Source organism: Klebsiella sp. TF21-TM, from assembly GCF_019753495.1.
GTDB lineage: Bacteria > Pseudomonadota > Gammaproteobacteria > Enterobacterales > Enterobacteriaceae > Klebsiella > Klebsiella quasipneumoniae.
The window spans coordinates 1-104,957 of sequence record NZ_JAIJYL010000017.1 but is presented as its reverse complement, the minus strand read 5'-3'; the positions used below and the strand labels follow the sequence as shown (position 1 = coordinate 104,957).

105 protein-coding genes and 1 pseudogene are annotated in these 104,957 nt (G+C 57.8%); 28 read left to right on the top strand and 78 right to left on the bottom strand.

What is annotated here, in order from left to right; all coding sequences use genetic code 11:
• A partial coding sequence (locus K5R89_RS17135; RefSeq protein WP_260630710.1) for an MT-A70 family methyltransferase occupies positions 1 to 270 on the top strand: 270 nt, incomplete at its 5' end.
• Positions 267 to 458: a hypothetical protein gene (locus K5R89_RS17130; protein ID WP_186987377.1), complete on the top strand. Its 192-nt coding sequence runs from the start codon at positions 267 to 269 to the stop codon at positions 456 to 458. The genes K5R89_RS17135 and K5R89_RS17130, both read left to right, overlap by 4 nt.
• Positions 459 to 474: 16 nt before the next feature.
• Here K5R89_RS17130 and K5R89_RS17125 read toward each other — a convergent pair whose 3' ends face one another.
• The 3 genes from K5R89_RS17125 to guaB form a co-directional block, all read right to left on the bottom strand.
• Positions 475 to 1,725: a tyrosine-type recombinase/integrase gene (locus tag K5R89_RS17125; protein ID WP_110225474.1), complete on the bottom strand. Its 1,251-nt coding sequence runs from the start codon at positions 1,723 to 1,725 to the stop codon at positions 475 to 477.
• Positions 1,726 to 1,916: 191 nt separating this feature from the next.
• On the bottom strand, positions 1,917 to 3,494 hold the full coding sequence (gene guaA / locus K5R89_RS17120) for a glutamine-hydrolyzing GMP synthase (protein WP_008803811.1): 1,578 nt from the start codon (positions 3,492 to 3,494) through the stop codon (positions 1,917 to 1,919).
• 67 nt (positions 3,495 to 3,561) lie between these two features.
• Positions 3,562 to 5,028 (bottom strand): IMP dehydrogenase, encoded by a 1,467-nt coding sequence (guaB, locus tag K5R89_RS17115; RefSeq protein WP_004151980.1) that lies wholly within the window; start codon positions 5,026 to 5,028, stop codon positions 3,562 to 3,564.
• A gap of 158 nt (positions 5,029 to 5,186) precedes the next feature.
• Here guaB and xseA point away from each other — a divergent pair, with 158 nt between their 5' ends.
• Positions 5,187 to 6,578 carry an exodeoxyribonuclease VII large subunit gene (xseA, locus tag K5R89_RS17110; protein WP_023290630.1) on the top strand — a complete coding sequence of 464 codons (1,392 nt, stop codon included), beginning with the start codon at positions 5,187 to 5,189 and terminating at the stop codon, positions 6,576 to 6,578.
• On the opposite strand, the gene K5R89_RS17105 is transcribed toward xseA, so the two are convergent.
• Both K5R89_RS17105 and K5R89_RS17100 read right to left on the bottom strand, forming a co-directional pair.
• Entirely contained in the window at positions 6,562 to 6,780 is a 219-nt protein-coding gene (locus K5R89_RS17105) for a zinc ribbon domain-containing protein (protein ID WP_004201901.1), read from the bottom strand. The two genes, xseA and K5R89_RS17105, sit on opposite strands and share 17 nt — an antisense overlap.
• A gap of 49 nt (positions 6,781 to 6,829) precedes the next feature.
• Positions 6,830 to 7,909: a Gfo/Idh/MocA family oxidoreductase gene (locus K5R89_RS17100; protein ID WP_217259482.1), complete on the bottom strand. Its 1,080-nt coding sequence runs from the start codon at positions 7,907 to 7,909 to the stop codon at positions 6,830 to 6,832.
• A gap of 333 nt (positions 7,910 to 8,242) precedes the next feature.
• Between K5R89_RS17100 and K5R89_RS17095 the strand changes: the two genes are divergently transcribed.
• Positions 8,243 to 8,602: a hypothetical protein gene (locus K5R89_RS17095; protein WP_040216554.1), complete on the top strand. Its 360-nt coding sequence runs from the start codon at positions 8,243 to 8,245 to the stop codon at positions 8,600 to 8,602.
• On the opposite strand, the gene K5R89_RS17090 is transcribed toward K5R89_RS17095, so the two are convergent.
• The 34 genes and pseudogenes from K5R89_RS17090 to K5R89_RS16935 all read right to left on the bottom strand — a co-directional run bounded on the left by K5R89_RS17090 (position 8,595) and on the right by K5R89_RS16935 (position 42,548).
• The gene (locus K5R89_RS17090; protein ID WP_004202366.1) at positions 8,595 to 9,137 is read right to left on the bottom strand and encodes a plasmid pRiA4b ORF-3 family protein; all 543 of its coding nucleotides are present in this window, start codon (positions 9,135 to 9,137) and stop codon (positions 8,595 to 8,597) included. The genes K5R89_RS17095 and K5R89_RS17090 overlap by 8 nt on opposite strands.
• Positions 9,138 to 10,155: 1,018 nt before the next feature.
• Positions 10,156 to 10,527: a hypothetical protein gene (locus tag K5R89_RS17085; protein ID WP_032422618.1), complete on the bottom strand. Its 372-nt coding sequence runs from the start codon at positions 10,525 to 10,527 to the stop codon at positions 10,156 to 10,158.
• A gap of 152 nt (positions 10,528 to 10,679) precedes the next feature.
• Positions 10,680 to 10,877, bottom strand: a complete 198-nt coding sequence (locus K5R89_RS27795; RefSeq protein WP_302053619.1) for an HGGxSTG domain-containing protein — start codon at positions 10,875 to 10,877, stop codon at positions 10,680 to 10,682.
• Positions 10,878 to 11,129: 252 nt separating this feature from the next.
• Positions 11,130 to 14,120 (bottom strand): phage tail tape measure protein, encoded by a 2,991-nt coding sequence (locus tag K5R89_RS17080; protein ID WP_217259483.1) that lies wholly within the window; start codon positions 14,118 to 14,120, stop codon positions 11,130 to 11,132.
• A 7-nt stretch (positions 14,121 to 14,127) separates the two neighbouring features.
• Positions 14,128 to 14,454, bottom strand: a complete 327-nt coding sequence (locus tag K5R89_RS17075; RefSeq protein ID WP_163585320.1) for a hypothetical protein — start codon at positions 14,452 to 14,454, stop codon at positions 14,128 to 14,130.
• The gene (locus K5R89_RS17070) at positions 14,454 to 14,624 is read right to left on the bottom strand and encodes a hypothetical protein (protein WP_032752614.1); all 171 of its coding nucleotides are present in this window, start codon (positions 14,622 to 14,624) and stop codon (positions 14,454 to 14,456) included. The genes K5R89_RS17075 and K5R89_RS17070 overlap by 1 nt, the downstream gene beginning before the upstream one ends.
• A 173-nt stretch (positions 14,625 to 14,797) precedes the next feature.
• On the bottom strand, positions 14,798 to 15,172 hold the full coding sequence (locus K5R89_RS17065) for a hypothetical protein (RefSeq protein WP_211776719.1): 375 nt from the start codon (positions 15,170 to 15,172) through the stop codon (positions 14,798 to 14,800).
• A 98-nt stretch (positions 15,173 to 15,270) separates the two neighbouring features.
• Positions 15,271 to 15,546 (bottom strand): PerC family transcriptional regulator, encoded by a 276-nt coding sequence (locus K5R89_RS17060; protein ID WP_211776720.1) that lies wholly within the window; start codon positions 15,544 to 15,546, stop codon positions 15,271 to 15,273.
• Between the two features lie 13 nt (positions 15,547 to 15,559).
• Positions 15,560 to 16,006, bottom strand: a complete 447-nt coding sequence (locus K5R89_RS17055; protein ID WP_136460749.1) for a single-stranded DNA-binding protein — start codon at positions 16,004 to 16,006, stop codon at positions 15,560 to 15,562.
• Complete coding sequence (locus K5R89_RS17050) at positions 16,003 to 16,383, bottom strand: hypothetical protein (RefSeq protein WP_223175069.1); 381 nt, start codon at positions 16,381 to 16,383, stop codon at positions 16,003 to 16,005. The genes K5R89_RS17055 and K5R89_RS17050 overlap by 4 nt, the downstream gene beginning before the upstream one ends.
• 325 nt (positions 16,384 to 16,708) lie before the next feature.
• Positions 16,709 to 19,138: a primase-helicase zinc-binding domain-containing protein gene (locus tag K5R89_RS17045; RefSeq protein ID WP_217259484.1), complete on the bottom strand. Its 2,430-nt coding sequence runs from the start codon at positions 19,136 to 19,138 to the stop codon at positions 16,709 to 16,711.
• A gap of 14 nt (positions 19,139 to 19,152) precedes the next feature.
• Entirely contained in the window at positions 19,153 to 19,779 is a 627-nt protein-coding gene (locus tag K5R89_RS17040) for a hypothetical protein (protein WP_217259485.1), read from the bottom strand.
• Complete coding sequence (locus K5R89_RS17035) at positions 19,776 to 19,988, bottom strand: hypothetical protein (protein ID WP_004866294.1); 213 nt, start codon at positions 19,986 to 19,988, stop codon at positions 19,776 to 19,778. Before K5R89_RS17035 ends, K5R89_RS17040 begins: the two co-directional genes overlap by 4 nt.
• Positions 19,985 to 20,245, bottom strand: a complete 261-nt coding sequence (locus tag K5R89_RS17030; RefSeq protein ID WP_004866297.1) for a hypothetical protein — start codon at positions 20,243 to 20,245, stop codon at positions 19,985 to 19,987. The genes K5R89_RS17035 and K5R89_RS17030 overlap by 4 nt, the downstream gene beginning before the upstream one ends.
• A complete protein-coding gene (locus tag K5R89_RS17025; RefSeq protein WP_217259486.1) occupies positions 20,242 to 20,505 on the bottom strand; it encodes a nicotinic acetylcholine receptor subunit beta in 264 nt (87 codons plus the stop codon). Before K5R89_RS17025 ends, K5R89_RS17030 begins: the two co-directional genes overlap by 4 nt.
• Positions 20,502 to 20,819, bottom strand: coding sequence for a hypothetical protein (locus K5R89_RS17020; RefSeq protein WP_004177032.1), 318 nt, complete (start codon positions 20,817 to 20,819; stop codon positions 20,502 to 20,504). Before K5R89_RS17020 ends, K5R89_RS17025 begins: the two co-directional genes overlap by 4 nt.
• Before the next feature lie 168 nt (positions 20,820 to 20,987).
• Complete coding sequence (locus K5R89_RS27480) at positions 20,988 to 21,116, bottom strand: host cell division inhibitor Icd-like protein (protein WP_231537632.1); 129 nt, start codon at positions 21,114 to 21,116, stop codon at positions 20,988 to 20,990.
• A gap of 92 nt (positions 21,117 to 21,208) precedes the next feature.
• A pseudogene (locus K5R89_RS27475) lies at positions 21,209 to 21,733 on the bottom strand (ash family protein); the annotation flags it as partial.
• Positions 21,734 to 21,774: 41 nt separating this feature from the next.
• On the bottom strand, positions 21,775 to 21,954 hold the full coding sequence (locus K5R89_RS17010; RefSeq protein ID WP_048280610.1) for a DUF4222 domain-containing protein: 180 nt from the start codon (positions 21,952 to 21,954) through the stop codon (positions 21,775 to 21,777).
• Positions 21,947 to 22,756, bottom strand: coding sequence for an antA/AntB antirepressor family protein (locus K5R89_RS17005; RefSeq protein ID WP_217259487.1), 810 nt, complete (start codon positions 22,754 to 22,756; stop codon positions 21,947 to 21,949). The genes K5R89_RS17010 and K5R89_RS17005 overlap by 8 nt, the downstream gene beginning before the upstream one ends.
• A 13-nt stretch (positions 22,757 to 22,769) precedes the next feature.
• Positions 22,770 to 23,204, bottom strand: coding sequence for a hypothetical protein (locus tag K5R89_RS17000; protein WP_004866312.1), 435 nt, complete (start codon positions 23,202 to 23,204; stop codon positions 22,770 to 22,772).
• A complete protein-coding gene (locus tag K5R89_RS16995) occupies positions 23,204 to 23,422 on the bottom strand; it encodes an AlpA family transcriptional regulator (RefSeq protein ID WP_004866314.1) in 219 nt (72 codons plus the stop codon). Before K5R89_RS16995 ends, K5R89_RS17000 begins: the two co-directional genes overlap by 1 nt.
• Before the next feature lie 126 nt (positions 23,423 to 23,548).
• Positions 23,549 to 24,502, bottom strand: coding sequence for a hypothetical protein (locus K5R89_RS16990; protein WP_004866318.1), 954 nt, complete (start codon positions 24,500 to 24,502; stop codon positions 23,549 to 23,551).
• A gap of 7 nt (positions 24,503 to 24,509) precedes the next feature.
• A complete protein-coding gene (locus tag K5R89_RS16985) occupies positions 24,510 to 25,778 on the bottom strand; it encodes a site-specific integrase (protein ID WP_029602776.1) in 1,269 nt (422 codons plus the stop codon).
• 227 nt (positions 25,779 to 26,005) lie between these two features.
• Positions 26,006 to 27,484, bottom strand: coding sequence for a ribosome biogenesis GTPase Der (gene der / locus K5R89_RS16980; RefSeq protein ID WP_004144309.1), 1,479 nt, complete (start codon positions 27,482 to 27,484; stop codon positions 26,006 to 26,008).
• Positions 27,485 to 27,597: 113 nt separating this feature from the next.
• Positions 27,598 to 28,776: an outer membrane protein assembly factor BamB gene (gene bamB / locus K5R89_RS16975; protein WP_023290632.1), complete on the bottom strand. Its 1,179-nt coding sequence runs from the start codon at positions 28,774 to 28,776 to the stop codon at positions 27,598 to 27,600.
• Positions 28,777 to 28,786: 10 nt separating this feature from the next.
• Positions 28,787 to 29,407, bottom strand: a complete 621-nt coding sequence (locus K5R89_RS16970; RefSeq protein ID WP_023290633.1) for a YfgM family protein — start codon at positions 29,405 to 29,407, stop codon at positions 28,787 to 28,789.
• A 34-nt stretch (positions 29,408 to 29,441) separates the two neighbouring features.
• Complete coding sequence (gene hisS, locus K5R89_RS16965) at positions 29,442 to 30,716, bottom strand: histidine--tRNA ligase (protein ID WP_023290634.1); 1,275 nt, start codon at positions 30,714 to 30,716, stop codon at positions 29,442 to 29,444.
• Positions 30,717 to 30,807: 91 nt separating this feature from the next.
• Positions 30,808 to 31,929, bottom strand: coding sequence for a flavodoxin-dependent (E)-4-hydroxy-3-methylbut-2-enyl-diphosphate synthase (gene ispG, locus K5R89_RS16960; RefSeq protein ID WP_004201890.1), 1,122 nt, complete (start codon positions 31,927 to 31,929; stop codon positions 30,808 to 30,810).
• Positions 31,930 to 31,955: 26 nt separating this feature from the next.
• Positions 31,956 to 32,948 carry a cytoskeleton protein RodZ gene (rodZ, locus tag K5R89_RS16955; protein WP_023290635.1) on the bottom strand — a complete coding sequence of 331 codons (993 nt, stop codon included), beginning with the start codon at positions 32,946 to 32,948 and terminating at the stop codon, positions 31,956 to 31,958.
• A 276-nt stretch (positions 32,949 to 33,224) separates the two neighbouring features.
• Complete coding sequence (locus tag K5R89_RS16950) at positions 33,225 to 34,391, bottom strand: bifunctional tRNA (adenosine(37)-C2)-methyltransferase TrmG/ribosomal RNA large subunit methyltransferase RlmN (protein WP_002913894.1); 1,167 nt, start codon at positions 34,389 to 34,391, stop codon at positions 33,225 to 33,227.
• Positions 34,392 to 34,681: 290 nt separating this feature from the next.
• Entirely contained in the window at positions 34,682 to 35,113 is a 432-nt protein-coding gene (ndk, locus tag K5R89_RS16945; protein ID WP_004144312.1) for a nucleoside-diphosphate kinase, read from the bottom strand.
• A 160-nt stretch (positions 35,114 to 35,273) separates the two neighbouring features.
• Positions 35,274 to 37,598 (bottom strand): peptidoglycan glycosyltransferase PbpC, encoded by a 2,325-nt coding sequence (gene pbpC, locus K5R89_RS16940; RefSeq protein WP_132135575.1) that lies wholly within the window; start codon positions 37,596 to 37,598, stop codon positions 35,274 to 35,276.
• The gene (locus K5R89_RS16935) at positions 37,599 to 42,548 is read right to left on the bottom strand and encodes an alpha-2-macroglobulin (RefSeq protein ID WP_217259488.1); all 4,950 of its coding nucleotides are present in this window, start codon (positions 42,546 to 42,548) and stop codon (positions 37,599 to 37,601) included. It abuts the gene before it with no gap.
• Between the two features lie 206 nt (positions 42,549 to 42,754).
• Between K5R89_RS16935 and sseA the strand changes: the two genes are divergently transcribed.
• From sseA to K5R89_RS16920, 3 genes are all read left to right on the top strand, one after another.
• Complete coding sequence (gene sseA, locus K5R89_RS16930; protein ID WP_023290638.1) at positions 42,755 to 43,612, top strand: 3-mercaptopyruvate sulfurtransferase; 858 nt, start codon at positions 42,755 to 42,757, stop codon at positions 43,610 to 43,612.
• Between the two features lie 164 nt (positions 43,613 to 43,776).
• Positions 43,777 to 44,427: a DUF5066 family protein gene (locus K5R89_RS16925; protein ID WP_023290639.1), complete on the top strand. Its 651-nt coding sequence runs from the start codon at positions 43,777 to 43,779 to the stop codon at positions 44,425 to 44,427.
• 101 nt (positions 44,428 to 44,528) lie between these two features.
• Positions 44,529 to 45,371, top strand: coding sequence for a hypothetical protein (locus K5R89_RS16920; protein WP_060590168.1), 843 nt, complete (start codon positions 44,529 to 44,531; stop codon positions 45,369 to 45,371).
• Between the two features lie 66 nt (positions 45,372 to 45,437).
• Here the strand turns inward: K5R89_RS16920 and sseB are convergent, their stop codons facing one another.
• From sseB to trmJ, 11 genes are all read right to left on the bottom strand, one after another.
• Positions 45,438 to 46,214 (bottom strand): enhanced serine sensitivity protein SseB, encoded by a 777-nt coding sequence (gene sseB, locus K5R89_RS16915; RefSeq protein WP_060590170.1) that lies wholly within the window; start codon positions 46,212 to 46,214, stop codon positions 45,438 to 45,440.
• A gap of 96 nt (positions 46,215 to 46,310) precedes the next feature.
• Positions 46,311 to 47,597, bottom strand: a complete 1,287-nt coding sequence (gene pepB, locus K5R89_RS16910) for an aminopeptidase PepB (RefSeq protein WP_060590172.1) — start codon at positions 47,595 to 47,597, stop codon at positions 46,311 to 46,313.
• Positions 47,598 to 47,704: 107 nt separating this feature from the next.
• A complete protein-coding gene (gene iscX, locus K5R89_RS16905; protein ID WP_002913954.1) occupies positions 47,705 to 47,905 on the bottom strand; it encodes a Fe-S cluster assembly protein IscX in 201 nt (66 codons plus the stop codon).
• Position 47,906: 1 nt separating this feature from the next.
• Positions 47,907 to 48,242, bottom strand: a complete 336-nt coding sequence (fdx, locus tag K5R89_RS16900; RefSeq protein ID WP_004201872.1) for an ISC system 2Fe-2S type ferredoxin — start codon at positions 48,240 to 48,242, stop codon at positions 47,907 to 47,909.
• 1 nt (position 48,243) lies between these two features.
• Positions 48,244 to 50,094, bottom strand: a complete 1,851-nt coding sequence (gene hscA, locus K5R89_RS16895; RefSeq protein WP_023290643.1) for a Fe-S protein assembly chaperone HscA — start codon at positions 50,092 to 50,094, stop codon at positions 48,244 to 48,246.
• Between the two features lie 15 nt (positions 50,095 to 50,109).
• Positions 50,110 to 50,625: a co-chaperone HscB gene (hscB, locus tag K5R89_RS16890; protein WP_023290644.1), complete on the bottom strand. Its 516-nt coding sequence runs from the start codon at positions 50,623 to 50,625 to the stop codon at positions 50,110 to 50,112.
• Between the two features lie 74 nt (positions 50,626 to 50,699).
• Positions 50,700 to 51,023 carry an iron-sulfur cluster assembly protein IscA gene (gene iscA, locus K5R89_RS16885; RefSeq protein WP_002913979.1) on the bottom strand — a complete coding sequence of 108 codons (324 nt, stop codon included), beginning with the start codon at positions 51,021 to 51,023 and terminating at the stop codon, positions 50,700 to 50,702.
• 17 nt (positions 51,024 to 51,040) lie between these two features.
• A complete protein-coding gene (gene iscU, locus K5R89_RS16880) occupies positions 51,041 to 51,427 on the bottom strand; it encodes a Fe-S cluster assembly scaffold IscU (protein WP_002913991.1) in 387 nt (128 codons plus the stop codon).
• Positions 51,428 to 51,453: 26 nt separating this feature from the next.
• Positions 51,454 to 52,668 carry a cysteine desulfurase gene (iscS, locus tag K5R89_RS16875; protein ID WP_017900428.1) on the bottom strand — a complete coding sequence of 405 codons (1,215 nt, stop codon included), beginning with the start codon at positions 52,666 to 52,668 and terminating at the stop codon, positions 51,454 to 51,456.
• A gap of 178 nt (positions 52,669 to 52,846) precedes the next feature.
• Positions 52,847 to 53,338: a Fe-S cluster assembly transcriptional regulator IscR gene (iscR, locus tag K5R89_RS16870; RefSeq protein ID WP_002913993.1), complete on the bottom strand. Its 492-nt coding sequence runs from the start codon at positions 53,336 to 53,338 to the stop codon at positions 52,847 to 52,849.
• Between the two features lie 256 nt (positions 53,339 to 53,594).
• The gene (gene trmJ / locus K5R89_RS16865) at positions 53,595 to 54,329 is read right to left on the bottom strand and encodes a tRNA (cytosine(32)/uridine(32)-2'-O)-methyltransferase TrmJ (protein WP_023290645.1); all 735 of its coding nucleotides are present in this window, start codon (positions 54,327 to 54,329) and stop codon (positions 53,595 to 53,597) included.
• A 120-nt stretch (positions 54,330 to 54,449) separates the two neighbouring features.
• On the opposite strand from trmJ, the gene suhB reads away from it, so the two are divergent.
• Positions 54,450 to 55,253: an inositol-1-monophosphatase gene (gene suhB / locus K5R89_RS16860; RefSeq protein WP_002913995.1), complete on the top strand. Its 804-nt coding sequence runs from the start codon at positions 54,450 to 54,452 to the stop codon at positions 55,251 to 55,253.
• A gap of 47 nt (positions 55,254 to 55,300) precedes the next feature.
• Here suhB and K5R89_RS16855 read toward each other — a convergent pair whose 3' ends face one another.
• Together K5R89_RS16855 and K5R89_RS16850 are read right to left on the bottom strand one after the other, a co-directional pair.
• Entirely contained in the window at positions 55,301 to 56,281 is a 981-nt protein-coding gene (locus K5R89_RS16855; RefSeq protein ID WP_023290646.1) for a nickel/cobalt transporter, read from the bottom strand.
• Positions 56,272 to 56,910: a DUF1007 family protein gene (locus K5R89_RS16850; protein ID WP_086075127.1), complete on the bottom strand. Its 639-nt coding sequence runs from the start codon at positions 56,908 to 56,910 to the stop codon at positions 56,272 to 56,274. The genes K5R89_RS16855 and K5R89_RS16850 overlap by 10 nt, the downstream gene beginning before the upstream one ends.
• Positions 56,911 to 57,034: 124 nt before the next feature.
• Between K5R89_RS16850 and csiE the strand changes: the two genes are divergently transcribed.
• The gene (gene csiE, locus K5R89_RS16845; RefSeq protein ID WP_023290648.1) at positions 57,035 to 58,312 is read left to right on the top strand and encodes a stationary phase inducible protein CsiE; all 1,278 of its coding nucleotides are present in this window, start codon (positions 57,035 to 57,037) and stop codon (positions 58,310 to 58,312) included.
• Here csiE and K5R89_RS16840 read toward each other — a convergent pair.
• Both K5R89_RS16840 and hcaR read right to left on the bottom strand, forming a co-directional pair.
• The gene (locus K5R89_RS16840; protein WP_048336304.1) at positions 58,309 to 59,445 is read right to left on the bottom strand and encodes a 3-phenylpropionate MFS transporter; all 1,137 of its coding nucleotides are present in this window, start codon (positions 59,443 to 59,445) and stop codon (positions 58,309 to 58,311) included. The two genes, csiE and K5R89_RS16840, sit on opposite strands and share 4 nt — an antisense overlap.
• A gap of 321 nt (positions 59,446 to 59,766) precedes the next feature.
• The gene (hcaR, locus tag K5R89_RS16835; RefSeq protein ID WP_044524353.1) at positions 59,767 to 60,651 is read right to left on the bottom strand and encodes a DNA-binding transcriptional regulator HcaR; all 885 of its coding nucleotides are present in this window, start codon (positions 60,649 to 60,651) and stop codon (positions 59,767 to 59,769) included.
• Positions 60,652 to 60,786: 135 nt separating this feature from the next.
• On the opposite strand from hcaR, the gene hcaE reads away from it, so the two are divergent.
• The 6 genes from hcaE to K5R89_RS16805 all read left to right on the top strand — a co-directional run bounded on the left by hcaE (position 60,787) and on the right by K5R89_RS16805 (position 65,528).
• Complete coding sequence (gene hcaE / locus K5R89_RS16830) at positions 60,787 to 62,148, top strand: 3-phenylpropionate/cinnamic acid dioxygenase subunit alpha (protein ID WP_044524354.1); 1,362 nt, start codon at positions 60,787 to 60,789, stop codon at positions 62,146 to 62,148.
• The gene (gene hcaF / locus K5R89_RS16825) at positions 62,145 to 62,663 is read left to right on the top strand and encodes a 3-phenylpropionate/cinnamic acid dioxygenase subunit beta (RefSeq protein WP_048336306.1); all 519 of its coding nucleotides are present in this window, start codon (positions 62,145 to 62,147) and stop codon (positions 62,661 to 62,663) included. The genes hcaE and hcaF overlap by 4 nt, the downstream gene beginning before the upstream one ends.
• Positions 62,663 to 62,980 carry a 3-phenylpropionate/cinnamic acid dioxygenase ferredoxin subunit gene (gene hcaC / locus K5R89_RS16820; RefSeq protein ID WP_044524356.1) on the top strand — a complete coding sequence of 106 codons (318 nt, stop codon included), beginning with the start codon at positions 62,663 to 62,665 and terminating at the stop codon, positions 62,978 to 62,980. The genes hcaF and hcaC overlap by 1 nt, the downstream gene beginning before the upstream one ends.
• On the top strand, positions 62,980 to 63,792 hold the full coding sequence (gene hcaB, locus K5R89_RS16815; RefSeq protein WP_087824331.1) for a 3-phenylpropionate-dihydrodiol/cinnamic acid-dihydrodiol dehydrogenase: 813 nt from the start codon (positions 62,980 to 62,982) through the stop codon (positions 63,790 to 63,792). Before hcaC ends, hcaB begins: the two co-directional genes overlap by 1 nt.
• Before the next feature lie 9 nt (positions 63,793 to 63,801).
• Positions 63,802 to 65,004 carry a phenylpropionate dioxygenase ferredoxin reductase subunit gene (gene hcaD, locus K5R89_RS16810; protein WP_050533267.1) on the top strand — a complete coding sequence of 401 codons (1,203 nt, stop codon included), beginning with the start codon at positions 63,802 to 63,804 and terminating at the stop codon, positions 65,002 to 65,004.
• Between the two features lie 101 nt (positions 65,005 to 65,105).
• Positions 65,106 to 65,528, top strand: a complete 423-nt coding sequence (locus K5R89_RS16805) for a DoxX family protein (RefSeq protein WP_023290656.1) — start codon at positions 65,106 to 65,108, stop codon at positions 65,526 to 65,528.
• 55 nt (positions 65,529 to 65,583) lie between these two features.
• Here the strand turns inward: K5R89_RS16805 and glyA are convergent, their stop codons facing one another.
• Positions 65,584 to 66,837, bottom strand: a complete 1,254-nt coding sequence (gene glyA / locus K5R89_RS16800; RefSeq protein WP_002914027.1) for a serine hydroxymethyltransferase — start codon at positions 66,835 to 66,837, stop codon at positions 65,584 to 65,586.
• Positions 66,838 to 67,162: 325 nt separating this feature from the next.
• Here glyA and hmpA point away from each other — a divergent pair, with 325 nt between their 5' ends.
• Positions 67,163 to 68,353, top strand: a complete 1,191-nt coding sequence (gene hmpA / locus K5R89_RS16795) for an NO-inducible flavohemoprotein (RefSeq protein ID WP_048298024.1) — start codon at positions 67,163 to 67,165, stop codon at positions 68,351 to 68,353.
• Positions 68,354 to 68,427: 74 nt separating this feature from the next.
• On the opposite strand, the gene glnB is transcribed toward hmpA, so the two are convergent.
• The 5 genes from glnB to purL all read right to left on the bottom strand — a co-directional run bounded on the left by glnB (position 68,428) and on the right by purL (position 76,773).
• Positions 68,428 to 68,766, bottom strand: coding sequence for a nitrogen regulatory protein P-II (glnB, locus tag K5R89_RS16790; RefSeq protein ID WP_002914032.1), 339 nt, complete (start codon positions 68,764 to 68,766; stop codon positions 68,428 to 68,430).
• A 65-nt stretch (positions 68,767 to 68,831) separates the two neighbouring features.
• The gene (gene glrR / locus K5R89_RS16785) at positions 68,832 to 70,169 is read right to left on the bottom strand and encodes a two-component system response regulator GlrR (protein WP_050533268.1); all 1,338 of its coding nucleotides are present in this window, start codon (positions 70,167 to 70,169) and stop codon (positions 68,832 to 68,834) included.
• Positions 70,156 to 70,842: a two-component system QseEF-associated lipoprotein QseG gene (qseG, locus tag K5R89_RS16780; protein ID WP_049013880.1), complete on the bottom strand. Its 687-nt coding sequence runs from the start codon at positions 70,840 to 70,842 to the stop codon at positions 70,156 to 70,158. Before qseG ends, glrR begins: the two co-directional genes overlap by 14 nt.
• Before the next feature lie 29 nt (positions 70,843 to 70,871).
• Positions 70,872 to 72,293 carry a HAMP domain-containing sensor histidine kinase gene (locus K5R89_RS16775; RefSeq protein ID WP_072420910.1) on the bottom strand — a complete coding sequence of 474 codons (1,422 nt, stop codon included), beginning with the start codon at positions 72,291 to 72,293 and terminating at the stop codon, positions 70,872 to 70,874.
• A gap of 592 nt (positions 72,294 to 72,885) precedes the next feature.
• The gene (purL, locus tag K5R89_RS16770; protein WP_064157320.1) at positions 72,886 to 76,773 is read right to left on the bottom strand and encodes a phosphoribosylformylglycinamidine synthase; all 3,888 of its coding nucleotides are present in this window, start codon (positions 76,771 to 76,773) and stop codon (positions 72,886 to 72,888) included.
• A 175-nt stretch (positions 76,774 to 76,948) separates the two neighbouring features.
• On the opposite strand from purL, the gene mltF reads away from it, so the two are divergent.
• Complete coding sequence (gene mltF, locus K5R89_RS16765; protein WP_032453733.1) at positions 76,949 to 78,565, top strand: membrane-bound lytic murein transglycosylase MltF; 1,617 nt, start codon at positions 76,949 to 76,951, stop codon at positions 78,563 to 78,565.
• Here mltF and tadA read toward each other — a convergent pair.
• Positions 78,562 to 79,071 (bottom strand): tRNA adenosine(34) deaminase TadA, encoded by a 510-nt coding sequence (gene tadA / locus K5R89_RS16760; protein WP_023290663.1) that lies wholly within the window; start codon positions 79,069 to 79,071, stop codon positions 78,562 to 78,564. The genes mltF and tadA overlap by 4 nt on opposite strands.
• A gap of 62 nt (positions 79,072 to 79,133) precedes the next feature.
• Entirely contained in the window at positions 79,134 to 79,769 is a 636-nt protein-coding gene (yfhb, locus tag K5R89_RS16755) for a phosphatidylglycerophosphatase C (protein WP_017900418.1), read from the bottom strand.
• A gap of 211 nt (positions 79,770 to 79,980) precedes the next feature.
• Here yfhb and K5R89_RS16750 point away from each other — a divergent pair, with 211 nt between their 5' ends.
• Together K5R89_RS16750 and K5R89_RS16745 are read left to right on the top strand one after the other, a co-directional pair.
• The gene (locus K5R89_RS16750; protein ID WP_023290664.1) at positions 79,981 to 80,829 is read left to right on the top strand and encodes a MurR/RpiR family transcriptional regulator; all 849 of its coding nucleotides are present in this window, start codon (positions 79,981 to 79,983) and stop codon (positions 80,827 to 80,829) included.
• Positions 80,830 to 80,885: 56 nt separating this feature from the next.
• Positions 80,886 to 81,146, top strand: coding sequence for a YfhL family 4Fe-4S dicluster ferredoxin (locus K5R89_RS16745; RefSeq protein ID WP_023290665.1), 261 nt, complete (start codon positions 80,886 to 80,888; stop codon positions 81,144 to 81,146).
• Positions 81,147 to 81,158: 12 nt separating this feature from the next.
• Here the strand turns inward: K5R89_RS16745 and acpS are convergent, their stop codons facing one another.
• The 12 genes from acpS to rseD all read right to left on the bottom strand — a co-directional run bounded on the left by acpS (position 81,159) and on the right by rseD (position 90,620).
• Positions 81,159 to 81,539 carry a holo-ACP synthase gene (gene acpS, locus K5R89_RS16740; protein ID WP_004201835.1) on the bottom strand — a complete coding sequence of 127 codons (381 nt, stop codon included), beginning with the start codon at positions 81,537 to 81,539 and terminating at the stop codon, positions 81,159 to 81,161.
• Entirely contained in the window at positions 81,539 to 82,270 is a 732-nt protein-coding gene (gene pdxJ / locus K5R89_RS16735) for a pyridoxine 5'-phosphate synthase (RefSeq protein WP_023290666.1), read from the bottom strand. Before pdxJ ends, acpS begins: the two co-directional genes overlap by 1 nt.
• Before the next feature lie 11 nt (positions 82,271 to 82,281).
• Positions 82,282 to 83,019 carry a DNA repair protein RecO gene (recO, locus tag K5R89_RS16730; RefSeq protein ID WP_087826960.1) on the bottom strand — a complete coding sequence of 246 codons (738 nt, stop codon included), beginning with the start codon at positions 83,017 to 83,019 and terminating at the stop codon, positions 82,282 to 82,284.
• 11 nt (positions 83,020 to 83,030) lie between these two features.
• Complete coding sequence (era, locus tag K5R89_RS16725; protein WP_023290667.1) at positions 83,031 to 83,936, bottom strand: GTPase Era; 906 nt, start codon at positions 83,934 to 83,936, stop codon at positions 83,031 to 83,033.
• On the bottom strand, positions 83,933 to 84,613 hold the full coding sequence (rnc, locus tag K5R89_RS16720; protein WP_002914065.1) for a ribonuclease III: 681 nt from the start codon (positions 84,611 to 84,613) through the stop codon (positions 83,933 to 83,935). Before rnc ends, era begins: the two co-directional genes overlap by 4 nt.
• Positions 84,614 to 84,862: 249 nt before the next feature.
• Positions 84,863 to 85,837: a signal peptidase I gene (lepB, locus tag K5R89_RS16715; protein WP_004201827.1), complete on the bottom strand. Its 975-nt coding sequence runs from the start codon at positions 85,835 to 85,837 to the stop codon at positions 84,863 to 84,865.
• 15 nt (positions 85,838 to 85,852) lie between these two features.
• The gene (lepA, locus tag K5R89_RS16710; protein ID WP_023290668.1) at positions 85,853 to 87,652 is read right to left on the bottom strand and encodes a translation elongation factor 4; all 1,800 of its coding nucleotides are present in this window, start codon (positions 87,650 to 87,652) and stop codon (positions 85,853 to 85,855) included.
• 185 nt (positions 87,653 to 87,837) lie between these two features.
• Entirely contained in the window at positions 87,838 to 88,317 is a 480-nt protein-coding gene (rseC, locus tag K5R89_RS16705; protein WP_217259489.1) for a SoxR-reducing system protein RseC, read from the bottom strand.
• On the bottom strand, positions 88,314 to 89,270 hold the full coding sequence (gene rseB, locus K5R89_RS16700; RefSeq protein WP_004201821.1) for a sigma-E factor regulatory protein RseB: 957 nt from the start codon (positions 89,268 to 89,270) through the stop codon (positions 88,314 to 88,316). The genes rseC and rseB overlap by 4 nt, the downstream gene beginning before the upstream one ends.
• Positions 89,270 to 89,920, bottom strand: a complete 651-nt coding sequence (rseA, locus tag K5R89_RS16695; protein ID WP_032453736.1) for an anti-sigma-E factor RseA — start codon at positions 89,918 to 89,920, stop codon at positions 89,270 to 89,272. The genes rseB and rseA overlap by 1 nt, the downstream gene beginning before the upstream one ends.
• A gap of 32 nt (positions 89,921 to 89,952) precedes the next feature.
• Positions 89,953 to 90,528: an RNA polymerase sigma factor RpoE gene (gene rpoE / locus K5R89_RS16690; protein ID WP_002914074.1), complete on the bottom strand. Its 576-nt coding sequence runs from the start codon at positions 90,526 to 90,528 to the stop codon at positions 89,953 to 89,955.
• On the bottom strand, positions 90,525 to 90,620 hold the full coding sequence (gene rseD, locus K5R89_RS27860) for a rpoE leader peptide RseD (RefSeq protein WP_223822583.1): 96 nt from the start codon (positions 90,618 to 90,620) through the stop codon (positions 90,525 to 90,527). Before rseD ends, rpoE begins: the two co-directional genes overlap by 4 nt.
• 328 nt (positions 90,621 to 90,948) lie before the next feature.
• Here rseD and nadB point away from each other — a divergent pair, with 328 nt between their 5' ends.
• Positions 90,949 to 92,568: an L-aspartate oxidase gene (gene nadB / locus K5R89_RS16680; RefSeq protein WP_023290670.1), complete on the top strand. Its 1,620-nt coding sequence runs from the start codon at positions 90,949 to 90,951 to the stop codon at positions 92,566 to 92,568.
• Here the strand turns inward: nadB and K5R89_RS16675 are convergent.
• Positions 92,553 to 93,290, bottom strand: coding sequence for a tRNA1(Val) (adenine(37)-N6)-methyltransferase (locus K5R89_RS16675; RefSeq protein WP_048298029.1), 738 nt, complete (start codon positions 93,288 to 93,290; stop codon positions 92,553 to 92,555). The two genes, nadB and K5R89_RS16675, sit on opposite strands and share 16 nt — an antisense overlap.
• A 132-nt stretch (positions 93,291 to 93,422) precedes the next feature.
• Between K5R89_RS16675 and srmB the strand changes: the two genes are divergently transcribed.
• Positions 93,423 to 94,754, top strand: a complete 1,332-nt coding sequence (srmB, locus tag K5R89_RS16670; protein WP_032453738.1) for an ATP-dependent RNA helicase SrmB — start codon at positions 93,423 to 93,425, stop codon at positions 94,752 to 94,754.
• A 45-nt stretch (positions 94,755 to 94,799) separates the two neighbouring features.
• Here srmB and grcA read toward each other — a convergent pair whose 3' ends face one another.
• On the bottom strand, positions 94,800 to 95,183 hold the full coding sequence (gene grcA / locus K5R89_RS16665) for an autonomous glycyl radical cofactor GrcA (RefSeq protein WP_002914084.1): 384 nt from the start codon (positions 95,181 to 95,183) through the stop codon (positions 94,800 to 94,802).
• A gap of 311 nt (positions 95,184 to 95,494) precedes the next feature.
• On the opposite strand from grcA, the gene ung reads away from it, so the two are divergent.
• Positions 95,495 to 96,184 carry a uracil-DNA glycosylase gene (ung, locus tag K5R89_RS16660; protein WP_023290673.1) on the top strand — a complete coding sequence of 230 codons (690 nt, stop codon included), beginning with the start codon at positions 95,495 to 95,497 and terminating at the stop codon, positions 96,182 to 96,184.
• A gap of 55 nt (positions 96,185 to 96,239) precedes the next feature.
• Here the strand turns inward: ung and K5R89_RS16655 are convergent, their stop codons facing one another.
• Entirely contained in the window at positions 96,240 to 97,325 is a 1,086-nt protein-coding gene (locus K5R89_RS16655; RefSeq protein WP_023290674.1) for a tRNA/rRNA methyltransferase, read from the bottom strand.
• Between the two features lie 203 nt (positions 97,326 to 97,528).
• Here K5R89_RS16655 and trxC point away from each other — a divergent pair, with 203 nt between their 5' ends.
• The 5 genes from trxC to K5R89_RS16630 all read left to right on the top strand — a co-directional run bounded on the left by trxC (position 97,529) and on the right by K5R89_RS16630 (position 103,249).
• Complete coding sequence (gene trxC / locus K5R89_RS16650) at positions 97,529 to 97,954, top strand: thioredoxin TrxC (RefSeq protein ID WP_002914091.1); 426 nt, start codon at positions 97,529 to 97,531, stop codon at positions 97,952 to 97,954.
• 69 nt (positions 97,955 to 98,023) lie between these two features.
• Positions 98,024 to 98,722, top strand: a complete 699-nt coding sequence (gene tapT, locus K5R89_RS16645; RefSeq protein ID WP_044524370.1) for a tRNA-uridine aminocarboxypropyltransferase — start codon at positions 98,024 to 98,026, stop codon at positions 98,720 to 98,722.
• 34 nt (positions 98,723 to 98,756) lie between these two features.
• Positions 98,757 to 101,408, top strand: coding sequence for a protein lysine acetyltransferase (gene pat / locus K5R89_RS16640; protein WP_049013875.1), 2,652 nt, complete (start codon positions 98,757 to 98,759; stop codon positions 101,406 to 101,408).
• A 120-nt stretch (positions 101,409 to 101,528) separates the two neighbouring features.
• Positions 101,529 to 102,884: a CDP-diacylglycerol--serine O-phosphatidyltransferase gene (pssA, locus tag K5R89_RS16635; RefSeq protein WP_023290677.1), complete on the top strand. Its 1,356-nt coding sequence runs from the start codon at positions 101,529 to 101,531 to the stop codon at positions 102,882 to 102,884.
• Between the two features lie 41 nt (positions 102,885 to 102,925).
• Positions 102,926 to 103,249, top strand: coding sequence for a YfiM family lipoprotein (locus K5R89_RS16630; RefSeq protein ID WP_004201811.1), 324 nt, complete (start codon positions 102,926 to 102,928; stop codon positions 103,247 to 103,249).
• Between the two features lie 3 nt (positions 103,250 to 103,252).
• Here the strand turns inward: K5R89_RS16630 and K5R89_RS16625 are convergent, their stop codons facing one another.
• Entirely contained in the window at positions 103,253 to 104,551 is a 1,299-nt protein-coding gene (locus K5R89_RS16625) for an MFS transporter (protein WP_023290679.1), read from the bottom strand.
• A gap of 80 nt (positions 104,552 to 104,631) precedes the next feature.
• Between K5R89_RS16625 and K5R89_RS16620 the strand changes: the two genes are divergently transcribed.
• Positions 104,632 to 104,940, top strand: coding sequence for a hypothetical protein (locus K5R89_RS16620; RefSeq protein ID WP_218781698.1), 309 nt, complete (start codon positions 104,632 to 104,634; stop codon positions 104,938 to 104,940).
• The last annotated feature ends 17 nt before the right edge of the window (positions 104,941 to 104,957 follow it).

Sequence of the window (104,957 nt, the reverse complement as noted above, 5' to 3'; positions counted from 1 at the left end):
GACTGTCTGTTTGCGGTGAAAGGAAAGCTACCCAAGCGAATCGATAAGTCGATCTGCCAGCATGTTACGGCACCGCGCCTGGAGAACTCGCGCAAACCGGACGTTATCCGCGAGAAACTGGTGCAGCTGCTTGGCGATGTCCCGCGCATTGAGCTCTTTGCCCGCCAGTCGTCTCACGGTTTCGACGTGTGGGGCAACCAGTGCACAGCGCCGGCGGTTGAGTTGCTGCCAGGCTGCGCAGTGCCGGTAGTGAAGACGGAGGCCGCATGAACATTGCCGAAGAGGCCTCGCTGATACGACAACTCGAAGAGGCGCGCGCCATTATCAACCAGAGGAATGGTGAGATCATTAACCTGCAGAGAGAAGCGGCGCGCTACCGTGAACAGCGGGATTCTGCAAACGCGATGGTTAAGTTCCTGCGCGGACTCTTTGAAAATTCTTCGAAGGCGACACAATGAGCCGCCTCCGGGCGGACTATTGTTCATTCATCCACTTTTCAAATGCAGACGGGGAGAACGGCACCAGGTCGTAATGCTCCCCGTTTATCCATGCATCAACCATATTTGCCCACTGCTGCAGCATGTAGGCCCGCTGCCGGGAATACTCGGCCTTGTTGTAAACCGCCCTCACGCCCTTCTGTTCATGCGCTAGCGCCTTCTCTATCCAGTCTGACGGGAATCCCGCTTCATGCAAAAGCGTGCTCGCTGTGCGCCGCAGGTCGTGCACTGTTAGAGGTTGCAGGCTCTCCCCGGCATCCGCTGCCGCAGCAACCGCGCGATCGATGACTGAGTTCAGAGCAGCATTGGATAACGGCTTACTGGTGCTGTAGCGCCCGGGCAGAAGATAGTCACTCCCGCCGGCACACATCTGCAGGCCTACCATCAGATCCTGCGCCTGAGGCGGAAGGTAGATGACGTGTGACCGGCTCCCCTTCATCCTGTCAGATGGGATCGTCCAGGTTCCTTTGCTGAAATCCACCTCTTTCCACGTCGCCATGATGAACTCGGTTTTGCGTACCATCGTGATCAGGATGAGCTTCACAGCCAGTTTTAAGGTTGGCAACGTGCTGACGGTGTCGAGCGACCTGAACAGCACGCCGATTTCTTCCGGCTGCAGGCAACGGTCACGCGGTTTAAACATGGCGATCGCCGAAGGTTTGATATCTGCGGCCGGGTTGAATAACCCGTGCCCGCGGTCATTGGCGTACCGGTAAACGCTGCTGATGATTTCACGCGCCTGCACCGCCGTCGCACGTCCGCCGCGCTCGACTATGCGATCGCAAAGATCACGCACCATAGGGGTCGTTATCTCGGACATCATTTTGTTTCCGAGAACAGGCAAAATATCCCGGTCGATTACTGATTGCTTCATAGACCGCGTGCTGTCGGCCAGGACCACATGTTTCATGTAGGCGTCGGTATGTACCGTAAATGTTTCGGCGCCGCGGATCCGTTTGATACCGTCACGCTTCGCCGCAGCCGGCGACTGGCCTGCGTTCAGCAGCTTTTTAGCCGCTATCAGTTCATCCCTGGCTTCAGCCAGCGTGATACCGTCACGACCATACTGACCGATAACCAGCGTCTCCCGGCGGCCGTTGATGCGGTAATCGTAACGAAACGAGATGGTGCCTGAGATCAGCACGGCTACGTATAGACCGTCGCGATCGGAGACCTTGTACATTTTGCTCTGCGGTTTCAGGTTTTTGAGTTTGGTATCGGTAAGCACATTTCACCCGTGATGCATCATTTTTCTGACGGTACGAGAGTATACCGTAATGGTAATACCGTCAGGTATACCGTCAAAAAATGTGAGATAGAGTGAATAGTGTTGATGTGATATAAAGAAAAACCCTCTGTAAAAACAGAGGGTTGCATTTCAATTTGAGTAGATATGATTAGCTATAAGGTAGCCGTTAATCATTCCCACTCGATCGTTGCTGGCGGCTTACCGCTGATGTCATACACCACGCGGGAGATACCGTTCACTTCATTGATAATGCGGTTAGAGACGCGGCCGAGGAAATCATACGGCAGGTGCGCCCAGTGCGCGGTCATGAAGTCGATGGTTTCCACCGCACGCAGGGAAACCACCCAGTCGTATTTACGGCCATCGCCCATCACGCCGACGGAGCGAACCGGCAGGAACACGGTGAACGCCTGGCTCACTTTGTTGTACAGGTCAGCTTTGTGCAGCTCTTCGATGAAGATAGCGTCGGCGCGACGCAGCAGGTCGCAGTACTCTTTCTTCACTTCGCCCAGCACGCGCACGCCGAGGCCCGGACCCGGGAACGGATGACGGTAGAGCATATCGTACGGCAGACCCAGCTCCAGACCGATCTTACGCACTTCGTCTTTGAACAGCTCGCGCAGCGGCTCAACCAGCCCCATCTTCATCTCTTTCGGCAGGCCGCCCACGTTGTGGTGAGATTTGATGACGTGCGCTTTACCGGTAGCGGAAGCGGCAGATTCGATAACGTCAGGGTAGATGGTGCCCTGCGCCAGCCATTTGACGTCGTCCAGCTTCAGCGCTTCTTCGTCGAACACTTCCACGAAGACGCGGCCGATAATCTTACGTTTCGCTTCCGGATCGTTCTCGCCTTTCAGCGCGTCGAGGAAGCGCTGCTCGCCTTCGACGTGAACAATGTTCAGGCCAAAGTGGTCGCCGAACATGTCCATCACCTGCTGGGCTTCGTTCAGACGCAGGAGTCCGTTATCCACGAATACGCAGGTCAGGTTTTTGCCGATGGCGCGGTGCAGCAGCATCGCGGTCACCGAAGAGTCCACGCCGCCGGAGAGGCCGAGGATCACTTTGTCATCGCCAACCTGCTGGCGGATACGCTCAACGGCGTCGTCGATGATTTTCGCCGGGGTCCACAGGGCTTCGCACTGGCAGATATCGCGCACGAAGCGCTCCAGCATACGCATCCCCTGACGGGTATGGGTCACTTCCGGGTGGAACTGCACGCCGTAGAAGCGTTTTTCTTCGTTAGCCATAATGGCGAACGGGCAGTTGTCGGTGCTGGCGACGGTGACGAAGTCAGACGGGATGGCGGTGACTTTGTCGCCGTGGCTCATCCACACGTCCAGCAACGGTTTGCCGTCCGCGGTCAGAGAGTCTTCGATACCGCGCACCAGCGCGCTGTCGTTAACCACTTCAACCTGCGCGTAGCCAAACTCACGCTCGTTAGAGCCTTCTACATGGCCGCCCAACTGCATCGCCATGGTCTGCATACCGTAGCAGACGCCAAATACCGGCACGCCGGCTTCGAACACATACTGCGGCGCGCGCGGGCTGTTCTCTTCGGTGGTGCTTTCCGGGCCGCCGGAAAGAATGATGCCGCTTGGATTAAATTCGCGGATCTGTGCTTCCGTGACATCCCATGCCCACAGCTCACAGTAGACGCCCAGCTCACGCACGCGACGCGCCACCAGCTGAGTATACTGTGACCCGAAGTCGAGAATGAGAATGCGATGTTTATGAATGTTTTCCGTCATTGACGCTAATTCCGAGGCAAGTGAAACAGAGTAAATAAATCGCCCGACGCAAGGTCGGGCGAAGAAATCAGGAGCCCAGACGGTAGTTCGGGGACTCTTTGGTGATGGTCACGTCGTGAACGTGGCTTTCCTGAATGCCCGCACCGCTGATGCGTACGAATTCAGCTTTGGTACGCAGCAGGTCAATGGTACCACAGCCGGTCAGCCCCATACAGGAGCGCAGGCCGCCCATCTGCTGGTGAATGATCTCTTTCAGGCGGCCTTTATAGGCCACGCGGCCTTCGATACCTTCCGGCACCAGTTTGTCAGCGGCGTTATCGCTCTGGAAGTAGCGGTCAGAGGAGCCTTTCGACATCGCGCCGAGGGAGCCCATCCCGCGATAGGATTTGTAAGAGCGCCCCTGGTAGAGTTCGATTTCGCCCGGGGATTCTTCGGTACCGGCCAGCATGGAGCCGACCATCACTGCCGCCGCACCGGCCGCGATCGCTTTAGCGATGTCGCCGGAGAAACGGATACCGCCGTCGGCGATAACCGGAATACCGGTGCCTTCCAGCGCTTCCACCGCGTCGGAAACGGCGGTGATCTGCGGCACACCTACGCCGGTCACGATACGGGTAGTACAGATGGAGCCCGGGCCGATGCCCACTTTCACCGCGCTGCAGCCGGCTTCCGCCAGCGCACGCGCGCCTGCGCCAGTGGCGACGTTGCCGCCGATGATCTGCAGGTCCGGGTATTTCGCGCGCGTTTCACGAATACGTTGCAGAACGCCTTCGGAGTGGCCATGAGAGGAGTCGATCAGCAGGACGTCAACGCCCGCAGCCACCAGCGCATCAACACGCTCTTCGTTGCCCGCGCCGGCGCCGACCGCAGCGCCTACGCGCAGACGGCCCTGCTCATCTTTACAGGCATTCGGTTTACGTTCCGCTTTCTGGAAGTCTTTTACGGTGATCATCCCGCGCAGGTGGAAGCTCTCATCCACAACCAGCGCCTTCTCAACGCGTTTTTCGTGCATCTTCGCAAAGACCACTTCACGGCTTTCGCCTTCACGAACGGTAACCAGACGCTCTTTCGGGGTCATGTAGACGCTGACCGGCTGGTTCAGATCGGTGACGAAACGCACGTCGCGGCCAGTGATGATACCGACCAGCTCGTTCTCTTCGGTAACCACCGGGTAGCCGGCGAAGCCGTTACGCTCGGTCAGCTCTTTCACTTCACGCAGGGTGGTGGTCGGCAGAACGGTCTGCGGGTCGGTGACCACGCCGGACTCATGTTTCTTCACGCGGCGAACTTCTTCCGCCTGGCGCTCGATGGACATGTTTTTGTGAATAAAGCCGATGCCGCCTTCCTGTGCCAGGGCAATAGCCAGACGCGCTTCCGTTACGGTATCCATGGCTGCGGAGAGCATAGGAATATTCAGACGAATGGTTTTCGTCAGCTGAGTGCTGAGATCGGCTGTATTCGGCAGAACGGTAGAATGAGCGGGAACGAGGAGGACGTCGTCAAACGTCAGGGCTTCTTTAGCGATACGTAGCATGGGCAATATCTCGACCAGGGTGGATAAATATTGCCGTGGCATTATACAGAGCGTAACCGATTGCATCTACCCTTTTTTGCAAATAATACTTGCCATCCCCTCTGAGCGCGTTACTATCGACTGAATAACCTGCTGATTTAAAGTTTGATCTTGCTCACATGTTACCCTCTCAATCCCCCGCAATTTTTACCGTTAGCCGCCTCAATCAGACGGTGCGTCTGCTGCTTGAGCGCGAAATGGGCCAGGTCTGGATCAGCGGCGAGATCTCTAACTTCAGCCAGCCTTCTTCCGGCCACTGGTACTTCACCTTAAAAGACGATAACGCCCAGGTGCGCTGCGCGATGTTCCGCAACAGCAACCGCCGGGTCACGTTTCGCCCACAGCATGGGCAGCAGGTGCTGGTTCGCGCCAACATCACCCTGTATGAGCCGCGCGGCGACTACCAGATTATCGTCGAAAGCATGCAGCCCGCCGGCGAAGGGTTGCTGCAGCAGAAGTATGAGCAGCTGAAAGCGCAGTTAACCGCGGAAGGGCTGTTCGATCAAAAACATAAGCAGGCGCTCCCCTCCCCCGCCCGCTGCGTCGGGGTCATCACCTCGAAAACCGGCGCCGCGCTGCACGATATTCTTCATGTCCTCAGACGCCGCGACCCCGGGCTGCCGGTGATCGTCTACCCGACCGCAGTTCAGGGTGACGATGCCCCCGGGCAGATTGTGCGCGCCATCGCGCTGGCGAACGCGCGTCAGGAGTGTGACGTGCTGATTGTCGGACGCGGCGGTGGTTCGCTGGAGGATCTGTGGAGTTTTAACGATGAGCGGGTGGCGCGCGCTATCTTCGCCAGCCAGATCCCTATCGTCAGCGCCGTCGGCCATGAAACCGACGTCACTATCGCTGATTTTGTTGCCGACCTGCGAGCGCCGACCCCTTCTGCCGCCGCGGAGATCGTCAGCCGTAATCAGCAGGAGCTGCTGCGCCAGCTACAGGCCGGGCAGCAGCGGCTGGAGATGGCGATGGACTATTTCCTCGCCAGTCGCCAGCGCCGTTTTACCCAGTTGTTCCATCGTCTGCAGCAGCAGCACCCGCAGCTGCGGCTGGCCCGCCAGCAGACCGCACTGGAACGCCTGCGCCAGCGGATGCGCATCGCCGTGGAATCGCAGCTTAAACGCGCCGAGCAGCGGCAAAAGCGCACTGTTCAGCGCCTGAATCACTATAACCCGCAGCCGCGTATCCACCGGGCGCAATCGCGCGTCCAGCAGCTGGAATACCGGCTGGCGGAAACGATGCGTAGCCGCCTCAGCGAGCGGCGTGAACGGTTTGGGCACGCGGTGACCCATCTGGAGGCGGTGAGTCCCTTAGCCACCCTGGCGCGCGGCTATAGCGTCACTTCGGTGAGCGACGGCACGGTGTTGAAGCAGACAAAACAGGTCAAAACCGGCGATCTGCTCACCACCCGCCTGAAAGACGGCTGGGTCGAAAGTGAAGTGAGGCAGATTGCGCCGGTGAAAAAAACACGGGCCAGAAAGCCATCGCCGCCTAAACCAGCGGAATAAACTCCACCCGTTTTTTCGAGATCAGGCCGTGCCCGTGCTGGCAAAAGTAATCCACCGCGCCGCACGCCTTCAGCACCTCCAGCGGCTGGTGGCATTCCGGGCAGCGCGCCTCAAGGGCAAATACCCTTTCGCACTGAGCGCAATGTGCGCTGCTGCCTTTGACATCTAACGGCGCGTGGCACAGAGGGCAATCAAGTTCCATAACCATTCCTTTCAACGTTTATCTGCACCTATTTTATCATGTTCCGGGTTTAATGAGGGCCGCGTAATTGCTGCTGCAACCTGAGCAGCCATTCCACTTCCTCAAGCCGACGCCGCGTCAGCCCGGCCACGCTTTCGGGCGCCCGGGTAAACACATTCTCCGCGCCAAGGATCTGCTCATCGAGACAGTGCGCATAGATCGCTCCGGGCCGGGTCCAGCGCTGGATCCGCTCGCCGTCCTGTAGCGTCGCCACCTCGCCATCAGGGGCGCGATCGAGGGCAAGCAGTCGCCCGTCCCGTAGCCCTATCCGCATTCCCTTTTGCCCGCCCGCGGGACCGGCATATTTGTTAAGCCAGATATTCAGCGGGATATCGCCCAGGCGTCCCTGCAGATGCGCTTCTCCCTCGGCAGTGACCGTATCCCCATGAGCAATATCTCGGCCGAGACGGTCTTTCGTCGCCCGAACGGCGAGGTCCAGCGTCACATCGCCTCCGCAGCCGAGCAGCGTTTCCCGCAGCATCGCCAGGACATGGGTACCGATATCGAGGATCACGCCGTCAGGATGACGCAGCCGCCGGGTATCCAGCTCGCCGGTGGCAAAGTTAAGCGCGACCGGTTCTCCGGCAGCGTTAAAGCCGCTTGGCTCCTGCAAATAGCCTTCTATCCAGGCGATATCCTGCGCTGAAAGGTGCGGCGGCGGCAGGCCTCTGGCCTCCTCTTCCGCCTGCCACGGCGGAGCAAGAGCGTTCAGGGCTAACCCACGCGCCATCCAGTGGTCGAGGGCCAGCACCCGACCGGCCTCCCCCGCCGGCGCCAGCAGCGCCCGCAGCCGCGCGGCCTGCTCAAGGTTGGCCACTATCGGTTTCTCCACCACGATGCGGGGAATGGCGCTGGCTAACGCCCTCTCCAGCACGGGCAGGTGCTGGAGGGATGACGTGGTGATGAAGAGCGTATCCAAGGGTTTGGCCAGCAGCGCCGACAGCGAACTGCAGCGCTGGATCCCCGGCAGCGCTCTGCTGCTGTCCAGGTCATAGCCCTGGCAGCTGTCAATACGGTATCCGAGGCGACGCAGCGCGGGTAAATAGGCGGTTTCCACCACCGCGCCGAGGCCGATAAATCCAATTTGCATGTTTAGTCCACCCCTGAGCCGATCTGTTCCCGGCGAAGTATCGCGGGATTATGGCGGATGGTTTTGACATTTACCGGCATGGCGGCCACAAAAAAACCCGCCGAAGCGGGTTTAATGATTATTTGCTTTTCTTGATGTGAAAGACAATAAAACCCATAAGTACATTGTTTTATATGTAAATTTAAAGTTTGATAATTATTTTGTGCACACCCATGTGTACATGATTTTAGAATGTGCTCCCCTCTTTCACGCAAACTTGAGCATCGTCGCAATCTTGCCGTTACCATTCTTATTGTATGATACATCTATCCCACAATAAGGAATCCCCCAGCCATGAGAATGACCAGCCGCAAAAAAGAGATACTCAGCTACTTTGAGCCGGATAACCTCGAATGGGTGACGGGTGAGATTGGTACGCCGCCGTTCGATGTGTCGGGCGTGGCCTACCTTCTTCATGGCATGGCGTCGTTCGATAAGCGCCACCAGCTAGAATCAACCCGGCGAACTCTTGAAAGTATGGTTGCTGGTGGGTTGCTTGAGCGGGTGACAGTGTACGAATCCCGGCAGATAAAAAGCGGCGGTGAGACTAGCGCAACGGTCGTGCGCTACGGTTTACCCGGACAGTGTGCCGTTGTGCGCGATAATGGCGGCGCTGATAAAGCGATTGATGGGGAATGCTGGCGGGTCAGTTAAGAGCCTGCAATCTGTCGTTAATGCTGTTCAGGTCGTAAACCCGGCGTTCAATATCCAGCATAAGGAAATTGCGTATCTCGGCCTGTTCAGGATTATCAGATTCTCTGGCCTGTAAGAGCAATTCATTGTAACCATGCAATCCCCCCGAATTTTCCGCCGGGGTAGTCCCCCTCCCACGCAAACAGCTAACAGGCTGGATGCTGGTATCATGTGTTTGCTTCTCCAGCACAATAAGGCAATCCCACCAGTCGCCAAAGTCATACGTGTAAACCAGCTTGTCACCCTCATTCTGGATCGCCGCCCATAGTGGCGTGATTGCCGCATTATCCATGCTTTCACCCTCACCCCATACGCGATACTCGCTACCTAGATCACCTTTACGGCCTTTCTCGAACATATACAGATGTTCGTCATTCCAGCCAAAAGCCAACTGGATCACCGCGTGAAGTTCACTAAAGGGGATTTGCTCTGGAACCAGCACACGCCGCCATATTGGTGGTTTGCTGTCTCGGATGGTTATCTTTAGCTGGTACATGCAAATCCTGAATAAATGCGAATCGGAAGGATAACGATACTGACGCACTCACAATTCTGTAAAGGTGAATAAAGGTAATTTGCTTAATAAGCATAAGTTACATGCGGAATAATCCCGTATCTACCTGCGCGGCGCTGGCTTCTTCCACTGGTAGGCTTGTGCGCTCAACCTGCGGCGGTGGCGCTCTTTATCGTGCCGTGATCATGGGGTAAGCGTTAGGGCAATCTTAGCGTGCTCATGGGGTAGCCTTTTTCGATGCCCGTTCAAATGACCGAATTGACGCCTCCACTTTGCGTATCACCCGAGCAAACCCTTTAGCGTCCCTCGGTTCTTTCAGCCGCCAGTAAGCTGATTCAGTCTTTAGCAGTCGAGAGCGCTTTTTCTCGAAGGTATCCCATCTCATGCCGGCAGGCTTCGGAAACTTGAGCGGGCTATTTAGCAGGCTGCCCGCGGGTGGGTAATCATCCCCCCATATATCATGCCTCTGCTTCCACACACTGCGCCGTAAGCGAGCGATCTCATCTTCACTCTGGCTGGCATAGTGAAGGCTCCAGCATTTACGACACCCTACATCCTTCCGGCCAATAAATAATTTCGCAACCCGGCCACCACAATGCGGGCAAATGTACCATCGCCGATAGCCAAAACCTACCCGGGTGATCGTGATGCCAATAACCCGCGTTACCCCGTTGATTGTCGCGCTGTAGCCACCAGAGACCATCGAGAAGTACACCCTTCCGCTCTCGGTATCACAAAAAATGTGTGTTTTCGGGCTCGAATCCACCAGCCTGCTTTGCAGATTTGCCAGAAACTGGAGGTTAATTCGTGGTAGCGCAGAGGTGTAAACCCGCGTCTGCTCTCTCATTGGCTCAGATCTCCGCTAAAAAAATCCGCAAATGAATACGAAATCATATGAGTTCTGCACAATTGGTTACTGAGGATACGGCCTAATAATCGCTGCTGTAACCTTAATAATTGTTAACCACTCATGGGGTAAGCGGTTTCGTTTTCTCCGCAATCAGCGTTTTGATAATTCTCGCAGGAAAGCTGCCTCCATCTGCGGTTTTGCATCAGCAACACCATGCTGCAAAAACTCCTTCCTGGCCCTGGGGAGGGTGAACTTCTGCGGGATATTCGGATCTGCGACATAGATTGCGTAATTCGCTGAATATCCGATGCGGCCAGTGATGCGCGTTCCGTTGGTGATAACCTCTTTAAACTGCGAGTTAATCAGGGTGCTGGTATCAACTGGCGTATAGATTGCTGCTACGAGCCCACCTTCATGCAAGGCGGCTGTCATTGCACGCGGTAAGCGCCGCCCGGTGATGTCCCTCACCAGCGCATTGATGTTGCGCCGAATATTGTTCATGCCCCTGCCTTTAATGCCCATATTCGCTACCACGATTATCGCTCTTCGCTATAATTAAGCCTAATCATTGACTTACATCGCCACGCGCAGAACACACTTAAACAAGTACGCACTGAAAAAACCTTCTTTTTGCTGCGTACCTTTCTGCGTACTGCGTACCATCAGCGCGAACCTTACTGCGTATTGTCACCCTGGCTGGTGGCCCGCCGCTTTCTCTCCAGCCAGCGGCGGAGCCCCTCTAACTGCCGCGCCTTGCCTTCTGGTGTCTTTGCGCCGGTACTCATGCCTCCGTGTAACTTACAGCGGCCAGAAGCATACAGGGCTGTCATTTTGCAGGGTGTCCCTTTCCTCGTCGTCGCTCCGCACGTCATATCCCTGCAGGCGTCCGGGAAAGGTGTTCCGCCGCCGATATCATCAGCCCACGCACGGTATAGTTTTCTCTTTTCGTCGTTGGTCACGGGATCGCCTTTCGATGTCAACTTTTGTCACCCTCTCATGGGGTAGGTTGTTTACTGGCTGCGTTCACGCGAAAAAAGTTCTTATTTCCGACGGGTGAAAATGCTCTTAAACTGGCAGTCCTGTAAAGCATGGGGGAGAGGGTTTACCTCCCCCCTTAGGGCACATTAAAAGGCGCCCCTTGCCTGCCGTCTAAGCCCGTGCGCATCTGCGATCGCTGTGGACATTGGGCCGCCTGTATCCACGTCATTGAGAAATCCAGTAACTGTTACCACGTCACCTTGCTGGAAAGCGTCAGTGCCAGTGATGTTGTGCTGGCTGCCGGTTGTCTGATCTATCAGCTGGATATTTACCTGTATCGGCCGCTTAGAACTATCTCCCGATTGACTGGATGATGCTGATGAAGCAGGTAGGTATTCTTTACCCGTAGACGCCTTCTGGATCGTCGGAGAACTACCGGTAACATCCTTATTGCTGAACACCCGGCCTTTGTCACCAGGTATCATAATTAACCCGTTCTTGGTCTGCAGGAGTTCAGGCATATTCCCTTCGCCAACCTGGTACGCCCCACCAGCGCCTACTGTCCCACCATTTTTGCGTTTACCGGCCAGCGCGGCACCGATAGCGAACGCTGCTACCATGCCCGCAATACCGGCAATAGCAGCACCGCCAAAAGTAGCGACAGATGCGGCGGCAGCGGCAGGAGCCCAAGCGGCGGCGGTTTGAACGCCAGCCTTTTGAGATGACCTTGATGTCATTTCATCGGCGACCATCGCCATCGCAGCATTTTTCAGATACTGGACTCCCACCTCTACCAACGCCTGAACAACACTATTTGCGATCGCGCTCCCCAAATTTCGGAACGCTTCCGAAGCGCTTTGTGTTCCATCAATCAGGCCTGTTAACGAGTTAGCCGCCTGACTGGCGAACCCATCAACCGCCGAGGCCATCAACTCATTTGTTGTGCTTTGGTTGCGGAATATCTCCCACTGTGCGGCAATCCTCGCCTGCTCATATTGCGTATTGGCTGCGTTCATCAACGCAAGACCGTTAGTTGTGAGCGCCCCTTTTTGGGTTTCAAACTGCTGGATAAGCGCCAGCTCCTGGGCGTGCTGGTTGGCGAGACGCTGTACCGGGTCAATCTCCCCCTGGGCCTGCTGCTGGGGTGTCACAACCTGCCCGGCTCGAATTTTCGCCAGATTAACCTGGTGCTGCTGCTCTAATTGCTCAGAAGCCTGGTTGTATTGCTTCTGCGAGATAATCAAATTTCCCTGCGCGTCTTTGGCGCCCTTAATCATCTCAAGTTGCGATTTCTGGGCTGTATAGTCAGCGTTCTCTTTAAGCTCTGGTACGGCATTGCGCGCCTTCAATGCTGCCGTAGTATCCCATACGGCGGCAGCGTAGGTTCTGGCCTGCTGTATCTGATCGGCTGAGGCTGATTTGCCTAGTGATTGCTCGGCTCGCAGCATCGCTGATTCGCGGCTAAGCTCCTGTGTTGAGCCGGCGGCTAACTCTGCCTGCTGCTTCAAATTAGCCAACTTCTGGGCGATAGACTCTGCTGCTGTAGCGCCCGCAGTCTGCTGCGACTTGAGATCCTTCTGAGCCAGGGTGTTACGGTAAGTTGCGGCCGCCTCATCTTTCATGCGGGCTACGCGAGGGTCGTTTTTGTCAAACCCGGCATCCTCCGCAGCAAACTGAGCCTGAAGCCGTGCACGAGCCTCCCCCTGTAATTTTGACAGCTCCAGACTGCGTTCAGATTGTTTGATGAGGTTCTTCTGTCCAGACGTTGAGTTATCCATTTCATCTTTGAGGGATTTATAATTTCCCTTAGCAATTGCCGACTCTTTGGATAATAAAACGAGCTTTCCGATAAATTCCGTTAAAGCAGGAGTGGCTGTATCAGTTGACTCTCTGGTTTTCTGAAGTTCCGTCGCCAATCGCTGTAGCGCTTCCGGGGATGGATTTTTTGCGATGTCAGAAAGCTGCTTGCTGAGTTCAAAAGCTTTCTGTTCTGTAATACCGAATTTTCCCGCTACGGCTCCGACTGTGTTGCCGATGCTGTTCGCCGTTGCCTGGAAAACCTGTCCAGCTCCATATGCCTGATTAATTGCCTCAGAGTAGTTATCCGTGGTGATTTCTAGTGCTGAAAGACGATCATTGAACCCTTCGACAGAAGCAAATCCACCGGCGAATGCTGATATAGCCTTATCGCCAAACGAAAGCAGAGAGCTCGAAGCATCACTGATAGCTTTAGGTATTTTGTTAATCGCCTCGTTATATTCCAGTAGAGCCTGATTTCGCATCAACGTTGCGACTTCGGCGTTGGTTTTCGCCAGATAAGCATATTTGTCGGAAAGTGCGGCCACGCCGTTTTGCGAAATGGTGATCACCTTATCCATCGTTTCAGCGGCATCTCTCAGTGAATCTATGGCGTTTTTTCCGCCATTAAGAGACGTAATAAGCGCGCCAGCCACAACCGAACTAAGGGCAATTACAGCCCCAATCACTGCGCCGCCAGCACCAAATGCCCCAGCTAATTGCGATCCCTGCTGGGCAAAAGCAACTAAAGCCGACTGCCCACCTTGCACCTGAATGATAAAATCCTGTACCTGATAACCAGCCTGCTGCATGCTGTTTTTCCAGGTGCCGTGACTTTTCGAGCCGGTATCGACGCCAGTCTTCATGTCGTAGAGCCGACCAGTCAATTCGCCAATCTTCTGCTTTTCTTCATCTGTGGCTTTCGAGCCGGCACGCAACTGCGCCGCTAGCACAGCAGCACTACGCGCGCCATTTTCCTGCGCCTCATCCAGGACGGCCAACTGGTTGCCAAGGCTTTCAAGTATCGCTTCCGCTCTGGTGAATTCCGAACCTACGCCTGCGGTACTCGTCCCGGCATTTTGCATGGCCCTGGTGATCGCGTTCACATTGGTGTTAAGCGATTTTAGAGAGCTATCCATTGAGCGGGCATAGCCAGCAAGTTCATTAAATGAGGTTCCGGCACTCGATGCGGACGAGCTCAAATTATCAAAGGCTTTACTGCCATTTTTCGAATCAGCCGAAAGAGCATCAAGAGTGCTCTGTACCTTGTCCATCCCCTTGAGGAACGGTAAGACATCAGCGTCAATTTCAATGTAATAATTACCAAAATTATTACTCATACGCACCTCAATGTACTGTCGTGGAAGACTGTTTTTTTAAAGCCTGAGTCGTCATGAAGGTGATGACGTAAGCACCATGCTCAGTCAGTCGATACTCCGGGCCATCGAGAGAAATTAACCGCAGTAACATTTGATACGCTTCACGTTCAAATGTCGCCCCGTATTGGTTTTTGGCTGCTGAAACTGAGTTATCCACCAGCCCCGCGGCTAAAAGGTGCGTTTCAACATTGCCGCTGACGCCATCAACGGTAATGACATTATCTCCAGTTTCCCGGCGCAGATCGCGGATGTAGGTTTCAGCGATAGCCTCTGCCAGTCGTTGTAGTTGTTCCATTACGCCTCCATTTGTGTGCTTAAAGCGCGTTCCATCAACTGACGCGCGATAACGTGGATGGTGGGAGCAATGCCCAGCGGTGATTTCTTCCGTTCATTTTCCTGCAGCGTACGGAGTTTCTCGATCTGTTCCATGCTGAGAAGAACGGGTTTTACGGATGGTGTTGCCATTGCGTACCTCCTGATATTTATACAGTAATTATACTTGCAATTTTATCAACACTCATCAAATACATTGCAAAAAATGAAACGACAACTTTGTGGTTACGACCACTTTTATTGATGCATAGGCATAAAAAAAACCCCGTCGGTACGGGGCTTAATCAACTATTCGCTTTGTTTTCTTACTTACAGTATTTATTGTACAGAATGTCATATTCAGCCATTTCTGTATCAGAGAGTAGGGCCGCAAGATCACCTACATAAGAAACTCCGTTTGTTTTTATGACATGACCTCTAAACTTGAAATCATAGGTTTTCGTGTCGCGTACCATGCTCCCATCCCCGCAAACCCAGCCACTTAACACTTCGCTTGAGTTTTGGTGGTCCGGTTTGAAAGCAAGGTTCTTATAAATAAACGGAGGGTGATCACCCTCATTCATTTCGGATTTAAACATCTTTATCGCGGTATCAGCCCCATCAGTTATGATTGTTTTGCTGCTTTCATCGCATCCAGCAATTAAAAACAGCAATGCAAAACATGCCATCGCCTTTCTCATATCCCTATCCCCCAAAGTAAAGATGAATGTAGCCTACCAGTGTTTGATCGAACGGGAAACCACCACCGCAAGCCGGCTTAAAACTCAATTTTCACTGTTTAAATAGCCTTCCCCTTTAACCTGAACGCCTCGCCATTCGGCTGCGCTATCCCCATGCGGTGCTGCGTCTCCTTCACTGCCTTGTGAAGCCCACCGAAATCTTCTACACGGGCTGGTGGGCGGCGCACCTTCTGGAGACATTCATCCATGCGCCGCCGCACCCAATCCCGGGCCTCATCTTCGGCACAATGATTCATCACCTCCATCCAGCGGGTAGCGGCCCGGCGATACAACCCCTTAGCTTCAAGTGCTTCTGCCTTGCTGTCGTTTACCATGTTGCGATCCCCCTCAGAGCGGTATGTTGTCATCAAATGGTGGTGTCTGGTCGTAGTCCTCATAGCCCGGCGGGGCCGGTTGCTGCTGCGCACGCCGTAGCGCGTCTGTTGCTTGCCCCTGCTGCCCCTGTCTGCCTCCGGGGCGGGCTGTTCTGGCGCTGATCACACTGTCGGCCAGTACCTGGTAACCCTGCTGGGTGCCGCCATCCTGGCCCGTCCACTGATTGATCTGCATATTGCCCGCCACGCTGACGAGATCGCCTTTCTGGTGCTTGGCCAGCGCATCGGCCTGCTTCCCAAAGGCAATGACGCCCAGCCAAAAAGTAGCCTCTCCAGACTCTGCCGCATTGCATGGCAGTGATACCGCCATTCGAGCCATTGCCATGCTGGTGCCGCTGTTCGTCGTTCTGGTTTGCGGGTCGGCCACCAGCCGCCCGTATGCTGATATCTGTGCTGTCATTGTTTCGCTCCTGCAGATTCATATTCACGAATGATTGCAATCGTCATATCAAATAATGCCTCTGCGGCCTCTAAAGCTGAATGCTGCTCAAGTTCGTACAGGGTAATAAACGAGTAAGTAATGGCTCTGGCTGTCTTCGGTGTGGCATATCGCAGGTAGATAACTTCTGCTCTTTCCTCTAAGTCCTGCCGGAAGTCATCGCGGTGAAACAGTTCTCTATGTGATACCTGAAACGGCTCGTTCAGCCAGGTTACATCGGCATATTTGACACGTTTCCATACAATAATCACCGGATACTTAAACCTGTCGCAGTATTCTAAATGATCGCCCGGAATGAGCAGCGATGGTCTCCCCTGGCACTCAGCGAATTTTTTCATTTTTCCTCTATTCATCATTCTGGATACCCCCCTGCAAATCTTTTTGGGGGTGTTGTCGGTCTACCCGTCTACCTTTACCATTAAAAATCGCTCAAGGTCAGCAACCATGCGGCTTTCAGCCGGGTAGAGGTTTCATTTTGTACGTCTACCTTACCTCTACTTACGTCTACCCTGATTATTTATACAGCCATTTCTAAAGTAGAGGTATGTAGACGTAAGGTAGAGGTAAATATATATACGTCTACCTGCCTGTATCCCTTGCTATCACTGGCCTGAAAGCACATTTGGTAGAGGTGTAGACGTAAATCACCCTAAAAAAGTTTCACTATGGGGTTTCTGGAATATCAGCCCCGTAGGCGCGGGGGATAAATTCCTCTGCCAGTTCCGTTATGCTGAGGTTGGTCTGGGTGCGCCCCCTGACTTTCCTTGTAAGATACTGGCTTCGGTATTCCTTCGCGGAGTTCTTCATGGCCCGTGAAAACTTCTCCACAGACAGCGGTTTACCCAGCCCGTGATATTCCAGGAATGCCAGATACAGATGATAGAGATATGCCCTCGGCTCTGGCTGGCCAGCCCAGGAACCACCGCCCATCATCAAACCCTTTGGCTCATTCATGAAGTACAAAGCCGCGCACATGTCTATCACCGGGTCAGTACCGCGTTTAACGTCCAGCGCCTCTTGAGAATCACGCTGCTCAATTAAAAGAGTCTTCGCTTTGTTCTGGTCTGCAAATGTGGCCAGCAGGTGGCGGATAATTACCGGGATTTCTGACCTGATTTTTGCTGTGAGATCCGGGTCTTTATCTGCCTCTGATACCGGGTTGTTAAAAGGGAATATCACCCGGCGGCGAGCAATTCCCCCGTTGCGTTCGGTAAAGGTCATCGGCTCGTTATTGGTTGCCAGCACGACGGCGCTCAGCACGGTGGTGAATTGCTTCTCATACTTCCCATCAATCTCTACTGGATCGCCGCCCGTTACAGCCTTTATACCCGCACCTTCACCCACATAACGGGTCTGGTCAGGCATGATTATCAGGCTCTTACCCACAAACTGCGCACGCCCGCGGGCAAGATCCAGCGTGCTCATGCTACCGCTGGCGGTATTGTGCTCACCTGCCAGTGTAGTGGCTATGCTGCTGAACACTGATTTACCGCTGCCACCTTCTCCCGTCACCTCAATGAATAGCTGCCAGTCGTGACGCTTCGCCAGCACCATAAACAGGGCTGCTTTGATGCGTTCGGCCTTCTGGTTATTACCCGCCGTTGCATGATTCAGCCATCGGGTAAAGCTGGGGGCATGGGTAGCGAGGTTCTCGCCGGGTGCCGGCGGCATATAGGCAATGCCATTGTGGTTTACCAGCCAATTATCGGGGCTGTGCGGGCTGAACGTCTGCGCGGTGAGGTCATACACGCCGTTCTCAAAACCAATAAGATCGCCGCGCTGCTCACCGATAACAGGTAGCTGTAATTTCATGGTGGCAACCACGGATTTGATGCCCTTCTCAGTGTAGTGGGCTTCGTGCTCCTCAAAAATTGATACCATTACCCGCTCAAGCTCGCTGTCAGCCACCTTTTCCCACACGCCAGAGCCATAGCAATAAACGCTGCCGCTGTCCGGGTTGACTGCCAGCATTTCCCATCGTGAGGAAAGTAGTTTTGCCTTCTGGCTCGCGGCCATCTGTGAAATATCCCCGGCCTCTGCACTCCGGCGTTTTTTACCGCCCTCAATGGCCTGTAGCTGCGGTTTCACATCTTCCCCCTGCGGTTGGTACATTGAATCGTTAAATGCTGCTGTAGCGGTTTCCAGCCCGTGCTGCTGGTGATAGTCGTTCCAGTCTGCTTTGCACTCAGTCGGGGGCAGTGATACCCAGCCAGCCACGGATAAGGCGGCTTTTTCTGCGGCGTCTTTGCCCGTATTGGTGCCCCCACTTTCGGGGCCTCCTTGCTGGTGGTCGTTATCAGCGGCGATGATGATTTGTGCCTGTGGGTACTTCCGGCGCATGACTTCGGCGACGGGCAGCAGGTTGCCCGCGTCGATTGCTGCCACTGTCAGCGCGTCTGTGCGAATTAAGTGACACGTTAGAGCGGTAGCCAGCCCCTCGGCAATCACGACGCTTTGAGGCCGTTCCAGCGCGTTTACGGCGTAATATGCCCCGCGCTTTGCCGATCCCTTAATGAGTCGCTTTTCTCCCTGCGGGGTGATGGTCTGCGCGGCTGTGACTGCGCCGGATTCATCCACCAGCTCCAGCAATAACGAACCATCGGGCATAAGCGGGTATTTAAACCCGGTCAGCCCTTTTGATTGCAGGTACTCAGATTCTCCCTGTATGGATCTCAGGCGCATTCCGGTATACAGACGGGCAAACGTAGCCCTTCGCTGATCTGCGTCCTCTGCTGCCTGTTTCTGGCGGTCTGCGGCTAACTGCCTCTGTCTCTGGCTGGCAGCGTCTGGTGCTGATTCTGCGGCCCGGTAATCAATACCCAGCACATCAGCGGCAAGGTGTGCCGCCTCCGTGGTGTCGCAGTTGTTCACCTTCTTAATCAGGTCTAAGCCATCGCCCGCGCCGCACTGGTTGCAGATAAAGCTGCCGCGCCCGTTGTCGTCGAATCTGAAACGGTCTTTCCCACCACATGCAGGGCAGGGGGCATGGCGGCGCGATGAATCAGGAACGTCGATAGACAATCCGGCCAGCACATAAGGCCATCGCCCTGCTGCGGCGCTGGTCACTTCGCGGATAAGGTCGATATTACGCATTCGTGTTACCTCCCTCAGTGCGCCGCTGGCATTTCAGGCAAGCCGTTTTCATTCAGATCGGCAATGAATCCATCGTGTAGCTCTGCCAGCGTTTCACGCCCGAACGGGGTCAATTCCCCGCGCTCCGTGTCGATCATGGCCTGATAAAAAACAATGGCGTTCGCTGTTCCCTGCTCAATGCCGTAGCGCTCAATCATTGCGCCCTCCATGTTGTTAGCCATCGCCAGACGTTCCGCGAACGGGTAAACCACAATCCCCGCCGTGCCATTTGAATAAAACGTCACCAGCGACGATTTGCCGTCATCCTCCGTGATGGTGGTTGTGCCGTTTTCGCGCTTCATCTCAGAAATGAACGTCGCAGCAATCAGCCAGCGCCACATAGTGACGTTATGCTGCGCGGTGAAGTCGAACCAGCCACGCGCCCCGCCATCAGCAACGGCAAAATGTATGGCGTATCCGATATCTGGCTTGTCGTCGTACTCTCCGGCGTCAAGGCCGTTCACGGCGCTCTCGTAGCTGATAAGAGCAACCTGCTCAAATCCCCCGGCATCATTGCGGGTCATGATATTGACGCCGTGCGGTGTGGCTTCGGCGCGTAATACGTCGTCATTTCCCGGTGTGAATTTCTCTACGTTGCTCATGCTTTGCCGTCCAGACTCAAATCCATATCAACTAACTCGCCTTCTACTGAATCCATCAGCTCGGGGATACCATCCAGAAGGGTAATGACTGCGCCAATAAGATGATCCGTGCCGCTATCTTTTTTAATCGGTGCTTCAAGCCAAAGAGAAAGAACTTGCTGCGCTTGCTTGATACGGCAGGCTGAATCAATCAGGGATAACTTGCTCATGCGCTGCCCTCCCGACACTCGCGCATCTTCGTTAGTTCATCAGCCAGGCGATTAACTTTGCGCTCGGTTCTAATGGTTGCGCATCTCAACTCGGTGATTAATGTCGCAAGTCTGGCGCCATAAAGCGGATTGGCGGCACGTAATGGCCCGTCCAGATAAAGATTCCATAACTCAAGCAATTCACTGGCATAGCGCACCGCTGCCGTTGCGTCACCTGTCGGGATTGTTTCTGGTTCAATTACGGCGACTGTATTCATGCGCTGCCCTCCGCATCAATTCTGGCCATATCGACAATCGTCAGGACTTTACTCAGCCAGCAATACACGATTTCGGCCTGTTCATCGCTTAGTTGAGTGGCTAAATCAGTCATAACGTGAGCCAGCCCATTGCGGGCGCGGGTCATGCGTTCTGCGGTGCGTTCCGCCAGCGTAAAATCTTCCGGATAAGGCTGCACACGGGATAGCGTCGCCTCGGCCTCAAGTTCGGCAGGATGGCGGTATATAGCGTTTATATTCATTTGCCCGCCCTCATTTTTGATTCTTTGACGCAGTCAGAACGACACACACCCGCATTCGCTACGGTATCGTTAAGCGCCAGCACCACCTCACCAACCGTACCCAGCATTGCGCCTATTTTGCGCATGTCTCCCTTTGCGGTCTCCTCGGTGTAGTTGTTATTGTCCGTGGCCCAGAACATCAGACTTCCAATGGCACTAATGCCGAGCAACAAATCACTCACAGCCTCATCCATGCGGTTCTGAATGCCTTCCAGCTCATCAACGGTGGCGCCTTTGCCGAATTCGTGGCGAACTAAATCGTTATACAGGCTCATGCTGCCACCTCCTGTACGCGTGTAATGCGAACGTGGCTGAGACCTTCACGCTGCGCCTGAAGCACTGCGTGGGCCATTGCTGTTTTAGTGTCGCTGGATGTGAGTTGATAGCCGATACCAACCGTTAAACCGCGCTTATTGACGGCATAGCCCGTAATGCGGAAATAGTTACGCATGAGCCACCTCCAGACGGATGCGACCAGCGAAAAAGCAGACGTGATCCCGAACCAGAGAACGGCGAGCTTCACGCTCAGAAGCTGCGGCGATATGGTGAATTTTTGCGGTAATTGTCGGCATATCGCGGCGAACAGCGGCGATAATCCAGATAAATTGCGGAGTTTGGGTAGGGGTAGTAGCCAACATGTGGCAGCCTCCGATAACAGGGGATTAAACCCATCACCGGAAACGCCAATTTCACTGGTGATGGACTGGACAGGGTTGGCGTAACCGGCGTTATCGGAAACCGGCGCTTCCGAAGAAGCCCCCGCCCAGCCCACCATAATTCTGAGGCAAGTCCGGTATGACACCGAACCGCTGAAAAAAGGGTGTACTGAGCTAACGACACAAAAAAAGACGCTTGGCGCGTCATATGTCGCCGACAACTTTACCAGGACGCCAATCCCGGCACCAGATTTTGCTGGTGCGCTATAACCATAGACCGGGATACCGTCAGTCCGCAAGCCCTTTTTGTCACGGTGCGGCAATTTATAGCTGGCGGTGTGATGGGCCCCGCATCCACCGCCGGCGCCGGACACGCTATCTTCCAGATAGTCAGTTTCCGAACGCTTACCCGCGCGCGTACTTGTCTCGAAATACACTTCAACAAAGCCACTATCAGTGGCCCACAGAATGACAGGTTTTGACAGGTTCCCGCGGTGGCGCACCACCAGCAGAGCGTTAACTTTTACAAACATCAGGCCAGCCAGAGAGAGGCTTTTGCGCCGGGCGGCGGTAATCATTGCTTTACCTCCGTGTACTCCTTCATGAAGCGCTCAATGGGCTGTACGCATGGGAACCGATAGCCCTCGCGATAGAACGTCACGCGGTTATGCGCTACAGCGGTCACGCTCACCATCTGGCCGTGAGCGTCGCGATAGGAGTGGTTTGGCAGCGGTGTGCTGGTGGGCTTATTCATCGTTAGCCCCCAGACGTTTAGCCAGCCAACGCTGAGAGAGGCGGGTTAATTCCGCTTTACGCTGGCCGTACTCCATGCCCATATCGATCAGCGTGATGTTTGTACCCTCCAGGTAGCTGAGGTGTTCCAGTTGGGCGGCGCTCATGCTATCGCGCGGTTCGCCGTCGATACCGTTCACCTGTGCCCACTGCTTAGCGGTCATGCCACCCAGCACAACACGGGCGATCATGTTGCTTTCATTGCTGTAGTGCCGGGCTTGCGTCTCTTTCCCCTGTTCTGCCCGGGCAGCATCCAGAGCGGCGCACATCGGCTTGAAGAGGTTGGCAGCACCAATGCGGGCTTTGAGGTGCCGGCGATACTTCGCGGCGATTTCCGGCGCACTCAGCTGTAGCGCTTCCTCGCACTGGATGAAATAGCGGCGGACGGCGCGCCCCTGTTCATTGCGCTCAACCATTGCCACTTCTTTAGCCATATCCAGCGAGAGAAGGTAATCATGCTCGATTTGCTGGCGAAATTTTGCGCTCGCCCGTTTTGGTGAGCTCAAATTTTCAACACGGATATAGTTAGTCCCGGCCACAAATCCGTACTGGTCGATGCGGCCTTTAATCCAGTTGGTAAAGTCGCGGCCCACACCCAGCGCTTTATGCAAATCTCTGGCGCTCGCAATATTGGTTTCGCGCCCGCCAATTTGGCCGGGAATAACGGGAACGATGGCGGCAAAGTCATTGCCGTTAATTACGCCCGGGTTAACGTTGGGTTGAGGGGCGGCCTCAGAATTGAATCTGCTTTTTTCGATTTTCATTTTTTCGGCTCCGTTATGCGGCGGTGAAGTTGTCCGGGTAGAGGTTCAGAATGTCGGCGATATCCTGCTTTGAAAGCCCGTAATGTTGGTTGACTGCGGCCATGCGGTTAACGAACTGAATCACCTTCAGCACGTCACCACGGCACGCAAACCGGTAACGCATGTGCGCCCCGATACCATCAGGATTTTTCTCTTCCAGGCGTTCCAGACAGATATCAAGCTCGCGCTCAAGCTCGCTCGCATAGTTGCGGCCAGATGAGAGCCGGCAATGGCGCAGGATATCGTTTTCTGTCCACCCACCAGCCCCACAGCGCAGCATGTAGGTACGGGCACGGTGTTTCTTCGGAGTGCGTTTTGAGGCTTGAACGGTGTAGGCTGGTGGCGTAACATCAGATCCGCGAGTATCTGTGTTAACCGCCTGCTGTCCGGGGCGGTTTTCTTTTTGCATCACACCACCTTCCCGCGGCGCTCTGCCAGCCATTTGTTAATCTCTACCGCATTAAAAGCAGTGATTTTTTCCCCCAACTTAACCGGGGATGGAATGTGCTTATCGCGAACCCAGCGATCCAACGTGGCCACGTGAATGCCGAGGTGCTGAGCCAAGCGGAAGCGTCGAATGTAACCACTGGATGGAATTGTTACGCTAAGTGTTTCTTGCTCTTGCATATGCCCTGTAACCCCTCTGTTTCGGTTTATGCGTCGTTACAGGGCTTATGCTATACATCATGAGGAATGGTTGATAAGTGACGCCATTTTGTTTTTGTAGGTTAATATTTTATTAGCCTGGTGATATCAGTTCTTGTCACCCTTCATAGCCTCTCTCAGACATTTTATTATCTTGTCCTCACCCAAGGATATCGGTTTCTCATGTCGCCCCTCGACTATGCGCTTTGCCCAGGCCTGTTGTGTAATATCACCTTTCTTTCCTTTGCACGATTCAGGGTCATTTAAAAGCCAATAAATTGCTGCTTTATAAACCTCTTCTCTTTTACGTGCCGATATTTCAACGTTTCCATGTACATTATTAATGTCAAACATTTCTTTCTCTTCATAAGAGAAACCATCCAAATCAAATGAATTATAAATACCCTCATTATTTTCAATACAATCATGAAGTTTTTTAATCCAATGCCTTGAAAGAAGCACGTCATCTTTGCTTATTGTGTGATATTCTATTTTCTTATTAATGGCATTTATAATCTCTTCAGGGTTGGGGTCACCATGAGAAGGTCTAACCAATATAGGGAGTGTTTTTTCCCTAAATACATTCTCAGCCCTGAGAAAGGCGCGAATGTCATGCTTAATATACAAATCCATATGCTGATCAACAACGAGAGCTTCATTAAGCTCTATCTGACCCACAGAACTCAACTCCCTGATTTTATTAGGCCTAATAGCCCACAAGCCAAAAGCCCATCCTTTAACATGTATTCTATTTCCATCTCTATATACTTCTGGATTGTTCATGTCAGGCATGAAGTATGAAACGCGCCTTTCGACACTTAGAGTAACTTGGTTGTACTCTGAAATTAGTGATTCAAATAGCTCTGCGCTATCCTTCCCACCTACGTGATCAAAGGATAGAAAGCTTGGGAAATAATCAAGCCTAAGAGAAAGGCTAATAGCATTAATTTCAGCCCAATGAAACAAGTCATCGACTGAACAACCCAGCATACTACTGGCTTTTTGGAGATCGCAAAATTCTAGTGGTAAAATTCTGCTCTTGATGTTTTTATCTGGTCTCATAATAATCTCATTTGGCTGATGCGTTCATCGCGATGCTTATTGGCGTCACGTTATAATCTTCACCAGTTTCTAAGGCCACCAGCAGATTCGCCCACTGCGCCAGCGCCGCTTTCCGCTCATCAAAGTACTGGTGACGGTTATAAATACCCTCTATGCCCGGTATTTTATGGTTAAGGCAACGCTCGGCTATCACCGGGTCAATGCCTATCGCGGCCATCTGGGTGCGCATGGTGCGCCGCAGGTCATGGATACTGAACGGCTCAACGTCAGCCATTTCTTTAAGTACGGACGGCATAACCATATTCAGCGTGGCACGGCTAACGTGGGCCGTTGTTCTGGCGCGTCTGGCCGGAATTAACCAGCGACTATCACCGGCGAAAAGTCGAATCTCTTTAATCCATTCGATCACTGGCGCCGGCAGCGGGATATCGATGTCATCACCATTCTTTGCCCGCGAGCCAGGGAGATGCCACACCTCGTTATCAAGGTCGAACTCCGACCATTCGGCGGCACAGAGCTCCATTTTGCGCACCCCAAGCGCCAGAATAATCTTGAAGGTCAGCTCATTCTCTCTGCTGATTCCACGCCCGCGGCGTAGCGCCTTGAAGAACATAATCAGCTCATCACGGCTTAACGCGCGTTTGCGCCCCTGCTCCTTCCCGCCAGCGTCTTTGGAGCCAAAGGATATCGCCGGGTTAACCTCTATCATTCCGCGTACCACAGCGTAATCAAACAGGCGTTTGAGCATGCGAAGTACATCATTAGCTACCGTGGGAGATCCGCGCTCTAAAACATCCTGCAGGACGCTATCAATGTGCCGCGGCCGAACGTCCTCTACCTTCATCTTTCCTATGAGCGCAACGATGTTCTTTTGCAGGCTGCTGCGGAAAAGCTCCGGGTGTTTGTAAGTGGTTTCTATCTGGCGGGCGTAATACTCAGCGGCAAGCTCTGAAACGTGAATGGCGTTCTTCTCAGCCTCAATCTTCGCTATTGCCTCAGCCTTGCGCTCCTGCTTCTCTGCGGCTACGTCATACCCGAGCGCTACCCGTGCGGATAGCTCTTTCGCTATATCTCGGGCTTTTGCCAGTGAGAAATCGGAATAAGAACCGATCATCATGGTGCGGGCCTTGCCCATCAGCTTATATCGATAGCGCCAAAAAGGAGTTTTATCCTCTTTTCGAAACCTCAGATAGAGGCCGTCACCGTCTGCTCGCCCCTCGAAGCGTTCCCCGCTCTTAATCCATGCGCGGATCTGCATGTCTGTAAGTTTTGGCATGTGCGAATACCTGAAAATCCTTACCATGATCCATTGGGTACACCGCAAAATGTACCCAAATTGCTTAGAGGTATACCCAAAACTTTGACTAATGATCATGGGTACACCTCTGTGTACACGCCAATCATGCGCTTTGTTGCGTTTTTATGATAGCCCATGATAACAAAAAAGCCCGGCAGATGCGGGCTTTGGGTGTTTTGTGCTGGTAGGTGAATCGTCCTGATAGCTTATTTGCTTTTCTTGATGTGCTTGATCAGGCGCTTACGTTTCCGCATCTGGTTCGGCGTCAGGGTGTTGCGCTTGTTGGCGAACGGGTTTTCCCCTTCCTTGAACTGGATACGGATTGGCGTACCCATCACGTCCAGGGATTTACGGAAATAGTTCATCAGATAGCGCTTGTAGGAATCCGGCAGATCCTTCACCTGGTTACCGTGGATCACCACGATAGGCGGGTTGTAGCCCCCGGCGTGGGCATATTTCAGCTTCACGCGACGGCCGCGAACCAGCGGTGGCTGATGATCTTCCGCCGCCATGTTCATGATCCGGGTGAGCATCGCGGTGCTTACGCGGCGGGTTGCGCTATCGTAGGCTTCACGTACCGATTCAAACAGGTTGCCGACGCCGCTGCCGTGCAGGGCGGAGATGAAGTGCACCCGGGCAAAGTCGATAAAGCCCAGACGATAGTCGAGGGTCTCTTTCACCTGCTCCTTCACTTCCTGGCTCAGGCCGTCCCATTTGTTGACGACGATCACCAGGGAGCGGCCGCTGTTGAGGATAAAGCCCAGCAGCGACAGATCCTGATCGGAGATGCCTTCGCGGGCATCAATCACCAGCAGCACGACGTTGGCGTCTTCAATCGCCTGCAGCGTCTTGATGACCGAGAATTTCTCCACCACATCAGTAATTTTGCCGCGCTTGCGCACCCCGGCGGTATCGATGAGCACGTATTCGCGCTCGTCACGCTGCATCGGGATGTAAATGCTGTCGCGGGTGGTGCCCGGCATATCGTAGACCACCACACGATCTTCGCCGAGGATGCGGTTGGTGAGCGTCGATTTACCGACGTTAGGACGTCCGACAATCGCCAGCTTGATCGGCAGATCCTGCGGATTGAAATCGTCTTCCGGCTCTTCTTCCGCTTCACCGTTCTGCTCAGCTTCGAATTTTGCCCAGTATTCGGCGTCTTCATCCACTTCTTCCTGAGGATTAACCTCATCGACCCATGGCAGCAGGGCCTGCTCAAGCAGGCTGGTCACGCCGCGGCCGTGCGAAGCGGCAATAGGATAGATATCGCCCAGGCCGAGCGACCAGAAGTCCGCCATCGCCTGGTCGACGTCGATGCCGTCGGTTTTGTTAGCCACCAGGAAGGTGGGCTTTTCACGAGAGCGCAGGTGTTTAGCGATCGCGATGTCCGCCGGCATCAGGCCCGCGCGCGCATCGACCATAAACAGCACCACATCGGCCTCTTCGATTGCCAGCAGCGACTGCTCCGCCATCCGGGTTTCCACGCCCTCTTCCGTACCATCAATACCACCGGTATCGATACAGATGAATTCGCGGCCTTCGACTTCGGCCCGACCGTACTTACGGTCACGAGTCAGCCCCGGGAAATCCGCAACCAGCGCATCACGAGTGCGCGTCAGGCGGTTAAAGAGCGTGGATTTTCCAACGTTAGGGCGCCCGACAAGCGCGACCACAGGTATCATGTTAAATGCCTCATACAATCACTAAGCAACATCGTCATAACGACGTTTTTAAAAAAGTCAAAACGGCCCCTGTCTGCCAGGGGCCGTTTCTTAATCACTCACGACAGCGGTAATTAACGCGTAATCGCGTACAGCGTACCGTCTTTCGCCTGGATCAGCAGTCGACCATCGGCCACAACCGGGTCGGTCAGGAAACCGGAGCTGTCCACTTTCTGCTGCGCCACAAAATGGCCATCTTCCGGGTTCACCCAGTGCATATAGCCTTCGCTATCGCCGACCACCAGATTGCCATTATACAACACCGGCGCGGTCAACAAACGGTGCAGCAGATCGCTTTGTGTCCACAGGGTCACGCCGCCATCGGTAGTCAGCGCCAGCAGGCGGTCATTCTGGTCAACAAGATAGATACGGTTGCCATCGACGATGAAATCATTCACCGAACCCAGCTCGCGTTTCCACATAATCTGGCCGCTGCGCAGATCCAGCGCGGTCAGGTTACCGTTGTAAGCCAGCGCATAGACAACGCCGTTGACGATAATCGGCGTGGTGTCGACATCGCTCAGACGGTCGATTTCCGTCGGCCCGGTGGCCGTGGAAATACGCTGCTGCCAAATCATCTGCCCCTGCTGCATCAATACCGCGCTGACGCGGCCATTGTCGCCGCCCACGATCGCCGCGCCGTAGGCGGTGGCCGGAGCGGATTCGCCGCGCAGGGAGAGCGCAGGCATATCCAGGTTAACCGTCCACTTCACGGCGCCATCGGTCTCATTCAGCGCCTGCAGCTGGCCGTTACTGGTGTGGACCAGCACCATGCCATCGCTCACCACCGGGCGCGACAGCGCTTCGCCGGCGACGCGGGTTTGCCAGGCAACGGTACCATCGCTGGTATTCAGCGCATACAGCTGCGCTTTCTCACTGCCGATATAAACATGGCCGCCCGAGACGGTCACACCGCCGGAAAGCAGCGCCGGGGTGCGCGAGAACCAGCCATCTTTCTCCGCCAGATTCACCGACCACACCTCTTTGCCGTCGTCAGCGCTCAGCGCTTTGACGGTGCCTTTACGGTCAGCGGCATAGACCACGCCGTCGGCGAAGGCCGGATGAAGGTTAGAGTAAAATTCGCCGATACCATCGCCAACCGAGGTGCTCCAGGACGTGGACGGCGTAAACTGGTTTTCTACCGTCGGCAGCGGTGACATTTTCACCACATCTTCTTCGCTATTAAACAGCGAACACCCGCTCAGCAAGGTAACGGAAAGCAGCCCTGGCAAAAGTAATTTACGCAATTGCATCGAGTCCCTCTCAGATGGACAAATTATTCATTTTCATACGCATCATTTCGCTGAGCGCAGGAGAAGCATCGCTTTTCACGCCAGCTTCCCACGCCGCACGGGCCCCTTGCTTATCGCCTTTGCTCAACAGAATTTCGCCGCGCAAATCAGCCACAATCGCGGTCCAACCTTCGCCTTTAATGCTGTCGAGGGTTTTCAGCGCCGCATCAGCCTGCTTCATCTGCAGCTGAACGCGGGCAAGACGCATACTGATAACCGATTTCAGGTTATCATCAGACGCGGCCGCCAGCCCCTGCTGAAGCTGCTTTTCGGCGTTCGGCAGATCGTTCTGTTCAACAAAATGCTGTGCCAGCTCGAGAGAGGCGAAGGCACCGTAGGTATTTTTATTGTCAGCCGCGAACTTCTCCGCCCCTGACAGCACGTCTGGCGTATTTGATTTCAGCGCGGAAGTCGCCTTTTCGTAAGCCAGCGACGCGTCTCTGGCGGTATCCTGCTGATGGGAGGTCCAGTAGCGCCAGCCAACCAGCGCGCCAATCCCTAAAATCACCCCGACCGCCAGCGCTTTGCCGTTTTCGGCAAAGAAGCGCTTCAGCGCATCGACCTGATCGTTCTCGTTGTTAAAAGTTTCCACGCAGTCCTTCTCCTGACTAATAATTCCCGGGAGATTAACCCAGAAGTGTGCGCAAATGCGCGGCAACGCTCTCCTGCGTTACGGTAGTTTGCTCACCTGAGCGTAAATCCTTCACTACCACGTTTCCGTCAGCGATCTCTGACTCACCCACCACCAGGGCGATACGTGCGCCCCATTTATCGGCACGGGCGAACTGCTTCTTAAAGTTGCCGCCGCCGTGGTTGGTCATCAGTTTCACGCCGGGCAGCGCATCGCGAACCTGCTCAGCCAGACGCATGGCGGCGGACTGAGTATCGGTCCCGGAGGCTACCAGGTATATATCGACAACAGGATCGGCTTTAAATTCCGGATTCACTGCCTGGACCAGTAAAACAAGACGTTCCAGACCCATGGCGAAGCCCACGCCCGGGGTGGCACGACCGCCAAGCTGCTCAACCAGGCCGTCGTAACGGCCGCCGGCGCAGACGGTGCCCTGAGAACCGAGACTGGTGGTCACCCACTCAAACACGGTGCGGTTATAGTAGTCGAGGCCGCGCACCAGGCGCTGGTTGACGGTATAGCGGATCCCGGCATTGTCAAGCAACGCGCACAGGCCGGCAAAGTGGGCTTTCGACTCTTCGTCGAGATAATCGCCGAGCGCCGGCGCGTCGTTCAGCAGCGCCTGCACGTCCGGGTTTTTGGAGTCCAGCACCCGCAGCGGATTGGTATACATCCGGCGTTTGCTGTCTTCATCAAGCTTATCGGTAAACTGCTCGAGATAAGCCACCAGCGCGTCGCGGTAGTTGGCGCGGGCTTCCAGAGAACCGATGGAGTTCAGCTCAAGGCTGACATGATCGGAGATGCCCAGCTCACGCCACCAGCGCGCGGTCAGCATGATCAGCTCCGCATCGATGTCCGGCCCCTGCAGGCCGAAAACTTCGGCGCCGATCTGATGGAACTGGCGGTAACGGCCTTTCTGCGGACGCTCGTGGCGGAACATCGGCCCGACGTACCACAGGCGCTGTTCTTGATTGTACAGCAGACCATGTTCGATGCCGGCTCGTACGCAGCCCGCCGTCCCTTCCGGACGCAGCGTCAGGCTGTCGCCGTTGCGGTCCTCAAAGGTGTACATCTCTTTTTCAACCACGTCGGTCACTTCGCCGATCGCGCGTTTGAATAACGGGGTCTGCTCTACAATCGGCAAACGGATTTCGCTGTAACCGTAGCTACCGAGCACCTGCTTCAGTGAGCCTTCAATGCGCTGCCAGAGAGCGGTTTCGCCCGGCAGATAATCGTTCATGCCACGGATGGCTTGAATGTTCTTTGCCACGTTTATTCTCTTTATATATACAAAAATGAACCCCGGCGCCTCGCGCCCGCAGGTTCAATCATACACGGGAAGCGTATCGCTTCCCAACACGTTATTTTGCTTCAAGCTGTTGAACGTCAATCCGACGGGCTTCATCGAGCATCGAGGCTTTGGCGCGGATCCGCGCTTCCAGCTGGTCGATCATGTCGTTGTTGTCCAGGCGATCTTTACGCACGCCGTCTTCATACAGGCCGCTTTTCTTGTTGCCGCCGGTCACGCCGAGGGTGGAAACCAGCGCTTCGCCCGGGCCGTTCACCACGCAGCCGATGATCGAAACATCCATCGGAGTGATGATATCTTCCAGACGTTGCTCCAGGGCGTTCACCGTCCCGATAACGTCAAACTCCTGACGCGAACAGGTCGGGCAGGCGATGAAATTAATACCGCGGGAACGAATACGCAGCGATTTGAGGATATCGAAGCCGACCTTGATCTCCTCCACCGGATCCGCCGCCAGCGAGACGCGCAGCGTATCGCCGATCCCTTCGGACAACAGCAGCCCAAGACCGATCGCCGATTTCACCGCGCCGCTGCGCGCGCCGCCCGCTTCGGTGATCCCGAGGTGCAGCGGTTGATCGATCTGTTTCGCCAGCAGGCGATAAGACTCTACCGCCAGGAAGACGTCGGAGGCTTTAACGCTGACTTTAAACTGATCGAAATTGAGGCGATCGAGATGATCGACATGGCGCATGGCGGATTCGAGCAGCGCCTGCGGCGTCGGCTCGCCATATTTTTCCTGCAGATCTTTTTCCAGCGAGCCGGCGTTAACGCCGATGCGGATCGGGATATTTTTATCGCGCGCGCAATCTACGACCATGCGGATGCGCTCTTCGTTGCCGATGTTGCCCGGGTTGATACGCAGGCAGTCGACGCCGTATTCCGCGACTTTCAGCGCAATACGGTAGTCAAAGTGGATATCGGCGACCAGCGGGACGTTGACCTGCTGTTTGATCAGTTTGAACGCCTCGGCGGCGTCCATCGTCGGAACAGAGACGCGGACAATATCCGCGCCCACGCGCTCTAACGCTTTGATTTGATTTACAGTTGCCGCCACATCAGTGGTGCGCGTATTAGTCATTGACTGAACGGCGATGGGAGCCCCATCGCCAATTGGCACATTACCAACGTAAATACGTTTAGATTTTCTACGTTGAATCGGAGCCTGGTTATGCATGAAAAATCTCCCGCGTTACCCGTCTGTTACTGCGCCGGTGATGATTCGGCATTAAGGGTCAGACGCGCAACCTGGTTAGTTCTGATAAAACGACTTAAATCGACAGGCTTGCCCAGATACTGGATCTCTACCGCAGCCGGGGCGCCAATTTTCAGCTTATACGGCGCCTGACCGCTCAGGTTCAGGTTGCCGCCTTTACGCTGCAGGCCGCTGAACAGTTTTTTGCCGGTGGCATCGCTCACTTCCAGCCAGCAATCGGCGGAAAAGTTCATCACCAGATCCTGCGCCGCCGCCGCCGGGTTCGTCACGTTCGCCTGATCGGTCGGCAATGGCGAGGCCGGGGTAGCCGGCGCCGTCGGCGCCGCGCCTGCGGTATCGACATTGGCCTGGGAAGGTGCGACAACGGCGTTATTGTCCGCCGGCGTCTGGGCCGGGGCGCTGGTGGTCGGGGCGCTGGCGGTATCGGTTGGCGCGCTGTTCGCAGCGCTATCGGCGGTCGGGGCTGCCGGGGCGCTGGTATCCAGCGGCACGCTCTGGCTGCTGGTGTCGCCGCTGTTCAGCTCAGCGGAAGACTGATCGGCCATGGTGGAGATCTCTTCCTGCTGCGCCTTATGGTCTTGCCACCACCAGGCGCCGCTCAGGCCGATAACCACAAACAGCACCAGCCAGGTGAAGCTCATCAGCCAGCCGTCGCGTTTTTTGCGACGTTTACCTAAAGAGAAGCTCTGCATTGGCGCGACTTTCGCCGCGCGGATGGGCGCTTGCTTGGCCATCATCGGCAGCAGCTCGTCTTCCGGGATATGTACGAGGCGAGCATAGGAGCGGATGTACCCGCGCAGGAAGGTGGAAGCGAGGTCGGCAGGCGCCTTATCGTCTTCAATATCACGAACCGTGGACACCTTCAGGCATAAGCGTTCTGCCACCGCTTGCTGGCTAAGTCCGAGTTGTTCGCGGGCGTGACGCAGACGCGCGCCCGTGGTGTTTGCTTCTTGATGATCTTGAGTGGCTTCAGTATTCATTCGCTACAACTACTGGTACGTGAAATTTAAAGTTCAGCGCGGGAAAAAGCCGGCGCCGCGAGACATCTGTGGTACGTCAGCCTCACAGTATAGGACTGTCAGCCGCGCGATCACAGAGACGAATCAAAATTGAATGCTAAGCGGTTGTTGTGCCGCTACATACTGCCTCAAAGTCGACAAAAACGCACCGTAATTATTAACCGAATCAGCGTATTTCGCCTGGCTATTGGTCATAAATATGACCCGTGCCGCCTGCGCTGCACGGGCCATCATTTGTCAGACCGCTTTTACGTCAATCGCTTCGCCCTGCATCCGCTTACGCAGCGTGCGCTTGGTACGGTCGATGACGTCGCCCGCCAGCTGACCGCAGGCGGCATCGATATCGTCGCCGCGCGTTTTACGCACGATGGTCGTAAAGCCGTACTCCATCAGGACTTTGGAGAAACGGTCGATGCGGCTGTTGGAGCTGCGGCCATACGGCGCGCCCGGGAACGGGTTCCATGGGATCAGGTTGATCTTGCACGGCGTATCTTTCAGCAGCGCCGCCAGTTCGTGGGCGTGCTCGGTGCCGTCGTTGACATGATCCAGCATCACGTACTCGATGGTCACCCGGCCCTGGTTGGCGTTGGACTTCGAAATATAGCCGCGCACCGAGTTGAGGAAGGTCTCGATGTTGTACTTTTTGTTGATCGGGACGATTTCGTCACGAATGGTGTCGTTCGGCGCGTGCAGGGAGATGGCCAGCGCGACGTCGATCATATCGCCGAGTTTATCCAGCGCCGGCACCACGCCGGACGTCGACAGGGTGACGCGACGTTTGGAGAGGCCAAAACCGAAATCGTCAAGCATGATTTCCATTGCCGGAACGACATTGTTGAGGTTCAGCAGCGGCTCGCCCATGCCCATCATCACCACGTTGGTGATCGGACGTACGCCGGTGGTCTTCACCGCGCCGACGATTTTCGCCGCGCGCCAGACCTGGCCGATAATTTCGGAAACCCGCAGGTTACGGTTAAAGCCCTGCTGGGCGGTGGAGCAGAATTTACACTCCAGCGCGCAGCCTACCTGGGAGGAGACGCACAGGGTGGCGCGGTCTTCTTCCGGGATATAGACGGTCTCGACGCGCTGATCGCCAACGGCAATCGCCCATTTAATGGTCCCGTCGGTTGAGCGTTGCTCTTCAACCACTTCCGGGGCGCGGATCTCCGCCACTTCTTTCAATTTACTGCGCAGGACTTTGTTGATGTCAGTCATCTCATCAAAGTCGTCGCAGCAGTAGTGATACATCCATTTCATCACCTGATCGGCGCGGAAAGGCTTCTCGCCCATGTTTTTGAAAAACTCGCGCATCTGCTGACGGTTTAAATCCAGCAGGTTGATTTTGGCATCTTTGTTCGGCACCGTCAGAGCGGCGGTATCAGGCGTGACAATTTGTTCAGACATAATGTTTTCCGGCCTCGTTATTACACGTTATGGCCCCAGGTGGGTTGAAAAAGAAACGCCCCGGAGAGCGACAGCTCGTCCAGGGGCGCTATATTCTACAAATTCTGGCGCATGGAAGCCATGCCTGCACGTAGTCAATGATAAAAAAATCGTAACCGTGTGCTTAATCCTCTATGGCTTTTCGATTGTCGCAAGGCGGCAAGCAAGTGAATCCCCGGGAGCATAGATAACTATGTGACCGGGGTGAACGCGCGTAGCCAACGCCGCGACGGTCGAAAAGACGACGAGGATTAGCGAGTGCGCGGGCAAACCTCGCCTTCAGCAAAGAAGAACGCGATTTCGCGTGCAGCGGATTCTACAGAGTCGGAACCGTGGGTGCCGTTCTCGGTGAAGCTGTCAGCGTAGTCAGCGCGCAGGGTACCCGCCAGGGCGTTTGCCGGGTTGGTGGCGCCCAGCAGGTCACGGTGACGCTGAACGGCGTTTTCGCCTTCCAGGACGGAAACCACGATCGGGCCGGAGGTCATGAACTCAACCAGACCGTCGAAGAACGGGCGACCTTCGTGCTCAGCATAGAAACCACGAGCCTGCTCTACGGTCAGGTGCAGCATTTTGGTGCCGACGATTTTGAACCCTGCAGCTTCAAAGCGGGAAAAGATGCTGCCAATAACGTTTTTTGCCACCGCGTTTGGTTTGATGATGGAAAAAGTACGTTCAATAGCCATGATTACCTCTAATTAAATGTTCTGTTGTTGCGCATACGATCGTATGGCCTGGCGCGCATTATAATGAGCATCCCCGCCCCTGCCTACGGCTGAAGGTAACATTTTGTTAAAATAAGATGAGTATTGAAAACACAAACCGCCAACAACAAATTTACCCTGGTTATTGCAGGGTAAAACGCGCGGCCGCCGTTTGTCCTGCCTCATCCATCACCACCAGCTGACACTCGCCGGGCTTATCCAGAGTTAGCGTGGTTCTCGCGCCGGCGGCATCTATCGGCTGGCCGTTGATAAACCACCAGCGCCGCCCTTCACCACCGCTGGTTTGCAGGGGCAACATCACCCGCGCCTCCCCCGGCAGACGTTTAATCACCGCCCCCTCGCGGACCCCGGAGAGCACCAGCGGCGCGGCATCCTGAGTTTGCAACGGCGGACATGCCTTCGATGCCGGCCCCAGACGCGCGGAGCGACGTTCCCCCGGCGGTAGCCAGGGATCCAGCGGCAGCGGCCAGACCTCCACCACACTTTCGCGCGCCCCGGGACAATCCGCCGCCACCCGTTCGCCGTGTTCATTGCGCCACACCGGGAAGCGGATCCCGCGCACGCCCTCCTGCCCCGGCAGCAGCAGGGTCGGCGGCTGGCTGTCTTCCAGCAGCCAGCTGGCCAGGCGACGACGGCAGTTGCTGTCGCCCGCCGGCAGCGCTTGGCCGCCGGGCCAGCAGAGCGTCCCGCGGCTGACCGTTGCCGGTCGCGGATCGATCGGCAGGCCGCCGCGGCTCATCGCCGGGCGGGCGAGCAGCAGATTATTGACCTGATTGAGCAACGGCACCGCGCTGGCGAAGCCAAACTGCCCCACCACCGGCGTACCGTCCGGACGCCCGGTCCAGATGCCAATCAGATAACGTGCATTGAGGCCCACCGCCCACGCATCGCGATACCCGTAGCTGGTGCCGGTCTTCCAGGCCAGCGGCACCGCTTGCGGGAGTGAGGCATCGGGAACCGGCTGCGCTTCGCCGGCCAGGATGCGCCGGACGATCCACGCCGCCCCCGGGGATATCAGCGCCCTTTCCACCAGCGGGTCTCCGGGCGTCATGCGCAGCCGCGCCGCCTTCCCGTGGCGGGCAAAGGCGCTGTACGCCGCGACGATATCTTCCAGTCTCGCTCCGGCGCCGCCGAGGATCAACGACAGATTCGGCTCGGCGCCGACGGGCAGCATCAGGGGCAACCCGGCATTGCGCAAATTCGCCGCGAAACGTTTGGGCCCGTAGGCTTCGAGCACCTGGACCGCCGGCAGATTCAGGGAGCGCACCAGCGCGTCGCTGGCGCTCACCGGGCCGTGAAAGCCGCTGTCAAAGTTACCGGGGCGATAATCGCTAAAGCGCCGCGGCACATCCTGCAATAACGACGCCGGATGGATCAGTCCTTCATCCATCGCCAGCGCATAAATAAAGGGTTTCAGCACCGACCCCGGCGAACGGACCGCCGACGCCATATCAATGTGGCCAAAGCGACTGTCGTCCGTAATATCCGCCGACCCCACCCAGCCGCGGACTTTCATATCCGTGTGGTCGACGACAACCATCGCCAGCGAACTGCGCGGCGGCAGGCGCGACTTCCAGTTCAGCGCCAGATCCTCGAGCTGCCGCTGCAGTCCGGCATCGAGGGTCGTCACCACTTTTTCCTCACGACTGGTCGCCAGCGTCCGGCGGGCGAAGAGCGGCGCCAGCTGCGGCATCTGCCGCGGAAACAGCCACACCGGCTCCTCCATCGCCTCCTTTACCGCCAGCCTCGGCCAGACGCCCTGGCTGACCATGCGCGCAAGGACTTTATCCCGCGCAGCCTGGGCCCGCTGCGGCCAGCGGTCCGGACGTAAACGGCTGGGCGCCTGGGGCAGCACCGCCAGCAGCGCCGCCTCGCCGTAGCTGAGCTGCGCGGGCGGCTTGCCGAGATAAGCCCAACTGGCCGCGCCGATCCCCTGCAGGGTGCCGCCAAAGGGCGCACGATTCAGATACAGGGTCAGGATTTCGCTCTTTGACAGATGCCACTCCAGCTGCAGCGCCCGCCACAGCTGGCGCAGCTTGCCGCCGAAAGTGCGGGGGTGGGGATCGAGCAGGCGCGCCACCTGCATGGTGAGGGTACTGCCGCCGGAAATGACCCGCCCGGAGGTGAGATCCTGCCAGGCGGCGCGCACTACAGCGAAGGGATTGACCCCCGGATGGCGCCAGAACCAGCGGTCCTCATACTGAATAAGCGCCTGCAGATAGCGCGGCGACACGTCGGCGAGAGTCACCGGATAACGCCAGACGCCCTGCGCGTCGGCAAACCGCCACAGGGGGGTCCCGTCCTCCGCCACGACCACCCGGGCAGGCGTGACGTCATGCAGCGGCAGCGGCCACAGGCGATCGGCGGTCAGAACCGCCAGCCACAGCAGAAAAATAAACGCCGCCAGCCAGCGCCAGCGGCGTTTTACCCGATGCACTACGCGCATTTACGGCGTCACGGTGAGCGGACCGCTGGCGGTCCCGGTCGCCCGCCACTGCGGCACATACATCGATTCCACCTGCGGCAGCGGGACCTGGTAGGTGCCCGGCGTGACCGCCCGCGCCAGGTAGACCAGCGTCACCGGCTGACCTTCATTGACCGCGACAGCGGCGACGAAGCGGTCGTCGCGGAACTCGATATGCTGAATATCGGCCTGCTGCATCTGGTTAAGAAGGTTTTGCACCGCTTCGCCATTCTCCTGCAGGCTGGCGCTGCTGTTGGCCAGATTCTGGTTTTCCAGCTCGAGTCCCGCCGGCAGCAGGTCAACCACCAGCGCGTCAGGCACGTTGCGTCTGGCGGTCACCTCCAGCTTGACCAGCACCAGTTCGCCGCTGCGCAGCGACGACAGCGACTTCTGCCGCCCCTGGGTATCGAAAACGGCGCGTTCAATTCCCAGGACGTTGCCGCCCGGCTGCGGCGCGCTTTGCGGATAGCCGCTGCTGTCCAGACGCAGCCACAGCGGTTGACTGCCGGTGTTGCTCACCTGCAACGTCGCCAGCCGATCGCCGTCGAGGTTACGGGTTTGCGCTTTATCGCCGGCCAGCGGCTCAGCCTGCAGCGAGGTTTGCGCCTGCCAGTCGCCCGGCAGGTCGGCCAGCGTGCGCCCGGCAAGGAACAGAGCGTTGGTTTCCTGGGTCGACAGCCAGCGCTGGCCGTAGGCCTCTTCCGACAGCGTGCTCAACAGCGTGTTTTGCGCCTCCGGCAGCAGCTTGTTCTCTTCCAGCAGCGCCAGCTTCAGCGCGTCATCGCGAAGCGAGCTGCCGTAATCGCCCAGCCAGCGATTCTCATCATGGCGCGGCGTGGCAACCGCCAGCTTCATGGCCTCATCGCCGCGCGGCGCATCGCCCATGGTTTTCAGCGCAATGCCGAGCTGCAGCAGCGGCAGGCCGGATCGCGCCTGGTCGTGACGGCTCCAGATTTCACGCAATGCGCCGAGCGGGGCTTTTTGCTGACGCGCCAGCACCAGTGCGGCATAGGCCTGAGCGGCAAAGCGGCTGGCCTGGGCGTCGTCGCTGTAGCGCACGGTCATCAGCCCCGGCTCCTGAAGATAGCGCAGCAGGCGTTCGTTACCTTTATTAATGGCGTTGACCGGTACGCTATAGCCCTGCTCGCCCGCGCGAACAAGGAAATCCATGGCGTAAGCCGTCAGCCAGTACTCTTCCGGCCCCTCTTTATCCCATAGCGCAAAGCCGCCGTTTTCCAGTTGCATCTGCAGCAGGCGCGAGATCCCGACATCGATTGCCGCGCGACGTTTTTCGTCGCTGTCCCCGCTGATGCCCAGCGCTTTTAGCTGCGCCGCGCTGGTATACAGGGACGGGAACAGGCCGCTGGCGGTCTGCTCAAGGCAGCCGTAAGGATAGGCTTTCAGGTCGCGGATATAGCGCGCGAGATTCAGCGGCGGCTTGCCGCTGAGCAGCAGCTGGCCCTGCAGCGTCTGCGGGGCGAAACCTGCCGATTGCGCCGCTGGCGCCTGCCAGCTTTCGCCGGGCTGCAGCACGGCGCCGCTGTTGACGGTCTGCGCCGGGAACGCCGGACGAACGCCGATTTTCCACTGCTTCTGCAGCGGGGCGAAGGTTTCCCCCGGCAGGCTCAGGCCGCTGATAGTGGCGCTCACCTGGCCATCGCCAAAGCCCGGCAGCGCGCTCACCGGCACAAACAGCGTGCTGCGCGCCCCCGGCGCCAGCTGCACCGACGGCAGTTGACCCTCGGTCAAGGTCACCAGTCCGCTGGCGGCAAGATGAACCTGCAGAGTTTGCGGTTTATCGGTCAGGTTGCTGAGATCCAGCGCCAGACGGGTGGTGTCGCCGCTGGCGAGGAAGCGCGGGGTATTCAGCTCGGCGATGACCGGGGCGGCCACCACCACTTTATCTTCGCTGCTGCCGAAGTCATCCGCCGTCCAGGCCTGAGCCATCACCCGCAGCTCGCCGTTAAAATCACCGATCGGCAGCGTCACCGTCCCTTCGCCCTGATCGTTCAGCACCACCGGCTGCGCCTGCTGGGCGATGATGGTCACATGGTTAACCGGCGGTTTACCGCCACGTTTTAACTCGTCGCCATCGCCGCCGAAGCGCAGACTGGCCACACGCCCCTGCCCTTCAATCACCTGGCCGTAAATATCATAAATATCCGCCCCATAACGTTTCTGGCCGAAGAAGGCGTTCCACGGATCCGGGGTGGCGTAATCGGTAATATTCAGCACCCCGCTATCGACAGCCGAGAGCAGAACGTTAACCTGCTTCGGCGCCTCTCCCTCTTTGACGCTGGCTTTCACTTTCACCGTCAGCGGCTGGTTGGGGCGCATTTTATCCGGGGCCTCCAGCGCCAGCGTCAGGCGACGGTTTTCATCGCCCAGCGGCAGATGCAGCAGGCCCACCGCGCGTTTCGGCGTCGCCGAGCGGGATTTATCGCCGGGGCGAACCACCAGCGTGCTGAGGTAGAGGTCGTGGCGATTCCAGGCGTTATCCACCGGGATCGACAGGTCCATCCCCTCGGCGGGTACGTCAATCTCCTGCCACCACAGCGGCCCTTCGCTGGATTCCACCATCGCGTAGCCTTTACCCGCCGCCGGGGCGGCGATGTGCAGCCTGATGGTGTCGCCCGGCTTATAGCTCGGTTTATCCAGCTTCATGGTGACCCGGTTCGGGCGCGCTGCGCCGGTGCCTTCGCTGTTATCCTGCCAGCTGTAGCCCGCCCAGAAGCGCACGCTGCTGACGACATCGTCCGGCCCTTTCACCTCCAGGCGATAGGAGCCCCACTCTACCGGAAAGCTCACTTTACCGATCTGGCCGGCCTGCAGATCCAGCGACTCCTCGCCCTCCTGCAGATCTTTTTGATCGAACTGCGACTGCCAGCCTTCGCTATCGGACCAGTTCCAGTAATAATCCCGGCGCTCGCGGATCAGCCGTACCTGCAGGCCGGAAACGGCTTTTTTCTCGCCTTTGGCGTCGGCATAGACGATATCGAACGCGGCGTTGCTGTTTTCATCCACCACCGGCTGCTTCAGCGTGGTGTCGGTGCGGTAGTCGTAAACGTCCTTCAGGGTAAATTGCGGGCGGATCCCCGGCAGCGCCTCGGCAGGCCAGATCGGCTGCTTAACCGTACGGGTGACCGGACGCCCACCGGACTCCAGCAGGCTCGCCTGCAACACCACCTGCAGCGGCGAATGGCTATCCTGCCACTGGCTGGAGGTGGTCACTTCGCCATGGCCTTTTTCATCCAGCGTCAGCTGGACTTCATCAAGGCTGCGGGAGAGATTTTCTTCTGCGATATCGCCGAACTCAAAGCCCGGCAGCGCGGCGACGGCGTCGCGAAGCGGGCGCAGGAACAGTTTGCCCTGCAGCGTGTTGCCGCTGGCCGGCGCGCCGTAGAGATAAGCGCCGCTGACATCAAAGGCGACATCGGCATTCGGCGCGACAGGCGCCGCCTGCGGCGTCAGCTTCAGCGCCATGCGTTCCGGCATAAAGTCTTCGACGTGGAAATCCCACTCGCGGGGCTGGTTGTCGCCGGTGCTGGCGCGAATGTGCCACATGCCGGTGGCCGCGCCGCTGTCGAGCGGATAAGTAAACTGGTACAGGCCGTTAACCGGTTTGCTCATCACCGAGCGGATCACCTGGCCATCCGGCTGGACCACCTCCAGCTTCACCGGCTGTTCCGCCAGCGGTTTGCCATCGCTATCGCGCAGCAGCGCATTGAGGATCACCGTTTCGCCCGGACGATAGAGATCCCGTGGGCCAAACATAAAGAACTGTTTGCTGAAGCCTGGCGCGCCGGCAATGGAGAACTCCGCCAGATCCAGCGCCGGCAGTTTGAGGTCGAGCAGCGTGGTCTGTCCCTCTTTGCGCGCCAGCAGCAGCGCGGCTTCTTTATCGGTTTGCAGGGTGACGTGGCCCTGGCTATCGCTTTTCGCCTGCGCCAGGGTCTGCCCTTTGGCGTTGAGCAGCTGGACATCGATACCAGACTGGGCGGCGCCGTTTTCCAGGCTCTGGGTAAAGACGTCCAGCCGGTTGTGGTAGCGATGCGCCGACACGCCGATGTCGCTAAGGGTAAACAGCGTCGCCGCATTGCTGTAGCTATAATGACCCGCCGGGTTCATGACCGCCACGTAGACGCCAGGCTGCTGGAGCGGCTTGATGTCGCTCAGCGGCAGCAGCAGCTTTTCGCGGGTATTGCGCGCCGGATTGAGGTCAAAGCGGCCGCTGTATACCAGATCGGCCATCTTCAGCAGCTCGTCGGATTCCCAGTTGCTTAATGAATTGCGGTATTCCCACTGGCTGACGAAGGCCGAGAGCGATTCCGGCTTAATGCGGAAGAAGTTCACGTCGACGTTATCGACGTTCAGCGCCATCACCGGCAGACCGGCGATCACGTTGCCCGGCAGCAGCGAGCCGCGGCTGGCAAATCCGACGCTTGGCGCGATATCGCGGGTAGTCAGGGTCTTCTCGAACGGTTTATCGAGCGTCGCCTTGTTCAGGGCGGTCAGCGTCGGGTCGACCGAGACAATCAGCTCGCGCTTTGGCTCAAGGTGACGCAGACGCAGCTCTTTCAGGTTCGGCGCCAGCTCCCACGCGCCATCTACCTTACCGCTCTTCTTATCCACCAGGTGCACGCTGCGGGAGAAATCCTGGTCCGGCTGCAGCGGTACGGAAAAGGTCAGCACCAGGGTCGCGGCGCCATCCAGCTGCACCTCCGAGGCGTCGAGCAGCGTCAGCGCTTTGCCCTGGCTTTTTTCCGCCAGCGCCGCCAGCTGGGCGCTGTCCGGTTTTGCCGCCGCGCCAGGGCCGCTATCGGCGGCCGGCGTCGGGGCCGTAGCCTGCGGTGTACCGCTGTCATCACACCCGGTTAATGAAAATGCGGTAAGGAGCGCCAGTGACAGCGCCGCTAAACGAAATGGTTTCATCCTTCTAACCCCTCGGCCGGTGGGCCTGATGCAAATTATCACTTTTTATTATGCGTTAAGGCGGCGCTTCTCAACAGTGATGACGCGGGTTTCTGCCGATTAATCAGAAAAGTGCCGTGACGTCGTCCCCACTCTGGCGTCCTTAACTTGTCAGCACCCGATAAAACGCCGACAATTCAGTCATGAATAGTAAAACGGAGGCACCTATGTCCACCTCGTTTTTTGTCGCCGCCGACTGGCTGGCGGAACATATTGATGACCCGGAGATCCAGATTATCGACGCCCGCATGGCGCCCGCCGGGCAGGAGGCCCTGCGCGATATGGCCGCGGAGTACCGCGCCGGCCACGTGCCGAACGCGCTGTTTTTCGATATCGAGGCGCTGTCCGATCACACCAGCCCGCTGCCGCATATGATGCCGCGCGCCGAGGCGTTTGCCGTGGCCATGCGCGAACTGGGCGTCTGCAGCGATAAGCACCTGGTCGTCTATGACGAAGGCAATCTGTTTTCCGCCCCGCGCGCCTGGTGGATGCTGCGCGCCTTTGGCGTGGAGAAAGTGTCGATTCTGGCCGGTGGGCTGGAGGGCTGGCGTCGCGACGAGCTGCCGCTGGAACAAGGGGTGCCGGAGGTGGCCGAAGGAGAATTCGACGTGCGGTTCGATCCTCAGCAAATTAAGCGCCTGACCGACGTGCTGCTGGTCAGCCATGAAGGATCGGCGCAGATTGTCGATGCTCGTCCGGCGGCCCGGTTTAACGGCCAGGCTGACGAACCGCGCCCCGGCCTGCGGCGCGGGCATATCCCCGGCGCGCTGAACGTCCCGTGGACGGAGCTGGTGATTAACGGCGAGCTGAAGACCGTCGACGAGCTGAACGACATCTTTTTGCGTCAGGGCGTCGATTTTGATCGGCCCATTATCGCCAGCTGCGGGTCCGGCGTGACGGCGGCGGTGGTCGTGCTGGCGCTCACCACGCTTGGCGTGAACGGCGTCTGTCTGTACGACGGCTCATGGAGCGAATGGGGGGCGCGCAGCGATCTGCCGATTGAACCGGCTCCTGCCGCTCAGTAAACGCCGCATGGCCGCGGACGTCCCGTCCCGCGGCCACTAAATAATTTCTGATTTTCTCCGCCTCATTCTCCTGCCAGTCGCTAAACCAGCTACTCTGTGCTGCCGCAGGGCTTGCGCCTGCCGTGTTGGCTTTACTGCCGCCCACTATATAAGGAAATTGAATGATGGCTTTTTCATTAGCGGATCTCATGGATGTCGTACACAAGCACAACCGCAATCCCACCCCGAAACCGATGCCCGTAGACGAAGTGGATCGCCTGCGCGTCCGGAAATACCGTGATCCGCAAAATAGCGAAACCGTGGCGCTTCCGGAGAGTCTGAAAGCGCTGCTGGCCTACGATTGCCAGCTGACAAGCCCCTACGGTCAACGGGTGCTGGAATCGGTTCTGAACGCCATTGATGAACATGGCGTCCTGCTTTCCGACTCACTGGATGAAGAGGCTTATTATATGAATGGCCTTGATATGATCGGGCTGGATTTTGAAGAGCTAATGCCCGTCTGGAACGACGATCCGCGTCTTCCTGCCCTGATTCGCCTCTGCCATCCCGGGGATCAGCAGGTATTTATCTATGTCACCGAACGTGATGAACAGGGTGAATATCCTGTCGTCCGCTTCGAGGGTAAAGAGAATGAGCTTTGGCTGGCAGAATCGTCACTGATTGAATATTTGCAGGGGATTTTTACCGGTGGAAAGGAGAGCCACGACGAATGGCAGCATCAACAAGCCCTCAACGAGTCACGCGATGGCGCCTTGCTGGAGCTGGAATATATTCATGAGGATCTTTACGCCAGGCTCGAAGGTTGTCCTGACTAATTCACCATCTCCCACCGATAGCGCGATTAACGCGCGCCGTCGGGGCCAGCGCCAGGATTGAGCGTTTAATCTATAACCTGATGGCACCACAAGGAGTGAAAATGGCATTAGTCTCCAACCCACATTCTGCTTATTCCCCGCGCCTTCCCTGGCTGGGAGGCATAGCTGGCCTGCTGGTCGGCGGCGCAATCCTCTATTTTTGGCCGCAATGGAACCGGACATGGTTAAGCCTGGTTCCTGCGCCCGTTTCCGTTTATACCCGCTTTCTCGGCGTCACTTTGGCAGACGTCCCGCTGATCACCTATGGTCATCAGGCGCTGCTGGGTTTTCTGATGGTGCTGCTCGCGCCCGGTTACGGTAAATCGACGCTTGCCGCATGGATGATACACAACCCGGCGTCAAGCCGCCGCTGGCCCGGCGAGGTACTCCGTGCCTGGGCGATGAAATTTGGCCTGCTGGTCATGGTCTTTTGCAATCTGTTCTTTTTGTCCCGGGTCGGATCCGGGACCCTGGCGTTTTATATTTTTATTCTCCAGCACGTCAGCGTTGCCGCGGCGGTGGCATCAGGGGTGCTGCTGCTGCGTGACGCCCGACGTCTGGCCCGCACGTTCGACGCTCAACTGGCGGATCTGCGCCTTCTGATGCTCCTCACCCTCGGGTTCCAGACGATTTTGCCGGCGCAGATCGCGCTGATGAGCGCCCGGGGCGTGAATACGCCGCTGGGCTGGTATATCGTCATTGCGCAGATGGTAGGGGTGTTACTGGCGTTTATGCTGGTCGCCGGGCTGGTAGCAGCGCTACGCTATCTGCTGGGAGAGGAAAGGTGCCGGGCCTGGCGCGGGGATATGGCGCTCTTCAACGGCGTCGTCACGCTGTGCGTGACGGGATTTCTGCTCTATAACATGGTGTCAGCCTATCCGCGGATCGTTGCCGCCCTGCATTAACCTTTGCAATTCCGCTTTTGCATCGAGCTGAAAGCATACCGAAACCGGGGGCAGCCGCCCCCGCTGTCAGATAATGCGGTTTTGTTTGAAATCGCGCAGGAAGCTGCCCCAGCGCTTTTCATAGAACGGCGTGATATGGGCAATCATAAAGTGGCTGATGCCCTTCTCGCCTTCCACCACCTGGCAAATATCGATCGGCTCATCGCCGGGCAGGGTATCGGTGGCCACGCTGCCGGTGGTCTGAATGATGGACTCGATATCCCCTTCCGCTTCAATGCCGATCAGCAGATTAGCGGGCGCGTCGGCGTGCTCTTTGATCGAGCACAGGAACGCCCGCTTGACGGTTTTCAGCGTTTTGAACAGCGTGATCAGCGAATCCACCATCTGCGCCGGCGGCTCGGCGACTTCAGACAGCAGCAGCGCTTCGCCCCCTTCCAGCACCGTCTGGGTGCTGAGCGGGCTGCCCTCTTCCCCGAGCAGATGGCTGATTTCGCGCGGGGTAAACGCTTTACCGTTCGGCAGCTTCGGGTTGAGGAACAGCGATTCACCGAGAGTCATCGCCATCAGCGTGCGGGCCGGCATCATCACGAAAGCCTGTTCATCTTCCACCGCCTGCTGCAGGGCCTCAAGCGAAGTGAAGAACGGAATGACCGACGTGCCGTCATCTTTTTCCCAGTGCTGTAGATCCAGCGCGCTATCCTCGACAATCTGCTCGCCATCGGCTGCGCGGCCTGGTACCCAGACGGTGGCCTCAAGCAGCGCGCTGAAAAATGCCGGACGATGAGCGGGCTCGGTAGCCGCTTTTTCCAGCAGGGTTTCTAATTCGTTTTTGGTTTCGGACATAGTTTGGCTACTTCAAAAATCGCCCGGCGGCGCTACGTCCGCACGGGCCTGCGGATTTTCCAGGCCGGGTAAGCATAGCGCCACCCGGCAAGGCCATTACTCAGCCGTCAGCAGATTGGCGATAGTACGTACGCCAAGCCCCGTCGCGCCCGCCGACCACTGCTCAACGGCTGATTTGCGATAGGTTGCCGAACAGTCGATGTGCAGCCAGCCCTGGTGGTAGTTTTCCACGAAGTGGGACAGGAAGCCCGCCGCGGTGCTGGCGCCGGCCGGATAGGCGGCGCTGCCGGTATTGTTCAGTTCCGCGAAATTAGACGGCAGCTGATGACGGTGGAATTCGGCCAGCGGCAGACGCCAGAACGCTTCATTTTCCACCTGGGCGCTCGCCAGCAGGCGATTCGCCAGCGCATCGTCAAAGCTGAACAGCGCGTGGTAGTCGTTGCCAAGCGCGGTTTTCGCCGCGCCGGTCAGGGTGGCGGCATCGATGATCAGCTCCGGCTTCTGCGCCGAAGCGTCAATCAGGCCATCCGCCAGCACCAGACGACCTTCGGCGTCGGTGTTCATGACTTCGACGGTTTTGCCGTTGCGATAATGAATAATATCGCCCAGTTTGAAAGCGTTACCGCTGATCAGGTTGTCGGCGCAGCACAGATAGAGCTTCACGCGCTTGTTCAGCCCGCGGGTAATCGCGAAGGCCAGGGCGCCGGTGATAGTCGCCGCGCCGCCCATATCGGATTTCATTGAATCCATAAAGGCGCTCTGTTTGATGCTGTAGCCGCCGGAATCAAAGGTGATGCCTTTACCTACCAGACAGGCATATACCGGGGCTTCTTTATCGCCGGTCGGGTTATAGTCCAGCGCCAGCAAAACCGGCGGGCGCTCGGAGCCGCGGCCCACCGTGTGCAGGCCGAGATAGCCCTGCTCACGCAGATCTTCGCCTTTGGTGATGCGATAGCTCATCTTCTCGCCCGCCACGCTGCACAGCAGGTCGACGGCGCGCTGCGCCAGCTGTTCCGGGCCCAGCTCTTCCGCCGGCGCATTGATGGTGTCGCGCACCCAGTCAATAATGGTCAGACGGTTATCCAGCTCGCTTTTCTGCGCATCGTCCAGCGTCGGCCATTCAACTTTACGAGTGCCTTTCGGGCCTTTATAACCCGCCCAGAACGCCCACGCGCGGTCGGTGTTCCAGCCTTCGCCGCTTAACGCGACATGCTTGATCCCCATGCCGTCAATTTTACGCGCCGCGCGCTGAATCAAGCCCAGGTCGTCTTTGCCGTTGAGATGCAGGGCGATGCCGTCATGATTAATGCTGTAAGACGCCTTTTCTCCCCAGCGCGCATCGGCTGGCTGAGTGGAAAGCGTAATCTTCATGGCTTCGGTCATTATCATTATCCTTCTTAGCAAACGGGCCACCGTATGGCAGCCCGTAACGTTCTCTCGCTCAATGATTCATCCGACTTTATACCGCCGCATAAATCATGATGCGAAAATTATTCGGCTTCGTCTAACCAGACTAACAGAATCGCCTCGAGAATTTTTTCATTGGATGCGTTCGGGTCATCATCAAACTCTTCCAGATCGCAAATCCACTGATGCATGTCGGTAAAGCGAACGGTTTTTGGGTCGAGGTCAGGGTAAGCGTCATACAGCGCTTCGCCGATTTCACGACTGTCGGTCCATTTCAGTGCCATATTAGTGCTCGCGTGCGTGGTTGATGGTGTAACGCGGGATCTCAACGACCAGATCTTCGTCGGTGACGCGCGCCTGGCAGCTCAGGCGGCTATCAGGCTCCAGTCCCCAGGCTTTATCCAGCATATCGTCTTCATCTTCGGTACTTTCCGCCAGCGAGTCAAAGCCTTCACGCACGATGCAGTGGCAGGTGGTGCAGGCACAGGATTTTTCGCAGGCGTGTTCAATCTCGATGCCGCTACGCAGCGCCGCATCCAGAATAGTTTCACCGGTCTCAGCTTCCACAACGATGCCATCCGGACACAGGTCCTGGTGGGGCAGAAATACAATTTTTGGCATTTTAAACCTCGTCCACGGATTGGCCTTTCAGCGCGATACGGACCGACTGATCCATACGGCGGGCGGCGAATTCCTGGGTTTGTGTGTCGATATTTTTAATCGCTTCTTTAATGGCGTCGGCGTCGTCGCCTGCCGCGGCGGCGCGTACCTGCTCCGCAGCGGCATCGATAGCCTGACGCTCCGCGGCGCTTAACAGCGCGGCGTCGGCGGCCAGCGCGCTTGTCAGGCTCTCCAGGACGCGTGCGGCTTCCACTTTCTGTTCAGCCAGCATGCGCGCCTGAATATCCTGTTCGGCGTAGCTCATCGAATCTTTTATCATGGTGGCGATTTCGCCATCGGTCAGACCGTAAGACGGTTTCACCTGAATAGAGGCTTCCACGCCGGTCGACTTTTCCATCGCCGTGACGCTCAGCAGGCCATCGGCGTCCACCTGGAAGGTGACGCGAATATGCGCCCCGCCCGCCGGCAGCGCCGGGATACCGCGCAGCGCAAAGCGCGCCAGGGAGCGGCAATCCTGCACCAGCTCACGCTCGCCCTGCATCACATGAATGGACATCGCCGTTTGGCCATCTTTGAAGGTGGTGAACTCCTGGGCGCGGGCCACCGGAATGGTGGTATTACGCGGGATCACTTTCTCCACCAGGCCGCCCATGGTTTCCAGCCCTAACGACAGCGGGATAACGTCGAGCAGCAACAGTTCGCTGTCAGGCTTGTTGCCGACCAGAATATCGGCCTGGATCGCCGCGCCAATGGCGACGACTTTGTCAGGGTCGATGGAGGTCAGCGGGGTGCGACCGAAGAAGTCGCCGACGCGCTCGCGCACCAGCGGCACGCGGGTGGAACCGCCGACCATCACCACTTCCAGCACCTCTTGCGCCTCAACGCCAGCGTCTTTCAGCGCCCGGCGGCAGGCCATTAACGTGCGTTTTACCAGCGGGGCGATCAGATCGTTAAACTGGCTGCGAGTGATATCGCCCTGCCAGCCGCCGACCTCAACGTGCGCCACCTCGGCATCGCTAAGGGCGATTTTCGCCGCGATGGCGGCATCCAGCAGCTCACGCTGCAGGCGGTTGTCGCTACGGTCGCTGAAGCCCGCCTGCTCGCGCAGGTAGTCCGCCAGCAGATGATCGAAATCATCGCCGCCGAGGGCCGAGTCGCCGCCGGTGGCCAGCACTTCAAACACCCCGCGGCTTAAGCGCAGAATAGAAATATCAAAGGTGCCGCCGCCGAGATCGTAGACTGCAATCACCCCTTCCTGGCCGGAATCAAGGCCATAGGCGATAGCCGCCGCGGTCGGTTCATTAAGCAGGCGCAGCACGTGCAGACCCGCCAGGCGCGCCGCGTCTTTGGTCCCCTGACGCTGGGCGTCATCAAAGTAAGCGGGGACGGTGATGACCACGCCGTCGAGCTCGCCGGCCAGCGCTTCAGTGGCCCGGGCGGCCAGCGCTTTCAGGATATCGGCGGAGACGCGAATCGGGTTCAGCAGGCCGCCGGCGGTCTGGATCATCGGCAGGCCGTTTTCACTGGCCTGCAGCTGATACGGCAGATGCGGATAGCGGTGTTGGATATCGGCGAGGGAGCGCCCCATCATCCGTTTCACGGAGCTGATGGTATTGGCGGGATCCTGGGCGGCGTTCAGCCGGGCGTCATAGCCGACGGTCAGCCCCGATGCGTGGTAATTCACCACCGACGGCAGCAGATAGCGGCCTTGATGATCGGGCAGAGTCTCGGCCTGGCCGCTACGCACGGTAGCCACCAGAGAATTGGTGGTGCCCAGGTCGATACCGGCCGCCAGACGACGCTGGTGCGGCGCGGCGCTCAGGCCGGGCTCACTAATTTGTAATAAGGCCATAATTGCTTCCGAAAATTAAAAATCGAGCAGTTTTTCTTCGAGTTCTTCAGCACTGCTGCGCAGTTTATCGAGGAAACGGAGCTTACGAACCGTGTCCGCCGCCGCCTCCCAGCTCTCATTATGCAATTGGTCAACCATCAGCTGATGGCGGGTATCAAACAGCGCTTTCACTCGTTTGATAAAGCCTTCCAGCCGCGCTTCGTCTTTCGCCTGGCCGATCTCATCCAGCTCTTCGCGCAGTTCCAGCTGTTCCATCAGGAACGCGGTATCGCGAACGGTATGCTGCTCGCTGGCCAGATCGAAGCCATGCAGCGAGAGGAGGTATTCTGCGCGGGTCAGGGGATGGCGCAGCGTCTGCCAGGCCTGGTTAATGGTGGCGGAATACTGAACCGCCGCAAGCTGTTCCGCAGCGGGCGCGCTGGCAAATTTATCCGGATGGTACTGGCGCTGCAGATCCTGATACCGGACAGCCAGTTGTTCAAGCGAGAGGGTATAGCTGGCTGGTAACCCGAAGAGGGTGAAATAGTCCATAGTAACCTCAGGGTCATGCATCTAAACGAAAACCCCACGCGCGGCGTGACCGCGGTGGGGTTGGGGAGTACCGATTATACGTTAAAGCTTTCGCCGCAGCCGCACTCATCTTTGACGTTAGGGTTAGTGAACTTGAACCCTTCGTTAAGGCCTTCTTTGACGAAGTCCAGCTGCGTGCCGTCGAGGAATTGCAGACTTTTGCCGTCGATCACGACCTTCACGCCTTTGTCTTCAAACACGGTGTCTTCAGCCGCCGGCTCGTCAACAAACTCCAGTACATAGGCCATACCTGAGCAGCCGGAGGTTCTCACGCCCAGGCGCAGGCCAAACCCTTTTCCGCGGTTTGCCAGGAAGGCATTGACTCGCGCTGCTGCACTGTCGCTAAGAGTAATCGACATAACAAAACCTCAACTAATTATTTTGCTTCACGTTTGCTTTTGTAATCCGCAATCGCGGCTTTAATCGCGTCTTCCGCCAGAATAGAGCAGTGAATTTTCACCGGCGGCAGCTCCAGTTCATCGGCGATATCGGTGTTCTTGATCGCCTGCGCTTCGTCCAGGGATTTACCCTTCACCCACTCGGTGACCAGAGAGCTGGAAGCGATAGCGGAACCGCAGCCGTAGGTCTTGAAGCGCGCGTCTTCAATGATACCTTCATTGTTGACTTTAATCTGCAACTTCATCACGTCGCCGCAGGCCGGCGCGCCGACCATGCCGCTGCCGACGTTCTCGTCGCTGTTGTCAAAAGAGCCGACGTTGCGCGGGTTCTCGTAATGATCGATAACTTTTTCGCTGTAAGCCATGATGAATTCTCCTTATTGGTGCCGAATTAGTGATGTGACCATTCAATACTGTTCAGATCCACGCCCTGTTTGAACATTTCCCACAGTGGAGAAAGCTCGCGCAGACGGCCAATGGATTTACGAATCAGGTTGATGGCGTAGTCAATCTCTTCTTCGGTAGTGAAACGACCTAAAGAGAAACGAATAGAACTGTGCGCCAGTTCATCAGTCATGCCTAACGCGCGCAGCACGTAGGATGGCTCAAGGCTCGCGGAAGTACAGGCTGAACCGGAGGAAACCGCCAGGTCTTTCAGCGCCATAATCAGCGACTCGCCTTCAACATAGTTGAAGCTGACGTTAAGAATGTTCGGCGCGCCCTGCTCGAGGTCGCCGTTGAGGTACACTTCTTCCATATCCTTCACGCCGTTCCACAGACGGTTGCGCAGCGTGCGCAGACGCGCCATCTCGCTTTCCATCTCTTCTTTGGCGATACGGTAAGCTTCACCCATGCCGACGATCTGGTGAACAGGCAGAGTACCGGAACGCATACCGCGCTCGTGGCCGCCGCCGTGGATTTGCGCTTCGATACGAATACGCGGCTTACGACGCACGTACAGCGCGCCGATGCCTTTCGGACCGTAGATTTTGTGACCGGAGAAGGACATCAGGTCAACTTTCAGCTGGCTCAGATCGATAGGCAGCTTGCCCACGCTCTGGGTGGCGTCTACGTGGTAAATGATACCGCGGGCGCGACACATCTCGCCGATGGTAGCGATATCCTGCACCACGCCGATTTCGTTATTCACATGCATGATGGAAACCAGGATGGTGTCGTCACGCATCGCCGCTTCCAGCTCTTTCAGATCGATAATCCCGTTGCTCTGCGGCGCCAGGTAGGTCACTTCAAAGCCTTCGCGCTCCAGCTGACGGCAGGTATCCAGAACCGCTTTATGCTCGGTTTTGCTGGTGATGATGTGCTTGCCTTTTTTCTGATAAAAGTTGGCTGCACCCTTGATCGCCAGGTTGTCGGATTCAGTCGCACCAGAGGTAAAGACGATTTCGCGCGGGTCGGCACCGACCAGCTCGGCAATCTGATTGCGGGCGATATCAACCGCCTCTTCAGCCTGCCAGCCAAAACGGTGGGAACGGGAGGCCGGGTTACCAAAGGTCCCGTCCATGGTCAGGAACTGCATCATTTTCTCGGCAACACGCGGGTCCACCGGCGTGGTTGCGGAGTAATCGAGGTAAATCGGTAATTTCATTGCTCTTAAACTCCGTACATCACTCAATGCAAGGAATCAGGCAACCGGCTTGATGTACGACCGAGTACACGGAATGTCGGAGCATCCCGGCCTGATTCTGAAAGCTCTTTATAATCGTTGTCCCGCCGTTTCGCGCTGCCTCGCCCTGTCAGCCGCAGCCCGAAACGGGACGGGTCACTCAGGCGCGCAGTTTAACGTCGATCGCGTCCTGGGTGCGCGCATTGCGCTGGGTTTCGTGCTGATGCTGACGACCGGAAACATCGAGGATCTCCTGGTTATTCACCAGTTCTCCGAGGGTGATATTGTTCAGGAAGCCGGTCAGGCGTTCGCTCAGATCGCGCCACAGCGCGTGAGTCAGGCATTTATCGCCGCCCTGACAGCCGCCCTTGCCCTGGCAACGGGTAGCGTCAACGGATTCGTCCACGGCGCTAATGACTTCGCCGACGGCGATACTGCCGGCATCTTTACCTAACAGATAACCGCCGCCTGGGCCACGAACGCTGGAAACCAGGCCATTTTTACGCAGGCGAGAGAACAGCTGTTCCAGATAGGAAAGCGAAATTCCCTGACGCTCTGAAATATCTGCCAACGGCACCGGGCCCGTTTCAGAGTTGAGCGCAACGTCAAGCATCGCGGTCACGGCATAACGCCCTTTAGATGTCAGTCTCATGTCTTACTTAACCTCAAACTCGCCCCTGGCCGGGCTTTTTATTAATATGGGTATTGCATAGCAGGGCCAAGTCTGACATTCCCGAGTAATTTGGTCAACTATTTACTTGACTGTTTTAGTCAGGTATTTGGCTTTCCGTGCCGTTTTCCTTCCGCGTTGCCGGGCGCCCTCACCCCGGCCCTCTCCCACCAGGAGATAGCAAGGGCCGCGTGATTTGCATGCCGGATAAGCGCAGCGCCATCCGGCATCAACGCGGTTACTTGCCTTTATTCTGCTGGTCAATCGAGGCCAGCATGCCGCGCAGGATGTTCAGCTCCTGGCTTTCCGGGCGCGCACGAGTGAACAGACGACGCAGTTTGTTCATCACCTGCCCCGGATGATTCGGGCGAATAAAGCCCGTCGCCAGCAGCGTCTGCTCAAGATGACCGTAGAAACGCTCCAGGTCATCCACCAGCGGGTACGGCGCTTCTTCGTGCTCAACCGCCGGCTGCGCTTGCTCCTGCGCCGCCAGCCAGGCCATCCGCACTTCGTAGGCGATAACCTGCACCGCCATCGCCAGGTTCAGCGAGCTGTACTCCGGGTTGGCGGCGATGGCCACATGGTAGTGACACTTCTGCAGTTCGTCGTTGGTCAGGCCAACGCGCTCGCGGCCAAACACCAGCGCCACCGGCGCATGCTGGCCTTCGGCGATGCTTTTCAGGCCGCATTCGCGGGGATCGAGCATCGGCCACGGCAGCGTGCGGGAGCGCGCGCTGGTGCCAACCACCAGGCTACAGCCCGCCAGCGCTTCATCAAGGGTATCGACGATCTGCGCGTTGCCAATGACGTCGCTGGCGCCCGCGGCCAGCGCAATGGCCTGGGAATCAGGTTTCACCAGCGGATTGACCAGCCACAGGTTGGTTAAGCCCATGGTTTTCATCGCGCGGGCAACGGAGCCCATATTGCCGGTGTGGGAGGTTTCTACCAGTACGATTCGAATATTTTGCAGCATTATGGTTCTTCGGCTAAAGATTATTCGGGCATGCTACCATAAAACGGAGACATAAGCAGAATTCGCTGTTATTATATGCGCCGTTTTTTCCCGTTCTTTAACATCCAGTGAGAGAGACCGATGCATCCGATGCTGAACATCGCCGTGCGCGCCGCGCGCAAGGCGGGTAATTTAATTGCCAAACACTACGAAACGCCAGACACCGTAGAAACCAGCCAGAAAGGCAGCAATGATTTTGTGACCAACGTCGATAAAGCCGCCGAAGCGATTATTATCGAAACCATTCGCAAATCTTACCCGCAGCACACCATTATCACCGAAGAAAGCGGTGAACACGCTGGTGAAGAGCAGGATGTTCAATGGGTTATCGATCCACTGGATGGCACCACCAACTTCGTTAAACGACTGCCGCACTTCTCTGTTTCCATCGCCGTACGCATCAAAGGCCGTACTGAAGTCGCGGTGGTTTACGATCCGATGCGTAACGAACTGTTCACCGCGACCCGCGGCCAGGGCGCGCAGCTGAACGGCTACCGTCTGCGCGGCAGCAACGCTCGCGACCTCGACGGCACCATCATCGCGACCGGTTTCCCGTTCAAGGCGAAGCAGCACGCCACCACTTACATGAATATTCTCGGCAACATGTTCACCGAATGCGCCGATTTCCGCCGCACCGGCTCCGCCGCGCTGGATCTGGCCTACGTTGCCGCCGGCCGCGTTGACGGTTACTTTGAAATTGCTCTGAAACCATGGGATTTCGCCGCAGGCGAGCTGATCGCCCGTGAAGCAGGCGCTATCGTTTGCGACTTCACCGGCGGTCATAACTATATGCTGACGGGCAACATCGTTGCCGGTAACCCGCGTGTGGTGAAAGCGATGCTGGCGAATATGCGCGAGCAGCTGAGCGACGCGCTGAAGCGTTAATCTCTTGCAGATGTAAAAAGGAAGCCGCGGCTTCCTTTTTTTATGTTCTAAAACGGCCGCAAACCGCCGCCTGGCGCGATCGCGCTACTCCACATCACGACAGCGGCCACCAGCAGCGCCACGCCGCCGGCCAGCGCCAGCGTCAGCCAGCCCACCTGGCGCCACAGCGGCGGCGCCTGATGCCGACCCAGCTTCACCGCCAGCTGGCGAAAACTGTGCACCAGCAGCGCCAGCGCCGTGATAGTCAATGAGGTCCCTGCCGCCATCGCCAGCGCCGCCGCCATCCCCCAGTTGAACACCCCGATCACCTTGCTGAACAGCAGGACCATGATCGCCCCCGAGCAGGGACGCATGCCCATCGACAGGACAATCACGGTGCGAGCCCGCCAGTCGTCGCCGGCCTGCAGCTGCTCCGGGGCCGGGAGATGCTGATGCCCGCAGCCGCAGTGTTCGTTATGAACATGATGCGGGGTAAACGCGGTAAACGTTGGCCGGCTCAGCAGCAGACGCAGCTTTTTCAGCGCCCGCCAGCAGAGCAGCAGACCTAACGCGCCCACCAGCAAATAGCTCCCCTTCTCCAGCCAGAAACTACTGAGATGCAGCTGGCGCGCCGGCAGCTGCAGCAGCGCCAGCACCACTACCACCAGCGCGATAGCCACCAGCCCCTGCAATAAAGAGGCGGCCAGCGTCAGGTTAATACTCGATTTCAACTTCGAGGGATGGGTGGCAAGCCAGGTGGTAATGACAATTTTGCCGTGGCCGGGCCCTAAGGCATGGAGCACCCCGTAAACGAAGCTGAACCCAAGCAGCGACAGCCCCGCCGCCGCCGGGTTCTCCGCCACCGCCTGCAGCAGGCGGCTGAGCTCCAGATTGAGCGCGCGCTGCCAGACCGCGCTCTGCATCAGCACCTGCGGCCAGGCCTGCCACAGCCAGAAGCCGCCCGTGACGCTCACGGCCAGCAGTAGCGCCAACGGCCACAGCGCTTTCCAGCGCGACGCGCGCGTGCGCGGGGTAAAAATTACTGACATGTCAGGGTCACCTTCTGGGCAAAATAGCTGCCCAGCGCCATATCCTCCGGCGGCGCATCCGCTTTATCCAGCGACTGGGCGTATGAGAGCATTTTGTCATTCGGTTTTGGCGTCATTACCGTTGCCTTACAGTCGGCCTGCAGCCCTGCGGGCAGGGAAAAATCGCTATCTTTGTCATAAAACATGTCGACATAGTAGGTCGGGTCGAAAGTGGAAAAGGTAAATGTCTGTCCGGCAACGGGTTGCGGCGTCGCCAGCGGCAGGGTGAAGGTCAGTACCGCCTGCAGGCCGTCGCGCTCAAGACCGTAGCCGTCGGGGCGATTTTCAAATTTCACCCGCTGGCCGTTGTGCCACAGCTCGCTGAAATAGTGCTGGCCGAGCACGTTGGCCATCACCTCCGCCGCCAGTTTTTTCCATACTTCGCTGCCCGGTTTAGCGTTTCCGGCGTCGTAGAGCAGATCCGATGAGGTAATTTCATCCATCGTCCAGCGCATTTTAAACCCGCTCAGCAAGCCCTCTTTGACCACCGGCTCGCTCTGCAAACTGATGAAGCTATGCGGATGCGCGGCGGCTGTCCATGATAAAACCATGAAAAACGCCGCGCTGGTGCATTGTTTCACTCTGTTCATCTGTTCCTCACGTGAAAAATTCTGTGAACTTCGCCAGCAATCCTGAGCTAAAGCGGGCGCACTTCCCTGCCCCCGCCGCTGTCATTGTCTATTCTTAGCGGAAACCCTAACTGGAACTTACCAGATGATGACCGTCATTGAACCACCATCTGCGCTTTCCAGTCCACAGCGCCGTAGCCAGGTGCTCCTGATGTTTTATCTGCCCGGACAGTCGGTAACGACTGAACGGCTTGGCAGAATCAACCTCGTTGATGAGACCACGGCCCGGCAGGATATTGAGGAGACCGGACGCGAAATTCAGCGTTACCACCGCCTGACCCTTCGGTCACAGGTGGACGGCAGCTATCGGATTGAAGGCGCCGCGCTCGACCAACGTTTATGCCTGCTGCATGCGCTGCGGCGGGGCCTGCGCCTGTGCCCGCAGTTCGTTAACCATCATTTTACCCCGGCGCTGAAAACGCAGCTTAAACAGGAAGGCATCGCCCGTACCCTGTACGATGATACTAACCTGCAGGCGCTGGTGAACCGCTGCGCGCGAGCGCTCAATCGCCAGTTCGACTGCCGGGACGTTCAGTTTCTGCGCCTGTACCTGCAGTACTGTCTGCTTGAGCATCACCGGGGATATTCACCCGACTTCAATGATGAACAGCAACGCTGGGCGCAGACCGCCGCCGAGTTCACCCTGGCGCAGGAGATTGTCCGCCACTGGCAGCGTCGGGTCGGCGCGACGCCGCATGTCGGAGAGCCTTTTTTCCTCTCGCTGCTGTTTATGATGCTCAAAACCCCCGATCCGCTTCGCGATGGTCACCCGCAGGATCGACGCCTGCGGCTGGCTATTTCCGGCCTGATCCACCGCTTCCAGATGCTCGCCGGCAGGTCGTTCAGTGACGAGCAGGGGCTGAGCGATCAGCTTTATATTCACTTGTCGCAGGCGTTGATCCGCAGCGTGTTTGCTATCGGCATCGATAACACGCTCACAGAGGAAGTGAGCCGGCTCTATCCTCGCTTACTGCGCACCACCCAGGCGGCATTGAGCGAATTCGAGGAGGCCTGGCATGTCCGTTTTAATGAGGAAGAGACCGGCTTAATCGCAGTGATCTTTGGCGCCTGGCTGATGCAGAAAAGCGACCTGCATGAGAAGCAGGTTCTGCTGCTGACCGATGATAATCCGGATATGGAGGCGGCCCTGGAGCAGCAGTTGCGCGAACTGACGCTGCTGCCGCTGAACATTAAATACCAGAGCGTAGAGCGCTTTCAGAAAGAGGGGGCGCCCAAAGGGGTGACGCTTATCGTCACCCCCTATGCGACGGCGCTGCCGCTGTTTTCACCGCCGCTGATCCACGCGGAGAACTGCTTCACTGAACGCCAGCAGCAGCATATCTGCGCGATGCTCGAAGACTAGGCCGCCACCGTTTTTGGCCGGATAGCCAGCGCCGGGATGGTCAGCAGCGCCATCACCCAGAACACGCCCTGGTGCAGGTGCTGGTAGAGGAAGCCGGCGAAGACGGTCATGATGGCAATACTGCCGCCCATCGCCACCGCGGAGTAGACGGCCTGCAGGCGGATCACTTCGCTGCCCTGGCGGGCGGCGATATAGCGCATCGCCGCCAGATGACACACCGTAAAGGTACCGCAGTGAAGGATCTGCGCGAGGATAAGCCCCGGCAGCGCCGTGGTCCAGCCCATCAGCGTCCAGCGGACCAGCCCGCACAGGGCAGAGAGCAGCAGCAGATCCCGCGCGCTGAAGCGGCGGAACACCTTTTTACTCAGCGCGAAGATCACCACTTCCGCCACCACGCCTAGCGACCACAAATAGCCCACCGCCGAGGCCGAATAGCCTGCCTGCTGCCAGTAAATGGCGCTAAAGCCGTAGTAGGCGGCGTGCGCCCCCTGCAGCAGGCAAACGCAGGCGAGAAAGCGCCAGCTCTGGCGCACCAGCGTCAGCCAGGCCGCCAGCCCGGCCCCCTGCTGCTGGCGCGACGCCCCCTCGGGCATCACCGACGGTTTCAGCAGCATGCCGAGCAGCATCGAGGCGACGCCCAGGCTGAGCATCAGCAGGATCGCCCGGTAATCAAACAGGCTCACCAGCTTGCCGGTCAGCGCCGAACCAATCACAAAGGCGATGGAGCCCCATAGCCGCACCCGGCCATAGTCCATGGTGATTTGCTTTTGCCAGGTATTGGCCAGGGCATCCGTCAGCGGCACCAGCGGCGAAAAGAACAGGTTGAAGCCCACAATGATCGCCAGCAGCCATGCGACGTGGCTGCCGGCCCAGAAGGCCAGCGCGAAGAGCAAGGTTAACAGCGCCAGCACGCGCAGCGCGGCGATCAGCCGGGAGGGGTCGCTCACCCGCGGGGCGATCAGCAGGCTGCCGAGAAAACGGGCTACCAGACCGGCGCCGAGCAAGATGCCGATGGTTTCCGGGGTCAGTCCGTTACCGGCCAGCCAGACGCTCCAGAAGGGCAGAAAAATACCGTAGCTAAAAAAGTAGGTGAAGTAACTGAGCGCCAGCCAGCGCGTGGAGTGCAAGACCATGATTCCCTCCCGAATGGTGGCGACAGTCTGGCGATAAACCCCGGCGGACGCAAGTCAGGCAGAAAGCGGAAAAGGCGGTTTATTCACCACGGTGCCTCGTTCTCCGGGCGACGCCCCTGGCGGAAAAAATGGCATTCCGGCGGATACCGCGGCTGAAACGCAGTGCCCGAGGCGTTGGAGGTAGCCATGGCGTAGGATGACAGGCCAGACAGGCTGACAGACATAACCCTGAAAGTTTGCGTTAAAATCGTGAAGTTCATCACAGCTCACGACCGACGTTCAGGCGCCGCCGCCCGTCAGCGGTCCGCTACAGACAGGAGATTATCCTGCAGCCGCATGCTCTCTGGCCGTGGCGATAAAATCGGCCAGCGCCGGCTTGATGGTGCCTTTTTTCCATGCCATCAGCAGCGCAATGGTCGGGGCATTGCCGGCGATAGGACGAAAAACCACCCGGCCAGTATTAAAATGATTCATATAACCGGGTATCAAAGTCACCCCGAGCCCCATCCCCACCAGATTCATGGTCACCAGAATATTGGTCGCCACCTGGACAATACGCGGCTGGCTTTTTTGCTGTTCGAACCACGCCTGGACGATCGGCGCCAGCGCCCCAGAGTACGCCGGGTCAGTGCTGACAAAATCAACGCCGTCCAGCTGGCTGGCGCTCACCTTCTCTGCTTTCGCCAGCGGATGATCTACCGGCAGCACCACCACCAACGGTTCGTGGAGCAACTCAAGATAGTCAATTTCCGGACTGTAGATCGGGTGGCGCATCAGTCCGATATCCAGTTCACCGCTGCGAATTTTATCTTCCTGCTCGGTGGTGATAAGACTGACCAGCTCAACCCGGGTATTCGGTTGTTTGCGGCGAAACAAGGGCAGAACGCCGGGCAGCAAATTGACTTCGGCCGACGGCACAAAACCAATCGCCAGGTGGTTATCGTGCTGGACGATTTTTCGCGCGCGCATTTTGGCACTCTCTGCCTGGTCGAGTATCGCCTTCGCATCCTGCAGAAAACACTCCCCCGCCGCCGTCAGCGTCACCTTGCGTTTGTCGCGCTCAAGCAACGACACGCCGACGCACTGTTCCAGATCGCGAATTTGACTGCTCAGCGAAGGCTGCGAGGTATGCAGTTTTTCTGCCGCGCGGGTGAAGTTTAGTTCCTGCGCCACCGCGACGAAATAGCGCAGGTGCCTCAATTCCATCAACCCCTCCTTGTTATCGATAAAACATCTCAGCTGGTAGAAATTAACTATTTCACACATTGATAACCCACAAGCAACATAAGGATGACACAAAAAAGAGAAGGTCAATACCTCTTACCCCACAGGATGAAAAAAATGACCATCAAAATGAAAACCGATGTCTACCAACTGGTCGACCCGCAAAACGGTCGCGTCACCCCACGGATCTATACCGACCCTGAGATCTATCAGCTTGAGCTGGAGCGGATCTTTGGCCGCTGCTGGCTGTTTCTGGCCCATGAAAGCCAGATCCCGCGGTCAGGGGATTTCTTTAACACGTACATGGGTGAAGATGCCGTGGTGGTGGTCCGCCAAAAGGACGGCAGCATTAAAGCCTTTTTAAATCAATGTCGTCACCGCGCGATGCGCGTGAGCTACGCCGACTGCGGCAATACCCGGGCCTTCACCTGCCCCTATCACGGCTGGTCTTATGGCATCGACGGCGAGCTGATCGACGTCCCGCTCGAGCCGCGCGCCTACCCGCAGGGGCTGTGCAAGTCCCACTGGGGGCTTAATGAAGTCCCGTGTGTGGAAAGTTACAAAGGCCTTATTTTCGCCAACTGGGATCCTACAGCCCCCACGCTGCGTGACTATCTGGGCGATATGGCCTGGTATCTTGACGGCGTCCTCGACCGTCGTGAAGGCGGGACCGAGATCGTTGGCGGCGTACAGAAGTGGACCATCGACTGCAACTGGAAATTCCCTGCCGAGCAGTTCGCCAGCGACCAGTATCACGCGCTGTTCAGCCACGCCTCGGCGGTGCAGGTGCTGGGCGCGAAAGATGATGGCAGTGAAAAGCGCCTGGGCGAAGGACAGACCGCCCGCCCGGTGTGGGAGACTGCCAAAGACGCGCTGCAGTTTGGTCAGGAGGGGCACGGCAGCGGCTTTTTCTTCACCGAACAGCCGGACGCTAACGTCTGGGTCGACGGCGAGGTCTCCCGCTATTACCGCGATACCTTTGCCGAAGCCGAGCAGCGGCTGGGCACCGTCCGCGCCCTGCGCCTCGCAGGTCACAATAACATCTTCCCGACCCTCTCGTGGCTAAACGGTACCGCCACGCTGCGCGTCTGGCACCCGCGAGGACCGGATCGGGTCGAGGTCTGGGCATTCTGTCTCACCGATAAAGCCGCCTCCGATGAGGTCAAAGCGGCGTTCGAAAACAGCGCCACGCGCGCCTTTGGTCCGGCTGGTTTCCTCGAGCAGGATGACTCGGAAAACTGGTGTGAAATTCAAAAACTGCTGAAAGGACACCGGGCGCGTCACACCAGCCTGTGTCTGGAGATGGGATTAGGCGAGGAAAAACGCCGCACAGACGGCATTCCGGGGATAACCAACTATATCTTTTCCGAAACTGCCGCCCGCGGTATGTACCAGCGCTGGGCCGATCTGTTAAGCAGCGAAACGTGGCAGGAAGTGCAGGAAAAAACCGCCGCTTACCAGCAGGAGGTGATGAAATGAGCGCCTTAGTCTCTGCTGAACTGCACTACCGCATCAGCCAGTTCCTCTACGAGGAGGCGCGTCTGCTGGACGACTGGCAGTTTCGCGACTGGCTGACGCAGCTGGACGACGAGATCCGCTACACCATGCGCACGACCGTCAACGCCCAGACCCGCGACCGTCGCAAAGGGGTCCAGCCGCCGACCACCTGGATCTTTAATGACAACAAAGACCAGCTTGAGCGCCGGATTGCTCGCCTGGAGACCGGCATGGCATGGGCAGAGGAGCCGCCATCCCGCACCCGCCATCTGATTAGCAACCTGCAGATCAGCGAAACCGGACAACCGGATCGCTTCGCCGTGCGCCTTAACTATCTGCTATATCGCGCGCAAAAGGAGCGTGACGAGACCTGCTACGTCGGCACGCGGAGGGACACCGTCCGCCGTCTGCCTGGCGGCGAGTGGCGCCTGACGGCACGAGAGATCGTGCTCGATCAGGCAGTGATCGCGTCCCACAACCTGAGCGTACTCTTCTGATGAATCGAATATTCGCCTGCTCCACCGTGGAGCTGCCGGAGGGGGAAGCCCTCCGCCTGGAGACCTCTCCCGTTATTGCCCTGTTCCATATTGGCGGAGCGTTTTATGCCGTTAACGATCGCTGCAGCCATGGCAACGCGTCGATGTCCGAAGGCTACCTGGAAGACGACGCGACGGTGGAATGTCCACTACACGCCGCCAGTTTCTGCCTGAAAACCGGCAAAGCGCTGTGTCTGCCCGCCACCGAGCCGCTGACCACCTATACCGTGCACGTGGAAGGCGGTGAGGTGTTTATTGATATTCCTGAGGAGGCCTGATGAGCGATTTACGCGATAACGTGGTGTTGATTACCGGCGGCGGTTCCGGCCTGGGTCTGGCGCTGATTGAGCGCTTTATTGACGAGGGGGCGAAGGTCGCGACCCTCGAACTGTCCGGCGCGAAAGTCGCCAGCCTGCGCCAGCGCTTTGGCGATCGGGTGCTGGCGGTGGAAGGCAGCGTAACCCGCTACGGTGATTATCAGCGCGCAGTGGATCAGATCCTCACCACCTATGGCCGTCTGGACTGTTTTATCGGCAACGCCGGCATCTGGGATCATAACGCCTCCCTGATGGACACCCCGGCGGAGGCGCTGGAGAATGGCTTCCATGAACTGTTCAACGTCAACGTGCTGGGCTATCTGCTCGGCGCTAAGGCCTGCGCCCCGGCATTAATCGCCAGCGAAGGCAGCATTATTCTGACCCTCTCCAACGCGGCCTGGTATCCGGGCGGCGGCGGCCCGCTCTACACCGCCAGCAAACATGCGGCGACCGGCTTAATTCGCCAGCTGGCCTACGAGCTGGCGCCAAAGGTGCGGGTCAACGGCGTTGGTCCCTGCGGGATGGCGACCGATCTGCGCGGCCCGCAGGCGCTGGGGCAAAGCGACACCACGATAATGCACTCCCTGACGGCGGAGAAGATCGCCGCCATCCTGCCACTGCAGTTTTTCCCCGAACCGGTCGATTTCACCGGCCCGTACGTCATGCTGGCTTCCCGACGTAATAATCGGACGCTGAGCGGGGTGATGATCAATGCCGATGGCGGGCTGGGGATCCGCGGGATCCGCCATGTCGCCGCCGGACTAAACCTTTAAGGAGTGATGATGAGCGAACCGATGATTGCCATTATCGGCGGTGGACAGGCCGGGGCGATGGCCGCCGCGGCCCTCCGCCAGCAGGGTTACCAGGGTCCCCTGCACCTGTTTTCTGATGAACCCCATTTACCGTATGAGCGCCCGCCGCTGTCGAAAGCGATGCTGCTGGATGCAGATCCGCAGCGACAGCCGGTGCTCCCCGCCAGCTGGTGGCAGGACAACAACGTCCAGCTGCATCTCGGTGTGACGCTGCGCGATATCGATCGTCAGGCGCAGAGCCTGACGCTGGCAGACAATCGCGTCTTTCACTGGCGACAACTGCTGCTGGCGACCGGAGCCGCCGCCAGGCCGCTGCCGCTGCTCGACGCGCTGGGGGAACGTTGCCTGACCCTGCGACACGCCGGCGATGCTGCGCGTCTGCGCGCGGCGCTGCAGCCAGGGAGCGAGGTGGTTATCGTCGGCGCAGGCACCATCGGCCTGGAGTTGGCCGCCAGCGCTATTCAGCGCGGCTGTCGCGTCACGGTGGTGGAGCAGGCGTCGACGGTGATGGGTCGCAACGCCCCGCCGCCGGTCCGCGATTACCTGCTGGCCCGCCATCGCCAGGCCGGGGTACGGGTGCTGTTGAACCGCGCCATCGAACAGGCGGAACAGGGAACCCACCTCACCCTCACTTTACAGAGTGGCGAAACCCTGCGCGCCGGGACGGTCGTATATGGCATTGGCATCGTGGCTAACGATGCTCTCGCGCGCCGCGCCGGGCTGGAGACCGACAATGGCATCGTCGTGGATGCCGACGGCAGGACCTCGGACCCGGCTATTTTTGCCGCCGGCGACGTCACGCTGACGCGGCAATCAGATGGTTCGCTGTCGCGCGTCGAGAGCTGGGAAAATGCCAATATCCAGGCGCAGATTGCCGCTGCGGCCATGCTTGGCAAACCACGCCCCGCCAGGGCGCCAGGCTGGTTCTGGACCGATCAGTACGAAGATAACCTGCAGTTTATTGGCGATATGCAGGGCGAAAAGTGGTGGTGTCGGGGAGCGCCCGCCGATCGCAAAGCGATCTGGTTCCAGCTGCGTGACGGCGTGTTAACCGGCGCGGTCACCCTCAATCACGGTCGCGAGATCCGCACGCTACGCAAGCTCATCCAGAGTGGTCAAGCGGTGAACGCCGAAACGCTATGCGATGAAAGCGTCCCGTTAAAAACGCGGTAATTTCGTTGTTCTGCGGACCGGGGATGTTGCCAGAACTAACGTGGCGGGAAGCAAAAACGTGTATTACGTTTAAAGGACACTTCTCTCATAACGAGCTGATTATGAACACACTCCGCTATTTTGATTTTGGCGCGTCCCGCTCTCTGCTACTGCTTATCGCCCGCATCGCCGTGGTAGTTCTGTTTATTCTTTTTGGCTATCCCAAACTGCTGGGCTTTGACGGTACGGTGCAGTACATGGCCGCCTCCGGCGCGCCGATGCCGACCCTGGCGGCGATTATCGCCGTCATTATGGAAGTGCCTGCCGCCATTTTAATTGTGCTGGGCTTTTTCACCCGCCCGCTGGCGGTCATCTTTATCTTCTACACCCTGGGCACCGCGGTGATTGGCCATCACTACTGGGATATGACTGGCGATGCGGTATTGCCGAACATGATTAACTTCTGGAAAAACGTCAGCATCGCCGGCGCTTTCCTGCTGCTGGCGGTAACCGGGCCCGGAGCGATTTCGCTCGACCGCCGCTAATCCCCAGACGCAAAAAAGGCCGCAAACGCGGCCTTTTTGATGTCAACGCTATCGCTTACGCATAAACCGGGAAGCGGGCGCAGATATCCAGGACTTTGCCTTTCACGCGCTCAATGACCGCGTCGTCATTGATATTGTCCAGCACATCACACATCCAGCCAGCCAGCTCTTTGACTTCCGCTTCTTTAAAGCCGCGGCGAGTCACTGCCGGAGAACCGATACGGATACCGGAGGTTACGAACGGGCTCTTCGGATCGTTCGGCACGCTGTTTTTGTTGACGGTGATGTTGGCGCGGCCCAGGGCAGCGTCAGCTTCTTTACCGGTCAGATTTTTATCCACCAGGTCCAGCAGGAACAGATGGTTCTCAGTACCGCCAGACACCACTTTGTAGCCGCGGTTCAGAAACACTTCCACCATTGCTTTGGCGTTTTTCGCAACCTGCTGCTGGTAAACTTTAAACTCTGGCTCCATCGCTTCTTTCAGCGCCACCGCTTTCGCCGCGATAACGTGCATCAGCGGGCCGCCCTGCGCGCTTGGGAATACCGCAGAGTTCAGTTTCTTGTACAGCTCTTCGCTACCGCCTTTCGCCAGGATCAGGCCGCCGCGCGGACCCGCCAGGGTTTTGTGGGTGGTGGTGGTCACGACGTGAGCATGCGGAACCGGGTTCGGATACACGCCAGCGGCAATCAGGCCTGCCACGTGCGCCATATCGACAAACAGGTATGCGCCGATGCTGTCAGCGATTTCACGCATTTTTGCCCAGTCAACGATACCGGAGTAAGCGGAGAAACCACCGATGATCATCTTCGGTTTATGTTCCTGAGCCTGCTTCGCCATGTCGTCATAGTCAATTTTGCCGGACTCATCAATACCGTAAGGGATGATGTTGTACAGTTTGCCGGAGAAGTTAACCGGAGAGCCGTGAGTCAGGTGGCCGCCCTGCGCCAGGTTCATCCCCAGCACGGTATCGCCCGGCTGCAGCAGCGCGGTGTAGACGGCAAAGTTAGCCTGGGAGCCGGAGTGCGGCTGGACGTTAGCATAGTCAGCGCCGAACAGCTCTTTCGCGCGGTCGATAGCCAGCTGCTCAACCACGTCGACATATTCGCAGCCGCCGTAGTAACGCTTGCCCGGATATCCTTCAGCATATTTGTTGGTCAGCTGAGAGCCCTGCGCCTGCATCACGCGCGGACTGGTGTAGTTTTCGGAGGCGATCAGTTCGATGTGCTCTTCCTGACGTACTTTTTCCTGCTCCATAGCCTGCCACAGTTCGGCATCATAATCGGCAATGTTCATTTCACGCTTTAACATCCGCATCTCCTGACTCAGCTAACAATAAAATTTCGGCCTAAAAAGGCGGTCCGATTGGACAACGGCCCACAGTATAACCGAATCATTCTGTGATAACAGGTCTTGACAAAGGATTTTACGCAAACGTTTGGCTCCGCATGACACAAGGCTTTGAGCAATAACGCCTCTCTCAGTATCAACGGATTTCTTTTCAGGATTGTGATGCAAATTCTTCATGTTGTAACTGCAACGGCGGAAAGTGTTAAAGAACCATTTACAACGCAGGGTTATTTACTTAAGATGCATTTAAAATACACCATTAAGGTAACACACAAGGAAGCACGCTATGCTCGACGCTCAAACCATCGCTACGGTCAAAGCCACCATCCCCCTGCTGGTAGAGACTGGACCAAAATTAACCGCCCATTTCTACGATCGTATGTTTGCGCATAACCCGGAGCTCAAAGAGATCTTCAATATGAGCAACCAGCGCAACGGCGACCAGCGAGAAGCGTTGTTCAACGCCATTGCCGCCTACGCCAGCAATATCGATAACCTGCCCGCCCTGCTGCCGGCGGTGGAAAAAATCGCCCAGAAACACACCAGTTTCCAGATCAAACCGGAGCAGTACAACATCGTGGGCAGCCATCTGCTGGCGACCCTCGATGAAATGTTCAGCCCGGGTCAGGAAGTCCTTGATGCCTGGGGGAAAGCTTACGGCGTGCTGGCGAACGTCTTTATCGGCCGCGAAGCCGAGATCTATCAGCAAAACGCCAGTAAAACCGGCGGCTGGGAAGGGACCCGCGCGTTCCGCATCGTGAAGAAAACCCCGCGCAGCCAGCTTATCACCAGCTTTGAGCTCGAGCCGGTCGACGGCCAGCCGGTCGCCGATTACCAGCCTGGCCAGTATCTGGCCATCTGGCTGAAGCCGGAAGATTTCGAATATCAGGAAATTCGCCAGTACTCCCTGACCCGCAAAGCGGACGGCAAGGGCTACCGCATCGCGGTTAAACGCGAAGAAGGCGGCCAGGTTTCCAGCTGGCTGCATAACCATGCCAGCGAAGGCGATGTGGTCTATCTCGCGGCGCCGGCCGGGGACTTCTTCCTTAACGTTGAGCCGCAGACGCCGGTCACTCTGCTCTCCGGCGGCGTCGGGCAAACGCCGATGCTGGCGATGCTGGATGCGCTGGCGAAGAGCCGCCATCAGGGTCAGGTGAACTGGTTCCATGCGGCAGAGAACGGCGACGTGCACGCCTTCGCGGACGAAGTTAAAACGCTGGGTGAAACCCTGCCGAAGTTTACATCTCACGTCTGGTACCGCAGCCCGAGCGAAGCGGACCGTGAATCCGGCGCGTTTGATAGCGAAGGTTTGATGGATTTAACGGCCCTGGCCGGCAAGATCGGCGACCCGCAAATGCAGTTCTATCTCTGCGGCCCGGTGGCGTTTATGCAGTTTGCCGCGAAGCAGCTGGTAGATCTGGGCGTGAGCAGCGGCAACATTCATTACGAATGCTTCGGGCCGCATAAGGTGCTGTAAGCCCCGACGACGCGGGGATTTGTAGGCCGGGTAAGCGCAGCGCCACCCGGCAATACTGCAGCGAGCGGCGAGCGTTAAATCGCCGCGTCGTCTTCTTCGCCGGTACGGATACGAATCACGCGCGCGACATCAAAGACAAAGATTTTACCGTCACCGATTTTGCCGGTCTGCGCGGTACGGATGATGGTATCCACACAGGTATCGACGATATCGTCGGTCACCACGATTTCAATTTTCACTTTCGGCAGAAAATCCACCATATACTCCGCGCCGCGGTAGAGTTCGGTGTGCCCTTTCTGGCGGCCAAAGCCTTTCACTTCCGTTACCGTCATCCCGGTGATGCCGACTTCGGCCAGCGCTTCACGCACGTCATCCAGTTTGAAAGGTTTAATAATCGCATCAATCTTTTTCATGGTGTTCCTGTCTTAGTCGCGTAACCGGTTGCTTACCGTATCATAACTTGCGCTATGTTGCGGAGCTACTCTTTAAAGTCGTTGGCGTCGAGCTCATGGCGCGACAGCAGCTTATAGAATTCAGTGCGGTTGCGTCCAGCCATCCGCGCGGCGTGGGTGACGTTGCCCCTGGTAATCTGCAGCAGCTTGCGCAGGTAGTTCAGCTCAAACTGATTGCGCGCCTCCACGAAGGTCGGCAGGGCGGTGTTCTCGCCCTCCAGCGCCTGCTCCACCAGCGCATCGCCGATCACCGGCGACGAGGTCAGGGCCACGCACTGCTCAATCACGTTCACCAGCTGGCGCACATTGCCCGGCCAGTTGGCGGCCATCAGCCGCTTCATCGCATCGCTGGAAAACGCCCGAACGAACGGCTTATGGCGATCGGCGGACTGACGCAGCAGATGGTTGGCCAACAGCGGAATATCTTCCGTGCGTTCGGAGAGCGGCGGGATCTTCAGGTTAACCACATTGAGGCGATAGAACAGATCTTCGCGAAACTCGCCGCGGGCCATCGCCTTCGGCAGGTCGCGGTGGGTGGCGGAGATGATCCGCACGTTGATCTCGATATCGCGGTTGCTGCCGAGCGGGCGTACCTTACGCTCCTGCAGGACGCGCAGCAGCTTCACCTGCAGGGCGACCGGCATATCGCCGATCTCATCGAGAAACAGCGTACCGCCTTCAGCGGCCTGGAATAACCCTTCGCGGTTGCTGACCGCGCCGGTAAAGGCGCCCCGCGCATGGCCGAACAGTTCGGACTCGAGCAGCTGTTCCGGCAGCGCGCCGCAGTTAATCGCCACGAACGGCTTGTCATGACGCGGGCTGGCGTTGTGGATCGCCTGGGCGACTATCTCCTTCCCGGTCCCGCTCTGGCCGTTAATCAGCACGCTAACGTCGGATTGCGCCACCATCCCGGCCTGCTCGAGCAGGCGCAGCATCAGCGGGCTGCGGGTGACAATGGCCTGACGCCAGGCTTCGTCGGTGGCTGGCGAGCGCTGCTCCAGCGCCTCATCAATGGCTTGATACAAGGCGTCTTTATCAACCGGCTTAGTCAGGAAGCTGAAGACGCCCTGCTGGGTGGCCGCCACCGCGTCGGGGATCGAGCCATGGGCGGTGAGAATGATCACCGGCATGCCGGGCTGCCCCTTCTGGATCTCACTGAACAGCTGCAGACCGTCCATTTCATCCATCCGCAGATCGCTAATCACCAGATCCACCTTCTCACGCCCCAGCACGCGCAGCGCTTCCGGGCCGCTCTCGGCGGTGACCACGCTATAGCCTTCGCTGATCAGGCGCATGCCCAGCAGCTTCAGCAGCCCCGGATCGTCATCCACCAGCAGCAAACGCGCCGGTTTACGGATCGTCATGGATCACCTCCGGCACTTTTTCGCTGCCGAAATTGCCGCCCGGCTTGCGGCTGGAGAGCTGGCGTTCAATATCGGTCAGATTCTCCAGCTTACGGGTGGTCAGCTCCAGCTGTTCGCGCAGCGACTGCTCCTGCTGGCGCAACGTCTCCAGCTCGCTATCGCTGGACTGCTGAAGCTTCGCGTAGCGGGCTCGCTCCTCCACCAGCTGCAGCTGACGGGTCTGCCCGTCGCGCCAGAGCTGATACAGCGGGCGGACCTGAACGGCGATTTGCGGGCTGAAGGTGTCGAGACGCGCCACCAGCTCGCGGCGCTCGTCAGGGGTAATTTTGGCATCGGCAAGCAGAATGCCGCGGCGGAACGCGTCCTGCCAACTGTCGTCGGTATGGCGTTTCGCCTCCGCTCGCGCCTGCGCCGGCGCGAGACGATCGGCGCAGTCAATGCCCCGCAGCCAGTAGAGGGGGTTTTTGTCGCTGGCATCGCTGCTGTGCGCCCAGATATCGGCGCAGTCCACCGCGACAAAATCGGCCACCTGATGCTGCGCCTGCCCGGGGGCGGCGGCACCTTCCGCACTATGCGGCGAGAAGCCGGCGGAACACCCCGCCAGCGTCAGACAAGCAATGCCTGAGAGCAGCCATCCGCTAAGGGAACGGCGCCAGGCCAGGAATTGGGACATAGTTCCCCGATATCGATTCATTAGTTGGATTATTCCGGCGCTGAGGGAAGCGTAATGCGAAAACAGACCTGCCCGGCGGGGGCGTCAACCAGACTGAGCTCCCCTTGCATCTGACGGACGCAGTCGCGGGCGATGCTTAACCCCAGTCCACTGCCTTTCACGGCCCCTTTACGCTGGTGACTCCCCTGGTAAAAGGGCTCAAAAATCATATTCTTTTCCGCGGCCGGGATCGGTTCGCCGCTGTTGGCGACATCAATACGCACCTGCTCTCCGTGCCGGTAGCTATGGATACGAATGTTACCGGATTCAGCGCCATAGTGCACCGCATTGGAGTAGAGATTATCCATTACGCTTATCAATAGCGCAGGCTCTGCCAGACAATGCCGCGCCTGCAGCGCCAGCTCGGTATGCATCAGTTTAGCCCGCGCGGGCAAACTGTGCGCCGCCACGACGTTTTCCACCAGCTCCACCAGGTCCACTTCTTCCCGGGCTACCGGGCCGTCGGCCTGTTTGCGGTTGTAGTCCAGCAGCTGTTCAATCAGCTTTTGCAGGTTGCGGCTGCTGCTGTCGAGGATCTCGACGATCTCCTGCTGCTCCGGCGTCAGCGGCCCGGCGACACGGTCGGCCAACAGCTCGGTGCCTTCACGCATACTGGCCAGCGGGGTTTTCAGCTCATGCGACAGATGGCGAAGAAACTGATGTCGCTGCGACTCCAGCCATGCCAGGCGCTCGCTGAGCCAGATAATGCGCTTGCCCACCGAGCGCAGCTCGCGCGGGCCGGTAAACAATGCCGCGTCGTCCAGCGACTTCCCAGCCCCCAGCTGGTTGATCATTCTTTCGATGCCTTTCACCGGGCCGATGATCATGCGGGTAAAAAGCAGCACCAGCGCCAGGCTCAGCAGAAACAGCACCAGCGCCTGCCAGCCGAAAAACTGGCCGCGCTCGGCAATCTCCTGCTGCAGCTGCTGGCCGCGGGAATAGACCACCGCCCGGGTCGCCTGGACCATGTCGCTGTTATTACTGGCGAACACTTCCAGTCTGGCGGCTGCCTGGGCGTCGGGGCCGCTGTTGTTACACTGCAGCTGCGCCAGATCGCTGACATCCTGGCGCAGCGCCTGCCAGAGCTTCTCGTCCGGCAGCACGCCGGCGTGCGCGTCCAGCATCTGGCTGTAGCGCTGCCGCTGGTTTTGATAGACGCGCGCCAGCGTCGGATCGTCCAGCACGCAGTACTGGCGATAGCTGCGCTCCATCTCAAGCGCGGCATTGATCATCGCCTCGCTGCGGCGGGCATCGACCAGCGTAGTGCGGTTGATATGCGCCGCCTGGGCGCTGAGGGCATTGAGGCTCTGCCAGGCCTGCCAGGCCAGCACCAGCAACGGCAGCAGGATCAGCACAAAGGAGAGCGTCACCAGTTGACGCAGCGAACGGGGAAAAAGAGAGAGTCGCTTCAAGGGTGTGGTCTCAATCATTAGCTCTGGTCGATGCTAACTGAGGAGCGCGGCGGAGAAAAGCGATACCCGTCGCCACGGCGCCGCAGAAACAACAAAGCCAGGCGCAAGGCCTGGCTTTGTTGAGAAATGAGGCGGTGCCTTACTCGACGTTTCGCCCGATGTCTGATAAAGCCAGGCTGTTATCAGGAGTTGGACGGCAGGCACCTGTTTGTGCGTCATTCGAAGTTTATGTAGCGCGTCCCGAAGGGGCTGACATAAGAAGGTGAATGAGCCACTGGTTAATATTATGCATGAACTATGCCATCTTTCAAAACATTTTATTAACACGTTGATATATATGACTTTCACCATAAAATCCAACCATTCCAGCGCTGTATACTTTTCATCCATGATGTCGCCGATTAGCGACACTAAATATGCCCCAGGTTACTCATCATTTAAATCAATAACTTAAGTGTCGCCTTTTGGCGACACTGCAATATGCCAGTTGTCGGTGATTCCCGACACCCTGGCGTGCTGGCCGTCACAGATAAAAAAAAGCCCCCTGCCTGAGCAGGGGGCCGATACGTTCGCGAGACACGCTTCGGGAAGATTAACCCAGCTGTTTACGCGCGTTGCGGAAGATACGCATCCACGGGCTGTCTTCGCCCCAGTTTTCCGGGTGCCAGGAGTTGCTTACGGTGCGGAAGACGCGTTCCGGGTGCGGCATCATGATGGTCGCGCGCCCGCTTTCGCTGGTCACCGCGGTGATACCGTTCGGGGAACCGTTCGGGTTCGCCGGATAGGTTTCGGTCACTTTACCGAAGTTATCCACGAAGCGCAGCGCCACCAGACCTTTGCTCTCCAGCTGGGCCAGATGCGCGCTGTCGCGCACTTCCACCTGCCCTTCGCCGTGGGAGACCGCAATCGGCATCTGTGAGCCAACCATGCCTTCCAGCAGCAGAGACGGGCTTTGCGTCACTTCCACCAGGCTGAAGCGCGCTTCAAAGCGGTCAGACTGGTTGCGCACAAAGCGCGGCCACAGGTCGCTGCCCGGGATCAGCTCGCGCAGGTTGGACATCATCTGACAGCCGTTGCACACGCCGAGCGCCAGGGTCTGCGGACGATGGAAGAAGGTCGCGAACTCATCGCGCACGCGCTCGTTGAACAGAATCGACTTCGCCCAGCCTTCGCCTGCCCCCAGCACGTCGCCGTAGGAGAAGCCGCCGCAGGCCACCAGGGCATGGAAATCGCCCAGACCGGTGCGGCCCGCCAGCAGGTCGCTCATATGCACGTCGATGGCGTCAAAGCCGGCGCGATGGAAGGCTGCCGCCATTTCAACGTGAGAGTTCACCCCCTGCTCGCGCAGGACGGCCACTTTCGGACGCGCGCCGGTGGCAATGTACGGCGCGGCGACGTCGTCATTAATATCAAACGAGAGCTTCACATTAAGGCCCGGATCGGCGTCGTTGGCTTTCGCCTCGTGCTCCTGATCGGCGCAGGCCGGGTTGTCGCGCAGACGCTGCATCTGCCAGGTGGTTTCCGCCCACCACATGCGCAGGGTGGTGCGGCTTTCGCTAAACACCGTCTGACCGCTGGCGGTCAGCACGAAGCGATCGCCCTCGACCGCTTTACCGAGGTAATGCACGCAGTCCGCCAGGCCGTTAACCGCCAGAATGGCTTCCACTGCCTCACGGTCTGCGGCGCGGACCTGAATCACCGCCCCCAGCTCTTCGTTGAACAGCGCCGCCAGACGGTCGTCGCCCAGCGCGGCGATATCCGCTTCCAGTCCACAGTGGCCGGTAAAGGCCATTTCCGCCAGGGTGACCAGCAGGCCGCCGTCGGAGCGGTCGTGGTAGGCCAGCAGTTTACGCTGCGCCACCAGGGCCTGCATCGCATCCCAGAAGCCTTTCAGCTGCGCGACATCGCGCACGTCAGCCGGCTTGTCGCCGAGCTGGCGATAGACCTGCGCCAGCGCCGTCGCGCCCAGCGCGTTGTGCCCTTTACCGAGGTCGATCAGCAGCAGGGCGTTATCTTCCGTCGAGAGCTGCGGCGTGACGGTATGACGAACATCTTCGACACGGGCGAAGGCGGAGATCACCAGCGACAGCGGAGAGGTCATCTCACGCTGCTCGCTGCCTTCCTGCCAGCGGGTTTTCATCGACATTGAGTCTTTGCCGACCGGAATGGTCAGGCCCAGCGCCGGGCACAGCTCTTCGCCCACCGCTTTCACCGCCTCATACAGACCCGCGTCTTCGCCCGGGTGGCCGGCGGCGGCCATCCAGTTAGCCGACAGCTTCACGCGGTTCAGCTCGCCAATCTGCGTGGCGGCGATATTGGTCAGCGCTTCGCCAACCGCCAGACGGCCGGAGGCGGCGAAGTCCAGCAGAGCAACCGGGGCGCGCTCGCCCATCGCCATCGCTTCGCCGTAGTAGCTGTCGAGGCTGGCGGTGGTGACCGCGCAGTTGGCCACCGGGATCTGCCACGGGCCGACCATCTGGTCGCGGGCGACCATGCCGGTCACGGTGCGGTCGCCGATGGTCACGAGGAAGGTTTTCTCGGCCACCGTCGGCAGGTGCAGAACGCGATTAACCGCATCGGCGATGGTAATCGGTTGGCGATCCAGCGCGCTGCCCTGGGCTTTCAGGGTCTGCACGTCACGGGTCATTTTCGGCGTTTTGCCAAGCAGGACGTCCAGCGGCAGATCGATCGGCTGATCGTTAAAGTGGCTGTCGCTCAGGCTCAGGTGCTGCTCGGCGGTGGCTTCGCCGATAACCGCATAAGGCGCGCGCTCGCGGCGGCACAGCTCGTCGAACAGCGGCAGTTGCTCCGGGGCGACCGCCAGGACATAACGTTCCTGCGATTCGTTACACCAGATCTCCAGCGGGCTCATGCCTGGCTCATCGCTCAGGATATCGCGCAGCTGGAATTTACCGCCGCGGCCGCCGTCGCTGACCAGCTCCGGCATGGCGTTGGAGAGACCGCCGGCGCCGACGTCGTGGATAAACAGGATCGGGTTGGCGTCGCCCAGCTGCCAGCAGCGGTCGATCACTTCCTGACAGCGACGCTCCATTTCCGGGTTGTCACGCTGGACGGAGGCGAAATCGAGGTCGGCATCGGACTGGCCGGAGGCCATGGAAGACGCCGCGCCGCCGCCGAGGCCGATGTTCATCGCCGGACCGCCCAGCACGATCAGCTTCGCGCCGACGGTAATCTCGCCCTTCTGCACGTGCTCGCCGCGGATGTTGCCGATACCGCCGGCCAGCATGATCGGTTTGTGGTAGCCGCGCAGCTCTTCACCGTTATGGCTGGTGACTTTCTCTTCATAGGTGCGGAAGTAGCCGTTCAGCGCCGGGCGACCAAATTCGTTGTTAAACGCCGCGCCGCCCAGCGGGCCTTCGGTCATGATGTCCAGGGCGGTGACGATGCGATCCGGCTTGCCGAAATCTTCTTCCCACGGCTGTTCGAAGCCCGGGATGCGCAGGTTGGAAACCGAGAAGCCCACCAGGCCCGCTTTCGGCTTCGCGCCGCGGCCGGTGGCGCCTTCATCGCGGATTTCGCCGCCGGAGCCGGTTGCCGCGCCCGGCCATGGGGAGATGGCCGTCGGGTGGTTATGGGTTTCCACCTTCATCAGAATGTGCGCCGGCTCCTGATGGAAGTCATAGCGTCCGGTCTGGTGGTCGGCAAAATAGCGCCCCACTTCAGACCCTTCCATCACCGCGGCGTTGTCTTTATAGGCCGACAGGACGTAGTCCGGCGTTTTTTCGAAGGTGTTTTTGATCATTTTGAACAGCGACTTCGGCTGCTGTTCGCCGTCGATGATCCAGTCGGCGTTGAAAATTTTGTGACGACAGTGCTCTGAGTTCGCCTGGGCGAACATATACAGCTCGATATCGTTCGGATTGCGTCCCAGACGGGTAAAGGCGTCCTGCAGGTAGTCAATTTCGTCATCTGCCAGCGCCAGCCCCAAACGGAGGTTGGCGTCAATCAGCGCCTGACGCCCTTCGCCCAACAGGTCAACGCTGGTCACCGGCGTCGGCTGATGGTGAGCGAACAGCTTTTCGCCCGCTTCCAGCGCGTCGAAGACGCTCTCCATCATGCGGTCGTGCAGTTCCGCCGCCACCGCGGCCCACTGCGCTTCGGTCAGGGTCGAGGCTTCAACATAATACGCCACGCCGCGCTCCAGACGCACAACCTGAGCCAGGCCGCAGTTATGGGCGATATCGGTAGCTTTAGAAGACCAGGGAGAGATGGTGCCAGGGCGAGGGGTCACGAGCAGTAATTTACCGGTCGGGGTATGGCTGTTTAAGCTCGGGCCATACTTAAGCAGTCGCGCCAGGCGCTCGCGATCGTCAGCGCTCAGCGGGGCGTTCAGATCGGCAAAATGAATATACTCGGCATATATGGCGCTTACCGGAAGGTTGGCCGCCTGAAATCGTGCCAGCAGTTTATTAATACGGAATGCCGACAGTGCAGGTGAACCACGCAAAATTTCCATCATAAGTCTCTCGTCTTCGAAGCTTTCAGGGTGAGCCAGGGGGGGAAACGGGCGTCATTATAGTGAATCCTGCGCCCCGACGAAACCGTTTGCGTAGAAATAAAATCATTGATGCTGTTTATCAATAAATGTGACGTCCATCGCGAATAAGTTGCCAACTGGCGCATTCTTAAGCAGAATGCCGCTCATTCGACGACAACCTTGCGTTTTTTCCGGACATCGCCTGCTGAGGAACCTGAAGCTGCAGAAGATTAACGCGCTGAAAAAATTAAAGATTAATTATCTGCTCATCGGCATTGTCACCCTTTTGCTGGCGGCTGCCCTGTGGCCGTCGATCCCCTGGTCCGGTAAACCGGAGAACCGGGTGGCGGGCATTATCGCTCGCGGCGAGCTACGCATCAGCACCATCAACTCGCCGATGACCTTCGCCACCATGAACAATAAAACCTTCGGCCTGGACTACGAACTGGCGAAGCAGTTTGCCGACTACCTCGGCGTGACGCTTAAGATAACCGTCCGCCAGAACATCAGCCAGCTGTTTGACGACCTCGACGACGGTCAGGCCGATATGCTGGCCGCCGGGCTGGTCTATAACCAGGAGCGGGTGAAAAACTACCAGGCCGGCCCTGGCTACTACTCCGTTTCCCAACAGCTGGTCTATCGCGTCGGCAATACCCGGCCGCGCAGCCTCGCGGCGCTGACCGCCGAGCAGCTCGCCATCGCCCCGGGTCACGTGGCGATCAACGACCTGCAGGTACTGAAAGCGGAGAAATACCCGGATCTTGCCTGGCGCGTGGACGAAAAGCGCGGCACCACCGCGCTGATGCAGGCGGTGATTGACGGCAAACTCGATTACACCATCGCCGACTCGGTGGCCGTCAGCCTGTTCCAGCGCGTCCATCCGGAGCTGGCGGTAGCCCTCGATATCACCGACGAACAGCCGGTCACCTGGTTCAGCGCCCGGGACGACGATAATTCGCTGTCGGCGGCGATGCTTGATTTCTTCAACAATATTAATGAAGACGGCACCCTGGCGCGCCTGGAAGAGAAGTACCTCGGCCACGGCAACGATTTCGATTATGTCGATACCCGCACCTTCCTGCGCGCGGTGGAAAACATTCTTCCGGAGGTGCAGCCGCTGTTTGAAAAGTACGCCCGCGAGATCGACTGGCGCCTGCTGGCCGCCATCGCCTGGCAGGAATCCCACTGGGATCCGCAGGCCACCTCGCCTACCGGCGTGCGCGGCATGATGATGCTTACGCGTAATACGGCGCAGAGTCTGGGGCTGACTGACCGGACCGATGCGGCGCAGAGTATCGACGGCGGTATGCGCTATCTCCAGGATATGATGGATAAAGTGCCGGATTCGATCCCGAAAGATGAACGCATCTGGTTTGCGCTGGCCGCTTACAATATGGGCTATGCCCATATGCTGGACGCCATGGCGCTCACCCGCAAACAGAAAGGCAATCCCAACAGCTGGGCAGACGTTAAGCTGCGTTTACCCCTGCTGAGCCAGAAACCCTATTACAGCAAACTTAAATACGGCTATGCCCGCGGCCATGAGGCCTACGCCTATGTGGAAAACATCCGCAAATATCAGATAAGCCTTGTCGGCTATTTGTCAGAAAAGGAGCGCCAGCAGCAGCAAACGCTGGCCCTGGCGGAGGATTACCCGGCGGTGCTCCCCAATGAGCTCGAACAGCCGCAGGAGACCACCCTGCCCTTTTTCAAGTTTCGCGCCGATAAACAGATGGATAATGCCCGGATGAAACTCCCCGGCCACCTGTATTAACTTTCCCCGTTCTGCTCCCGGGCTTTCTTCAGCGCTTTTTTCTCTTCCCGCCGCCAGCGGAAGAAGTCGCTCAGCATGGCAGAGCAGGATCCCGCCAGCACGCCTTCGCTAATCTCAACCCGATGGTTCATTCCCGGGTGGTGCAGAACATCCATCAGCGAGCCGGCGGCGCCGGTCTTGGCATCCCTGGCGCCAAACACCAGGCGGGCGATACGGCTGTGCACCATCGCGCCCGCGCACATCACGCAGGGCTCGAGGGTCACGTACAGCGTGGCGTCGATCAGGCGATAGTTTTGCAGCACCAGCCCGCCCTGGCGTAAGGCCATAATTTCCGCATGGGCGGTGGGGTCGTGACGGCCTATCGGCCGGTTCCAGCCCTCGCCAATGACCTGATTGTTATGCACCAGCACCGCGCCCACCGGCACCTCGCCCTCTTCCCAGGCGCGCTTCGCCAGCGTCAGGGCATGACGCATCCAGTATTCATCATTGAGTTCGAGGTCAGACACAGCGGCCACTCCAGCAGAAAAAGCGGGGCGCATTATACATGGGAGCTATCAATTACACACTATTACTCCAGTTGCTGCAGCTCTCCCTGCGGGGTGACCCGCCAGCGATGCTGGCAAAAGCCGAGCAATGGGTTATCCTGCTCGCTATCGCTATAGCCGCTATACAGCTGCAGCGGAGCGCCAATCTTTTTCTCCAGCTGCACCACCTTTTCATGGCCCAGGCAGCGCAGGGTCAATACCCAGCCGCCCCAGCGGCGCGCGGTGCGGCTGGCTATCAGATTCACCCTCGGCAGCCAGAGGGTATCGCGATAGACCTGTTCCACCAGCGACTGCGGCGAGCCGGTGATCAACCAGACGTCGGCATCGGTACTGGTCAGGTAGGCCGTCAGCCGCGCATGAACCACCGGAAACGCCGTCACATGATGACGAAACCAGCCGACAAACTCCGCTTCCAGCCGCTTCAGTACCGCCTCGCGACGGCCAAAGGTTGACGCCCACAGCAGCAGGCTCATCGGCCAGCGCGCCGCCCGCCCGCACACCGCCAGCCCGGCAAGGATCGCCGGCCCCATCGCCACCACCAGCAGCAGGTTCAGCGGCAGATGGCGCAGCAGGTAGCGCAGAAAACTGCCGAACATATCCTGTTGATGCAAGGTTCCGTCCAGATCGAAAAACACCACTCTCCGTTCACTGTGCTGCAAACTGCCTCCTTCTCTCAGGATTCGCTTCTCGTTAGGGTAAGCTTAACAGTCTTATGCCAAGAAGAGGGAAAACATCCCTGCCGTTAAGGAAGAATTAAATTAGCAGGCGAAGGAAAAATTGTGGCTTATGAATTTTTAATTCGTGGTATACCCCTTATAATCGAATAAAAATTCTGTCAGACACGAGCCGGACGGCTCCAGCGGAGCTCCAATGAACTGTTTAACGCGTATTCGTCAGCGCTATCCCACCCTGGCGGCGAGCGACAAAAAGTTGGCCGATTTTATTCTGAGCCAACCCGATGACACCCGGCACCTCAGCTCGCAACAGCTGGCGGTGGAAGCCGGTGTGAGTCAGTCCAGCGTGGTTAAATTTGCCCAGAAACTGGGGTTCAAAGGCTTTCCGGCGCTGAAGCTGGCGCTGAGTGAAGCGCTGGCCAGCAGCCCGGATCCGCACTCCGTTCCGGTACATAACCACATTCGCGGTGACGACCCGCTGCGTCTGGTGGGCGAGAAACTCATTAAAGACAATGTCGCCGCCATGCATGCCTCGCTGGACGTCAACACTGAAGAGACGCTGCGGGAAGCCGTCACGCTGCTGCGCAACGCCCGGCGGGTGATCGTCACCGGGATTGGCGCGTCCGGCCTGGTAGCGCGTAACTTTAGCTGGAAGCTGATGAAGATCGGCGTTAATGCTGTTTCGGAGCAGGATATGCACGCCCTGCTGGCGACGGTGCAGGCCATGTCCAGCGACGATCTGCTGCTGGCGATCTCTTACTCCGGCGAGCGTCGGGAGATCAATATGGCGGCCGGTGAAGCGCTGCGCGTGGGCTCCAGGATCCTGGCGATCACCGGCTTTAGCCCTAACGCTCTGCAGCAGCAGGCGACCCACTGCCTGTACACCATCGCCGAAGAGCAGGCGACGCGCAGCGCGGCCATCTCTTCCACCAGCGCGCAAATGATGCTCACCGACCTGCTGTTTATGGGGCTGGTGCAGCAGGATCTGGAGCGGGCGCCGGAGCGCATTCGCCATAGCGAAGCGCTGGTGAAAAAGCTGGTCTGAGCAGAAAATGGGCGTATAATGCCCGCCCTGTTTGTGTTGTTTCTGAGATTTTCCTGATGGCGCTGTTAATTACCAAAAAATGCATCAACTGCGATATGTGCGAGCCGGAGTGCCCTAATGAGGCCATTTCGATGGGTGACAGCATTTATGAAATTAACAGCGACCGCTGCACCGAATGCGTGGGCCATTACGACACGCCCACCTGCCAGAAGGTGTGCCCGATCCCAAATACCATTCTGAAAGATCCGGCACACGTCGAGAATGAAGAACAGCTGTGGGATAAATTCGTCCTGATGCACCACGCGGATAAAATTTAACCGCTTCCCGGCTTAGCTTTCGACAATCACCGTGGCGCAGGCGTAATGGCGCTCATCGGCGAGCGTGACATGAATATGGCTCACCCCCAGTCGTTCCGCCAGCCGTTGCGCCTCACCCCATAGCCGCAGCTTCGGCTTGCCCAGCTCATCGTTGTAAACTTCGAACTGATTAAAGGCCAACCCGTTGCGGATCCCGGTCCCCAGCGCTTTCGCCGCCGCTTCCTTGACCGCAAAGCGTTTCGCCAGGAAACGCACCGGCTGCTGGTGCTGCTCCCAGATGCTCCATTCATGGTCGCTCAGCACCCGGCGGGCAAGGCGATCGCCGCTGCGGGCGATCACCGCCTCGATGCGGGCGATCTCGACGATGTCGGTACCCAGCCCGAGGATGGCCATTAGCCGCGCGCTTCCAGCATCAGACGTTTCATTTCCGCCACCGCCTCTTTCAGGCCGCTCATTACCGCCCGGCCAATAATCGCGTGGCCGATATTCAGCTCATGCATTTCCGGCAGCGCAGCAATCGCTTTCACGTTGTGATAGGTCAGACCGTGACCCGCATTGACCTTCAGGCCGAGGCTGGCGGCGTAAGTGGCCGCTTTGGCAATACGTTCCAGCTCCTTCGCCTGCTCGGCGTCGGTTTTAGCATCGGCATAGCAGCCGGTGTGGATTTCGATATAGGGCGCGCCAACGTCAGCTGCCGCTTTGATCTGCGCTTCATCCGCATCGATAAACAGGGAGACCTGGATGCCAGCATCCGCCAGGCGTTGACAGGCATCACGCATCTTGTCGCGCTGGCCGGCCACGTCCAGTCCGCCTTCGGTGGTCACTTCCTGACGCTTCTCCGGCACCAGGCAGCAGAAATGCGGTTTGGTTTCGCAGGCGATCGTCAGCATCTCTTCGGTGACCGCCATTTCAAGGTTCATGCGGGTGTGCAGCGTCTGGCGCAGGATACGCACATCGCGATCGGTGATATGGCGGCGGTCTTCGCGCAGATGCACGGTTATGCCGTCGGCGCCGGCCTGTTCGGCAATGAAAGCCGCCTGAACCGGATCCGGGTAAGCGGTGCCGCGGGCGTTACGCAAGGTCGCGATATGGTCAATATTGACCCCTAACAATAATTCAGCCATGACTATCCTCGTTAATCATTATTCGTATTATCCGCTCGCGCCTTTCGCGCGGGCATAAACTGGCGAAACAATTCCCGGCTCTTGAGCGGTTTGCCGCCGAGATAGGGCTTCAGGGCGATACGGGTAAAGCGCTTCGCGGCGCGCAACGTATCAACATCAGGAAACTCGCGACTCGCCAACGCTTTCAAATGGTGCCCGGTAAACGTGTTGTTATCAATCACCAGGCTGGCAATAAAGCCTTTTTCTTCGCGATAGCGGTAGGTCATGGTGTCGTCCACCGGCTCGCCGCTCCCGGCACAGTGGAGAAAATCCACGCCATAGCCCAGGTGTCCGAGCAGCGCCAGCTCAAAGCGCCGCAGCGCAGGCTCCGGCGAGCCGCTGGCCCCGGCGAGCGCCTGAATGCAGTGCAGATAGTCAAAAAAGAGTTCGGAGAAGCGCGTTTCGTGCTCAAGCACGCGGGAGATAAGCTCGTTAACGTAAAGACCGCTGTAGAGGGTGATGCCGCTGAGCGGCAGCGCCAGCGAGACAGCTTCCGCGCTGCGCAGGGTTTTGACTTCGCCGCGGCCGCCGAAGCGAACCAGCAAGGGGGTAAAGGGCTGTAAAGCGCCTTTAAGATTCGAGCGTTTGGAGCGTGCGCCCTTGGCAACCAGGCGCACGCGACCGGATTCTTCCGTGAAGACGTCCAGCATCAGGCTGGTTTCGCTCCACGGTCGGCTATGCAGGATAAAGGCGCGCTGCCATCCATCCACGTTGCGTTAACTCAGAGGTCGTCAACATAACCGAGACTGCGCAGGGCGCGCTCGTCATCGGCCCAGCCGGATTTCACTTTGACCCACAGCTCGAGGTGCACCGGCGCTTCAAACATCTCCTGCATGTCCTTACGCGCTTCGATGCCGATGGTTTTGATTTTGGCGCCTTTGTTGCCAATCACCATCTTCTTCTGCCCTTCACGCTCGACAAGGATCAGGCCGTTGATGTCGTAACCGCCACGCTCGTTGGTCACGAAACGTTCGATTTCCACGGTGACGGAGTACGGTAGCTCAGCGCCGAGGAAACGCATCAGTTTTTCACGGATGATTTCGGAAGCCATAAAGCGCTGAGAACGATCGGTAATATAATCTTCCGGGAAGTGGTGGATCGCTTCCGGCAGATGCTTACGCACGATCGACGCGATGGTGTCGACGTTGGTCCCCGTTTCCGCCGACATCGGCACGATATCAAGGAAGTTCATCTGGCTGGCGAGGAACTGCAGATGCGGTAACAGATCCGCTTTTTCCTGCACGTTATCCACTTTGTTGACCGCGAGGATCACCGGCGCTTTGGCGTCGCGCAGCTTGTTGAGCACCATCTCGTCGTCCTGCGTCCAGCGGGTGCCTTCCACCACGAAGATGACCAGCTCAACATCGCCAATAGAGCTGCTGGCCGCTTTGTTCATTAAGCGGTTAATGGCGCGCTTTTCTTCCATATGCAGGCCCGGGGTATCGACGTAAATCGCCTGATACGGCCCTTCGGTATGGATGCCGACGATGCGGTGACGGGTGGTCTGCGCTTTACGGGAGGTGATCGAGATCTTCTGCCCAAGCAGCTTATTCAACAGCGTGGATTTGCCAACGTTTGGACGACCCACGATGGCGACAAACCCACAATAACTTTTTTCTTCGCTCATTCCAGCTCCAGCTTTTTCAGCGCCTGTTCGGCGGCAGCCTGCTCCGCCTTACGACGGCTGGAACCTGTGCCAACCACCGGTTCACTCAGGCCACTGACCTGGCAGTGGATAGTAAATTCCTGATCGTGCGCTTCGCCACGCACCTGGACTACCAGGTAGGACGGCAGCGGCAGATGACGACCCTGCAGATACTCCTGCAGACGCGTCTTCGGATCCTTTTGCTTATCGCCCGGGCTGATTTCGTCCAGACGAGTCTGGTACCAGGAGAGGATTAAGCGTTCAACGTTCTGAATATCACTGTCGAGGAAAACCCCGCCAATCAACGCTTCAACGGTGTCCGCGAGAATCGATTCGCGACGGAAACCGCCGCTTTTCAGTTCGCCCGGCCCGAGGCGCAAGCATTCGCCCAATTCAAACTCGCGGGCGATTTCCGCCAGCGTGTTGCCGCGCACCAGCGTCGCGCGCATACGGCTCATGTCGCCTTCATCCACGCGAGGAAAGCGATGATACAGCGCATTAGCGATCACGAAACTTAAAATGGAGTCGCCTAAAAATTCCAGGCGCTCATTATGTTTGCTGCTGGCACTGCGGTGAGTTAATGCCTGTTGCAACAGCTCCTGATGATGAAAAGTGTAGCCCAGCTTTCGTTGAAGCCGATTAATTACGATGGGGTTCATGCGTTACCAATAAATGAATGCGTCAAAGATGCAGCACACGAAACCGACCTGAGCATACGCTTCAAACAGTAAGTTGAAACAGACCAATACGCTTTCGTGTGCAGTGTCACCCGGCAGAGCGACAACCAAAAACTTCGGGGGGATATTCTATACGCAACGACACGGGATGTCGTTAGTTTGAATGGATTTAAATACTAAATAATTCGCGCCGCTGCGATAACAGCAGCGGCGTGAATTCAGCAGATGAAATTAATGAATTCCACCAATGCGCGATAACCGCACGCCGGTCGGCCATTCACCTTCCTGCTTTTCAAAACTCATCCAGATAGCGGTGGCCTTCCCGACCAGGTTTGCTTCCGGCACAAAGCCCCAGTAACGGCTGTCGGCGCTGTTATCCCGGTTGTCGCCCATCATGAAGTACTGACCCGGCGGCACAATCCAGGTGGCCAGCGGCAGACCGCTCTGATGGTAATACATGCCAGCCTGATCCTGAGCAATCGGCACCATCAGAATACGATGCGTGACGTCGCCCAGCGTCTCCTGACGCTCGGTGAGGCGAATGCCGTCGGCTTTGGTTTCGCCCTTCGGCAGCTGCCAGAAACCGCTGCTCGCTTCGCCGCCGTTGCTGCGGGAGAAGGTCTGAACGAAATCGCTCGGCTCCACGTTGGAGTAAGTCACCGGCAGCGCGTTGCCGCAGGCCTGTCCGGAGCTGCAGCCCGGCTGAATAGTGACCTGCTTGGCAATCGGATCGTAGGTGACTTTATCCCCCGGGAGCCCCACCGCGCGCTTGATGTAGTCCAGGCGCGGGTCTTCCGGATATTTAAACACCACGATGTCGCCGCGCTTCGGATGACCCGTCTCGATCAGCGTTTTCTGGTAGATAGGATCTTTAATGCCGTAGGCAAATTTCTCCACCAGGATGAAATCGCCAATCAGCAGAGTCGGCATCATCGAACCTGACGGGATCTGGAACGGCTCATAAATGAATGAACGTACCACCAGAACGATCGCCAGCACCGGGAAAACCGATGCGCCGGTTTCCAGCCAGCCCGGTTTCGGGCCGACTTTCTTCAACGTCTTTTTGTCCAGCTGCTCGCCGGTCGCTGCCTGAGCAGCGGCCTGACGCTCACGACGTTTCGGTGCAAAAATGAACTTGTCCAGGCACCATAAAACGCCCGTCACCAGGGTTGCAATCACCAGGATCAGGGCAAACATGTTCGCCATGCCAACTCCTTAGGGTTATTTGCCGTCTTTACCAACGTGCAGAATGGCGAGGAACGCTTCCTGCGGCAGTTCAACGTTACCGACCTGCTTCATACGCTTCTTACCTTCTTTCTGCTTCTGCAGCAGCTTTTTCTTACGGCTGACGTCACCGCCGTAGCATTTCGCCAGCACGTTTTTACGCAGCTGTTTCACGGTAGAGCGCGCGATGATGTGGTTGCCGATGGCCGCCTGAATCGCGATGTCGAACTGCTGACGCGGAATAAGATCTTTCATCTTTTCCACCAGCTCGCGGCCGCGATACGGCGCGTTATCGTTGTGGGTGATCAGCGCCAGCGCATCGACGCGCTCGCCGTTGATCAGCACATCGACGCGTACCATGTTCGACGCCTGGAAGCGTTTGAAGTTGTAGTCCAGCGACGCATAGCCGCGGGAGGTAGACTTCAGACGGTCGAAGAAGTCGAGCACCACTTCCGCCATCGGGATTTCGTAGGTCAGCGCCACCTGTTTACCGTGGTAAACCATGTTGGTCTGCACGCCGCGCTTCTCCACACACAGGGTGATCACGTTGCCGAGGAACTCCTGCGGCAGCAGCATGTGACACTCGGCGATCGGCTCACGCAGCTCCTGAATATTATTCAGCGGCGGCAGCTTGGACGGGCTGTCGACGTAGATAACTTCTTTGGAGGTGGTCTCCACTTCGTAAACTACCGTCGGCGCGGTGGTGATCAGGTCAAGATCGTATTCACGCTCCAGACGCTCCTGAATGATCTCCATGTGCAGCAGGCCGAGGAAGCCGCAGCGGAAGCCGAAGCCCAGCGCGGTAGAACTTTCCGGCTCGTAGAACAGAGAGGCGTCGTTGAGGCTCAGTTTGCCCAGCGCGTCGCGGAAAGCTTCATAATCATCGGAGCTTACCGGGAACAGGCCGGCATACACCTGCGGTTTCACCTTCTTAAAGCCAGGCAGCGCTTTGTCTGCCGGGTTGCGGGCGGCGGTCAGGGTATCGCCCACCGGCGCGCCAAGGATGTCTTTGATCGCGCAGACCAGCCAGCCTACCTCGCCGCATTTCAGCTCGGTACGGTCAACCTGTTTCGGCGTGAAGATGCCCAGACGGTCGGCGTTATAGACCTGGCCGGTGCTCATGACCTTGATCTTGTCGCCCTTGCGCATGGTGCCGTTTTTAATTCGTACCAGCGACACTACGCCGAGGTAGTTATCGAACCAGGAGTCGATAATCAGCGCCTGCAGCGGCGCGTCCGGATCGCCTTCCGGCGGCGGAATATCGCGCACCAGACGCTCCAGCACCTCGGTCACGCCGACGCCGGTTTTCGCCGAGCAGCGCACCGCGTCATGGGCGTCGATCCCGACGATATCTTCAATTTCGTCCGCTACGCGCTCAGGGTCGGCCGCAGGCAGGTCGATCTTGTTGAGTACCGGAACGACCTCCAGGTCCATCTCCATCGCGGTGTAGCAGTTGGCCAGGGTCTGGGCTTCTACGCCCTGCCCGGCGTCAACCACCAGCAGCGCGCCTTCGCACGCGGCGAGGGAACGGGAAACTTCATAAGAGAAGTCCACGTGGCCCGGGGTGTCGATAAAGTTCAGCTGATAGGTCTCACCGTCGTTGGCCTTATAGTCCAGGGTGACGCTCTGCGCCTTGATGGTGATCCCGCGTTCGCGCTCAAGATCCATGGAGTCCAGAACCTGGGCTTCCATTTCACGATCAGAAAGGCCACCGCAAATCTGGATGATACGGTCAGACAGCGTCGACTTACCGTGGTCGATGTGAGCGATGATCGAAAAGTTACGTATATTCTTCATATTTAGAGTTAATTATGCCTTACGAGTATCATGAGGCCGCTGTACTGTGCCTGACGTTTTTTAATCCGAAAACGCCGCATTCTACACTACATCCTTGAAACCAGGAAATGCTGTTAGATCCAGCATAACCGCAGAAATTGTGGCGTTGTAACAGGAAGGGTAAATAAAGATAAGGGCCAGTGAAATCACTGACCCATGTCGGAGGAAGGCGTTTCGATACGCACCAGATCCGGCGGCAACGCGACGCTCAGAATCACCGGCTGCCACGACTGGCGCGCTGCCAGCTGCGGCGACAGACCGCGCGCCACCAGAAACCCGCCGACGCCGCCCAGCAGCGCGCCGCACAGCGAAGCGATATCGCTGGCAAACAGCACCTGGAAAATCGACGCCATCACAAACAGACCCACCAGCGGCGCCATGTAGACCAACAGCGCCGAACCCAGCAGACTGCTCTCGGCGATCCCCAGCTCCACTTTTTGCCCCGCCGTCAACGGCTGCTCGCAGGGCACGCTGATGGTATGGCTGGTCTGCGGCCCCAGCTTGTTTAATACCCGGCTGCCGCAGCCGGCGCGGGAGGCGCAACTGCTGCAGGAGGCTTTAACGTCGCAGTGCACCTGCGCCACGCCGTTATGCCAGGAAACCACGGTGGCCCACACTTTGATCATTGTACTGCCTTGAATTTAATGCTGTCTGAGATACGCTTCGCCGTCTGCGGCGGCAGTTCGCCCACCACGGTGATCTCCGCGTTATCGCGTACCGTCGTGCTGACGGTGCGTCGGCCGGTGCGCAACAGCTGGTCGCTGCTGGCCGCGGTGGCGCGGTTGATATTGATCGAGAAGCTGAACAAGCCGTCGGAATAGAGACGTGATTCTACCGGACCATCAAAGGTGGGCAGACGACGCTGGCTGCTGGAGACCTCAGTCATGCCCTGCGGGAGCCACGTTGGCGCCCAGTTGAAGTTGGCTTTGTCGCCCCCTTCAGGCACCGACAGCTGCGGCGGCAAATTCGCTTTCGCCAGCGTCTCCATGCTGGCGCTGACGTTATCGCCAACGTTGAAAGAGACGACCCGGAACTGCTCCAGCGTTTCACCGTCGCGGTCGAGCAAATCGACGCGCAGCGGCAGCTTGGTCTCAGCGTCCAGCCAGGCGATAAAGCTATAGCGCGTGCCGTCGCGAGCCACGACGCGGATCACGTCGCAGAGGCGGTCGGCGATACGGGTACGGCCCACGGAGATAAAATCATAGGCTGCGCTGAGACGTTTGAAATCGCTGTAAACCAACGACGGCAGTGAATCGACGATATAGTCGCCGTTCAGGGTGAACGGATCGAGGCCGGGTTCAAAATAGCTGATTTCCGTACCGCGCAGGACCACTTCCCGGCGCGGACCGTCCAGCTGCAGAAGCTGCGCCAGCGGTTGATTGTTCAGTCGCGCGTGACGATAGCGCAGTGACTCAACGCCTTGTTTGCTGATGCTGACGAAAGACAGCTCATAATTGAGGGACTGGCTGGCCAGGTTCATCTGCTGCAACAACGCCCCGGACGATGTATCAGCCGAGGCGTTGACAGAGAACAACAGACTGCCTGCCATGAGCGACATGGCACACCAAAGTTGCTTCATTACTGCGATTGCGTTCCTAAAGTTTGATAACCCGGCACCTGGACTGCGGCCTGCTGAGTCTGGGCCTGGCCAAACTGAAGCTGCTCAGCGTGCAGGCGGCGCTGCAGTTCGTAGTCCTGCAGCATGGCGTTAATCCGCCGACGCTGTTCCTGGACCTGAGCCTGCTGGCCGCTACCTGCTGATACGTCAGCCGGTACGCCAAGGCTTACCGGGCTCGCTTTACCCATCATCGGCAGCGTATTGAACACCGGCGCCTCTGGCTGCTGAGCGGCATCAGACTGCCCATTATAGTGCTGGACGCCGACGATAACCGCAAGCGATACGCAGGCGGCAACGCCCATCTGGGTCAGTGAGCTGGCCCACGGACGCACTTTGTTCCAGAACGGCATCTGCCGCCACTGGTGCGGTGCGGGCTGAGATTCAGGAATAAGCGGCGCCGTCTGACGAACGGGCTCATTTTCAATGGCGGCCATCACCCGGGCGGAGATATCAAATTGCAGCACCTCTGCGGTATCGCCACGCAGCGTATCGCGGATAAGGTGATAACTCTCCCAGGTTTTTTGCATCTCAGAAGAACGACTCAGCTCGTTGAGCAGTTCGTTATCCAGCGTTTCACCATCCATTAAAGCCGAAAGTTTTTCTTTCTGCATGCCTGATACCCTTTTCCAGTATTCCGCTATCGTCAACGCCTGATAAGCGGTTGAACTTTATTATCAATAGCTTCTCGCGCCCGGAAGATACGCGAACGCACCGTCCCAACCGGACAATCCATGATAGCGGCTATCTCTTCATAGCTTAGGCCATCCAGCTCCCGTAACGTAATTGCCATGCGTAAATCTTCCGGAAGCGATTCAATGGTACGAAAAACTATTTGTCTCAGTTCTTCTGACAACATTAAGTTCTCAGGGTTCGAAATTTCTTTCAACGCCCCGCCGCTTTCGAAGTTTTCCGCCTCGTTGGCGTCAACATCGCTGGACGGCGGACGGCGTCCCTGAGCAACCAGATAATTCTTCGCCGTATTGACGGCGATACGGTATAACCAGGTGTAAAAAGCGCTATCTCCCCGGAAAGAGTCCAGCGCACGCCATGCCTTAACGAACGATTCCTGAACGACGTCAGCGATATCGCCCGGCGGTACATAGCGGGAAACCAGGCTCGCGACCTTATGCTGATAGCGCACTACCAGCAAATTAAACGCTTTCTGATCTCCTTTCTGGACCCGTTCAACAAGGACCTGATCCGTTAACTGCTCGCTCATCCGAGGTAATGTCTCCCCAAACCCAATTCCCATGCGTCTTCAAAACACCACCCAAAATCTGCATTATGAGCAAGCTGACTCTTGGAGTGTATGAAAACAATAAAGTTCCGTTACGCTTTTGTTTTTTGTCTGGCAACGGCGGCAGATCGTTATCAATCATTATATGCCCAGGTTGCTAAACGATAGGTTAGTCAATAAGAAAAAGCGCAGGCCCGTCTGAAGGGTATCGTAACACGGCGTTTATTTCACTATAAAATCCAATGCTATCAACCTGCCACGCGTCTCATTTTCGCCGTGCTCCAGACCGTTTCTGCTCGCCTGCTGTTTAGCCGTCACAACGCCAGTTAAAAAAAATTGTACGATTCCTCACGAGCTGGTGCTATTGTGAGCTAAATGTGTTTAGTAAATTAAACAAAGACGATGAATACCACTCCTGACTTCTCTTGTGATGTGTTGATTATCGGCAGCGGCGCTGCCGGCCTCTCTCTTGCGCTGCGCCTGGCAGAGCACAGTTCGGTGACGGTGTTGAGTAAAGGGCCGATCAGCGAAGGTTCGACGTTCTATGCGCAGGGCGGGATTGCCGCCGTCTTCGACGAGACCGACAGTATTGAATCTCATGTCGAAGATACCCTGATCGCCGGCGCAGGGTTATGCGATCGCCATGCGGTCACCTTCGTCGCCAGCAACGCCAGACCATGCGTCCAGTGGCTTATCGATCAGGGCGTATTGTTTGACACCCAGGTCCAGGCCAATGGCGAAGAGAGCTATCATCTCACGCGCGAAGGGGGCCACAGCCATCGGCGCATTCTTCACGCCGCCGACGCTACCGGCAAAGCGGTGGAGACGACGCTGGTCGATAAAGCCCTCGCCCATCCCAATATCCGCATCCTTGAGCGCAGCAATGCCGTCGACTTGATCGTATCGGATAAGATTGGCCTGCCGGGCACGCGCCGGGTGGTCGGGGCATGGATCTGGAACCGCAATAAAGAGCGCGTGGAAACCTGCAGCGCGAAGGCGGTGGTGCTCGCCACCGGCGGAGCCGCCAAGGTTTATCAATACACCACTAACCCCGACGTCTCTTCCGGAGACGGTATCGCGATGGCCTGGCGGGCGGGCTGCCGGGTGGCGAATCTGGAATTCAACCAATTTCACCCCACCGCGCTGTATCATCCGCAGGCGCGCAATTTCCTGCTGACCGAAGCGCTGCGCGGCGAAGGCGCCCACCTTAAACGCCCGGACGGCACCCGCTTTATGCCGGACTTTGACGAACGCGGCGAGTTGGCCCCACGCGATATCGTCGCCCGCGCCATCGATCATGAGATGAAGCGCCTTGGCGTTGACTGTATGTTCCTTGATATCAGCCATAAACCCGAGGCGTTTGTTCGCCAGCACTTCCCGATGATTTACGAAAAGCTGCTCGGTCTGGGAATTGATTTAACCAAAGATCCGGTGCCGGTCGTCCCTGCCGCGCATTACACCTGCGGCGGCGTGATGGTGGATGATAATGGCCGCACCGACGTCGATGGGTTATACGCCATCGGCGAAGTCAGCTATACCGGGCTGCACGGCGCGAACCGTATGGCCTCGAACTCGCTGCTGGAGTGTCTGGTTTACGGCTGGTCCGCCGCAGAAGATATTGCCCGTCGCCTGCCGCTGGCCCAGAAGGTCAGCACCCTGCCGGCGTGGGATGAAAGTCAGGTGGAGATCCCGGATGAACTGGTGGTTATCCAGCATAACTGGCACGAGCTGCGCCTGCTGATGTGGGATTACGTGGGGATTGTGCGCACCACCCGCAGGCTGGAGCGCGCCCTGCGGCGCATTACCATGCTGCAGCAGGAGCTGGATGAGTATTACGCCCGCTTCCGCGTCTCGAATAATCTGCTGGAGCTGCGCAATCTGGTGCAGGTGGCGGAACTTATCGTACGCTGCGCGATGTTGCGCAAAGAGAGCCGGGGACTGCATTACACCCTCGACTATCCGCAGCCGCTGCCGAACAGCGGTCCGTCGATATTGTCGCCCCTGGCTCACATAAAGAGATAAAAATCCTCGGTCAGAGCGGTAAAGCCTTCTGAATACTGCTGCTCTGGCCCGCGGATCGCCAGCCTGTCGCTGAAACACTCCCCCGCCGTCGGGGAGAAAGCCAGCAGCACCCGATGCGGCGGCCGCATCTCGGTCTCCGCCACGTCAGTGCGCAGTCGCAGGTGCCAGCCCATCGCGGTTGCCCGTTCGATAAACGCATTTCCGATATCTACCGGCAGCACCACGCAAAAAAAGCCTTCTTCGGTGATATGCTCAGCGGCACAGGTCAGCAGAGAAGCGTGATCGAGCGTCGTGGTATACCGCGCCTGCTCCCGCTGCGAGGTGGCGCAAGGCACCCCTTCCGCAAAAAAGGGCGGGTTACTGATTATCAGTTGATAGCGTCGGGTCTGCGGCGGCTGCCACTGATGAATATCGGCCTGACAGACCTCAACCCGCGAAGCCCATGGCGACGCAAGGGCATTTTCCTGCGCCTGGGCGGCGGCCTCCTCATCCAGTTCGACCGCATCGACACGCACATCATCGCCGGTACGCTGCGCGAGCATTAGCGCCAGCAGGCCGCTGCCGGCGCCAATATCCAGCACATGTTTCACCCCGGCAATCGGCGCCCAGGCGCCGAGCAAAATGCCGTCGGTACCCACCTTCATCGCGCAACGATCGTGGGCGACAAAAAACTGTTTGAAGGTAAAACCATTGCGCGGCAGCGCAAACTTCGACTGAGACATCCTCAATAACCTTGCCGACAAAAAACTCCTGAACGTAAGGCTATGCACAATACCGGAGAACAGATAGCCTTACAAACAGATGAACATTACGTCAGTAACGTCTATAATCGGCGGCCCACTCAGAGGTAGAACATGACTGTAACGACTTTTTCCGAACTTGAACTCGATGAAAACCTGCTGGAAGCCCTCCAGGATAAAGGTTTCACTCGCCCGACAGCCATTCAGGCCGCCGCTATTCCGCCTGCGCTCGATGGCCGTGACATTCTCGGTTCAGCGCCGACCGGCACCGGTAAAACGGCGGCGTATCTGCTGCCAGCGTTGCAGCACCTGCTCGATTTCCCGCGTAAGAAATCCGGCCCGCCGCGTATTCTTATCCTGACGCCGACCCGTGAGCTGGCGATGCAGGTGGCTGACCACGCCCGCGAGCTGGCGAAGCATACCCATCTGGATATCGCCACCATTACCGGCGGCGTAGCCTACATGAACCACGCGGAAGTGTTCAGCGAAAACCAGGACATCGTGGTCGCCACCACTGGTCGCCTGCTGCAGTATATAAAAGAAGAGAACTTCGACTGCCGCGCCGTCGAGACCCTGATCCTCGATGAAGCCGACCGCATGCTGGACATGGGCTTTGCGCAGGATATCGAAACCATCGCTGGTGAAACCCGCTGGCGCAAGCAGACCATGCTGTTCTCCGCGACGCTGGAAGGCGATGCGATCAAAGACTTCGCTGAGCGCCTGCTGGAAGAGCCGGTTGAAGTTTCCGCTACCCCGTCGACTCGCGAGCGTAAGAAAATCCATCAATGGTACTATCGCGCGGACGATATCGAACATAAGACCAGGCTGCTGGTGAATCTGCTGCAACAGCCGGAAGCTACCCGCGCTATCGTCTTTGTGCGCAAGCGCGAGCGCGTGCATGAGCTGGCCAACTGGCTGCGTGAAGCGGGGATTAACACCTGCTGGCTGGAAGGCGAGATGGTGCAGGCCAAGCGTAACGAAGCCATTAAGCGTCTGACCGACGGCCGCGTAAACGTGCTGATCGCCACCGACGTCGCCGCCCGCGGTATCGATATTCCGGACGTCAGCCACGTCTTTAACTTCGATATGCCGCGCACCGCCGACATCTATCTGCACCGTATCGGTCGTACCGGCCGCGCAGGTAAGAAAGGCACCGCGATTTCGCTGGTTGAAGCGCACGATCACCTGCTGCTGGGCAAGATCGGCCGCTACGTTGAAGAACCGCTGAAAGCTCGCGTGATTGATGAATTGCGACCCAAAACCCGTGCGCCAAGCGAGAAGTTGACCGGTAAACCATCGAAGAAAGTGCTGGCGAAACGCGCCGAGAAAAAAGAGAAAGAAAAAGAGAAGCCGCGGGTGAAGAAGCGCCACCGCGATACGAAAAATATCGGTAAGCGCCGGAAGCCAAGCGCGACCGGGACGCCATCAGCGTCCAGCGAAGAGTAAAAAAAACGCCGGGATATCCCGGCGTTTTCACATCTGGCGTTAGCCTTACAGGCTTTCAGTAAAGGTACGAGCGATAACGTCGCGCTGCTGTTCCGGAGTCAGGGAGTTGAAGCGTACCGCGTAGCCGGAAACACGAATGGTCAGCTGCGGGTATTTTTCAGGATGCTCAACCGCGTCCAGCAGGGTTTCGCGACGCAGCACGTTAACGTTCAGGTGCTGACCGCCTTCCACGCGAACTTCTGGTTTCACGTCTACCGGGATTTCACGGTATTCGATTTCACCCAGTTTGCTGACCGCCACCACGTCATCTTCCGCAAAACCACCTTTGGCGCACAGGCAACGCGCTTCGCCTTTTTCGCTATCCAGCAGCCAGAAAGAGTTCAGCAGGTCGTCGTTTGCCGCTTTAGTAATTTGGATACCAGTAATCATTTGATGCCTCCCAGGCAGTGTTTATTCGATTTTGGCCTCTTCGCGGCCAATTGGTAAAACCATTGTTGTATGAGTGTATATATATCAGCCGCACCCTCGGCATTCTTTGATGTAAATCAATAAAAACCACTCACTCTAAGTGGGTATGCAAGGATTTTATTGTTTTACATCAAGTTACGCCATAAGCCGCTATAAATAATTTTGTAAATTTTCAATTTTTTTTGCATAAAGGCCCGCGTCAAGCCGTGCCGATTTTGTTCTGTAGAAAGAAGCCGTTAAGCTATAGCGATGACCCTTTGCAGGAGAGCAAGATGACCACCCCTTTAACCTGGCATGACGTGCTGGCGGATGAAAAGCAACAACCCTATTTTCTCAATACTCTGAAGACCGTCGCCGAAGAGCGCCAGTCCGGGATCACCATCTATCCACCGCAAAAAGATGTCTTTAATGCGTTTCGCTTTACCGAACTGGGCGATGTCAAAGTCGTCATTCTCGGTCAGGACCCCTATCACGGCCCGGGGCAAGCCCACGGTCTGGCGTTCTCGGTTCGCCCGGGCGTCGCAATCCCGCCCTCGCTGCTGAATATGTACAAAGAGCTGGAGGCCACTATCCCTGGCTTTACCCGCCCTACCCATGGTTACCTGGAAAGCTGGGCGCGCCAGGGGGTGCTCCTGCTTAATACGGTCCTGACCGTCCGCGCCGGGCAGGCGCACTCGCACGCCAGCCTCGGCTGGGAGACGTTTACCGATAAGGTAATCGCCTTAATCAATGAGCACTGCGAGGGGGTGGTCTTTCTGCTGTGGGGCTCCCATGCGCAGAAGAAAGGCGCGATTATCGATCGCCAGCGCCACTGCGTACTGAAGGCGCCGCACCCTTCACCGCTCTCCGCGCATCGCGGCTTCTTTGGCAGCAACCATTTCGTGCAAACCAATCAGTGGCTGGCCGATCGCGGCGAAGCGCCGATTGACTGGATGCCGGTCCTTCCCGCCGAAAGCGAGTGATCGACAGCCATAAAAAAAGCCAGCATCAGCTGGCTTTTGTATTCAGGGACAGGTATTACGCCTTGTTCTGACGCCACCATTCCGCCAGCAGGACGCCGGTCGCCACAGAGACGTTCAGGCTTTCGACATTGCCGGTACCATCGATGGCGACGCTGAGGTCCGCGCTGGAGATGGCTGCATCCGACAGGCCATCGCGCTCCTGGCCTAACACCAGCACCATTTTCTTCGGCAGCTCGGCTTTAAACAGCGGGGTACCATTATGGCTGGAGGTCGAGACAATCGCGTAGCCCGCCTGACGGAACTGATCCAGAGTATCGATGAAGCTGTCGCCGGTGATCGGTTCAACATGTTCCGCACCGCCTTCCGCCGTACGGATCGCCGCGCCGGACTCCAGCACGCCGGCATCCTGAACCACAACACCCTTCACACCGAAGTGCGCGCAGCTGCGCATGATCGCCCCGAGGTTGTGCGGGTTACCCACGTCCTCCAGCGCCAGAACGCAATCTTCTTCTGCGGCCTTCGCGACCCACTGGGCAACAGAGGTACCGTGGCGTTTTTTGATCAGGAAGCAGACGCCGCCGTGGTGATCGGTCCCGGAGGCTTTCGCCAGCTCGGCTTCATCAACCACATGATAGGCTTTACGGTTAGCCGCCATCCAGCGCAGCGCCTCTTTAAAGCGCGGCGTCACGCTCTGGATAAACCAGGCGCGGACAATGGCTTCCGGGCGGCTCTGGAACAGGGCCTGACAGGCGTTTTCACCATACACGCGGGTCTCTTCCGCACGCTGGCGACGCAGTACTTCCGGATCGATAAAGCTCTTCCCGCTGATCCCGCCGTGATCTTCTTTTACCGGCGTCTCGTCGCCAGGAGCGCGAGAAACGGTACGCCACGGGGACGCATCGTCACGATTAAAATCATCGCGCTTGCGCTCATCACGCTTGCGGTCATCGCGTTTACGATCGTCACCGCGGCTGTTTCGTTCGTCACGCGCAGGGCGGCTGCGGCCGTCAACACGAGATTTTCCTGGACGACCTCCCCCTTTCCCGGTACGTGGGTTATGGGTGCGTTTGTCAGAATCATCATCACTGCGGACATACATCACTTTGACCTTGCCGCTTTTATTTTTCAGTTCGTCGCTCATCAATTTTCTCCACCTGCGCTGCGCGAAGCGCGCAGATTACCCGATGTGTCATCGCTTCGCCATGATTTCGTTTAAAAGACGGCCTCTATTGCACTCATCGAACAAAACGCATTGTCCTTAAATAACACTTAATCGATAATATGTAACATCACAGAAACATATCGGCCTCGTGCCACGTTGCAACCCATAACCAGAGGTTAGTTATGAATACCGTTTGTGCCAGTTGTCAGGCTCTGAACCGCCTCCCGGACGATCGTAGCGCGGATGGCGCAAAGTGCGGACGCTGCGGTCACGATCTTTTTGATGGCGACGTCATCAACGCGACCGGGGCAACGCTGGATAAACTCTTAAAGGACGATCTGCCGGTCGTTGTCGATTTCTGGGCGCCATGGTGCGGTCCCTGCCGCAGCTTCGCGCCGATCTTTGAAGACGTCGCGGAAGAGCGTAGCGGGAAGATGCGTTTTGTGAAAGTTAACACCGAAGCGGAACGTGAGCTTAGCGCACGGTTTCGTATCCGCAGCATCCCGACCATCATGATGTTCAAAAATGGCGAAGTGATCGACATGCTTAATGGCGCGGTGCCAAAAGCGCCATTTGATAGCTGGCTGAACGAAGCCGGACAGCAGTAATCCTTCCGGGGCACCGCTTGTGCCCCGTTTTCGCCTCTGCGACAATAGCGTTTTTCACTAGCGACTCCCATGACTGATAACGCTGTCCTTCGCCTGCGCGCCGAACGTCTCGCGCGAGCCACCCGCCCTTTCCTTGCTCGCGGCAACCGCATCCGCCGCTGCCAGCGCTGTCTGCTGCCGCTCAAGCAGTGCCTGTGCGCCACGTTAACGCCGGCGCAGGCCACCAGTCGTTTCTGCCTGGTGATGTTTGATACGGAGCCGATGAAGCCCAGCAACACCGGCCGGCTCATCGCCGATATTCTGCCGAATACCGAGGCTTATCAATGGTCGAGAACCGAGCCGCCGCAGGGGCTGCTCGATCTGGTCGCCCATCCCGATTACCAGCCGATGGTGGTGTTCCCCGCCTCCTACGCCGCACCGGAGCGCCAGGTCCTGAGCGCGCCGCCGTCCGGCAAACCGCCGCTGTTTATCATGCTCGATGGCACCTGGACCGAAGCGCGTAAAATGTTCCGTAAGAGCCCTTATCTGGACGCGCTGCCGATCATCTCCGTCGATCTGTCGCGCATCTCAGCCTACCATCTGCGCGAGGCGCACGCCGACGGACAATATTGTACCGCGGAAGTGGCCATCGCCCTGCTGGATCTGGCGGGCGATGCGCCGGCCGCCGCAGCGCTTGGCGAACACTTCACCCGCTTCCGGACCCGCTACCTGGCGGGAAAAACCCAGCATAAGGGCAGTATCACAGCGGGCCAGGCGGAAAACGTTTAAAATCATTCGGTCACTGGGATGAAAGGAGACCGGTATGAGCCAACGAGGCCTGGAAGCGCTGCTGCGACCAAAATCCATCGCCGTTATTGGCGCATCAATGAAGCCGCAGCGCGCTGGCTATCTCATGATGCGCAACCTGCTAGCCGGCGGCTTCAATGGCCCGGTACTGCCGGTGACCCCCGCCTGGAAGGCGGTGCTTGGGGTGCTGGCGTGGCCCACCATCGAGAAGCTGCCGTTTACGCCGGATCTGGCGGTGCTTTGTACCAACGCGCGACGTAATCTCGAGTTGCTCGAAGCCCTGGGGCAGAAAGGCTGCAAGACCTGCATCATCCTCTCTTCGCAGCCGGAACAGTATCCGGCGCTGCTCGAATGCGCTGCACGCTATCAGATGCGCCTGCTCGGCCCAAACAGCCTGGGGCTGCTGGCGCCGTGGCAAGGCCTGAACGCCAGCTTTTCGCCGGTCGCGATCCACCGCGGTAAACTGGCCTTTATCTCGCAGTCGGCCGCCGTCTCCAACACCATCCTTGACTGGGCGCAACAGCGCGAGATGGGGTTTTCCTACTTCATCGCGCTGGGCGATAGCCTGGATATAGATGTCGATGACCTGTTGGACTTTCTGGCCCGCGACAGCAAAACCAGCGCCATTTTGCTTTACCTTGAGCATCTCAGCGACGCGCGCCGGTTTGTCTCCGCCGCGCGCAGCGCCTCGCGAAACAAGCCAATCCTGGTGATCAAAAGCGGCCGTAGTCCCGCGGCGCAGAAACTGTTGCACGTCAATTCAGGGATGGATCCGGCATGGGATGCGGCCATCCAGCGTGCTGGTCTGCTGCGGGTCCAGGATACCCATGAGCTGTTCTCCGCCGTAGAAACCCTGAGCCATATGCGCCCGCTGCGCGGTGAAAAACTGATGATCGTCAGCAACGGCGCGGCGCCGGCGGCGCTGGCGCTGGATGAGCTTTGGTTGCGTAACGGTAAGCTGGCGACCCTCAGCGAGGAGACGCGCGACGCCCTGCGCCAGGCGCTGCCGGGCGGCGTTGAGATCGCCAACCCACTGGATCTACGCGATGACGCCAGCAGCGAACACTATCAGCGGGCGGTGAATATTCTGCTTAACAGCCAGGACTACGACGCGCTGCTGGTGATCCACTCGCCCAGCGCCGCCGCGCCGGGCACCGAGAGCGCCCTGGCGCTGATAGACGCCCTGAAGCACCATCCGCGTGGCAAATATGTCACCGTGCTGACCAACTGGTGCGGCGAATTCTCTTCCCAGGAGGCGCGACGGCTGTTCAGCGATGCCGGCCTTCCCACCTACCGTACGCCGGAGGGCACCATCACCGCCTTTATGCATATGGTCGAGTACCGCCGTAACCAGAAACAGCTGCGCGAGACTCCAGTGCTGCCGGACTCGTTAACCGCCAATACCAGCGAAGCGCATGCTCTGCTCCAGCAAGCGATAGATGACGGCGCCACCACGCTGGATACCCACGAGGTCAGCCCGGTGCTCCGGGCCTACGGTATCCACACACTGCCAACCTGGATCGCCGCTGACAGCGCGGAAGCGGTGCATATCGCTGAGCAGATAGGCTATCCGGTTGCGTTGAAGCTGCGTTCCCCGGATATTCCGCACAAATCAGAAGTACAGGGGGTCATGTTGTATCTGCGTACCGCGGCAGAAGTACAGCAGGCAGCGGATGCGATGATCGATCGCGTCAGGCTGGCCTGGCCCCAGGCGCGCATTCATGGCCTGCTGGTGCAGAGTATGGCCAATCGCGCCGGCGCCCAGGAGCTGAGAGTGGTGGTTGAGCACGATCCCCTCTTCGGCCCGTTGATTATGTTGGGCGAAGGCGGCGTGGAGTGGCGGGCCGAGGATCAGGCCGCTGTGGCGCTGCCGCCGCTGAATATGAACCTGGCGCGTTATCTGGTGATCCAGGCGATCAAAAATAAGAAGATCCGCGGCCGCAGCGCATTGCGACCGCTGGATATCGCAGGCTTAAGCCAGCTGCTGGTTCAGGTCTCGAACCTGATCGTCGACTGCCCGGAGATCCAGCGGCTGGATATTCATCCCCTGCTCGCCTCCGGCAACGAGTTTACGGCGCTGGACGTTACCCTGGGGCTTGCTCCCTTTAGCGGCGACAGTGAAAGCCGTCTCGCTATTCGTCCCTATCCGCACCAGCTGGAGGAGTGGGTGGTGATGAAAAATGGCGATCGCTGTCTGTTCCGGCCGATCCTTCCGGAAGATGAACCGCAGTTGCTCGCGTTTATCGCTCAGGTCACCAAAGAAGATCTCTATTATCGCTATTTTAGTGAGATCAACGAATTTACCCATGACGACTTAGCCAATATGACCCAGATCGACTACGATCGAGAAATGGCGTTCGTCGCCGTCAGGACCACCGCGGAACAGAGCGAGATCCTCGGCGTGACGCGGGCGATCTCCGACCCTGACAATATTGATGCCGAGTTTGCTGTGCTGGTCCGTTCAGATTTGAAAGGGTTAGGCCTGGGGCGAAGGCTGCTGGAAAAGCTGATCGCCTATACGCAAAGCCATGGCCTGCAACGGCTGAATGGGATTACGATGCCGAATAACCGAGGCATGATCGGCCTCGCCAGAAAGCTGGGATTCACCGTTGATATTCAGCTGGAAGATGGGATTGTCAGTCTGTCGCTGCCCCTGAATCAGGGATAATCGCGCGACGCTGACCGCAATTGTTGACCACATTAGCGGGTAGTAATGGTATTATTGCCCGCTTACGTCGTCTGCATGGTACAGAAGACCCTTCAATAAACAGAGAAGAAACGCACTGTGATGTTGTCAAAATTTAAGCGTAATAAACATCAACAACACCTTGCCCAACTCCCTAAGCTTTCTCAGTCAGTTGATGATGTAGAGTTCTTTTACGCCCCTGCGGATTTCAGGGAAGCGTTACTGACCCGGATTGCCAACGCCACTCAGCGTATATGCATTATTGCGCTCTACCTGGAGCAAGATGATGGCGGAAAAGGAATTTTGCAGGCCCTTTATGACGCCAAACGTCAGCGTCCGCAACTGGATGTTCGCGTCCTCGTTGACTGGCACCGCGCTCAACGTGGCCGTATCGGCGCCGCCGCCTCCAACACCAATGCTGACTGGTATTGTCGGATGGCCAATGAAAATCCGGGCGTAGAGATTCCCGTTTACGGCGTGCCGATTAACACCCGGGAGGCGCTCGGCGTTCTCCATTTCAAAGGCTTTATTATCGATGACTGCGTCCTCTATAGCGGCGCCAGCCTGAACGATGTTTATCTGCATCAGCATGATAAGTACCGCTATGACCGCTATCAGTGCATCCGTAACGGCAAAATGGCGGACGTCATGTTCGACTGGGTCGACAATAATCTGGTTCAGGGACGCGGCGTGAATCGTCTCGACAGACCGGATCGGCCAAAAAGTCCGGAAATCAAAAACGATATTCGCCAGTACCGTCAGGAGCTGCGCGACCGCAGCTACCATTTTGTCGGCACCGCCGGTGACGAAGAACTCTCCGTCACCCCGCTGGTAGGCCTGGGGAAATCCAGCCTGCTGAACAAAACTATCTTTCACCTGATGCCCTGTGCCGAGCACAAGTTAACGATCTGCACCCCCTACTTCAACCTTCCTGCCGTGCTGGTAAGAAATATCATCCAGCTGCTGCGCGACGGTAAACAGGTGGAGATTATTGTCGGCGATAAAACCGCGAACGATTTCTATATTCCGGAAGATCAGCCGTTTAAAATCATCGGCGCGCTTCCTTATCTGTATGAGATCAACCTGCGGCGTTTCCTCAGCCGGCTGCAGTATTATGTGAATACCGATCAGCTGATCGTCCGCCTGTGGAAGGATGACGATAACAGCTACCACCTGAAGGGCATGTGGGTTGACGACGAGTGGATGCTGCTCACCGGCAACAACCTTAACCCGCGCGCCTGGCGACTCGATCTGGAAAATGCCATTCTGATCCACGATCCAAAGCAGCAGCTGGGAGCCATGCGGGAGAAAGAGCTGAAGCTCATCCGCACCCACACCACGGTGGTGAAACATTATCGGGATCTGCAAAGTATTGCCGACTATCCGGTGAAAGTGCGTAAACTGATCCGCCGACTGCGGCGGATCCGCATTGACCGGCTGATCAGCCGTATTCTCTGACAATCAGCCCCGCCTCGACGGGGCTTTTTTCTGGAAGCGCTATGCGTACGATAATCGTGATTGCTTCGCTGATGTTAACGGGCTGCAGCCACATGGCAAATGATGCATGGTCCGGTCAGGACAAAGCCCAGCATTTTCTGGCCTCGGCGATGCTGTCTGCCGCCGGCAATGAATATGCGCAACATCAGGGTTACAGCCGGGACCGCAGCGCTGCTATCGGCCTGATGTTTTCCGTCAGCCTCGGCGCCTCAAAAGAGCTTTGGGACAGCCGCCCGGCAGGCAGCGGCTGGAGCTGGAAGGATTTCGCCTGGGATGTAGCCGGCGCGACCACCGGCTACGCTGTTTGGCAACTGGCGCACCAGTAACGGCTAAAGACGCAGGCCTTTGCCTTTGCGATGCAGCATCAGGGAGACCAGGAAGGCGATGGCCGCCATCACCGTCACGTACCAGTAGAACGCGTGCTCTATCCCCGCCGATTTCAGCGACAGCGCGACATATTCCGCCGAGCCGCCAAACAGGGCATTCGCGACGGCATAGGACAGCCCTACCCCAAGCGCGCGAACCTGCGCCGGGAACATCTCGGCCTTCAGGATGCCGCTGATCGAAGTATAGAAACTGACAATCAGCAAGGCGCAGATCACCAGGCCGAAGGCAGCATAGGGTGAGCTCACTTTTTGCAAGGCGCTCAGGATAGGCACGGTAAATAATGTCGCCAGCACGCCAAAGCACAGCATGGAGGTACGGCGGCCAACTTTATCCGAAAAGGCGCCGAACAGCGGTTGAACCAGCATATAAACGAACAGCGCCGCGGTCATGATCACGCTGGCGGTGCTGGCCGTCATGCCCGCCGTGTTGACCAGATACTTTTGCATATAGGTAGTAAAGGTATAGAAGGTCAGCGATCCGGCGGCAGTAAAGCCCAACACCATCACGAAAGCCCGGCGATTACGCCACAACCCTTTAAATGAGCCAGCCTCTTTCAGCGCCCGGGTCTCCTGCTTCGAGGTTTCGTCCAGCTGGCGACGCAGCCACAGCGCGACGATAGCCAGTACTGCCCCGAGAGCAAAAGGAATACGCCATCCCCAGGCATGCAAATCTTCGTCGCTCAGCACCTGCTGGAGCGCCACGACCACTAATACCGCCAGCAGTTGACCGCCAATTAACGTGACGTACTGGAAAGAGGCATAGAAGCCTTTCTTTCCTTCAATCGCCACTTCACTCATATAGGTCGCGCTGGTGCCATATTCTCCACCGACCGACAGCCCCTGAAACAGACGGGCCAACAGCAGCAGCGCCGGAGCCCAGGTGCCGATGACCGCGTAGCCCGGCAGGCAGGCAATCACCAGTGAACCAAAGCACATCATACAGACCGAAATAAGCATGGAAGCTTTACGTCCGCGGCGGTCGGCGATCCGACCAAACAGCCACCCACCGATAGGACGCATCAGAAATCCGGCGGCGAATACGCCTGCCGTTTGTAAAAGTTGAGTGGTGGTATTTCCGGAGGGAAAGAAGATATGGGCAAAATAGAGCGAGCAGAATGAGTAGACGTAAAAATCAAACCACTCAACCAGATTTCCCGAGGAAGCGCCAACAATTGCCCAAATACGACGACGGGTATCGGCCTGCTCCGGCGCGGCCCGTTCGGTAATGCTACTCTCTGTCATTGTTATATTGCTCCAGCAAAGACTGCAGTCTGTCTTGTCGGGCGTACCACGTCACGCAGACAAATTAGTTAGTAAACTAAATGTTATATAATTGTTATATCTTTATATGTGATTGCATTCACATTTTTTTTCGCAAGCACGGTTTTCGCGATCAACGCCAGCGCAGAGGCAAGGAAAAAGTGGATTATGGCGAAGGGTTTGCCATGACGGGGTTTTATGTTGCTTTGAATGAAGATAATGGTGCGGGTATGGCGGGATTTTCCCCGGAGGCGGTGCTGCGCACCTTGTCCGGGCTACGGATCCGTAGCCCCGGTAAGCGCAGCGCCACCGGGGAGGCGTACCCCACACAGCAAAAAACCCCGCACCTTTCGGGACGGGGTTCTTTTTAAACGCAAAAACAAAAAGC

What these genes read in the sequence shown, in the direction of transcription:
- K5R89_RS16805 (WP_023290656.1), top strand. Translation starts at nt 65,106, where the DNA reads ATGAACACACTCCGCTATTTTGATTTTGGCGCGTCCCGCTCTCTGCTA.
- K5R89_RS16655 (WP_023290674.1), bottom strand. Translation starts at nt 97,325, where the DNA reads ATGAGCGACGAACTGAAAAATAAAAGCGGCAAGGTCAAAGTGATGTAT.
- K5R89_RS17090 (WP_004202366.1), bottom strand. Translation starts at nt 9,137, where the DNA reads ATGTACCAGCTAAAGATAACCATCCGAGACAGCAAACCACCAATATGG.
- lepB (WP_004201827.1), bottom strand. Translation starts at nt 85,837, where the DNA reads ATGGCGAACATGTTTGCCCTGATCCTGGTGATTGCAACCCTGGTGACG.
- ung (WP_023290673.1), top strand. Translation starts at nt 95,495, where the DNA reads ATGACCACCCCTTTAACCTGGCATGACGTGCTGGCGGATGAAAAGCAA.
- K5R89_RS16675 (WP_048298029.1), bottom strand. Translation starts at nt 93,290, where the DNA reads ATGTCTCAGTCGAAGTTTGCGCTGCCGCGCAATGGTTTTACCTTCAAA.
- pat (WP_049013875.1), top strand. Translation starts at nt 98,757, where the DNA reads ATGAGCCAACGAGGCCTGGAAGCGCTGCTGCGACCAAAATCCATCGCC.
- guaB (WP_004151980.1), bottom strand. Translation starts at nt 5,028, where the DNA reads ATGCTACGTATCGCTAAAGAAGCCCTGACGTTTGACGACGTCCTCCTC.
- K5R89_RS16750 (WP_023290664.1), top strand. Translation starts at nt 79,981, where the DNA reads ATGAACTGTTTAACGCGTATTCGTCAGCGCTATCCCACCCTGGCGGCG.
- K5R89_RS17065 (WP_211776719.1), bottom strand. Translation starts at nt 15,172, where the DNA reads ATGAGAAAGGCGATGGCATGTTTTGCATTGCTGTTTTTAATTGCTGGA.
- hcaR (WP_044524353.1), bottom strand. Translation starts at nt 60,651, where the DNA reads ATGGAATTGAGGCACCTGCGCTATTTCGTCGCGGTGGCGCAGGAACTA.
- K5R89_RS16920 (WP_060590168.1), top strand. Translation starts at nt 44,529, where the DNA reads ATGGCATTAGTCTCCAACCCACATTCTGCTTATTCCCCGCGCCTTCCC.
- K5R89_RS27480 (WP_231537632.1), bottom strand. Translation starts at nt 21,116, where the DNA reads ATGCCGACAATTACCGCAAAAATTCACCATATCGCCGCAGCTTCTGAG.
- hscA (WP_023290643.1), bottom strand. Translation starts at nt 50,094, where the DNA reads ATGGCCTTATTACAAATTAGTGAGCCCGGCCTGAGCGCCGCGCCGCAC.
- K5R89_RS17000 (WP_004866312.1), bottom strand. Translation starts at nt 23,204, where the DNA reads ATGCAAAAAGAAAACCGCCCCGGACAGCAGGCGGTTAACACAGATACT.
- fdx (WP_004201872.1), bottom strand. Translation starts at nt 48,242, where the DNA reads ATGCCAAAAATTGTATTTCTGCCCCACCAGGACCTGTGTCCGGATGGC.
- iscX (WP_002913954.1), bottom strand. Translation starts at nt 47,905, where the DNA reads ATGGCACTGAAATGGACCGACAGTCGTGAAATCGGCGAAGCGCTGTAT.
- mltF (WP_032453733.1), top strand. Translation starts at nt 76,949, where the DNA reads ATGCCGCTCATTCGACGACAACCTTGCGTTTTTTCCGGACATCGCCTG.
- K5R89_RS17130 (WP_186987377.1), top strand. Translation starts at nt 267, where the DNA reads ATGAACATTGCCGAAGAGGCCTCGCTGATACGACAACTCGAAGAGGCG.
- hcaE (WP_044524354.1), top strand. Translation starts at nt 60,787, where the DNA reads ATGACCATCAAAATGAAAACCGATGTCTACCAACTGGTCGACCCGCAA.
- glnB (WP_002914032.1), bottom strand. Translation starts at nt 68,766, where the DNA reads ATGAAAAAGATTGATGCGATTATTAAACCTTTCAAACTGGATGACGTG.
- K5R89_RS17050 (WP_223175069.1), bottom strand. Translation starts at nt 16,383, where the DNA reads ATGAAAAAATTCGCTGAGTGCCAGGGGAGACCATCGCTGCTCATTCCG.
- K5R89_RS16745 (WP_023290665.1), top strand. Translation starts at nt 80,886, where the DNA reads ATGGCGCTGTTAATTACCAAAAAATGCATCAACTGCGATATGTGCGAG.
- bamB (WP_023290632.1), bottom strand. Translation starts at nt 28,776, where the DNA reads ATGCAATTGCGTAAATTACTTTTGCCAGGGCTGCTTTCCGTTACCTTG.
- csiE (WP_023290648.1), top strand. Translation starts at nt 57,035, where the DNA reads ATGATGACCGTCATTGAACCACCATCTGCGCTTTCCAGTCCACAGCGC.
- rseB (WP_004201821.1), bottom strand. Translation starts at nt 89,270, where the DNA reads ATGAAGCAACTTTGGTGTGCCATGTCGCTCATGGCAGGCAGTCTGTTG.
- era (WP_023290667.1), bottom strand. Translation starts at nt 83,936, where the DNA reads ATGAGCGAAGAAAAAAGTTATTGTGGGTTTGTCGCCATCGTGGGTCGT.
- K5R89_RS16630 (WP_004201811.1), top strand. Translation starts at nt 102,926, where the DNA reads ATGCGTACGATAATCGTGATTGCTTCGCTGATGTTAACGGGCTGCAGC.
- srmB (WP_032453738.1), top strand. Translation starts at nt 93,423, where the DNA reads ATGACTGTAACGACTTTTTCCGAACTTGAACTCGATGAAAACCTGCTG.
- ndk (WP_004144312.1), bottom strand. Translation starts at nt 35,113, where the DNA reads ATGGCTATTGAACGTACTTTTTCCATCATCAAACCAAACGCGGTGGCA.
- hcaB (WP_087824331.1), top strand. Translation starts at nt 62,980, where the DNA reads ATGAGCGATTTACGCGATAACGTGGTGTTGATTACCGGCGGCGGTTCC.
- sseA (WP_023290638.1), top strand. Translation starts at nt 42,755, where the DNA reads ATGTCCACCTCGTTTTTTGTCGCCGCCGACTGGCTGGCGGAACATATT.
- guaA (WP_008803811.1), bottom strand. Translation starts at nt 3,494, where the DNA reads ATGACGGAAAACATTCATAAACATCGCATTCTCATTCTCGACTTCGGG.
- glyA (WP_002914027.1), bottom strand. Translation starts at nt 66,837, where the DNA reads ATGTTAAAGCGTGAAATGAACATTGCCGATTATGATGCCGAACTGTGG.
- purL (WP_064157320.1), bottom strand. Translation starts at nt 76,773, where the DNA reads ATGATGGAAATTTTGCGTGGTTCACCTGCACTGTCGGCATTCCGTATT.
- K5R89_RS17020 (WP_004177032.1), bottom strand. Translation starts at nt 20,819, where the DNA reads ATGAGCCTGTATAACGATTTAGTTCGCCACGAATTCGGCAAAGGCGCC.
- lepA (WP_023290668.1), bottom strand. Translation starts at nt 87,652, where the DNA reads ATGAAGAATATACGTAACTTTTCGATCATCGCTCACATCGACCACGGT.
- K5R89_RS16625 (WP_023290679.1), bottom strand. Translation starts at nt 104,551, where the DNA reads ATGACAGAGAGTAGCATTACCGAACGGGCCGCGCCGGAGCAGGCCGAT.
- pdxJ (WP_023290666.1), bottom strand. Translation starts at nt 82,270, where the DNA reads ATGGCTGAATTATTGTTAGGGGTCAATATTGACCATATCGCGACCTTG.
- K5R89_RS17060 (WP_211776720.1), bottom strand. Translation starts at nt 15,546, where the DNA reads ATGGTAAACGACAGCAAGGCAGAAGCACTTGAAGCTAAGGGGTTGTAT.
- trmJ (WP_023290645.1), bottom strand. Translation starts at nt 54,329, where the DNA reads ATGCTGCAAAATATTCGAATCGTACTGGTAGAAACCTCCCACACCGGC.
- K5R89_RS27795 (WP_302053619.1), bottom strand. Translation starts at nt 10,877, where the DNA reads ATGACGTGCGGAGCGACGACGAGGAAAGGGACACCCTGCAAAATGACA.
- K5R89_RS17095 (WP_040216554.1), top strand. Translation starts at nt 8,243, where the DNA reads ATGAGAATGACCAGCCGCAAAAAAGAGATACTCAGCTACTTTGAGCCG.
- K5R89_RS16850 (WP_086075127.1), bottom strand. Translation starts at nt 56,910, where the DNA reads ATGAACAGAGTGAAACAATGCACCAGCGCGGCGTTTTTCATGGTTTTA.
- K5R89_RS17035 (WP_004866294.1), bottom strand. Translation starts at nt 19,988, where the DNA reads ATGAGCAAGTTATCCCTGATTGATTCAGCCTGCCGTATCAAGCAAGCG.
- K5R89_RS16855 (WP_023290646.1), bottom strand. Translation starts at nt 56,281, where the DNA reads ATGTCAGTAATTTTTACCCCGCGCACGCGCGCGTCGCGCTGGAAAGCG.
- acpS (WP_004201835.1), bottom strand. Translation starts at nt 81,539, where the DNA reads ATGGCCATCCTCGGGCTGGGTACCGACATCGTCGAGATCGCCCGCATC.
- K5R89_RS16995 (WP_004866314.1), bottom strand. Translation starts at nt 23,422, where the DNA reads ATGCAAGAGCAAGAAACACTTAGCGTAACAATTCCATCCAGTGGTTAC.
- K5R89_RS17085 (WP_032422618.1), bottom strand. Translation starts at nt 10,527, where the DNA reads ATGGGCATTAAAGGCAGGGGCATGAACAATATTCGGCGCAACATCAAT.
- trxC (WP_002914091.1), top strand. Translation starts at nt 97,529, where the DNA reads ATGAATACCGTTTGTGCCAGTTGTCAGGCTCTGAACCGCCTCCCGGAC.
- nadB (WP_023290670.1), top strand. Translation starts at nt 90,949, where the DNA reads ATGAATACCACTCCTGACTTCTCTTGTGATGTGTTGATTATCGGCAGC.
- hmpA (WP_048298024.1), top strand. Translation starts at nt 67,163, where the DNA reads ATGCTCGACGCTCAAACCATCGCTACGGTCAAAGCCACCATCCCCCTG.
- xseA (WP_023290630.1), top strand. Translation starts at nt 5,187, where the DNA reads ATGTTACCCTCTCAATCCCCCGCAATTTTTACCGTTAGCCGCCTCAAT.
- K5R89_RS17055 (WP_136460749.1), bottom strand. Translation starts at nt 16,006, where the DNA reads ATGACAGCACAGATATCAGCATACGGGCGGCTGGTGGCCGACCCGCAA.
- iscA (WP_002913979.1), bottom strand. Translation starts at nt 51,023, where the DNA reads ATGTCGATTACTCTTAGCGACAGTGCAGCAGCGCGAGTCAATGCCTTC.
- K5R89_RS17105 (WP_004201901.1), bottom strand. Translation starts at nt 6,780, where the DNA reads ATGGAACTTGATTGCCCTCTGTGCCACGCGCCGTTAGATGTCAAAGGC.
- qseG (WP_049013880.1), bottom strand. Translation starts at nt 70,842, where the DNA reads ATGTCCCAATTCCTGGCCTGGCGCCGTTCCCTTAGCGGATGGCTGCTC.
- K5R89_RS17010 (WP_048280610.1), bottom strand. Translation starts at nt 21,954, where the DNA reads ATGAATAAGCCCACCAGCACACCGCTGCCAAACCACTCCTATCGCGAC.
- K5R89_RS17030 (WP_004866297.1), bottom strand. Translation starts at nt 20,245, where the DNA reads ATGAATACAGTCGCCGTAATTGAACCAGAAACAATCCCGACAGGTGAC.
- rodZ (WP_023290635.1), bottom strand. Translation starts at nt 32,948, where the DNA reads ATGAATACTGAAGCCACTCAAGATCATCAAGAAGCAAACACCACGGGC.
- glrR (WP_050533268.1), bottom strand. Translation starts at nt 70,169, where the DNA reads ATGACGATCCGTAAACCGGCGCGTTTGCTGCTGGTGGATGACGATCCG.
- der (WP_004144309.1), bottom strand. Translation starts at nt 27,484, where the DNA reads ATGATACCTGTGGTCGCGCTTGTCGGGCGCCCTAACGTTGGAAAATCC.
- pepB (WP_060590172.1), bottom strand. Translation starts at nt 47,597, where the DNA reads ATGACCGAAGCCATGAAGATTACGCTTTCCACTCAGCCAGCCGATGCG.
- rpoE (WP_002914074.1), bottom strand. Translation starts at nt 90,528, where the DNA reads ATGAGCGAGCAGTTAACGGATCAGGTCCTTGTTGAACGGGTCCAGAAA.
- pbpC (WP_132135575.1), bottom strand. Translation starts at nt 37,598, where the DNA reads ATGCGCGTAGTGCATCGGGTAAAACGCCGCTGGCGCTGGCTGGCGGCG.
- hscB (WP_023290644.1), bottom strand. Translation starts at nt 50,625, where the DNA reads ATGGACTATTTCACCCTCTTCGGGTTACCAGCCAGCTATACCCTCTCG.
- hcaC (WP_044524356.1), top strand. Translation starts at nt 62,663, where the DNA reads ATGAATCGAATATTCGCCTGCTCCACCGTGGAGCTGCCGGAGGGGGAA.
- tapT (WP_044524370.1), top strand. Translation starts at nt 98,024, where the DNA reads ATGACTGATAACGCTGTCCTTCGCCTGCGCGCCGAACGTCTCGCGCGA.
- iscU (WP_002913991.1), bottom strand. Translation starts at nt 51,427, where the DNA reads ATGGCTTACAGCGAAAAAGTTATCGATCATTACGAGAACCCGCGCAAC.
- rnc (WP_002914065.1), bottom strand. Translation starts at nt 84,613, where the DNA reads ATGAACCCCATCGTAATTAATCGGCTTCAACGAAAGCTGGGCTACACT.
- K5R89_RS17005 (WP_217259487.1), bottom strand. Translation starts at nt 22,756, where the DNA reads ATGAAAATCGAAAAAAGCAGATTCAATTCTGAGGCCGCCCCTCAACCC.
- hcaD (WP_050533267.1), top strand. Translation starts at nt 63,802, where the DNA reads ATGAGCGAACCGATGATTGCCATTATCGGCGGTGGACAGGCCGGGGCG.
- sseB (WP_060590170.1), bottom strand. Translation starts at nt 46,214, where the DNA reads ATGTCCGAAACCAAAAACGAATTAGAAACCCTGCTGGAAAAAGCGGCT.
- K5R89_RS16620 (WP_218781698.1), top strand. Translation starts at nt 104,632, where the DNA reads ATGTTATATAATTGTTATATCTTTATATGTGATTGCATTCACATTTTT.
- K5R89_RS16990 (WP_004866318.1), bottom strand. Translation starts at nt 24,502, where the DNA reads ATGAGACCAGATAAAAACATCAAGAGCAGAATTTTACCACTAGAATTT.
- K5R89_RS17100 (WP_217259482.1), bottom strand. Translation starts at nt 7,909, where the DNA reads ATGCAAATTGGATTTATCGGCCTCGGCGCGGTGGTGGAAACCGCCTAT.
- hcaF (WP_048336306.1), top strand. Translation starts at nt 62,145, where the DNA reads ATGAGCGCCTTAGTCTCTGCTGAACTGCACTACCGCATCAGCCAGTTC.
- grcA (WP_002914084.1), bottom strand. Translation starts at nt 95,183, where the DNA reads ATGATTACTGGTATCCAAATTACTAAAGCGGCAAACGACGACCTGCTG.
- suhB (WP_002913995.1), top strand. Translation starts at nt 54,450, where the DNA reads ATGCATCCGATGCTGAACATCGCCGTGCGCGCCGCGCGCAAGGCGGGT.
- rseA (WP_032453736.1), bottom strand. Translation starts at nt 89,920, where the DNA reads ATGCAGAAAGAAAAACTTTCGGCTTTAATGGATGGTGAAACGCTGGAT.
- K5R89_RS17070 (WP_032752614.1), bottom strand. Translation starts at nt 14,624, where the DNA reads ATGGCAACACCATCCGTAAAACCCGTTCTTCTCAGCATGGAACAGATC.
- pssA (WP_023290677.1), top strand. Translation starts at nt 101,529, where the DNA reads ATGTTGTCAAAATTTAAGCGTAATAAACATCAACAACACCTTGCCCAA.
- K5R89_RS16985 (WP_029602776.1), bottom strand. Translation starts at nt 25,778, where the DNA reads ATGCCAAAACTTACAGACATGCAGATCCGCGCATGGATTAAGAGCGGG.
- K5R89_RS17080 (WP_217259483.1), bottom strand. Translation starts at nt 14,120, where the DNA reads ATGAGTAATAATTTTGGTAATTATTACATTGAAATTGACGCTGATGTC.
- ispG (WP_004201890.1), bottom strand. Translation starts at nt 31,929, where the DNA reads ATGCATAACCAGGCTCCGATTCAACGTAGAAAATCTAAACGTATTTAC.
- K5R89_RS17045 (WP_217259484.1), bottom strand. Translation starts at nt 19,138, where the DNA reads ATGCGTAATATCGACCTTATCCGCGAAGTGACCAGCGCCGCAGCAGGG.
- iscR (WP_002913993.1), bottom strand. Translation starts at nt 53,338, where the DNA reads ATGAGACTGACATCTAAAGGGCGTTATGCCGTGACCGCGATGCTTGAC.
- K5R89_RS17075 (WP_163585320.1), bottom strand. Translation starts at nt 14,454, where the DNA reads ATGGAACAACTACAACGACTGGCAGAGGCTATCGCTGAAACCTACATC.
- iscS (WP_017900428.1), bottom strand. Translation starts at nt 52,668, where the DNA reads ATGAAATTACCGATTTACCTCGATTACTCCGCAACCACGCCGGTGGAC.
- K5R89_RS17025 (WP_217259486.1), bottom strand. Translation starts at nt 20,505, where the DNA reads ATGAATATAAACGCTATATACCGCCATCCTGCCGAACTTGAGGCCGAG.
- K5R89_RS17040 (WP_217259485.1), bottom strand. Translation starts at nt 19,779, where the DNA reads ATGAGCAACGTAGAGAAATTCACACCGGGAAATGACGACGTATTACGC.
- rseC (WP_217259489.1), bottom strand. Translation starts at nt 88,317, where the DNA reads ATGATCAAAGTGTGGGCCACCGTGGTTTCCTGGCATAACGGCGTGGCG.
- K5R89_RS16840 (WP_048336304.1), bottom strand. Translation starts at nt 59,445, where the DNA reads ATGGTCTTGCACTCCACGCGCTGGCTGGCGCTCAGTTACTTCACCTAC.
- K5R89_RS16935 (WP_217259488.1), bottom strand. Translation starts at nt 42,548, where the DNA reads ATGAAACCATTTCGTTTAGCGGCGCTGTCACTGGCGCTCCTTACCGCA.
- K5R89_RS16925 (WP_023290639.1), top strand. Translation starts at nt 43,777, where the DNA reads ATGGCTTTTTCATTAGCGGATCTCATGGATGTCGTACACAAGCACAAC.
- K5R89_RS16950 (WP_002913894.1), bottom strand. Translation starts at nt 34,391, where the DNA reads ATGTCTGAACAAATTGTCACGCCTGATACCGCCGCTCTGACGGTGCCG.